Origin of the sequence: Mesorhizobium japonicum MAFF 303099, from assembly GCF_000009625.1 — a bacterium.
In the GTDB taxonomy this organism is placed as follows: Bacteria; Pseudomonadota; Alphaproteobacteria; order Rhizobiales; family Rhizobiaceae; genus Mesorhizobium; species Mesorhizobium japonicum.
Map to the genome: position 1 here is coordinate 4,899,714 of NC_002678.2, position 115,343 is coordinate 5,015,056.

Annotated in this window: 96 protein-coding genes, 20 pseudogenes and 1 riboswitch (2 of these 117 cut by a window edge); of the genes and pseudogenes, 79 read left to right on the forward strand and 37 right to left on the reverse strand. The window is 59.7% G+C overall.

Annotated elements, in window-relative coordinates; translation table 11 throughout:
- Together MAFF_RS24795 and MAFF_RS24805 are read right to left on the reverse strand one after the other, a co-directional pair.
- A pseudogene (locus tag MAFF_RS24795) lies at positions 1-297 on the reverse strand (M81 family metallopeptidase); it reaches 362 nt to the left of the window's first position.
- Between the two features lie 265 nt (positions 298-562).
- Complete coding sequence (locus MAFF_RS24805; RefSeq protein ID WP_010913734.1) at positions 563-1,792, reverse strand: ATP-grasp domain-containing protein; 1,230 nt, start codon at positions 1,790-1,792, stop codon at positions 563-565.
- A gap of 446 nt (positions 1,793-2,238) precedes the next feature.
- Between MAFF_RS24805 and MAFF_RS24810 the strand changes: the two genes are divergently transcribed.
- Positions 2,239-3,279, forward strand: a complete 1,041-nt coding sequence (locus MAFF_RS24810) for an IS110-like element ISMlo2 family transposase (RefSeq protein WP_044551230.1) — start codon at positions 2,239-2,241, stop codon at positions 3,277-3,279.
- 452 nt (positions 3,280-3,731) lie between these two features.
- Here MAFF_RS24810 and MAFF_RS24815 read toward each other — a convergent pair.
- Positions 3,732-4,769: pseudogene (locus MAFF_RS24815) on the reverse strand (IS110 family transposase).
- A 407-nt stretch (positions 4,770-5,176) separates the two neighbouring features.
- Positions 5,177-6,201 (reverse strand): annotated as a pseudogene (locus MAFF_RS24820) (IS110 family transposase).
- Between the two features lie 210 nt (positions 6,202-6,411).
- On the opposite strand from MAFF_RS24820, the gene MAFF_RS24825 reads away from it, so the two are divergent.
- Both MAFF_RS24825 and MAFF_RS39280 read left to right on the forward strand, forming a co-directional pair.
- On the forward strand, positions 6,412-7,452 hold the full coding sequence (locus MAFF_RS24825; RefSeq protein ID WP_010913671.1) for an IS110 family transposase: 1,041 nt from the start codon (positions 6,412-6,414) through the stop codon (positions 7,450-7,452).
- Between the two features lie 234 nt (positions 7,453-7,686).
- Positions 7,687-8,045 (forward strand): annotated as a pseudogene (locus tag MAFF_RS39280) (3-oxoacyl-ACP synthase); the annotation flags it as partial.
- 143 nt (positions 8,046-8,188) lie between these two features.
- On the opposite strand, the gene MAFF_RS38115 reads toward MAFF_RS39280, so the two are convergent.
- Positions 8,189-8,986 carry an enoyl-CoA hydratase-related protein gene (locus MAFF_RS38115; protein ID WP_010913741.1) on the reverse strand — a complete coding sequence of 266 codons (798 nt, stop codon included), beginning with the start codon at positions 8,984-8,986 and terminating at the stop codon, positions 8,189-8,191.
- 836 nt (positions 8,987-9,822) lie between these two features.
- Between MAFF_RS38115 and MAFF_RS40810 the strand changes: the two are divergent.
- Positions 9,823-10,102: pseudogene (locus MAFF_RS40810) on the forward strand (IS256 family transposase); the annotation flags it as partial.
- Between the two features lie 4 nt (positions 10,103-10,106).
- Positions 10,107-10,256 (forward strand): annotated as a pseudogene (locus tag MAFF_RS39285) (IS5/IS1182 family transposase); the annotation flags it as partial.
- An 18-nt stretch (positions 10,257-10,274) separates the two neighbouring features.
- On the opposite strand, the pseudogene MAFF_RS24850 reads toward MAFF_RS39285, so the two are convergent.
- Positions 10,275-10,796, reverse strand: a pseudogene (locus tag MAFF_RS24850) (transposase); the annotation flags it as partial.
- A gap of 74 nt (positions 10,797-10,870) precedes the next feature.
- Here MAFF_RS24850 and MAFF_RS40815 point away from each other — a divergent pair.
- The 5 genes from MAFF_RS40815 to MAFF_RS24870 all read left to right on the forward strand — a co-directional run bounded on the left by MAFF_RS40815 (position 10,871) and on the right by MAFF_RS24870 (position 16,356).
- Positions 10,871-11,260: a succinylglutamate desuccinylase/aspartoacylase domain-containing protein gene (locus MAFF_RS40815; protein WP_244420601.1), complete on the forward strand. Its 390-nt coding sequence runs from the start codon at positions 10,871-10,873 to the stop codon at positions 11,258-11,260.
- A 14-nt stretch (positions 11,261-11,274) separates the two neighbouring features.
- Positions 11,275-11,610, forward strand: a complete 336-nt coding sequence (locus tag MAFF_RS40820; protein WP_010913745.1) for a succinylglutamate desuccinylase/aspartoacylase family protein — start codon at positions 11,275-11,277, stop codon at positions 11,608-11,610.
- Positions 11,611-12,205: 595 nt separating this feature from the next.
- Positions 12,206-13,312: an ABC transporter substrate-binding protein gene (locus MAFF_RS24860; protein WP_010913746.1), complete on the forward strand. Its 1,107-nt coding sequence runs from the start codon at positions 12,206-12,208 to the stop codon at positions 13,310-13,312.
- Between the two features lie 196 nt (positions 13,313-13,508).
- Complete coding sequence (locus MAFF_RS24865; protein ID WP_010913747.1) at positions 13,509-14,558, forward strand: ABC transporter ATP-binding protein; 1,050 nt, start codon at positions 13,509-13,511, stop codon at positions 14,556-14,558.
- A gap of 19 nt (positions 14,559-14,577) precedes the next feature.
- A complete protein-coding gene (locus MAFF_RS24870; RefSeq protein ID WP_010913748.1) occupies positions 14,578-16,356 on the forward strand; it encodes an ABC transporter permease subunit in 1,779 nt (592 codons plus the stop codon).
- A 139-nt stretch (positions 16,357-16,495) separates the two neighbouring features.
- Here MAFF_RS24870 and MAFF_RS39290 read toward each other — a convergent pair whose 3' ends face one another.
- A complete protein-coding gene (locus tag MAFF_RS39290; protein ID WP_157866069.1) occupies positions 16,496-16,933 on the reverse strand; it encodes a hypothetical protein in 438 nt (145 codons plus the stop codon).
- Between MAFF_RS39290 and MAFF_RS24875 the strand changes: the two genes are divergently transcribed.
- From MAFF_RS24875 to MAFF_RS24905, 7 genes are all read left to right on the forward strand, one after another.
- The gene (locus tag MAFF_RS24875) at positions 16,918-18,354 is read left to right on the forward strand and encodes an amidase (RefSeq protein ID WP_010913749.1); all 1,437 of its coding nucleotides are present in this window, start codon (positions 16,918-16,920) and stop codon (positions 18,352-18,354) included. The genes MAFF_RS39290 and MAFF_RS24875 overlap by 16 nt on opposite strands.
- Positions 18,355-18,989: 635 nt before the next feature.
- Entirely contained in the window at positions 18,990-20,672 is a 1,683-nt protein-coding gene (locus MAFF_RS24880) for an ABC transporter substrate-binding protein (protein ID WP_044549084.1), read from the forward strand.
- Complete coding sequence (locus tag MAFF_RS24885; RefSeq protein WP_010913751.1) at positions 20,669-21,658, forward strand: ABC transporter permease; 990 nt, start codon at positions 20,669-20,671, stop codon at positions 21,656-21,658. The genes MAFF_RS24880 and MAFF_RS24885 overlap by 4 nt, the downstream gene beginning before the upstream one ends.
- Positions 21,655-22,587 carry an ABC transporter permease gene (locus MAFF_RS24890; protein WP_010913752.1) on the forward strand — a complete coding sequence of 311 codons (933 nt, stop codon included), beginning with the start codon at positions 21,655-21,657 and terminating at the stop codon, positions 22,585-22,587. Before MAFF_RS24885 ends, MAFF_RS24890 begins: the two co-directional genes overlap by 4 nt.
- The gene (locus MAFF_RS24895) at positions 22,584-23,591 is read left to right on the forward strand and encodes an ABC transporter ATP-binding protein (RefSeq protein WP_010913753.1); all 1,008 of its coding nucleotides are present in this window, start codon (positions 22,584-22,586) and stop codon (positions 23,589-23,591) included. The genes MAFF_RS24890 and MAFF_RS24895 overlap by 4 nt, the downstream gene beginning before the upstream one ends.
- Complete coding sequence (locus tag MAFF_RS24900) at positions 23,584-24,588, forward strand: ABC transporter ATP-binding protein (protein ID WP_010913754.1); 1,005 nt, start codon at positions 23,584-23,586, stop codon at positions 24,586-24,588. The genes MAFF_RS24895 and MAFF_RS24900 overlap by 8 nt, the downstream gene beginning before the upstream one ends.
- Before the next feature lie 440 nt (positions 24,589-25,028).
- Positions 25,029-27,146, forward strand: coding sequence for a prolyl oligopeptidase family serine peptidase (locus MAFF_RS24905; protein ID WP_010913755.1), 2,118 nt, complete (start codon positions 25,029-25,031; stop codon positions 27,144-27,146).
- 249 nt (positions 27,147-27,395) lie between these two features.
- Here the strand turns inward: MAFF_RS24905 and MAFF_RS24910 are convergent.
- The 3 genes and pseudogenes from MAFF_RS24910 to MAFF_RS38135 all read right to left on the reverse strand — a co-directional run.
- Positions 27,396-28,498, reverse strand: a protein-coding gene (locus tag MAFF_RS24910; protein WP_157866070.1) for an IS3 family transposase whose coding sequence is annotated in 2 segments (ribosomal slippage) — positions 27,396-28,237 and positions 28,237-28,498 — 1,104 coding nt in all. Because the reading frame shifts where the segments join, the coding sequence is not laid out codon by codon here.
- Between the two features lie 260 nt (positions 28,499-28,758).
- Positions 28,759-29,494 (reverse strand): annotated as a pseudogene (gene istB / locus MAFF_RS38130) (IS21-like element helper ATPase IstB).
- A gap of 137 nt (positions 29,495-29,631) precedes the next feature.
- Positions 29,632-29,901, reverse strand: a pseudogene (locus MAFF_RS38135) (Mu transposase domain-containing protein); the annotation flags it as partial.
- Positions 29,902-30,044: 143 nt separating this feature from the next.
- Here MAFF_RS38135 and MAFF_RS24930 point away from each other — a divergent pair.
- The 13 genes from MAFF_RS24930 to MAFF_RS24985 all read left to right on the forward strand — a co-directional run bounded on the left by MAFF_RS24930 (position 30,045) and on the right by MAFF_RS24985 (position 43,716).
- Entirely contained in the window at positions 30,045-31,040 is a 996-nt protein-coding gene (locus MAFF_RS24930) for a succinylglutamate desuccinylase/aspartoacylase family protein (protein WP_010913759.1), read from the forward strand.
- Between the two features lie 209 nt (positions 31,041-31,249).
- On the forward strand, positions 31,250-31,489 hold the full coding sequence (locus MAFF_RS24935) for a DUF2817 domain-containing protein (protein ID WP_010913760.1): 240 nt from the start codon (positions 31,250-31,252) through the stop codon (positions 31,487-31,489).
- Positions 31,490-31,724: 235 nt separating this feature from the next.
- Positions 31,725-32,975, forward strand: coding sequence for a methylaspartate ammonia-lyase (locus MAFF_RS24940; protein WP_010913761.1), 1,251 nt, complete (start codon positions 31,725-31,727; stop codon positions 32,973-32,975).
- Positions 32,976-32,993: 18 nt separating this feature from the next.
- Positions 32,994-34,157: a CaiB/BaiF CoA transferase family protein gene (locus MAFF_RS24945; protein WP_010913762.1), complete on the forward strand. Its 1,164-nt coding sequence runs from the start codon at positions 32,994-32,996 to the stop codon at positions 34,155-34,157.
- 380 nt (positions 34,158-34,537) lie between these two features.
- Positions 34,538-35,464, forward strand: coding sequence for a LysR family transcriptional regulator (locus MAFF_RS24950; protein WP_044551259.1), 927 nt, complete (start codon positions 34,538-34,540; stop codon positions 35,462-35,464).
- Positions 35,465-35,663: 199 nt separating this feature from the next.
- Positions 35,664-37,097: an NAD-dependent succinate-semialdehyde dehydrogenase gene (locus tag MAFF_RS24955; protein WP_044549091.1), complete on the forward strand. Its 1,434-nt coding sequence runs from the start codon at positions 35,664-35,666 to the stop codon at positions 37,095-37,097.
- A 6-nt stretch (positions 37,098-37,103) separates the two neighbouring features.
- Positions 37,104-38,648, forward strand: coding sequence for a fumarate hydratase (locus MAFF_RS24960; protein WP_010913765.1), 1,545 nt, complete (start codon positions 37,104-37,106; stop codon positions 38,646-38,648).
- 67 nt (positions 38,649-38,715) lie between these two features.
- Positions 38,716-39,213 (forward strand): Lrp/AsnC family transcriptional regulator, encoded by a 498-nt coding sequence (locus MAFF_RS24965; RefSeq protein ID WP_010913766.1) that lies wholly within the window; start codon positions 38,716-38,718, stop codon positions 39,211-39,213.
- 162 nt (positions 39,214-39,375) lie between these two features.
- Complete coding sequence (locus tag MAFF_RS24970; protein ID WP_010913767.1) at positions 39,376-40,782, forward strand: aminotransferase; 1,407 nt, start codon at positions 39,376-39,378, stop codon at positions 40,780-40,782.
- Positions 40,783-41,456: 674 nt separating this feature from the next.
- On the forward strand, positions 41,457-42,182 hold the full coding sequence (locus tag MAFF_RS24975) for a LuxR family transcriptional regulator (RefSeq protein WP_010913768.1): 726 nt from the start codon (positions 41,457-41,459) through the stop codon (positions 42,180-42,182).
- Positions 42,183-42,282: 100 nt separating this feature from the next.
- A complete protein-coding gene (locus MAFF_RS24980; RefSeq protein WP_010913769.1) occupies positions 42,283-42,924 on the forward strand; it encodes an acyl-homoserine-lactone synthase in 642 nt (213 codons plus the stop codon).
- A complete protein-coding gene (locus MAFF_RS41480; protein WP_425280340.1) occupies positions 42,921-43,256 on the forward strand; it encodes a transcriptional regulator domain-containing protein in 336 nt (111 codons plus the stop codon). Before MAFF_RS24980 ends, MAFF_RS41480 begins: the two co-directional genes overlap by 4 nt.
- Entirely contained in the window at positions 43,231-43,716 is a 486-nt protein-coding gene (locus MAFF_RS24985) for a DUF2285 domain-containing protein (protein ID WP_244420603.1), read from the forward strand. Before MAFF_RS41480 ends, MAFF_RS24985 begins: the two co-directional genes overlap by 26 nt.
- 30 nt (positions 43,717-43,746) lie before the next feature.
- On the opposite strand, the gene MAFF_RS24990 is transcribed toward MAFF_RS24985, so the two are convergent.
- A complete protein-coding gene (locus MAFF_RS24990; protein ID WP_044551261.1) occupies positions 43,747-43,998 on the reverse strand; it encodes a DNA -binding domain-containing protein in 252 nt (83 codons plus the stop codon).
- A 126-nt stretch (positions 43,999-44,124) separates the two neighbouring features.
- Here MAFF_RS24990 and MAFF_RS24995 point away from each other — a divergent pair, with 126 nt between their 5' ends.
- The 4 genes from MAFF_RS24995 to MAFF_RS38150 all read left to right on the forward strand — a co-directional run bounded on the left by MAFF_RS24995 (position 44,125) and on the right by MAFF_RS38150 (position 45,394).
- The gene (locus MAFF_RS24995) at positions 44,125-44,334 is read left to right on the forward strand and encodes a helix-turn-helix domain-containing protein (protein WP_010913773.1); all 210 of its coding nucleotides are present in this window, start codon (positions 44,125-44,127) and stop codon (positions 44,332-44,334) included.
- Positions 44,335-44,636: 302 nt separating this feature from the next.
- The gene (locus tag MAFF_RS25000; RefSeq protein ID WP_006328748.1) at positions 44,637-44,852 is read left to right on the forward strand and encodes a helix-turn-helix domain-containing protein; all 216 of its coding nucleotides are present in this window, start codon (positions 44,637-44,639) and stop codon (positions 44,850-44,852) included.
- Positions 44,853-44,864: 12 nt separating this feature from the next.
- Positions 44,865-45,110, forward strand: a complete 246-nt coding sequence (locus MAFF_RS38145) for a helix-turn-helix domain-containing protein (RefSeq protein WP_080511934.1) — start codon at positions 44,865-44,867, stop codon at positions 45,108-45,110.
- A gap of 161 nt (positions 45,111-45,271) precedes the next feature.
- A complete protein-coding gene (locus tag MAFF_RS38150) occupies positions 45,272-45,394 on the forward strand; it encodes a helix-turn-helix domain-containing protein (protein WP_425280341.1) in 123 nt (40 codons plus the stop codon).
- Here the strand turns inward: MAFF_RS38150 and MAFF_RS41485 are convergent.
- Together MAFF_RS41485 and MAFF_RS25010 are read right to left on the reverse strand one after the other, a co-directional pair.
- Complete coding sequence (locus MAFF_RS41485) at positions 45,378-45,767, reverse strand: transposase (protein ID WP_010913775.1); 390 nt, start codon at positions 45,765-45,767, stop codon at positions 45,378-45,380. The genes MAFF_RS38150 and MAFF_RS41485 overlap by 17 nt on opposite strands.
- 229 nt (positions 45,768-45,996) lie before the next feature.
- Positions 45,997-47,040 (reverse strand): IS110-like element ISMlo1 family transposase, encoded by a 1,044-nt coding sequence (locus tag MAFF_RS25010; protein ID WP_010913776.1) that lies wholly within the window; start codon positions 47,038-47,040, stop codon positions 45,997-45,999.
- A gap of 789 nt (positions 47,041-47,829) precedes the next feature.
- Between MAFF_RS25010 and glyA the strand changes: the two genes are divergently transcribed.
- The 4 genes and pseudogenes from glyA to MAFF_RS41190 all read left to right on the forward strand — a co-directional run bounded on the left by glyA (position 47,830) and on the right by MAFF_RS41190 (position 52,468).
- A complete protein-coding gene (gene glyA / locus MAFF_RS25015; RefSeq protein ID WP_044549102.1) occupies positions 47,830-49,167 on the forward strand; it encodes a serine hydroxymethyltransferase in 1,338 nt (445 codons plus the stop codon).
- Between the two features lie 57 nt (positions 49,168-49,224).
- The gene (gene metK, locus MAFF_RS25020; protein ID WP_010913778.1) at positions 49,225-50,400 is read left to right on the forward strand and encodes a methionine adenosyltransferase; all 1,176 of its coding nucleotides are present in this window, start codon (positions 49,225-49,227) and stop codon (positions 50,398-50,400) included.
- Positions 50,401-50,498: 98 nt separating this feature from the next.
- Positions 50,499-51,492, forward strand: a pseudogene (locus MAFF_RS25025) (adenosine kinase).
- Between the two features lie 376 nt (positions 51,493-51,868).
- Positions 51,869-52,468, forward strand: coding sequence for a cold-shock protein (locus tag MAFF_RS41190; protein WP_080512099.1), 600 nt, complete (start codon positions 51,869-51,871; stop codon positions 52,466-52,468).
- A 257-nt stretch (positions 52,469-52,725) separates the two neighbouring features.
- Here MAFF_RS41190 and MAFF_RS25035 read toward each other — a convergent pair whose 3' ends face one another.
- Entirely contained in the window at positions 52,726-53,190 is a 465-nt protein-coding gene (locus MAFF_RS25035) for a MucR family transcriptional regulator (protein WP_010913782.1), read from the reverse strand.
- Between the two features lie 245 nt (positions 53,191-53,435).
- On the opposite strand from MAFF_RS25035, the gene MAFF_RS25040 reads away from it, so the two are divergent.
- Positions 53,436-53,738: a DUF982 domain-containing protein gene (locus MAFF_RS25040; RefSeq protein ID WP_044549105.1), complete on the forward strand. Its 303-nt coding sequence runs from the start codon at positions 53,436-53,438 to the stop codon at positions 53,736-53,738.
- Between the two features lie 276 nt (positions 53,739-54,014).
- The gene (locus tag MAFF_RS25045) at positions 54,015-54,263 is read left to right on the forward strand and encodes a DUF982 domain-containing protein (RefSeq protein ID WP_044549107.1); all 249 of its coding nucleotides are present in this window, start codon (positions 54,015-54,017) and stop codon (positions 54,261-54,263) included.
- A gap of 720 nt (positions 54,264-54,983) precedes the next feature.
- On the opposite strand, the gene metE is transcribed toward MAFF_RS25045, so the two are convergent.
- The 5 genes and pseudogenes from metE to MAFF_RS25070 all read right to left on the reverse strand — a co-directional run bounded on the left by metE (position 54,984) and on the right by MAFF_RS25070 (position 60,729).
- Positions 54,984-57,314 (reverse strand): 5-methyltetrahydropteroyltriglutamate--homocysteine S-methyltransferase, encoded by a 2,331-nt coding sequence (gene metE / locus MAFF_RS25050; RefSeq protein ID WP_010913785.1) that lies wholly within the window; start codon positions 57,312-57,314, stop codon positions 54,984-54,986.
- Positions 57,315-57,430: 116 nt separating this feature from the next.
- A riboswitch (cobalamin riboswitch) is annotated at positions 57,431-57,630 on the reverse strand.
- 274 nt (positions 57,631-57,904) lie between these two features.
- Positions 57,905-58,159: pseudogene (locus MAFF_RS25055) on the reverse strand (cytochrome P450); the annotation flags it as partial.
- A gap of 5 nt (positions 58,160-58,164) precedes the next feature.
- On the reverse strand, positions 58,165-59,397 hold the full coding sequence (locus tag MAFF_RS25060) for a cytochrome P450 family protein (protein WP_044549111.1): 1,233 nt from the start codon (positions 59,395-59,397) through the stop codon (positions 58,165-58,167).
- Between the two features lie 91 nt (positions 59,398-59,488).
- The gene (locus MAFF_RS25065) at positions 59,489-60,181 is read right to left on the reverse strand and encodes an OmpW/AlkL family protein (protein ID WP_010913788.1); all 693 of its coding nucleotides are present in this window, start codon (positions 60,179-60,181) and stop codon (positions 59,489-59,491) included.
- A 230-nt stretch (positions 60,182-60,411) separates the two neighbouring features.
- Positions 60,412-60,729: a transposase gene (locus MAFF_RS25070; RefSeq protein WP_010913789.1), complete on the reverse strand. Its 318-nt coding sequence runs from the start codon at positions 60,727-60,729 to the stop codon at positions 60,412-60,414.
- Between the two features lie 231 nt (positions 60,730-60,960).
- On the opposite strand from MAFF_RS25070, the gene MAFF_RS25075 reads away from it, so the two are divergent.
- The 4 genes from MAFF_RS25075 to MAFF_RS25090 all read left to right on the forward strand — a co-directional run bounded on the left by MAFF_RS25075 (position 60,961) and on the right by MAFF_RS25090 (position 65,159).
- Positions 60,961-61,836, forward strand: a complete 876-nt coding sequence (locus MAFF_RS25075) for an AraC family transcriptional regulator (protein WP_010913790.1) — start codon at positions 60,961-60,963, stop codon at positions 61,834-61,836.
- Between the two features lie 70 nt (positions 61,837-61,906).
- Positions 61,907-62,998 (forward strand): threonine aldolase family protein, encoded by a 1,092-nt coding sequence (locus MAFF_RS25080; RefSeq protein WP_010913791.1) that lies wholly within the window; start codon positions 61,907-61,909, stop codon positions 62,996-62,998.
- A gap of 392 nt (positions 62,999-63,390) precedes the next feature.
- Positions 63,391-63,846, forward strand: a complete 456-nt coding sequence (locus MAFF_RS25085) for a GNAT family N-acetyltransferase (protein ID WP_010913792.1) — start codon at positions 63,391-63,393, stop codon at positions 63,844-63,846.
- A 344-nt stretch (positions 63,847-64,190) separates the two neighbouring features.
- A complete protein-coding gene (locus MAFF_RS25090; protein ID WP_010913793.1) occupies positions 64,191-65,159 on the forward strand; it encodes an omptin family outer membrane protease in 969 nt (322 codons plus the stop codon).
- 592 nt (positions 65,160-65,751) lie between these two features.
- Here MAFF_RS25090 and MAFF_RS25095 read toward each other — a convergent pair.
- Genes MAFF_RS25095 through MAFF_RS25110 form a run of 4 tightly spaced genes read right to left on the reverse strand, consistent with a single transcriptional unit; the run spans position 65,752 to position 68,098 of the window.
- The gene (locus MAFF_RS25095) at positions 65,752-66,708 is read right to left on the reverse strand and encodes an ImmA/IrrE family metallo-endopeptidase (protein WP_010913794.1); all 957 of its coding nucleotides are present in this window, start codon (positions 66,706-66,708) and stop codon (positions 65,752-65,754) included.
- The gene (locus tag MAFF_RS37030; RefSeq protein ID WP_010913795.1) at positions 66,705-67,232 is read right to left on the reverse strand and encodes a helix-turn-helix domain-containing protein; all 528 of its coding nucleotides are present in this window, start codon (positions 67,230-67,232) and stop codon (positions 66,705-66,707) included. The genes MAFF_RS25095 and MAFF_RS37030 overlap by 4 nt, the downstream gene beginning before the upstream one ends.
- Positions 67,233-67,247: 15 nt before the next feature.
- Entirely contained in the window at positions 67,248-67,895 is a 648-nt protein-coding gene (locus tag MAFF_RS25105; RefSeq protein WP_010913796.1) for a hypothetical protein, read from the reverse strand.
- Positions 67,892-68,098, reverse strand: coding sequence for a ribbon-helix-helix protein, CopG family (locus MAFF_RS25110; protein ID WP_010913797.1), 207 nt, complete (start codon positions 68,096-68,098; stop codon positions 67,892-67,894). The genes MAFF_RS25105 and MAFF_RS25110 overlap by 4 nt, the downstream gene beginning before the upstream one ends.
- Before the next feature lie 147 nt (positions 68,099-68,245).
- Here MAFF_RS25110 and MAFF_RS25115 point away from each other — a divergent pair, with 147 nt between their 5' ends.
- Genes MAFF_RS25115 through MAFF_RS40835 form a run of 3 tightly spaced genes read left to right on the forward strand, consistent with a single transcriptional unit; the run spans position 68,246 to position 70,468 of the window.
- Positions 68,246-68,902 (forward strand): multiubiquitin domain-containing protein, encoded by a 657-nt coding sequence (locus tag MAFF_RS25115; RefSeq protein ID WP_244420604.1) that lies wholly within the window; start codon positions 68,246-68,248, stop codon positions 68,900-68,902.
- The gene (locus tag MAFF_RS25120; protein WP_010913799.1) at positions 68,877-70,067 is read left to right on the forward strand and encodes a ThiF family adenylyltransferase; all 1,191 of its coding nucleotides are present in this window, start codon (positions 68,877-68,879) and stop codon (positions 70,065-70,067) included. The genes MAFF_RS25115 and MAFF_RS25120 overlap by 26 nt, the downstream gene beginning before the upstream one ends.
- Positions 70,067-70,468 carry a DUF6527 family protein gene (locus tag MAFF_RS40835; protein WP_244420833.1) on the forward strand — a complete coding sequence of 134 codons (402 nt, stop codon included), beginning with the start codon at positions 70,067-70,069 and terminating at the stop codon, positions 70,466-70,468. Before MAFF_RS25120 ends, MAFF_RS40835 begins: the two co-directional genes overlap by 1 nt.
- On the opposite strand, the gene MAFF_RS25130 is transcribed toward MAFF_RS40835, so the two are convergent.
- A complete protein-coding gene (locus MAFF_RS25130; protein WP_010913801.1) occupies positions 70,469-71,056 on the reverse strand; it encodes an aldehyde dehydrogenase family protein in 588 nt (195 codons plus the stop codon).
- A gap of 254 nt (positions 71,057-71,310) precedes the next feature.
- On the opposite strand from MAFF_RS25130, the pseudogene MAFF_RS38165 reads away from it, so the two are divergent.
- The 4 genes and pseudogenes from MAFF_RS38165 to MAFF_RS25140 all read left to right on the forward strand — a co-directional run.
- Positions 71,311-71,445: pseudogene (locus MAFF_RS38165) on the forward strand (transposase); the annotation flags it as partial.
- A gap of 197 nt (positions 71,446-71,642) precedes the next feature.
- Positions 71,643-71,855, forward strand: a pseudogene (locus MAFF_RS41490) (hypothetical protein); the annotation flags it as partial.
- Positions 71,856-71,910: 55 nt separating this feature from the next.
- The gene (locus MAFF_RS25135) at positions 71,911-72,855 is read left to right on the forward strand and encodes an acyltransferase family protein (RefSeq protein ID WP_157866073.1); all 945 of its coding nucleotides are present in this window, start codon (positions 71,911-71,913) and stop codon (positions 72,853-72,855) included.
- 55 nt (positions 72,856-72,910) lie between these two features.
- Positions 72,911-73,282, forward strand: coding sequence for a hypothetical protein (locus MAFF_RS25140; RefSeq protein ID WP_044549118.1), 372 nt, complete (start codon positions 72,911-72,913; stop codon positions 73,280-73,282).
- 76 nt (positions 73,283-73,358) lie between these two features.
- On the opposite strand, the pseudogene MAFF_RS38175 reads toward MAFF_RS25140, so the two are convergent.
- A pseudogene (locus MAFF_RS38175) lies at positions 73,359-74,267 on the reverse strand (IS630 family transposase); the annotation flags it as partial.
- Between the two features lie 201 nt (positions 74,268-74,468).
- On the reverse strand, positions 74,469-75,344 hold the full coding sequence (locus tag MAFF_RS39310; protein WP_157866074.1) for a glycosyltransferase family 10 domain-containing protein: 876 nt from the start codon (positions 75,342-75,344) through the stop codon (positions 74,469-74,471).
- 35 nt (positions 75,345-75,379) lie between these two features.
- Between MAFF_RS39310 and MAFF_RS25165 the strand changes: the two genes are divergently transcribed.
- Positions 75,380-76,527 (forward strand): IS3-like element ISMlo4 family transposase gene (locus tag MAFF_RS25165; protein WP_157866075.1). Its coding sequence is split into 2 segments (ribosomal slippage): positions 75,380-75,629 and positions 75,629-76,527, totalling 1,149 coding nucleotides; the frame shifts between segments, so codons are not numbered across the junction.
- Between the two features lie 463 nt (positions 76,528-76,990).
- Here the strand turns inward: MAFF_RS25165 and MAFF_RS25170 are convergent.
- Together MAFF_RS25170 and MAFF_RS25175 are read right to left on the reverse strand one after the other, a co-directional pair.
- Positions 76,991-77,427 (reverse strand): annotated as a pseudogene (locus MAFF_RS25170) (transposase); the annotation flags it as partial.
- A gap of 148 nt (positions 77,428-77,575) precedes the next feature.
- Positions 77,576-78,203: pseudogene (locus MAFF_RS25175) on the reverse strand (aldehyde dehydrogenase family protein); the annotation flags it as partial.
- A 511-nt stretch (positions 78,204-78,714) separates the two neighbouring features.
- Between MAFF_RS25175 and MAFF_RS25180 the strand changes: the two are divergent.
- The 12 genes from MAFF_RS25180 (at position 78,715) to MAFF_RS38180 (ending at position 93,569) form a co-directional block, all read left to right on the forward strand.
- Positions 78,715-79,677 carry an ArdC family protein gene (locus tag MAFF_RS25180; protein ID WP_010913814.1) on the forward strand — a complete coding sequence of 321 codons (963 nt, stop codon included), beginning with the start codon at positions 78,715-78,717 and terminating at the stop codon, positions 79,675-79,677.
- 206 nt (positions 79,678-79,883) lie between these two features.
- Positions 79,884-80,303, forward strand: a complete 420-nt coding sequence (locus tag MAFF_RS25185; RefSeq protein WP_044551266.1) for a DUF2958 domain-containing protein — start codon at positions 79,884-79,886, stop codon at positions 80,301-80,303.
- A gap of 78 nt (positions 80,304-80,381) precedes the next feature.
- Positions 80,382-82,112: a ParB/RepB/Spo0J family partition protein gene (locus MAFF_RS25190; RefSeq protein WP_044549133.1), complete on the forward strand. Its 1,731-nt coding sequence runs from the start codon at positions 80,382-80,384 to the stop codon at positions 82,110-82,112.
- 244 nt (positions 82,113-82,356) lie between these two features.
- Positions 82,357-83,331: a hypothetical protein gene (locus tag MAFF_RS25195; RefSeq protein WP_010913817.1), complete on the forward strand. Its 975-nt coding sequence runs from the start codon at positions 82,357-82,359 to the stop codon at positions 83,329-83,331.
- Between the two features lie 416 nt (positions 83,332-83,747).
- Positions 83,748-84,929, forward strand: coding sequence for a 5-demethoxyubiquinol-8 5-hydroxylase UbiM (ubiM, locus tag MAFF_RS25200; RefSeq protein WP_010913818.1), 1,182 nt, complete (start codon positions 83,748-83,750; stop codon positions 84,927-84,929).
- Positions 84,930-85,301: 372 nt separating this feature from the next.
- Positions 85,302-85,907 (forward strand): nodulation methyltransferase NodS, encoded by a 606-nt coding sequence (nodS, locus tag MAFF_RS25205; protein ID WP_010913819.1) that lies wholly within the window; start codon positions 85,302-85,304, stop codon positions 85,905-85,907.
- Between the two features lie 1,249 nt (positions 85,908-87,156).
- Positions 87,157-87,750, forward strand: coding sequence for a NodA family N-acyltransferase (locus tag MAFF_RS25210; RefSeq protein ID WP_044549143.1), 594 nt, complete (start codon positions 87,157-87,159; stop codon positions 87,748-87,750).
- A gap of 127 nt (positions 87,751-87,877) precedes the next feature.
- Entirely contained in the window at positions 87,878-89,152 is a 1,275-nt protein-coding gene (gene nodC / locus MAFF_RS25215; RefSeq protein WP_010913821.1) for a chitooligosaccharide synthase NodC, read from the forward strand.
- Positions 89,153-89,201: 49 nt separating this feature from the next.
- Positions 89,202-90,224 (forward strand): nodulation factor ABC transporter ATP-binding protein NodI, encoded by a 1,023-nt coding sequence (gene nodI, locus MAFF_RS25220; protein WP_010913822.1) that lies wholly within the window; start codon positions 89,202-89,204, stop codon positions 90,222-90,224.
- A 3-nt stretch (positions 90,225-90,227) separates the two neighbouring features.
- The gene (locus MAFF_RS25225; protein WP_010913823.1) at positions 90,228-91,016 is read left to right on the forward strand and encodes an ABC transporter permease; all 789 of its coding nucleotides are present in this window, start codon (positions 90,228-90,230) and stop codon (positions 91,014-91,016) included.
- A gap of 303 nt (positions 91,017-91,319) precedes the next feature.
- Positions 91,320-93,341 carry a carbamoyltransferase family protein gene (locus MAFF_RS25230; RefSeq protein ID WP_010913824.1) on the forward strand — a complete coding sequence of 674 codons (2,022 nt, stop codon included), beginning with the start codon at positions 91,320-91,322 and terminating at the stop codon, positions 93,339-93,341.
- 117 nt (positions 93,342-93,458) lie between these two features.
- Positions 93,459-93,569, forward strand: coding sequence for a nodulation protein NodZ (locus MAFF_RS38180; protein ID WP_010913825.1), 111 nt, complete (start codon positions 93,459-93,461; stop codon positions 93,567-93,569).
- Here MAFF_RS38180 and MAFF_RS41495 read toward each other — a convergent pair.
- Positions 93,560-93,796, reverse strand: a complete 237-nt coding sequence (locus MAFF_RS41495) for a DUF6398 domain-containing protein (protein ID WP_244748460.1) — start codon at positions 93,794-93,796, stop codon at positions 93,560-93,562. The two genes, MAFF_RS38180 and MAFF_RS41495, sit on opposite strands and share 10 nt — an antisense overlap.
- Positions 93,797-93,949 carry a PLP-dependent transferase gene (locus MAFF_RS25235; protein ID WP_244420605.1) on the reverse strand — a complete coding sequence of 51 codons (153 nt, stop codon included), beginning with the start codon at positions 93,947-93,949 and terminating at the stop codon, positions 93,797-93,799. It abuts the gene before it with no gap.
- 318 nt (positions 93,950-94,267) lie between these two features.
- On the opposite strand from MAFF_RS25235, the gene MAFF_RS25240 reads away from it, so the two are divergent.
- A complete protein-coding gene (locus MAFF_RS25240) occupies positions 94,268-95,737 on the forward strand; it encodes a PLP-dependent aminotransferase family protein (protein WP_010913827.1) in 1,470 nt (489 codons plus the stop codon).
- A 22-nt stretch (positions 95,738-95,759) separates the two neighbouring features.
- On the opposite strand, the pseudogene MAFF_RS41330 reads toward MAFF_RS25240, so the two are convergent.
- Positions 95,760-95,920 (reverse strand): annotated as a pseudogene (locus MAFF_RS41330) (LysR family transcriptional regulator); the annotation flags it as partial.
- 329 nt (positions 95,921-96,249) lie between these two features.
- Between MAFF_RS41330 and nodB the strand changes: the two are divergent.
- From nodB to MAFF_RS25260, 4 genes are all read left to right on the forward strand, one after another.
- The gene (gene nodB, locus MAFF_RS25245; RefSeq protein WP_010913829.1) at positions 96,250-96,909 is read left to right on the forward strand and encodes a chitooligosaccharide deacetylase NodB; all 660 of its coding nucleotides are present in this window, start codon (positions 96,250-96,252) and stop codon (positions 96,907-96,909) included.
- A gap of 489 nt (positions 96,910-97,398) precedes the next feature.
- Entirely contained in the window at positions 97,399-98,022 is a 624-nt protein-coding gene (locus MAFF_RS25250; protein WP_010913831.1) for an FMN-binding negative transcriptional regulator, read from the forward strand.
- Positions 98,023-98,049: 27 nt separating this feature from the next.
- A complete protein-coding gene (locus tag MAFF_RS25255) occupies positions 98,050-98,700 on the forward strand; it encodes a LysE family translocator (RefSeq protein ID WP_010913832.1) in 651 nt (216 codons plus the stop codon).
- 263 nt (positions 98,701-98,963) lie between these two features.
- Complete coding sequence (locus MAFF_RS25260) at positions 98,964-99,776, forward strand: TIM barrel protein (RefSeq protein WP_162034361.1); 813 nt, start codon at positions 98,964-98,966, stop codon at positions 99,774-99,776.
- Between the two features lie 14 nt (positions 99,777-99,790).
- Here MAFF_RS25260 and MAFF_RS25265 read toward each other — a convergent pair whose 3' ends face one another.
- Positions 99,791-100,735 (reverse strand): LysR family transcriptional regulator, encoded by a 945-nt coding sequence (locus tag MAFF_RS25265; protein ID WP_010913834.1) that lies wholly within the window; start codon positions 100,733-100,735, stop codon positions 99,791-99,793.
- A 160-nt stretch (positions 100,736-100,895) separates the two neighbouring features.
- Between MAFF_RS25265 and MAFF_RS38190 the strand changes: the two are divergent.
- Positions 100,896-101,459 (forward strand): annotated as a pseudogene (locus MAFF_RS38190) (hypothetical protein); the annotation flags it as partial.
- On the forward strand, positions 101,452-102,573 hold the full coding sequence (gene nolL / locus MAFF_RS25275) for a nodulation factor fucose acetyltransferase NolL (RefSeq protein WP_010913835.1): 1,122 nt from the start codon (positions 101,452-101,454) through the stop codon (positions 102,571-102,573). The pseudogene MAFF_RS38190 and the gene nolL, both read left to right, overlap by 8 nt.
- Positions 102,574-102,608: 35 nt before the next feature.
- On the opposite strand, the gene MAFF_RS41335 is transcribed toward nolL, so the two are convergent.
- Positions 102,609-102,896 carry a hypothetical protein gene (locus MAFF_RS41335; protein ID WP_096453860.1) on the reverse strand — a complete coding sequence of 96 codons (288 nt, stop codon included), beginning with the start codon at positions 102,894-102,896 and terminating at the stop codon, positions 102,609-102,611.
- Here MAFF_RS41335 and MAFF_RS25280 point away from each other — a divergent pair.
- Positions 102,808-103,713 (forward strand): LysR family transcriptional regulator, encoded by a 906-nt coding sequence (locus MAFF_RS25280; RefSeq protein WP_010913836.1) that lies wholly within the window; start codon positions 102,808-102,810, stop codon positions 103,711-103,713. The two genes, MAFF_RS41335 and MAFF_RS25280, sit on opposite strands and share 89 nt — an antisense overlap.
- 111 nt (positions 103,714-103,824) lie before the next feature.
- Positions 103,825-103,940 (forward strand): annotated as a pseudogene (locus tag MAFF_RS38200) (nitrogen fixation protein NifQ); the annotation flags it as partial.
- 521 nt (positions 103,941-104,461) lie between these two features.
- Here MAFF_RS38200 and MAFF_RS25290 read toward each other — a convergent pair.
- Positions 104,462-105,688 carry an MFS transporter gene (locus MAFF_RS25290; protein WP_044549158.1) on the reverse strand — a complete coding sequence of 409 codons (1,227 nt, stop codon included), beginning with the start codon at positions 105,686-105,688 and terminating at the stop codon, positions 104,462-104,464.
- Between the two features lie 56 nt (positions 105,689-105,744).
- Positions 105,745-106,135, reverse strand: a pseudogene (locus tag MAFF_RS38205) (RNA polymerase factor sigma-54); the annotation flags it as partial.
- Between the two features lie 1,682 nt (positions 106,136-107,817).
- On the opposite strand from MAFF_RS38205, the gene MAFF_RS25295 reads away from it, so the two are divergent.
- The 6 genes from MAFF_RS25295 (at position 107,818) to rlxS (ending at position 113,565) form a co-directional block, all read left to right on the forward strand.
- Complete coding sequence (locus MAFF_RS25295) at positions 107,818-108,141, forward strand: DUF736 domain-containing protein (protein ID WP_006328923.1); 324 nt, start codon at positions 107,818-107,820, stop codon at positions 108,139-108,141.
- Between the two features lie 162 nt (positions 108,142-108,303).
- Positions 108,304-108,573 carry a helix-turn-helix transcriptional regulator gene (locus tag MAFF_RS25300; RefSeq protein WP_006328932.1) on the forward strand — a complete coding sequence of 90 codons (270 nt, stop codon included), beginning with the start codon at positions 108,304-108,306 and terminating at the stop codon, positions 108,571-108,573.
- Positions 108,570-109,118: a S26 family signal peptidase gene (locus MAFF_RS25305; RefSeq protein ID WP_010913839.1), complete on the forward strand. Its 549-nt coding sequence runs from the start codon at positions 108,570-108,572 to the stop codon at positions 109,116-109,118. The genes MAFF_RS25300 and MAFF_RS25305 overlap by 4 nt, the downstream gene beginning before the upstream one ends.
- Positions 109,106-109,789, forward strand: a complete 684-nt coding sequence (locus tag MAFF_RS25310) for a lytic transglycosylase domain-containing protein (RefSeq protein WP_010913840.1) — start codon at positions 109,106-109,108, stop codon at positions 109,787-109,789. The genes MAFF_RS25305 and MAFF_RS25310 overlap by 13 nt, the downstream gene beginning before the upstream one ends.
- Positions 109,790-109,971: 182 nt before the next feature.
- Entirely contained in the window at positions 109,972-111,060 is a 1,089-nt protein-coding gene (locus MAFF_RS25315) for an IS110 family transposase (protein ID WP_044549164.1), read from the forward strand.
- Positions 111,061-111,594: 534 nt separating this feature from the next.
- Positions 111,595-113,565, forward strand: coding sequence for a relaxase/mobilization nuclease RlxS (rlxS, locus tag MAFF_RS25320; protein WP_010913842.1), 1,971 nt, complete (start codon positions 111,595-111,597; stop codon positions 113,563-113,565).
- Between the two features lie 49 nt (positions 113,566-113,614).
- On the opposite strand, the gene MAFF_RS25325 is transcribed toward rlxS, so the two are convergent.
- The gene (locus MAFF_RS25325; RefSeq protein WP_010913843.1) at positions 113,615-115,174 is read right to left on the reverse strand and encodes an E2 ligase fold family C protein; all 1,560 of its coding nucleotides are present in this window, start codon (positions 115,172-115,174) and stop codon (positions 113,615-113,617) included.
- A 3-nt stretch (positions 115,175-115,177) separates the two neighbouring features.
- A protein-coding gene (locus MAFF_RS25330) for a Mov34/MPN/PAD-1 family protein (RefSeq protein WP_244420607.1) crosses the window boundary here: on the reverse strand, positions 115,178-115,343 show its end. It continues 311 nt past the right edge of the window; the window shows 166 of its 477 coding nt (coding positions 312-477); its start codon lies beyond the right edge, outside the window; it ends in the stop codon at positions 115,178-115,180.

Here is a 115,343-nt window from a genome sequence, read left to right on the forward strand (position 1 = left end):
GCTCAGTCGTGGGCATCGACCCATGCAGGTCGAGGACAATCGCATCGGGCGCGAGCTCTTGAGTTCCGCGCCCCAGAACTGGCGTTGCTCAATGTAGAAACCATGATCGATGGCGCCGCTCGGGGCGACCATCAAATCTGAAACGGGAAGGATTTGAATATCAGCGCGTTCAATCAAGGCGTCGAGAATCCCGCCGAGCGTGGTGCCATTTTCCTTGGTCCCCTCAATCATAGCTTGGCCGCGAACGACCGTGATATCTGCCGCCGCAGGCGCATATCCATGCGATTCATGAAACAGGCGTCCGACCTGATATGCGCTTCATCATCCTACATTTTCTCCTGAATGTCAGGCTTTGAGCGCAGGGACTTCGCGGCTACTTTACTGGGTCAGCGTGCAAGGACGTGTGGCTGCGTTTTATGCCGCGGTACGAAGGATTATGATCGCGCTCGATCTGGCGAAGAATGCGTTTCAAATTCACGGTGCGATGGGCTGGGCGGTGGTGACCCGCAACAGGGTGCGCCGGGACAAGTGCTTGAGTGCTTGAGGGGGCCGCAGGTCGCTCCTATTCGCCAGGGGTCGAAAATGGTGTAATCGACCAATCGATTAAGTCTACGGCACGCTGAAGTATCGCCTCGGTCCGAGCACGGCTGGGGGAAGCGGCAATGACATATCCGATCCAGTCTCGGAGATCGCCTTTCCTGACGATCAGCGTGTTGGGTTCAACATAGAATTTGACCTCGGCGACGCCTGATACAGCAGCGGCCTGACTGTCGCCAGTGATCCAATCCAGGGTGCCATCGCGTTCAGGAACCAGGAACCGCGCGGCCGCAACTTGCGAATGCCTTCTGCGCAAATTCCATTCCTCGCCGATTACAAGCTTGATGTGCTCGGTGATGAGATCGACACCGTAAGCCAGCTGAACCAGTTGAGGATCGGGCATGCCAGCAAGTCGCGGATTGACTTCAATGACGACGGGGCCACGCTTCGTCCACCGGAATTCAATGCCCGTTGGCCCCCAGCCAAGGCCGAGAGCTCGCAAACAGCTCAGCGAAACATTGGTGATACGCTCATGATCGTCATCAGTGAGCAGGGCCGGAAAGGTGAACTCACGATAGACGAAATGCGGGGGGGGGCCGAAGCCAGCGGCCTCAATCCCTATGACCTCATTTCCCATTATCTGAGCGCCATAAAGCGGGCCTTGTGCGAATTCTTCGACAAGTATCCTCGGCGAAGACCGCCATATGTGCTCCTCGCCCAACAGATAGGTCGTATGTTCAGCCAACTCGTCGACGTTGCGGCACAATCGGACGCCCCTGCTGCCGCTGCCCACGGCTGGCTTAACAATCACCGGCAGGCCGATCTCCTCGGAAGCGCTTTCCACCTCCGCCGCATTCGCCGCCATGCGATAAGCCGGTATTGGAACGCCGGCCTCCGCGAGGAGCTGACGTTGAGTGAATTTATCGCAGCATCGTTCAATCGATGCGGGGTTCGGTCCCGGTAGATCGAAATGCCGGCAGAGCTTGCCAACTGTCGCATAGAACGCCTCTCTGGCGCACGTAATCCCAGCAATGTCGTAGGTCGCACGGAGCCGGGAACATTCGCGGATCAGTGCATCGAGATTGCCTGTGTCGACACGTATTGCCTCAATGCCTTCCGTCGCAAGATAGTCGTACTGAGCTGGATCAGCCGACAGGGTGATTGGATGAAGACCAAGACGCTGGGCCGCTTGGACGTATAGCAGACCATTATGCCATGGATGGCCTTCAAGCAGGATTAGCGTTTTTCTTGTCATTTACTTGGACTCCGACGTTGCCTGTCGTGCGGCGGTCGAGGTGAATCGGCATCAGCTTTTTAGCCCTGCCTGACCTCAGACCTTGTGGTGAACGTACCATTGTCAGCGATCTGCGGTCGCAAAGATCCTGTAAATTTACTTGAAGGATTTGTTGCTATGGCTGAATCCTGCTCGGGATTCTCGGTGGTGATGCGGCATTGCAGGGCATAGTGCCTTTGAGCCTGATCTCGGCCTGAGGCGGAACGCTCTAGCAGGCTTCTCTGATTGGGGTCGTTGGGGTCAAGCTCCTCCTGATATTTTTTTCCGGACCATGTCGCCCCGCGGGTCACTCGCTTCTCTTCGCGGTCGACGTTAGGCCGCCGCATGATGTTGGGGTGGACGGCCCCCGCACGGCATCGATGTGCCAGAATGAGGTCGTTGCAGATCTCAAGCAAAGGAGACCGTCCGTGGAACAAATTATTCGAATTGGCATCGACACGTCAAAGCACGTCTTCCAACTCCATGGTGTGAACGCGGCTGAGGAGCCGGTGCTGCGCAAGAAGCTGAGGCGCAAGGAGGTGGTAGCGTTGTTCGAGAAGCTGTCGCCGACGGTGGTAGCGATCGAAGCGTGCGGGGGCTCGCACCACTGGGCGCGCCTGCTGCAGTCGTTCGGGCACGAGGTGAAGCTGATCCCTCCGCAATATGTCAAACCGTACGTCAAGCGCGGCAAGAACGATACGGCCGATGCCGAAGCGCTGTGCGAGGCGATGAGCCGGCCGACGATGCGGTTTGTGCCGGTCAAGACCGCTAAACAACAGGCGGCATTGATGCTGGTTGGCCTGCGCGACCGGCTGATCCGCAATCGCACGCAGCTCGCCAATGCGATCCGCGGCTATGCGGCAGAATACGGGCTGATCGCTGCCAGGGGGATGTGCAAGATCGAACCGCTGCTCGAGCGTATCGCGGCAGATAAGATGCTACCGGATTTGGCGCGGGAGCTGTTCGCGCTCCATGCCAAGGAATATGCGCAGCTGCAAACACAACTGAAAGACGTCGACGCCAAATTGATGGCTTGGCATCGGGCCGAGGCGTGCAGCCAGCGCCTGGCGCAAATCCCCGGTGTCGGCCCGATCGGTGCGTCGCTACTGGTGATGAAGACGCCGGCACCTGAGACCTTTCGATCGGCCCGACACTTTGCCGCCTGGCTTGGCCTAACGCCGAAGGATCATTCAACTGCCGGCAGGGTCAGGCTCGGTGTGATCACGCGCGCCGGCGACGAAGCCTTGCGCAGCGTGCTGGTGGCCGGGGCTACTGCTGTCATCCGGCATGTCCGACGCGGCCGAGGCGCCGTCTCCCCCTGGCTCGTCGACCTACTCAAGCGCAAGCCGCCGAAACTCGCTGCCGTGGCGCTAGCGAACAAGATCGCGCGCATCGCCTGGAAGCTAATGGTAAGCGGCGAGATCTACGGAGCGAAGCCTATGCCGCCAGCCTCGGCGCGCGCCGCATAGAGATCGGCCAGACACGGGGAACATCTCTACTGTTACCGTGCTGAGCTGGTGCCGGAACTTGCAAGAGAATGAGCAGTTGGTGTGATCGATCGATCCGAGACGCGAGACACTCCGTTGACCCCATTGGTCGTTGTAGACCGCCATGATGTTGGGAACTCGCGTCGCGGAAACCATCTTGGCCAGCGGTTATGTGCGACCGTACACAAAGGCCGGACATATGAGCGCAAGCGATCCGATCAAATCATTGCTCAACAATCTTGCGAGAAGGGTGCCGTCCACATATGGGGTCAGTAGGGCGAGGCGTCTCAATCTGTTGAACGACCTTGAGAGAGTTCGTCCCAGGATCGTGCCTGCTGACGAGATCGCCTTGCCCATCGTCCCCGCGGGAACGATCCGGATCACGCCCTTTCGGGCGGAATCAACTCCTCCTTCTCTGGTCTGTTGTCCCTATTTCATGCCGATACGGGGCCGGGTGCCTTGCCGAAGCGGAATTCTGTCCCGTCGCTCCACATGCGATGCAGAATGACAGCGAGCTTGCGGGCAACAGCAACTCGGGCTTGGGCCATACCGCGCCGCTTGGCGACGTTCATACCCCAACGCTCTGAGGCACGACCATTTCTTGCTGAGCACAAGCAGCGAATGAGCCGCTTCATAGAGAGCGGTGCGGGCGAGCTCGTCACCGCATCGGCTTACCTTGCCCTGAATGTCCGTCTCGCCTGATTGATAGCGTGCCGGGGTCAGACCCAGATGCGCTCCGACATCCCTCGATCGGCGAAAGCGGTCCGGCTGATCGACCGTCGCACGAAAGGCGAGCGCGGTGATGGGTCCCACACCGGGCACGGACATGAGTCGCCGGCAGACTTGCTCCTTGCGGGCGATATTGAGGACTTGCTTTGTCAGTCGCCCGAACTCGCGGAGCATCGTGGCCACGATCGCCAGAAGCGGCTCGAAAGCGCCATGACGACCGTATCTGCGCCAATCAGTTCGCGCACGCGATCGGCGAAGGCTGCACGACTTGGCGTGCCGAGCTTGATGCCGGCCTCCCGCAGAATCGCTCTGATCACGTTCTCGATGGATCGCATTTCATTGAGGACCGTGCGTCGTGCGACGAGGAGGGACCGCCAGAGCCGACACTGCTGGCTCTTCACATGCACCTGTCGATACCAGCCGGTGCGCATGATCTGCGCCAAGGCGCGGGCATCATTCCGGTCCGTCTTGTTCGGCATCGTCTTCATCGCCGCATTGGCCAGTCGGGTCTCGATGCAAATGGCCGGCAATCCTTCGGCGCGAATACCGTCATAAAGCCAGGCCGCCAGCGAGCAGGCTTCGAGCCCGATGCGGTCCAGCGGCAGATCGATTTTCCGCAAGACCTCATAAAGCGCCCTCGGCTCACTCGCCGCCCGCCCTTCCTTCACAATCCGGCCGCTCTCGTCGACGACGCAGATGGCGGTCTCTTCCAAAGACACGTCAAGTCCGGCAAAATACTCCATGGCTGCTCCTCCTGATGTTTGTGGCGATCTACATCGACCACGTTCTCACATCTCGATAGGAGCAGCCGCCCTCAATTTGGCTCGGGCGAGACCCCAATCACCCCATCTGTTGAAGAAGTCAGGCGCGGTTGTTTGGAGCGTGATTTATGTGTGGATGCCCCCGGTTTTGCAAGTTGGTTTTGAACAGCGCAGAGCCTGCGATCGAGTGCGGTCATGTGTCAGGCCTCACAACTGCGGCTCGTTGACATGGCCCGGGCCGGTATGGAGATGCGCGGATCAGGTTCCAAATCACTGTGGGCGAGCTCGTGGCTCCGTGAATCACACTGGCTTTCCTGATCCCGATCTGATCGATCATTTGCCCTTACCGTTTGCGACCTCCTCGCAACACCGATGGACGATTGGCCCGATCAGGCTGCCGCCACCGGATTCCAATAATTCTCCTTCTTCGTGAGCATGCCCCATACAGCTCGTGCCATCTTGTTAGCCAGCGCGATGGCGACCACCAGGCGAGGCTTGCGACCGATCATGCCGGCCAGCCACGATCCCTTCGGCGCGCCGCGGCGGGCGGTCCATCGCACCACGGCCATGGCGCCGATGATCAGCAGTCTGCGGATGTCGCGCTGACCCATCTTCGAGGTCTTGCCATGGATCTGCTTGCCGCCGGTTGACTTCTGCAGAGGCACAAGCCCGAGCCAGGCGGAGAAGTCGCGACCGCGTCGAAAGCTTTCCATCGGCGGGGCAAACGCTTCGATAGCCAAGGCCGTGACCGGCCGATCCCCGGCATAGTCTGCAGCCGCTTCGTCACCTCACCCCCTGCCGCTTCCGCATGGAGTTTCTTCTCAAGATCGGCGATCTCTTCAGTGTAGACGGCAATTTGATCGAGATAGGTCCGCCCGATCTCGCGGACCATCGGCGGCAGTCCCGTCTCCAACTCATCGATCGTATCATTCAGCTTCTCGAGATGGACGGGACCCTTCGCCACCACAATGCCGAATTCGGCCAGATGACCGCGTAGCGCATTGATCAACTGCGTGCGTTGGCGCACCAGCAGGTCGCGTGCGCGGAAGATCATCGCCCGGGCCTGCTGCTCCTCGCTCTTCACGGCAACAAAGCGCATGGTCGGGCGCGATGCGGCTTCCGCAATGGCTTCAGCATCCGCCGCGTCATTCTTGTGCCGCTTCACGAAGGGCTTCACGTAAATTGGCGGGATCAGCCGGACGGTGTGCCCCAGCTTCATGATCTCGCGCCCCCAATAGTGTGACGTCGCGCAAGCTTCCATAGCCACGAGGCAGGCCGGCTGCCGGCTCATGAACGCCAGAAACTGCGAACGCGACAGCTTCTTGCGAAAGACAACCGACCCCTCAGCCGCGGCGCCATGAACCTGAAAAGCCTGCTTTGCCAGGTCAACGGCGATAATGCTAACTTCCTTCATGGATGCCCTCTCCTCTTTGGATGATTCCGACATCACCAATTTGGCACATTGCTATGCCGTCGGGTGCGGGAGCCATCCACATGGGGTAATCGCGGGAGCGAGTCGCCCTAGAAATCGATCGTAGTCTTGGAGTGTGGCTGTTCCCCGATAGGATGGAAATACGGGCTCAGGACCTGACGCCGAGGCCCAAACATCGAATGGAGAACAGCCATGGAAGAATATATCGGACTCGACGTGTCGATGAAAGAGACGGCAGTTTCGATCCGCCGTGAAGGCGAACGGATCTGGCGCGGGAAGTGCGCATCTGATCCCAACATCATTGCCGAGCTTGTCCGCAAGCGGGCGCCAGCTGTAAAGCGAGTGGTGTTCGAAACGGGGCCTCTCTCCGTATGGTTCTATCATGCGCTACGCGCCAAGGGATTGCCGGCAATCTGCATCGATGCGCGCCATGCCAAAGCCGCTCTCGATATGGCGGCGAACAAGACGGATGCGAATGACGCCGATGGTTTGGCGCGTCTTGCTGAAGCAGGGTTCTTTCGCGAGGTGCGCGTGAAAGGCTTCGACAGTATGTTGACCCGCACGCTCGTGGCGGCTCGCACCCGGCTGGTCCGTATCACCGTCGAGCTTTCCAACCAGATCCGAGGGATCATGAAAACGTTCGGCTTGCTCGTTCCCGCCGGTAAGGGAACTACATTCGAAAAGAATGTCCGGAGCCTTCTTATCGATCAGAGCGAGCTTGCTCCTGTCGTGCTACCGATGTTGGAAGCCTGGCGCGGCATTCGCATCCGTGCCGCCGAGCTTGGGCGCCAGCTTGTCGCAGACGCACGTCAAAGCCAAGCATGCCGCATACTCATGTCGATCCCCGGCATCGGCGCCATTACCGCAACCTCTTTCGCCACTGCCATTGAAGATCCGGGCAACTTCAAGAAGTCCCGCTCTGTTGCCGCTTGGATCGGCCTGACAACGCGCCGCTACCAATCGGGAGAAGTCGATTATGACGGCCATATATCCCGACGCGGCGATCGACATTTGCGGGGACTTCTCTATGAGGCTGCGGCGGTCATCCTGACACGCAGCTCGATCGACAGCAGCCTGCGCACGTGGGGCCTCAAGCTCCGGGAGAGGGTTGGCTTCAAACGAGCTGCCGTGGCTGTGGCGCGCAAACTGGCGGTGATAATGCATTCGATGCTCAAAACCGGTGAGTTCTTTGATCGAAATGCAGGCGCCACAGCAATGAAATCTTGCGAATAGCGTTCAGGATCTGAGCGCCTAAGACGTCCCTGCCGGGACGTTAGCCGAGCCATTCCGCTGATGGGGTTGCACCGCTGTCTCAGCAAAGTGCGTCGTCCACATTGAAGGCTCGTCCGCGGAGCTCCATCATGCGGCGACTGATGTCGACCGCGAAGACAACCATGCACCCGGCAGCGTCGTCTCGACGCAATTACATGCTTGACGTCCCAGCGGCGATTAGACAACTCCATCACTGTCGACCTGACCGGCGCCTGCGCCGGCTTCATCTATGCGCTGATGTTCGACGACGGGTCCACTCGCCTGCACGGCAACCCAGCGCTGGTCATCGCCGCCAACATCCTCAGCCGCCGTATCAATCCAGCCGAGCGCGCAAGCGCCGTGCTGTTTGCCGATGCCGCCGGTGCCGCGGTGATCGGTCCTTGCGATGAAGCCGATCGAGGCATTCTCGGCGCTTCGGTGGATTCGGACGGCTCGTGCTACGGGCTGATCCAGATCCCGGCGGCGGAAGCAATAAGCCGTTCCATAGCGACCTCGACCCGGAGCAGACCCGCATGACCATCACCGACGGCCGCGAAGTGTTCGCCAGGGCTGTACGCACGCGGGGCCGATTGCGCTCGTCTTCGGGATCGGGACACGATGCCAGCCCTTGGCCTGGCCAAAACACCGCCTAATGCCAGTTGCGGTGAGAAAACCGGGCTAGACGATAGATGCTTGGCAATTCGGCATGCGACTGTCGTTAGTCGCCACGCCAGATCGGCCTGCGCTTGGCTTTGTACGCAGTAGCACCCTCTAACGCGTCATTTGATCGCATGAGCTCGCGTAACAACTCGTCATTCAGTGTCCAAAGCGAATTTCGGGCTTTTTCGCTCTGAGCTTTTACCAGTGCGAGGCTCGCCCGCACTGAAAGGGGTGCATTTTGAGCGATGGAATCAGCCAGACTCATCGCGGCCTCTAATAGGAAATGTTCCGGCACCAGCCGATTGACAAGACCAAGCTGATATGCTCGGGGAGCCTCAAAAAGGAGGCCGGTAAGGAGTATCTCGTTGGCAAGTACCGGCGGTAACATCTCACCCAGCCGAAGCGCCCCACCAGCGCCTGCCACTAGACCGCGCTTTGCTTCAGGTAAGCCAAACTTACAGTTTTCAGTCGACACTACGAGATCGCAGGCCAGCATGAGTTCAAATCCGCCGGCGATCGCTGCACCCTGAACAGCGGCTAAAACAGGTTTCGTTCGTGCCCGGCTTACCAAGCCGCCCAAATGCCCGTCTCCAAACAGTATTTCTTCCGCTTCCCCATCGACGAACGCTTGAAGGTCCATTCCTGAACAGAAAACAGGTCCTTCACCGCGAAGAATGCCAACCGCAAGATGGTCGTCGCTCTCGAACCGATCCACTGCAATACGCAGCTGTGGGCTAGTTCGCTCATCGATTGCATTTCGCCGATCCGGACGGTTTATCGCTATGATAGCGATGTTGTCACGGGTCTCGAAGGAAACTGGCTCGTTCGACAATTCAAAAAATCCTCCAAGTTGCACGTAGCCTTGCGACTCTCCCGCATATGCTGCAGCCGTTTCTGCCGCCGCCTCATCGGCGGGCCATCTTGCGCAACGCGCTCCCGATAAATACGGGTAATTTGCCTGGGGTCAGGCGGCGCGCAGAAGGGACGGGTTTGGGCTTGAATAGAGAAGGGACGTTTGACTCTAGCTGCCGGAACGGTGTCCGCAATCTTGCGAAGTTCGCAGTTCAGATTTGTCGCCCGGATCTGCATGAGCATATGCGCGTCGTGGAGCGACCAGCGCATCTGCTGCTTCTTAACTATGCCGTTGCCGACGAGTGAGTTCACCGCCGACTCGGTGAGGAACGTGTCGACGCGAAGGGAGGCTCGGTAGCACTTCCCGTAGTTGGCGGTCGCACCGCGGTTCGAACGGAAGTAGGTCAGGACCTGCAACCACATGCTATGAAGCCATGCGATCGAGAACTCCTCTTCTCGCTGCGAATGCTTGAGTCTTACAATGCACCGCTCTAGGGTTTAACGCTGTGGTTGGCGAGGCTGAAGAATAGGCTTGTCCTGCAGTGGTCCCTGCGTGGATGACATCCTTCTGGAGCAGGATCACAGAGAGCAATCCACAGCCTTTACATCCGCTCCTTGTGTCTCATCGCCCCGTCTGACTAACATCTCTTTCTGCCACTGCCGACTTCTCTTTTTCCAACAATGGGATGGTACCATGCCGGCCTTGCGGCTCAACACTATCAACTTTGGTAGGGGGATGTCCCGGCCATTGTTGAAATTCTGAAGGGGCGGCGTTGCTCGCATTGAGCCTGTAGGCTTGGGGTGTCGATTCCACTGAGGAGAGCAGCGCCATAAAAAGGATTGCCGACGGCTGCGGCAAGCGGAGCTTTGGAAGAAGCGTTCGCCGACGTTCAGGAGAGCTTCGAGAGGCTCTGCCTTGCGGCCGGAATGGAGGCGCTGGGCGCGATGATGGAGGCGGACGTCGAAGCAGCCTGCGGCCTGCGCCACGGCCGGGTTGAGGAGCGCGAGGGGCTCGACGCGCGGCCGGACCGGGCTTCACGGCGGCAAGGTCGCGGTCGAGCGTCCGCGGGTCCGGACCGTCGATGGGCGGGAGATGGCACTGCCGAGCTGGGATAGCGCGATGTGAGCGCAACCTTATTGAGCGCTTCTTCTCCAAGCTGAAGCACTTCCGCCGCGTGGCGACCCGCTACGACAAGCTCGCTGCCAATTTCCTCGCCATGATCCAACTCGCCTCAATGCGCCTGTGGCTCCGCGCTTATGAGTCTACGGCCTAGCACTACTTTGGCAGATTTTTAGCGGAGAGGGTTCTGCGGCAGTGGGGACAACGGATTGGCGGCGGCTGCGCGAGCGCGGTGATGATGGCTTGCCTGACGGCGGGTAGGCTCGGTTGGGGCGGCGGGCCGAGGATTCTTTTTTCCCCCTCCCGCTTGTTTGAGGCGGCGAGATTGCAGGAAGGCGTAGGCGATCATCGTCATCAGCGCGTGCCGGTGCAGGCCCGTCCATGAGCGCCCCTCGAAGTGGTCGAGGCCAAGTTCCTCCTTGAGCTGCTGATGCGCCTGTTCGCAGACCCAGCGCGCCTTGATGGCGCCTGCGATCTGCTTGAGCGGGGTGTCGGCGGGCAAGTTGGAGAGGTAGTATTTGCGCTCGCCGGTCGAGCGGTGCTCGCCGATCACCCAGACCTCCTCGCCGGGCAGATGCTGAGCGCCCATGTCGCGGATGCGCTGGGGTGGGCCATCTGCAACCCGGACACGGACAGCGGCGAAGCGCGCCGAGAGGCGGCCTTTGGTGCCACGCCGCCAACTGACCGTCCGCCATTGGGCTTTTTCCAGCATCGCTTATCGAGTGGCTGCCCGAAGTCCAAACTTGCGGGAGAATTCTCGTCGTACCGGTGCTAAATCCGCCGGCCGTGCGCGCATGGAGCCGAAACACACCGGTCGACGGCTCAAACCTAAACCGGATGTTTCCGGGGCGCGCCGATGGCTCGGTAAGCGAACGTATTGCAGATGCGGTTTGTCGAATGTTGGTGCCAGAGGCCGATACCATATTTGATCTGCATAGCATGGGACCAACGTGGGATTCTGCGCCTGCGGTTATTACGCATCCTATTGCTGATGCCGATCTAATGGCCAAGACACTCCGTCTGGGGGAGTCCTTCAAATTGCCGGTAACATTGCTTTGGGAGCATAATGAGACCGCTGGTATGTTCGACAGTTGGGGTGCATCGCCAGGGCAAGGTATTTATTTGTACGGAATTTGGTGGTGGCACCGTTGCTTTTGAGGATCTGAAAATCTATGAGACTGCGCAACGGTTTGATCACGCTTGGCCTGATCAAGGGAACAGTAGACATTCCGACCTACCGCCAACAGAAGCTTAGTCAAACACTTGAAACGTTATTGTCCGACAAGGTAACATCACCAGACATCGGCATCTTCGAACCTCGATGCTCGGTGCTGCAAAAAGTGCAGCAGGGAGACATAATCGGGAAGTTGCATCCGATGGATTCAGTGTCGGCCCAGTCCATCGATATCTGCGCGCCTTCAACATCAATAGTCTGCACTATCAAATCGGGAGCGCATGTCAGCGTTAATGAAGAGGTGGCTATCATAGCGAGACCTCTCAAACGCTGAAGGTTGATTTGAGTGTCGATGTTACCAGGCAGAACAGGACGCCGTTTCGGTGGGTAGGCAAGTGGTGGCTATGATCGTGAGAAGTGGCCGGAGGGCCCATGGCATTCTCCGCTCAAAACTGACCCAGCCATACAGACGAGTGGTCGAGTGAACCTACCGGCGCGACAGCGGTGTTGCTAGGCTAGTTCGGCAGCAGAATCTTCTCACGCATTGCTGACGAGCATCGTTTTCACGAAACTTGTTGCAGGCCATGCGGACCCGTTCGCAAAATGACGTCGGCAAGTGTCCGCATCGATACCGCATGACATCGCCGCTGATTTGGCTGTGCACGCGGCTGACGAACGGCGGCTCCGGACGTATCAGGGACGGTGAAGGATATATCGGTTCTAGATGCCTCCGATATACAATCAGCATTTGACGGAAGGCGCCGGGCGACGGATGTTCGACGAAGTTACAGAACTGTCCGGTCGGCGTTTCTTCACAATTTTCCTGTAATGCCGGCCGATTCCGCCTCTTGGCACGTGTCGGGAAGTAAATCTCGTCGTATCGCGGAATCCGGGGCTCTCGTGACCAAAGGATCAACTGGGAGGAAGCAATGAAGTATCGTCTAAACCGCAGACGTTTTATCCAGGCGACGTCGTCCGCTATCGCTGTAGGCGCGCTATCTTCTGTCACTACCCGAGCTGTGGCGCAATCCTCTGGGGAACTGCGAGTCTTGGTCAACGGTGGCGAAGTCGGAAAGGCACAAATCGAGGCGTATGTGAAACCGTTCGCAGCCGAGACTGGTATCAACGTAACTCCAATCACCCAAGACCTCGATTTCGCGAAGCTTGAGCTGATGATGAAAGCAAACAATGTCACCATAGATGCAAGTCCACTTAATCCAGGCGCGGTGTTTCCCGCAACTGACAAAGGGTACCTCGAGAAGATCGACTACTCGATCTATAAGAAGGAAGAGCTTGACGGATTCTATGATTTCGCCAGGGATCCATTCGGCGTCGCCTCGCTTGTCTATTCTTATAATATGATCTATAATACGAAAAAGTTCCCTGCTGACAAGCAGCGACCGGCCAACTGGGCCGAGTTCTGGGACGTCGCAAAGTTTCCCGGTACTCGCTTCCTCGTCTCGGGTCAGTTGGGAGCCGAAGGGCCCTGGGAAGAGGCTTTGCTGGCGGAGGGCGTCGATCTCGATAGACTTTATCCGATGGATATCGACCGGATTTTCGCCAGCCTGGACAAGATAAAGCCGCATATCCGGAAGTGGTGGACGAATGGGTCCGAGATTCAGCAATTGATGAGTGGTGGAACTGGCGATATCATGAATTCTTACGACGGACGGGCAATCTCGTTGATTGATAAGGGTTCGCCTATCGAAATTAACCGCAGTCAGGCCAAGCTAACGTGGGACTATTGGGTAATCCCGAAAGGGGGGCCCAATACGCAAAACGCTCAAAAGTTCATTGAATTCGCCACCCGGGGTGAACGCCAGGCGGTCTTCTGCAAACTCTACCCCGAAGGTCCCAGCAACCGTAACGCCTTTAAGTTTATACCAAAGGATGTAGCCCGCAAGCTGCCTACACATCCGGACTACGTAGCGAAAAGCATCCCCATAAACGGTCGGTGGTACGCCGAGGTCGGCTCGGATGGCCTGTCGAATACGCAAAGGCTCGCGCAGCGCTGGAACGAGTGGGTTCTGCGATAGATCCAGATCTGTGAGTTGGTCGGCGAGGGGGTAATCTCTAATTTGCCGCTTTGCCGACCTATGATATTCTGAAGGAGCCGACCATATCGGACGTCCTTGTTTTTCAGGATTCCATTTCGGACGATCCGTCGATCTCGATCTTGGCAGCCGCCATCGCGATGTCGCTGAGTCCGTCCCATCTATCGAGGATCACGCATTGGAGCAGAACTCAATTCCCGCTCAGATTGAATTTCGAAACGTTACCAAGATGTACGGGCAGGTCGCCGCCGTACAGGACCTGTCACTGACAGTTCGTCGCGGCGAGTTCTTAACCATTCTCGGTCCGAGCGGTTCAGGCAAGACCACGGCGCTCATGCTGCTTGCCGGGTTCGTAGCGGCCAGTAAGGGCGACATTTTGATCGCCGGAAATTCTGTGGCCGCAGTCCCATCCTATCGGCGCGACCAAGGCATTGTGTTCCAAAGCTATGCGCTGTTTCCGCACCTCACGGTACGTCGGAATCTGGAATTCCCGCTCGAAATGCGGGGCGTCAAGACGGCCGACAGAGCAAAGCGGGTCGATCGCATCCTCGAGCGTGTGCATCTCAAGGACTTCGGCCGTCGTATGCCGTCGCAACTGAGCGGCGGCCAACAGCAGCGCGTGGCGCTTGCCCGTGCGCTCATCGCTGATCCGCCGTTCCTCCTGCTCGACGAGCCTCTCGGCGCCCTCGACCGCAACCTTCGCGAGCAGATGCAGATCGAAATGAAGAACCTTCACAAAGAGTTCAACATCACCACCATATGCGTGACGCACGACCAGGAGGAGGCGCTTACACTGTCAGATCGCATCGTTGTCATGCGTGCCGGGCGGATTGAACAGACCGATTCGCCGGAAGCCCTTTACGATCGGCCAGCATCCCGCTTTGTAGCGAATTTTCTCGGTGAGGCCAACATTCTCGAAAATCTCGATTGTGATGTGGAATCCGATGTGGCGCAGCCGTCCGGCACCGTGCCCATGATCAGGCCAGAGCGTATCCGCGCCTCCGCGCCGGCGGCGCCGAAGAGGGCCGATGCGAGCCAGTGCCAGTCCGTTACCGGCACTGTCGACGATATGATCTATGCCGGACCGTTGCGGAAATACCATGTGCGCGTCGGAAGCAAAGTGCTCGTCGCGCGCGAACATGCCGCCTCGGGGCAGCAGATCTTCCAACCCGGCGACACAGTGCGGCTTGATTGGCTGCGGTCCGACGTTCGCTTCGTAGCGGCGTGAATCCCCGGGAGATGGGCGAATGCAAATGCTTCAGAAATTCGGCCGAATGCCCATTGCACTCACCGTGCCGGCACTCGCCATCCTGCTCGTCGTTTTCGGTGTACCGATCGTTCAGCTCTTCCTGACTAGCCTCAATGCGCCGGACCTTTCGATGGTCAACTATCGTGCATTTTTCGGTCGGTCGGCGAATGTCCGCGTGCTCTACCAGACGATCGAGATCAGCTTGGTGGCCACAGCGATTTGCCTCATCATCGGCTATCCCGCGGCCTATCTGATCGTGACTGCCTCCAAGCGTTTGCGCATGACGCTCATCGTGCTCGTCGTTATCCCCTATCTCACCAGCGGATTGGCGCGCACGTATGCCTGGATCATAATTCTTGGCGATGGCGGCCTGATCAACAATCTTTTGCTCGAACTCGGTCTGATCTCGAGCCCGCTGCCGCTCATCTACAACCGTATGGCCGTCTATATCGCCATGGTGCACATTATGCTGCCTATGATGATCCTGCCTCTGGTCAGCGTCATGATGGGTATTGACAGGTCCCTGATGGCCGCAGCGCGCAGCATGGGCGCGGGGCCGTTCACTGCGTTCTGGCGCGTGTTCTTTCCGCTCAGCTTGCCGGGCGTGCGCAGTGGCTCCCTGTTGGTCTTTGTGATCTGCCTCGGCTTTTACATTACGCCGGCCGCCGTCGGCGGCTTGCGAGATGCCATGCTGTCAACCTTCATCGCGTCGCAGGTCTCGACCGGCTTTGATATGGCACCCATTGCAGCCTCGTCCTTCATTCTCCTGGCGATCGCCGTGGCCGTGCTCTCCTTGCTTGGGCTCGATCTTTCGGGTACCCAGGGGCGCGCGGTACAAGCAGTGCGGAAGTCTCGGCCAAGCCGGCGGCCCTCATTCGGCACAATCAAAAGCTATCTCCGCGAACTTCCCGTTTCGTCACGTGCGAAGCGATGGACGGTCCAGCTCTATCAAGCCCGGGGCGACAGCCAATGGTCGAAAATCGTTGGACCGGTGTTCGTCGTTGTGGTCATGTTCTACCTGCTGTTTCCCGAAGCCGTCGTGATCATCATGTCGTTCAGCGCCGGGTCGGTTCTGGAATTTCCACCCTCGGGCCTTTCGCTGCGGTGGTACCGTTCCTTCTTCGACGATCCCTCCTGGTATGGAGCTGCCTGGACCAGCATTCAGATCGGCGTTGCAGTCGCCGTCCTCTCGACCGTCGTCGGCACGCTCGCGGCCTACGGCATCAGCCGCGCCCGCCCGCAACTGCGCAGCTCTCTGACAATGGCGATCCTGACGCCGATTACCATTCCGGTTATCGTTGTGGGCGTAGCGACCTACTTCGGGCTGGCCAATCTCGGACTGATAGGCTCGAAGACAGGTATCGTCCTGGCACACAGCATCGGCGCCATAGGCTATGTCGTCGTGATAGTGTCAGCGACACTGGCAAATTTTGACCGTACGCTAGAGCAGGCAGCAATGAGCATGCGGGCTGGGCCGCTGCAAACCTTCATGAGGGTGACCTTGCCCTTGATACGGCCGGGCATCATCGGCGGCGCGGTGTTCGCCTTTATTCACTCCTTTGACGAGGTCGTCGTCACCTCATTTGTCGGCGGATTCTCAATGTACACCCTGCCGCTGAAGATGTGGGAAAATATACGGAACCAGATCGACCCGACGGTCGCCGCAGTGGCGTCGCTATTGACCCTTCTCCCTGTGATCTGGTTGGTAGCCCTATACGTCACGTGGTGGCGATCTAGGCGAACGAGTCACCGCGTGCTTCCAGAGGCCCAAGTTTGAGGTCATGCGGAGAGGATCCGGCCAACCTTGTGACGTGATAGGGCTCAAGGCTTTCTGCATTGTTCGCGCCGCACCATGAACTGAGGTCGGCTGACCAAACGATACGCGTCCGGGAGCTGCAAGCTAATGTCACATACTTCTAGGTTGCTCGGACTTCAGAAATAGAAATCAGAAGTCCCCAATGGCCGAATCCCTCTTTAGGACAGCGGCAAGAATGGCGATACTTTAAGATGCTCGATCGCTGAACTGCTCCAATTTCTTGCTTTACCGGTCGCGGCCGCATTAGCGCCAACCAAGTTGCTGAACTTGTACATAACTGGAAAATGCGGGCCATTCGTATCAGGGTGGCCATGAAGCGGGCCACGGCACTCACGGCTTCCAGCCGTATCGTTGCGAGATGACCATGATACACAAACTGAATTTGATGCGAGCTGCCGCTTGGCCAAATATAGATGCAATAGGCGACGTCAATGCAGCACAACAAGGTCGGGAAGACCGCGACCGAATCAACAATAGCTCGCACTTTATGCCCGAAGAACTGAATATAGCGGACCTTGTATAATGAAGAGTCGTTCATCCGTGCCAACCTCTCTTGAGGGTCTGACGGCATGCGAATGCCTGAAGCTATACCAAAGGCGGCAGCTCTCGCCCGTTGAAGTCGTCGATGACTGTCTCAGCCGGATCGACGCAAACAACCCCATGCTAAACGCATTTTGCCTCGTCGATCACCAGCGGGCTAGGTCTGCTGCCCGGGCTTCGGAGGGGCGTTGGATGAAGGGGGAGCCCGCCGGAGTTCTCGATGGCGTCCCGGTCACCATCAAAGATCTAACCTTGACGCGGGACTGGCCGACAAGGCGTGGATCACTGTCGAGCAGCGCCGAGGGACCCTGGACAGACGACGCGCCCGTTACAGCGCGCATTCGCGAGGCCGGTGCCGTTATCCTTGGCAAGACAACCACTCCGGAGTTTGGCTGGAAAGGTGTTACAGACAGCCCCCTCTACGGCATCACCCGCAACCCTTGGAATCCTGAACTGACGCCAGGCGGCTCCTCTGGCGGCGCAGCAGTTGCGGCGGCCCTCAACCTCGGCTTTCTTCACCAAGGTAGCGACGGTGGGGGATCAATCCGGATACCAGCGAGCTTCACAGGAACCTTCGGCTTCAAGCCGACCTTCGGCATCGTTCCGCAATGGCCCGCTAGCGCTATGACCACGCTGTCTCATTTGGGGCCGATGACCCGCACGGCCGCGGATGCGATCCTGATGATGAATGTCATCGCACGAAAGGATGCTCGCGACGGCTACGCTGGACCGCCCTATCCCGGCCTTGAGGTCAATCCAGCAAAAACCCTCAAGGGTCTGCGCATCGGCTACAGTCGAGACCTTGGGTATGTGAAGGTGGCTCACGACATCGAAAGAGTCACCGATATTGCGGTCGACCAACTTCGGGCTCTTGAAGCAGAGGTGGTCGAAGTCAATCCGGGATTCGCAAATCCGGTCAAGATATTTGAGACATTTTGGTTCGCCGGCGCCGCCCGTATTCTGTCGCGAATGAACAAAAAGCAAAGACAACTTTTAGATCCCGGCTTTCTGGAAGGTGCCGAACGCGGTCTGACGATTACGCTTACCGAATTTCAGGAAGCTGAGGCGATGCGGTTCGAACTTTCGGCTCTCATGGCGAAGTTTCACGAAGATTATGACTTCCTGGTCACACCGACGATGCCTATCGCCCCGTTCCCAGTCGGGCGAAATGAGCCAGACGATAGTTTCACGGGGTGGGTGGACTGGACGCCCTTCACCTATCCCTTCAACCTGACTCAGCAACCAGCAGCGTCCCTTCCATCAGGACTGGATGATCAAGGGCTCCCCGTCGGGCTACAATTGGTCGGTGCGCGTTATTCCGACACCACCGTTCTTGCAGCGGCATATGCCATCGAAAGCCGCCTGGGACATCTTTCGATGGCGAGGGCGAACATACCCCAGCCGTCCCCTGAGCGATGAGCCCCTCCTGTGCAATCGATCCGAACCATGTGGGGATCCTCGGGGCTCTCCGCACGCTGGCCAAACAGTTCGTCATTCAGCGCCTGACCCGCTACGATCCTCCTGCGTCTCCATGCAGCCCTCTGCAACAAAACCAAAGCAGAGTCCTAAAAGTCTTGCCACTCCTCCTTACAGGGCACGTGGATCTTGAGGTGCGGAGTGCGGCAAATCATCCATTGCGCGCGATTTCCAGCCTATAGATCGGACCGCTTCCGCAGTCTCAAAAGCCTGCTCACTAGTGGCGTGTCCGCCGAGCTCCACCGCCCGTTTGGACCGCACACTGTCAAGATTTGCGGAAAGGGCGAATAAGATCTTGCTAGAACACTCAAAGGCAGAATTGACCAGCTACCCCCTCCCGCCGCCTACGGGTGCTGAAGGCCCGCAGGCGGCACCCACTTTGGCCTCGGAGCGACGGGCAACTATCTGGATTCCAGATTGTTGCAATATAAAAAATATCCTTGTGGGATCAAGCAACGGCAACTCCAATGGAAGCGCTACAGGGAAACCGCCGCTTTTTGGTTCAGGGATGACACGCGTGTCGCGTCGCCAGCCTGTTCCAAATGCGATTAGACACATATAATTTGAGGGGAGAAACTATGAACAAGTGGCCACTCAGTCGCCGCGCCGTAGCGAAAGCAATGCTTTTGGCATCGGCTGCACCTTTGGTCATGAATTTGGAGGCGCTTGCCGGCTCATCTTGCGCCGATGGCATCGTGCGTATCGCCGGAATTGCCGCACCCGACACGATGAATCCCTTTGCCACTTGGAGTTCGTCCTGGCCCATGTACTTCACCTATGACGCTCTGGTCGGCGTGGACGCCCAGCGCCACGACGATCGGAGGGGATTTGCCAAATCATGGTCCGTTGCCAAAGACAACCTCACGTGGACATTCAAGATTTGGCCTAGCATGAAGTGGTCTGACGGCCAGCCTGCGACGGCGCGGGACGCTGCGTTCACTTATAACTATTTGCGGGGATCCATCGGCAAGCCGGACGAACTGAACGTTGGCTATAATAATACGGGTGGCTTGGAGAACATCGAGTCCATTGCGGCACTGGATGACGAGACCCTGCAAATCGTGACCAAGAGCCGCACTCGTTGGCCTGTCGACAACTACACATTGATGGTTCCCGAGCACATCTGGAAGGACGTATCTTACGCCGAAGCCCGCAGCACCTTCCAAAACAAGCCGCCGCTGGTGGGAACCGGGCCTATGATCGTTTCAGAATTTCAACCCGGACAGTTTGCCAGTCTCACGCCTAACAAGTACTTCCGCGCGGGGCGACCGGCGACGGCCGGCATGACCTACCGCTTCTTCAATTCTGCCGATCCTATCGCTCAGGGGTTGAAGAGCGGCGATCTTGATTACGGAATGAGCTTAACTGCTGCCCAGTGGGAGGAGCTGTCGAATGATCCTGCCATCGCTGTAGGAGAATCGCGCATCGAGCAGCGGAATTATCTGGCCTTCAATACGCTCTCCGGGAAGGGTGCAGGCAGCACCAAGGCGCTCCAGGATCCGGCGTTTCGCGATGCGATCGGCTACGCGATCGACCAGAAGACCATCGTCGATCGAGCCTTCCGCGGCCACGCCGACCCTGGCGTCGGACTGGCCATGCCGGTGACGGCCGATTACTACTCCGAACTGAGTGAGATCAGGCGCCATTTCGATCTAGCCGAGGCAGGGCGGCGACTTGATGCCGCCGGCTATCGGGATACCAACGGCGACGGTCTCCGTGAGGACCGGGATGGAAACCCGTTCCAGCTGGAACTGATCACAGGGACCACGTCGGGTGTTCTTGAAATACCGACCGCGGCCATACAGCTTATCGCGGGCTGGCTAGAGCAAATTGGCATACCTGTCACCGTAACTCAGCTCGACTCCGGCGCGCTCGCGGCCCGCACTGCAGCTCCGGCGGATGGCGGCGGCGGGTGGGATCTGCTCGTCAGCGCAGGCTGGCTGGGTCCATCGGCTCACGACCTGCTCAGCTTGGGCAACAGTAAGCTCATCGGCACCAGCAACACATCTTACTGGAAGAACGACAAGTTCGACAAGCTGCTGTCGGAAGCCGACGTCACCGTTGACCTCAAGAAGAGTCGGGAATTAGTCGATCAAGCGTCGCGCTTGATTTACATCGAAGCGCCCTACATCATGCTCTGTTACCCCTTCCTGCTCGAAGCCCATCGAAAGGACTGCTTCCAAGGTTGGGGGACGAACGACGCGGTGTCGATGTGGGGCTATTTCCCGTTTGATCGCCTGAAGCCGGCGCCAACGCCGTGAACGGAGGCGGGACGAGCCGGCATATTGGACGCATCATCATAAGGGCGATTGTGACGCTTCTGATGGTGGCGATACTTAACTTCATCCTGTTCCGAGTCATTCCAGGTGATCCTGCCAAGCTTCTGCTTGGCGGTGCGCGTACCAGCGTGACCGCTGAGCAGATCGAGGCGCAGCGCCAGAACTGGGGCCTCGATCGGCCGCTGTTTCCGGACCAGTTGGTCGACTACCTGTCGGCAACTGTCCGGGGCGATTTGGGCTACAGCTTCAAATTCAGGGGCAGGCATGTCGCCGACCTGATTTTGGAGCACTTGCCAGCCACTATCATCTTGGTCGGGATTGCTCAGTTAACAGCAATTGTTATTGGGGTGATGCTTGGCATCTATGCGGGCTGGCGCCGAGGAGGAACACTAGACAATCTTGCCACCGGAACCTCTCTGCTGCTCTACTCGACGCCTTCTTTCTGGGTGGCTATGATCCTGGTAGTGATCTTCAGTACATCTTTGGGCTGGCTTCCGGGCTACGGTGCATATTCACCCGGAGGAACCATCAGTTTTGTTGACTCGTTACTTGATCACCTCAGGCATCTCGCGCTTCCGGTCACCGCGGTGGCTCTCGGACTCATTGGCCAATACGTCGTGGTCGCACGTGCCGCAATGAGCGACGTTGTTACTGAGGATTACATGGTGACTGCGCGGGCTAAAGGGCTGACCAATGGTCAGATGCTCATGCGTCATGCATTTCGCAATGCAATGCTACCGGTCGTAACCCTGATTGCCCTTAATCTTGGCTACGTGGTCGCCGGTGCTATCACCGTCGAAGCCGTATTCGCCTGGCCGGGCATCGGAGGACTGACTGTGGAAGCGCTGAATGCACGGGACTACCCTATCCTTCAAGGCATTTTCCTGTTGCTTGGTGCGTCGATCGTTGTTGCAAACCTCGTAGCTGATCTCGCCTATGGCCTTCTTGATCCGCGAGTCCGCCAATGAGCGAAAGTACAGTTCGACCTTCCCCGCGAGGCCGGGCGCGAGCGATAAAAGACTTTCTGCGTCAATTTCTTGGCCACGGCGGGGCTCAGGCGGGCGTCGTATGTCTGGTCTTCTTTCTTGTGCTGGCTGCCGCCCCAAATACCCTTGTGGGACCGCTCCAGACTGCAATCAACGCAACGGGCGATTTCCTCGCGCCACCATCAAGCCAGCATCTGCTAGGGACCGACGAGGTGGGGCGGGACGTGCTCAATATGGTCGTCCATGGTGCCCGGATCTCGCTTACGATCGCGCTGCTGGCGACCGTGATCAGCCTCGTCGTCGGCACTGCGGTTGGTATCACCGCTGGCTACTACGGTGGCAGGGTTGACGTCTGGCTGATGCGCCTGACGGATTTCTTTTTTGTCATGCCGTCCTTCGTGCTGGCACTGGTCATCACCCCTGTGGTTCTCGAGGTGATGGGGCGCGGGGGAGACATCCTCGGCTTTCGTCCTTCTCTTTTTGTGATCCTTGTCGTTATCGGCATGACAAGCTGGGCGTTCGTCGCGCGCATCGTTCGCAGTCAGACACTGTCGCTTAAGGAGCGAACATTCATTGATCGTGCGCGCGTTGTGGGCAGCAGCAATTTCAGCATCATGGTGCGGCATATTCTTCCCAATCTCGTGCCGCAAATCGCTGCCAATGGTGCCCTGGTCGTCGCCGGAGCAATCTATGTCGAGACGTCGCTCTCGTTCCTCGGGCTTGGCGATCCGTTGCAGCCTTCATGGGGCACTTTGCTGTCGCTCGCTCAACGCGCTGGAGCCGCTAGCGCCGGAGCGTGGTGGTACCTCGGTGCCCCCGGAGTGTGCGTGCTTTCGGTTTCCCTTAGCTTCGTCCTGATTGGCAACGCCCTCGACGACACGTTCAACCCACGGCGGAGGGTTATTCCATGACAAACTCCTCTCGAGACAAGCCGTCGGTTTTGGAAGTCGACGGTCTCGCTGTCGACTATGGGCTCAAGGGCGTTTCATTGCGAGCGATCGACAATGTGACCTTCGCGCTCCGGGCCGGAGAGGCTGTAGGCCTCGTCGGAGAATCTGGCAGCGGGAAGACCACGACTGCAATGGCGATCGCGGGTCTGCTATCTCCCAACGCGCGGGTCAGCGAGGGCGAAGTACGGTATCGCGGAGAGCGACTGCCGATCGATGACGATGCGGCGATGCGGCCACATCGCTGGAGCGAAACGTCCGTTGTCTTCCAGGGTGCAATGAATGCGCTCAACCCCGTACACCGCATCATCAAGCAGATCGCCGAGCCCTGCATGCTGAAGCTCGGTATGTCGCGGGGCGAGGCAACTGCGCGGGCACGGGAGCTGCTTGAACTCGTTGGCATTCCGACGGATCGCGGTTCCGCCTATCCGCATGAGTTGTCGGGCGGTATGCGCCAAAGGGTGATGATTGCCATGGCGCTGGCGTGCCGCCCCTCGATCGTCATTGGCGATGAGCCGACCACGGCGCTGGACGTCATTACCCAGGCTCAGATCCTCAAACTGCTCGGGGAGTTGCGATCGCAACTCAACCTTGCCCTGATCTTGATCACCCACGATCTTTCTGTGGTGGCCGAGGCTTGTGATCGCGTGTTGATCATGTATTCCGGCCGCATCGTCGAGGACGGAACAGTTGCTGAGATCTTCGCCCAACCTAAGCACCCGTACACCAGACTACTGATCGACTCGATCCCGAACCCGGCGAACGGCAAAAAGATGATCCGGCCAATACCGGGTGATCCGCCCAACCTGGTGAATCGACCCTCAGGCTGCGCCTTCCATCCACGTTGCCCGTCGGCCATGGCGGTTTGCGCGACCGAAGTCCCCAGCCTCGATAAGGTCGGGCGGGGACGCGTCGCCTGTCACCTTCACCGGTCCTCGCAAGAAGACAAGGTTGCAGTCCATGCCTGACACCATCGACATCCTGCGCCTTGAGAGCCTGCAGGTCCATTTTCCTATCCAGGGCGGGCTGTTCGACCGAGTCCTGGGTCGACCTGCAGGCGCCGTGCGCGCGGTGGACGGAATCGACCTCAACATCGGACGGGGTGAGATCGTCGCCCTGGTCGGGGAATCGGGAAGTGGCAAGACGACGGTGGGCCGTGTCATCACCAAGCTTGCTCAGCCAACAGGCGGCAAGCTGTTGTTCGAAGGCCGCGACATGACCGCGGAGCGAGGCTCCTCGGCCCTGCGTCCTTATCGGCATCGCGTGCAGATGATCTTCCAGGACGCTTATCAGGCACTCAACCCGCGACACACCGTATTTGATATCGTGGCGGAGCCATTGCGCTCACTGCGGCTGGTCGACAACGTCACTCAACTCGCCGAGCGGGTGCGCGAAGCGCTTGCGGCCGCCGGGCTCAATCCCCCCGGTGATTTCTTCTCCCGGTTCCCACACGAACTATCTGGCGGGCAGCGCCAGCGGGTCGTTATTGCCGGTGCGCTTGCCGTGAAGCCAGAGCTCATCGTTGCTGACGAACCTGTGTCGATGCTCGATGTCTCGATACGCGCGCAGATTCTTCAGGTCCTGATTGACTTACGCGATAAGCATAATATGGCACTACTGTTCATTACCCACGACCTGCCGCTCGCCTGGTTGATCGCCGACAGAATTGCCGTTTTATATCTTGGGAAATTGGTCGAGATCGGTAGTGCTGACGAGATCACATTCAACCCCCGTCATCCCTATACCATCGCCTTGCGCAACGCCACCCCGCAGGTCGGCGGCAATGCAGGTCGTGCCGAGATGCCGGCCCTGCAGGGTGAGGTTCCAAGCGCCGCGCGCGTGCCGAAGGGCTGTCGTTTCCATCCGCGTTGCCCGCTTGTCTTTGACCGCTGCAAGGTGGAGGAGCCGCCGGTCATCGAAGTCGGGCTGCGGCATATGTCCGCGTGCTGGCGAAGTGAATGCTGACGGCTCTGTAACGAAATCCCCGATGAGGTTCTCGTCAGCATTAAACGCCTTTGCCAAAGCACTTCGGCCTAGAACCATAGGCATTCTTCGCACGCGTGAACCCTGTCGGACACCGGCGAGGACTGGCTATCTGGATTCTCGATGGCGGGGGTCTTCACTCTATGCTTGTTAATTCTGAGATGAGCTGCAAATCTGATCGGTAGCAAGGCAAGGGAGAAAGGTGGACAATTGTTAAGAACCGTCAGGATGCTAGCCTGTGCGTTTTCTGTCTGTCCAATAGGAAGGATTACTTGCGTTGAAGGCGATGCAGACAAAATAATGATGGAAATTCGAACTATAGAGAGATGAGGGGCTTCCCACGCTGTCTCTCTGGAGGGAATACTAATGCACAAACTATATTGTTTGCTGATTGCTGCGACTTTTCAGACGAGGGTCTTCTGATGCGGAACATACGCCTGCAGCCACCGCTTCCTCGTGCCGAGTCTCGGATCAGAGTTTTTCACGACGACGTCACGATCGATTCGTATCGTTGGTTTCGCGACCGAGAGAATCCCGATGTCGGCGCGTATCTGGAAGCCGAGAACAGCTACACAGAGCAAGCGACAGCTCACCTTTCAGCGCTTAAGGCGGAGATCATCGCCGAGATCGAAGGGCGTCAGCCTCGCGAGTACACTTCACCAGCGTTGCAAGTTGGGCCTTTCGAGTACTTCCAAAGGCGCGAGCCGAACTTGGCTCATCCGGCCTGGTGGCGTCGCCCAGTAACTGGCGGCTCGGAGGAACAAGTTCTTGACCCGAACGCGATTCCCGGTGCGGAGGTCTTCTACTCACTCGGTGTGTTCGAACCGTGTGACGACGGGCGTTACGTGGCCTTCAGCTTCGATGTCATTGGGAACGAGAATTACGAGCTTAGGGTTCGGGACATGAAGACCGGCCAAGAGGTCTGGCAGGGATCGAAGAAGGTTGCGATGGTGGCTTGGGCCGCGGATGGTAACACTTTGTTTTTCACGAGCGAGCGACCCAGCCGACAACAATGTCAGGAGCTTGTCCGCCTGAATATAGCAACCGGGATTTCTGAGGTAGTATTTGAGGAAAGCAATGAGCAATTAAAAGTTCAGGTTCGCCGTTCTGATAGTGGCGCCTGGTTGTTCCTCGACGTGACTGCTTTCTCGGGCCATTCCTCTTTTCCCGCTCATTTCGGTGCTGAAGAGGTGTGGTGTCTTCCTGCCGACGAGCCGGGAGGCAACTGGCGTCGGATTGTGAAGCGGGGAAACGGACACGAGATTTATGCAGAGCATTGGGGCGATAGTTTCCTGTTTCGAGTGAACGACGCTGGACCGTATTGCCGGCTCGTGTGTGCGCCGATAGATGACCCGTCACCTTCGTCTTGGGAGGAGGTAATCCCCCATCGTGAAGGCGCGACACTCGAAGAAGTGCACATCTTCGAGAAGCACTTGGTTGTGCTGGAACGAGAAGGCCTGCGTCCTCGCCTGGTCGCACGTGACAGAAGCGGGCGTGTTGGAACCACGATCGATCCCGAGGAGTCGAGCTGCACCCTTAAGGTCGGCTCGTCAGCAGGGGGGACGCATTCGGTGCCACGGCATTTGTTCCGAAGCTCCAAGTTGGTTTACTCAATTAGCTCGTTTGTGACACCCGACACCTTCGTCGAGCATGATCTCGCCGACGACCGTTCGGTGACCTTGTGCCGGGCCCACATACCGGGGTTTGACCCTGCTTTATACGTCTCGCAGGTTGTGATGGTGGAGGCGGACGACGGGGTTGAGATACCGATTTCGCTTGTTACACGTCGCGACCGGGCTAACCCTGGGCCGGTCGTACTCCGCGTCTACGGGTGTTACGGGTCACCAAGATCTCCGTCGTTCAAGGATTGGCCTTCATTCATGACTGGTCGCTTAAGCCTGCTCGACCGAGGGGTTGCTTTCGGTTGGGCTCACATACGTGGTGGCGGTGAACTCGGTCGCCCCTCGCACGAGGCAGCTATGGCTGAACGAAAACGCACTACCCACACAGATCTGATCGCCGCTGCCGAGGGACTTGTTAAGCAGGGCTTCGCCACCCGCGACGGGATCGCCATCGAGGGAGCGAGCGCTGGCGGCGGCGTTGTGCTTGCTACGGCCGCCTTGCGGCCGGACTTGTTCCGCGCCGTGATTGCCGAGGTTCCGCTCGCCGACATCCTGGATACTGAAATGGACGCCGCAATGCCGTGGGGTCTATGGGAGAGGGCGGAGTATGGAAATCCCCACATCGCCAACGAATATCGGTACCTGCTCAGCTACGACCCCTACTACAACCTCAGCGCCGATCGCCCACTTCCGCCGACATATGTCGACGCCGCGCTCGATGACGGCCAGGTGCTGTATTATCAGCCCGCTCGTTATGTGGCGCAGCGTCGATCCTGTGCTGCCGATCGCGATCCCAAGCTGGTTTTCCGCACGCGGATGGTCGGCGGCCACAGCGGCGCTTCACATGGGCCTGGGGTAGCTGAGGAAAGAGCATTTCGCATGGCCTGGGCGCTCGACCAGCTCCGCACGATCAAATAGCTCAGCTCATTGTCATCTATCTCACGTGGTGGCGGTCCCGGCCGAGAGATCACCACTCGCTCCCGGAACTTGCTACTTGAGCTGAAGGCCGACGGCCACGTCGCAAGTGGTTGCCTCGTTTGCTAGGGAAACCAGTTTAACCCCGCCTGACCTGCCACTGAACATTCATCCAGCGGCGATTAGAGCCTTGGCCGTTTCTGATCCGATACCGTTCTTTGGACCGCCGGAAGGTGGAGTTTCCCGGCTGCTTCACGATGGCGGGCTGGTGGCGCCATCGGGATTGATCAACGAGATCGGGACCTTGTGTCCGATTGCACCATGTGGGCGCACCTCGTTGTAGTATCTGCGCCAATCCTCCAACTTTTTGGCCGCGTCGGCAAGCGTCAGGAACCAGTGGGCATTCAGGCACTCCGCCCTGAAGCGGCCGTTGAAAGCTTCGATGTAGGCGTTGTCGGTTGGCTTTCCCGGGCGCGAGAAGTCGAGCGTAACGCCCTTGGTGTAGGCCCACAGATCGAGGTCGCGGGACACGAACTCCGTGCCCTGATCGACCCTGATCGTCTTCGGATAGCCGATCCGAGGACAGACTTGTTCCAGCGTCCTGACCCCGTCCTCTGCTCGGTAACTGAAGCGCGGGTCGAGCACCGGCACGTAGCGCGAGAACGTATCGACGACCGTCAGCACGCGGATCTTCTTGCCGGTCGCGAGCTGGTCGTGAACGAAGTCCATCGCCCACACGTCGTTGGGCTCGACGGCCGGCTGACGATCATCTCGTAGCTTCGCCTTCACGCGCCGTTTCGGCGTCTTGTTCCGCAGTTGAAGCCCTAAGTCCCTGTAAATCCGATAGGTCCGCTTCATGTTGATGTCCCAGCCCTCGCGCGTGAGCATCACGTGCACGCGCCGGTAGCCATAACGAACCCGCGTTGCACAAATGTCTTTGATCCGAGCTTCGATGCCGGCCTGATCGCGGCGACGGGACTTGTAGTGATAGGTCGATGTGTCGAACTCCAGAACCCGGCAGGCACGCCGGATCGACACGTTCCACTCAGTACAGGTATCCGCCACCAGCTCGCGTTTGCGACCAGGCCTCACAGTTTTCGGCGGATCACGTCCTGCAGCATCTCCTTGTCCAGCGACAGGTCGGCGACCAGCTTCCTGAGCTTGCCGTTCTCATCCTCAAGCTGCTTCAGTCGCTTCATCTCCGTCGGCAGCAGCCCGTCATATTTCTTTTTCCAGTTGAAGTAGGTCGCCTGGCTGATCCCCGCGCGGCGGCAGATCTCCGCCACCGGAATGCCGTCCGCTCCCTGCTTCAAAATGAACGCCTTCTGGGCGTCCGAAAACTTCGATGCCTTCATCGCTCTCCGCTCCTCTCCCAACCGGGAAATTACAGCGGAAAACTCCAATTCTGAACGGTCCAGTTTCCGGGGTTCAGATCACGCCGTATCAAAGTGAAAACGGCTGCGCCAAGTTCAATCTCGCATGACGCCGTGGAGCCTACCGCCGTCGGGTTTCTCAACTGACGTGAGTCCACAGGGGCGTTGATTTTCGCTGAGAGCTGACCCGGGATGTTTGCCGAGAAGTGACCCGCCTTCATGTATGGTTTGGGTTTCAGGTTTTAGTCAAGGGCGCAGCTTTCTCCTTCTTTTTGGCTGTGGCCCTGGGCGGAACTGTTTTTGAAGCGGAACCTGTCGTTTCCGGTCTCCAGGATGTGGCAGTGATGGGTCAGCCGATCGAGCAGCGCCGTTGTCACGGTAGCCCACTCGCTGAAGCTGAGATTAATTTTAGTGGTGATGACGACGCTGGTGCGCGCCCGTAGAGCGTGCTCAGCAGATGGAACAGCAATGCCCCACCTGACGCGCTGAAGGGCAGATATCCGAGTTCATTGAGGATGACGAGATCGGAATGGGCGAGCCGGTTGGCGATCTGACCTGCTCTTGGGCCTTCCTGTTCGAGCACGTTGACGAATTCGACAGTGGAGAAGAAGCGGACACGCTTGCACTGATGCTCGACCGCCCGCACGCCGAGAGCTGTAGTGATGTGGGTCTTTCCGGTGCCTGGACCTCCGACAAGCACGACGTTGTTAGCCTGGTCCATGAACTCACAGCGATGGAGCTGGCGCACGAGCGCTTCGTTGATCTCGCTGCTGGCGAAGTCGAAGCCGGCCAGGTCACGGTAGAGCGGGAAGCGGGCAGCGTTGAGCTGATAGGCCGTGGACCTGACCTCCCGTTCTGCCATCTCGGCCTTCGGCAGTTGGGACGGGTCGGGATGGCGGCCTCGAAGGCGGGAGCGGCCTGTTCGGTGAGCTCGGCGACGGCCTGCGCCGTGCCGTGCATCTTCAGGCTTCTGAGCATGATGACGATGGCGCCGCTGGCAGGATCATGACGCTGGCGCACCTCCCTGGCTTGGCTAGCGCATCGTAGCGCTCGACATTGGCATGCGGCTCGTGAGGACGCGGGCCTCGCAGATGAGCTACCCCTCCGCGGCAACCCACGATGCGTTCCGGATAGACCCTGAGGCTGACAGGCCGATTAGCGAAGGAAGCCGGCTCGCTGTAGCGGTTCCGCTCCAGATGGACCAGGCAGGTCGGAGAGACCCGCTTGGTGTATTCGACGAAGCCGTCGAAGAGCCGAGGCATCGGCATCAGGAACCGTGCTTCCTCGGCCCGCATGTCCTCGATCGTTCCAGGCCTGAGGCCGTGGGGAATCTGTTGCCACAGCTCCCGGCACCGCTGCTCCAGCCAGTCGTTCAGTGCCTCTAGCAATGCCAGGCGGCGGCCATCTAAGAGCGCGATGGTACCGCTCGGAACATTATATTGGCGCACTAAAGACAGTTGGGCGCATATTCAAAAAACGGAAAAACGCATACCGGCGCCTGGTCGCCTGAGTACAAGAGGGATGAACAATGAGCGAAGCACCACATCTTACGTTTGATCTCGACACCCCTGGCGTAAGCACGGGGCACCTTGTTGTTCCCAAAGGCGCGGACTGCGAAGCTCTCTCGCTCCCGGTCTTCAGCTGCAATAGAGGTGAAGGACCGAGCCTACTTATCACTGGCGGAAACCACGGCAATGAACTGCAGGGGCCGATTCTTGCTCGGCGACTTGTTAAATGGCTTCCTGAAGCGCAGAGGTGCGGAAGGATTATTATCGTACCAGAGATCAATCCGCTTGCCGTGCAAGCTTGGACCCGCAATACGCCAATCGATGGAAAGAATCTCAACCGAGTGTTTCCGGGCCGGTCGGATGGCTCGGTAAGCGAACGGATCGCAGATGCGATTTCGCGTCTATTGTTGCCTGTGGTGGACACCGTACTCGATCTGCACAGTTTTGGGCCGACTTGGGATTGTGCACCGTCGATCATCTCACACCCTATTGCCGATATCGATCAGATGACGAAGACGGTCAGCATTTCGAAGGCATTCAAGTTGCCGGTGACGTTGCTCTGGGAGCACAACGAAACGGATGGAATGTTCGATACTTTGGTGCATAGACAAGGCAAGACATTCATTTGCACTGAATTTGGCGGCGGCGTAGTCAGCGCCGAAGCACTCACTATCTACGAAGCCGGGGTGCGCAATGGCCTCATTGCGCTTGGCTTGGTCAAGGGCAAGGCCGAGTATCCAACCTTCCGTCAGCAGAAGACCGGCCAAACACTGGAAACAACTTCCTCCGACCAGCTGAAATCGCCCTCACCGGGCATCTTCGAACCGCGCTGCTCGGTGATGGATGAAGTAGAGCAGGGAGATGTGGTAGGCGTCCTACATCCGATGGGTTCGCTGTCCGCTGCTTCCATCGATATTCGCGCGCAATCGAAATCTACCGTGTTTGCCATCCGATCAGCAATGTATGTCCAAGGCAACGAAGAAGTGGCGATACTCGCACGACCCTTAGCTCGTTGAGGTCGGATGTTCGTCGTCAACCACCCGGGAGATTAAAACGGAACATGCCCGGCGGTGTTAGGCGCAGCCGACCGGGGTGGCCTTCCAGCTGATGGCAGGTCTTTGACTCAAAAACACTGGCATTGCGATCACCCAGTCGTTCGTCGTCACTGAGGACGGCTACGAGCCACTCACCAAAAGCCCCGCGAGTTGATCGTTAAGGACTGACAATGCGCGACGTGATACCGCAGGACATCTCCCAAAGCTTTTCCGACACGTATTCCATCGCGCGCCAGAAGTTCCTCGACCTAGCCAAGTCTGTGAAATCATATAAATCGCCAGCCGGGGGACCGGCTGGCGAGGAATTGTTCACCGATGTCGCTTGGTTCGGCAATCCAGACGCTTATCATGTGGGCGTATTGATCTCGGCTACGCACGGCGTAGAGGGCTACTGCGGCTCGGCAGGTTGACCTACGGTTAGACGTATGAGGACCGGATCAGCGAGCGAAGCAGACATATTGTAGTTGCAAAAACAAGAGAGGCGACGGCGGTCCTAAAAATAGGCACTGGCCATCTCAAAACGCGATGACATAGCCCGGAACATTATATTGGCGGACCCAATGCCAACTGGCACATACTTCGTAGGTAACGGAACCAACCGCATCCGCCCGTCAACACCGTCCGGCAGAAATCGAGTGAACTGAAGTGCAGATCAAAGATGTACTCCTCGCGCCAGGAAGCGGCGCGTTTTTCTACGACGATCAGGCAGCCATAAGAGCAGGTGCCACGCAGGACGGTTTTGTCTATGTGGGCCAACCCGCGACGCCAGCCTTCCAATCCATTCGCGTTCCGGCAAATTCGCTAAGTATCGGGCTTGTCCTTGTCGATGACACCGTCGTTTGGGGCGATATGATGAGCGTTCAGTATTCTGGTGCCGGTGGGCGCGATGCGTTGTTTGAAACTTCTCAAATCTCGGATTTGACATCGCGGGTCGTGATGCCTCGGCTTATCGATGTCGATGTGTCTCGCTACCTCGATGCCTGCGCGAAGGTTTTCGAGCCCATCGGACACAAGCGGTTACCTCTCGCGATTGAGTATGGCGTCAGCCAGGCGCTCCTTCGCGCAGCAGCCCACCTTCAACGTACGACAATGGCAGAGATTGTATGCAGTGAATTTGACCTACCGCTGCCAACGCACAGGGTGCCGATCTACTGCCAGAGTGGTGATGCTCGGGAACTTAACGTCGACAAGATGATTTTGAAAGCCGTGGATGTGCTTCCGCACGGTCTGATCAATTCACGGCAGAAATTCGGTGTCGACGGCCAGACCTTCATGGAGTTTGTGAAGTGGGTTGTGACGCGTACGCGTCAAATCGGCAGTCCAGGATATCATCCGGTGCTGCATTTCGACGTGTATGGGTGGATCGGCGAGGAAATCGGCCTAGAGCCGCAACGGATCGCCGACTTTATCTGCAGGGTTGCAGATAGCGTCCCGGATTTCACGCTCAACATCGAGTCCCCGGCGGATTTTGGTTCGACGCAAGCTCAAATTGAGAACTACGCCAAGATCGTATCGATTTTAGACAACCGGGGTTCCAGCGCGCGCATTGTCGTGGATGAGAGATGCAATACGTTTGAGGATATCCGGCTCTTTGCCGAAGCGAAGGCCACGCATCTCGTTCAGATCAAGACCCCCGATGTCGGCTCAATTGCCGATACAGCGCGGGCAGTTCTTCTCTGCAAAACGAATAAGGTAGGCGCATATGTCGGGGGAAGCTGTACCGAGACAGATCTCTCCGCCCAAGCTTCCGTCCACGTATCCGTGGCAACCCAGGCCGACATGATGCTTGCAAAGCCTGGAATGGGTGTCGACGAGGCATTCTCAATTGTTGGGAACGAACAGAACCGCTTGCTGGCGATGCTGAACCGTCGTCGGACCCAAAACGAAAAAATTTGATGACAAGCACGGTGTTGTATGCAGAACTCTCTTGAGGGGATCACTGTCGTAGCCGTGGAGCAGGCGGTGGCCGCGCCTTACGCATCGTCGCGCCTTGCGGACGCCGGCGCCCGGGTCATCAAGGTTGAGAGGCCCGAAGGGGATTTTGCCCGAAACTACGACAAGTTGGTGCGTGGGCAAAGCGCCTATTTCGTCTGGCTTAATCGGGGTAAGGAGTCGGTCTGTCTGGACCTGAGGTTGGAGGCGGATCGCGCCGTCCTGGACACGCTCATTGCCAGTGCTGACGTCTTTATCCAGAATCTGAAGCCGGGCAGTATCCAAAAACTGGGTTTCGCGTCTGCGGATCTGCGTCGACGTTTTCCGCGGCTGATCACCTGCGACATTTCTGGTTTCGGGGACATAGGGCCGTATTCCCATTTGAAAGCCTATGATCTCATCGTCCAGGCCGAAACAGGTCTATGCGCGATCACCGGCAACCAACAGGGTCCCGCGCGTGTAGGGGTCTCGGTTTGCGACATTTCGGCGGGCATGACGGCACATAGCGCCATTCTTCAGGCACTGTACCACCGCGAGGTTACCGGAGAAGGAACAGGCATCCAGGTGTCACTGTTCGATGCCGTCGCCGACTGGATGAATGTTCCGGTTTTGCAAAACGACTATAGCAGCTACCACACGGTACGCGCCGGCGTGAAACACCCGTCGCTTGCTCCATACGGCGCCTATCGTTGCGCCGACGGCAAAGAGGTCATCTTTTCGGTTCAGAACGACCGCGAATGGGTGAATTTTTGCGAGAAGTTCCTGAAGCAGCCCGGGCTGACCCGCGCATCTGGCTTCGCCGATAATATGGAGCGTCTCGGTCACCGAGCACAACTTGATGAGATCATTGAACGGCGGTTTTCCGAACTATCCTGCCACCAAGCGATGCAGGAGCTTGAGACGGCCGGCCTTGCATACGGCCGACTGAACGAAGTGGTGGATGTTTCAAATCATCCACACATTCGCAGGGTTGAGGTAAGCACACCCGAAGGAACCGTCGCGACGATAGCGCCGGCAGCGATTTTCAACTCGGAGCACCCCGCGCTGCGCCCAGTTCCGGCTCTTGGCGCCCATACTGAGGCGGTCCGCGAGGAGGTTCTGGCGCTTTTGCGCGAAAGAGCCGCGTCAGCGGGAGACCGCGTCTGAGTAGGGGGAGTGCGCTCGCGGTTTGCGAAAAGCCTGTTTGCCCGGATCATCTCAGCGTGTAGACCATTCAGCAAGCCTCCTGCCGTCACGTTCGCTAACATTGATTGCACAGGCGACTCCATGATCAAGGACACCTTTCCGGCCGTCGAAAGCGCGATGTCTGTGCCTCGCTGGAGATCCCTGCTCTTCGTACCCACTCACGTCCCGCGCTTTGTGGTGTGGAGGAGCGGCGCCGCGAGGCGTCCCCCTATCCCGATCAATCCTGAATCCCTTAAATCGCGACACGCTTTAGTGGGACAGTTTTGTGGCTTGCCTGCCATCTCGTTTCGAGATAGATATAAGAGCACTGGGGAAACATGCCCCGGGTGGATTTCTTCATCGTGGACATCAGGCAGTTAAGATACTTTGTCGGCGTTGTCGAAGCCGGCAGTTTCACGAAGGCAGCTGCGACCCTCAATGTTGCTCAAAGCGCTTTAAGCCTGCATGTGCGTCAACTGGAGGAAGGATTCGGGACACAGCTGCTGGTTCGCGAGAGGACCGGTGTTAGTGTCACGGCGTCTGGAGACAAGCTGCTTGAGCGCGCGCGGAACATCCTTAAGGAAATTCGACTCACCGAGGCGGAATTGACCAACACAGCCGCTTCCCCTGCCGGGGAGGTGACCATTGGCATTCCGTCCGGAGCCGCTCGCGTCCTTAGCGGCCCCCTGCTTGAATCAGTGAGAGCCGAACTGCCGAGGGTCTCACTAAAGATGATCGAGGGTATGACGGGACCGCTGGAGGAGTGGATGGCTGCTGGACGCTTCAATCTGGCAGTTCTCTACCGGACCGCGGACAGTGTGGGGCGAATGACAGTCCTGGCGCGCGAAGACCTCTGTCTGGTGGTGCCGTCAGGTGAGCCGCCTTTCGAAGAGTCGATATCTCTGGCGGACCTGCATGCGTTCCCGTTGGCGGTTCCCATGCGCAATAACAACGTCAGGCGTTCGGTGGCTGACGTCGTCGCACAACACGGCTGCGCGCTGGATGTCAAGTTTGAAGTGGACTCGCTCTCAACCATCATCAACATGGTCATAGAGGGAAAAGCCCATTCTATTCTCGCCCCCTCGGCCGTTCAAAAAGAGGCATCTCAAGGGCTGGTTAGGACGGTCAAAATCGTCGATCCGGTGATCACCCGTTCCGTCGTGCTTGCCGTAAATCCGAAAGATGAGCGTTCTGCGGCCGTCTCCGCGGTCCGCAAGCTCATCCCCAAGGTCGCCAGAGAATTAATTGAGAGTCGGGCCTGGGCAGCTGCGGCACCTGACGCGGCCTGACAATCCATTCGACCTGTATGGCAACGCCACGACCTCTTGCGGCCATCAGGATCAGATCGATCTGGATTCCAGATGGACTTCGGCAATATTCGATATTTGACCTGGCGCGACACTCGCGATGAAACTGGCTCAGGCGAGTTACCGGGTTCGGTATCGAACGGCGCTCGTATGGCAAGAATTCACTTGAGTGGAGCACGCGATGTTCGACGCCAGGACCTACGAGCTCTTCATTAACGGCAAATGGCGAGCCGGTGGCAGCAAAGCAACATTGCCGGTGATTAACCCGGCGACGGAGAAGGTATTTGCCTCGGTGGCCTCGGCCACGGTGTCGGACTTGGATGAGGCTCTTGCTTCGGCAGAACGCAGCCGCAAGGCGTGGTCCTCGCGGCCAGCCAAAGATCGGGGCGAGATCCTCGTAGCAGCCGCAAGGATTCTAGCAGAGAAGGCTGCAGCCGCAGCCCGGGACCTGTCGGCCGAACAGGGAAAAACGATTGCCGAAGCGACAGGTGAGTACGCGCGCGCTGTCGAAACGCTGGAATGGAACGGCAGAAATGTTGAAGAGCTGTCGGCCTCGATTCCGTTGGGCCCGAACCGGATGATCGTCCCGGAGGCGCTCGGTGTCGTTGCTGCCTTTACGCCTTGGAACTATCCGGCCGTTCTCATCGCGCGCAAGCTCGCCCCCGCGCTGGCGGCAGGCTGCCCGGTGATCCTCAAAGGGGCTGAAGAGACACCGAGCGTGGCTGTCCATATCGTTGAATCGTTGCGCCAAGCAGGCATCCCCGACGGCGTGGTCAATCTGGTCTTCGGTATTCCGGTGCATATATCGCGGCATCTCCTGAGTTCCCCAACCGTGAAGGTCTTGACTTTCACCGGTTCAACCGCGGTTGGAAAACAGCTGGCCATGCTCGCCGCGAATAATTTGCAGCGCTGCATTCTTGAACTCGGTGGGCACTCTCCGGTTATTGTGTGCGAGGATGCCGACCTGGCAAAGGCCATACCCGCGATCTCGGAATACAAGTTCGAGTGCGCGGGCCAGAGTTGCAATGCGCCCAGCAGGATTCTTGTCGCTCGGTCTCTCTATGAGCAATTCCTGTCCCGGATGACGGATGCGGCCCGCAAGATAAAGATCGGCGCACCGGACGACCCTGCAACGGAGATGGGTCCGATGGCAAATGCGCGGCGAATCGAGGCCATGCAGCGTCTGACCAAGGATGCGGTCGATCGTGGCGCCCGCATCGAGACCGGTGGAACCCGCCTCGACGGACCGGGCTTTTACTGGCCGCCAACCATCCTGACGGGTGTGCCAAAGGATGCCAGAGTGCTTCATGAAGAGCCGTTCGGGCCGATCCTCACGGTGGCGCCGTTCGACACGCTTGAGGAGGCCATCGAGGAAGCCAACGCCACCGAGTACGGCCTGGCCGCCTATTTCTTCACCGGCGCTGCCGATGCGCAACAGAAGCTTATCAACAGTCTTTCAGCAGGCGCTGTCAGTGTGAATTACCTGAAAGGGGTTTCCGCGGATGCGCCCTATGGGGGCGTCAAACAGAGCGGCTATGGATATGAAGGAGGCGAGCAGGGAGTGCGGAGCTTCCAGATCTTGAAAATGGTCAACGGCCTCAGCTCATTTGGATGAAATCCGGTGGGAAATAGAACACGGACCATAGCCGGCAAGGACATCACAAGGAGCGTGGCCGACGCCCTTCAGTACATCTCGTACTACCATCCTCCAGATTATATCCGGTCTCTTTCGCAGGCCTACGCGCGCGAACAGAGTCCAGCGGCGAAGAACGCAATAGGGCAGATTCTGCTGAACTCCCGCATGGCGGCCTTCGGGCGGCGGCCGATCTGCCAGGACACCGGCCTTGTGGTCGTCTTCGCGAAGGTCGGCATGGAAACCCGCATCAAATCAACGATCAGTTTCGCAGACCTCGTGAACGAGGGCGTCCGTCAGGCATATCTCGACCCGGACAATCCCCTTCGGGCCTCGATCGTTGCCGATCCGCTCGCCGGACGGGTCAATACTCGTGACAACACGCCGGCGGTCGTCCACGTTGACCTTGTACAAGGTAACCAGATTGAGATCACCATTGCCGCAAAAGGCGGCGGGTCAGAGAACAAAGCACGTTTTACCACCTTGAACCCCAGCGCCTCCGTTTCCGACTGGGTGATTGACACAGTATCGACGCTTGGCAGTGGGTGGTGTCCGCCCGGCCTGATCTCCGTCGGCATCGGTGGTAGCGCTGAAAAGGCGATGCTGCTGGCCAAGGAGGCCATGAACAAGCCCATCGACATGTCGGAACTAATCGCCAGGGGGCCGTCAAGCGCGGAGGAGGCATTGCGGATTGAGCTTTATGAGCGGATTAACGCGCTGGGCATCGGCGCCCAAGGCCTCGGTGGCCTGACGACAGTCGTCGATGTCAAGGTTGCGACGTATCCTACCCATGCGGCGTCCAAGCCCGTGGCGCTCATTCCGCAATGCGCCGCCAACCGGCACCTGAAGTTTACCTTGGATGGCTCCGGACCAATCAGGGTGCAGCCGCCCGATTTGTGCGAATGGCCCGACATTGGAACCGACGAATTGAGTCCAGCCGGCGTGCGAAGAGTCAACCTCGATGCGTTGACCAAGGAAGAGACGGCATCGTGGCGCTGTGGTGAAACGCTCCTTCTGTCCGGAAAGATGCTGACAGGCCGTGACGCCGCCCACAAGCGAATGGTCGAGCTGATCGACGCCGGCAAACCGCTTCCGTTCGATCTGCAGGGACGCGTGATATACTACGTTGGACCCGTCCGCGCCGTGCGAGATGAGGTCGTCGGACCGGCTGGCCCAACAACCTCCAGCCGCTTGGACGATTTTACGGACAAGGTGCTCGCCGAAACCGGGCTTTTCGCGATGGTGGGCAAAGCGGAGAGGGGACGAGCGGCCATCGAGTCGATCGTAAGACATAAAACGCCGTATCTCATCGCAGTGGGTGGGGCTGCCTACCTGATATCAAAATCAATTAAGTCAGCGCGGCTCATTGCCTTCGAAGACCTGGGTATGGAAGCAGTCTATGAATTCGAGGTGCAGGATATGCCCGTGATCATGGCTGTCGATGTTGATGGAAACTCCATTCACAATTCAGGGCCTCTTGAGTGGCGCAAGCGCATGGCGGCCGACAGCATCGCACGCAACATCGGCGTTTGAGCCTTCCGACTAAGCTCGGTTGGTGGGCGTCAATTCCGTTGTTGACAACGGCTAAGAGCAGAAGGTCATGAAGTCGAAACCCAATCCTGCGCGCCTGGACGCTTGGGACTTCCGGATTCTCTCAGAGATTCAGTCAGACGGCCGGATTTCAAAAAGCGAGCTTGCAAAACGCGTTCATCTTTCGGCGTCGGCCTGCTCGGAGCGGCTCCGTGCACTCGAGGTCGCAGGGATTATTGAGGGGTTCTACGCGCGGCTGAGTCCGGTCCTCATCAGCGGCATGGTCTTTGTCATGGTGGAGGTCGTGCTGGAACGTCATCGCCTCGAGGACCAAAGACACTTTGAGACTGCGATCGGAGAATTTCCGGAAATCTTGGATTGCTGGGCTATCGGCGGGCGGATCGATTATCTGATGCGCATCGCATCTCCTTCTATGGCTGCGTATCAGGATTTCATGGAGCGACTGCTGCAGGCAGGCTTGGGGATCGATCAATATTACAGTCTTGTCGTGACCAAACCTGTGAAATCCAATTCGCCGATCCCCTTGTCCGCACTAAGGGAACGGTGAATGCCGAAGCCGTGGTTTCCACGGCGTTTGATGGCGATTCCGCCAATTCGTCGGCGAAAGACGTGCATTCCCGCGAAACTCAAAAGGCTGTTGCGGTATGCTTATTGCTAAGGAAGCGGCCGGCCGAGTGCCCTCCGCCAATCCATCGCGAGGAGAGGGACTATGCGGTTGAGCAATCTGGGAACCGAGCAACTCAGAGAGAAGGATCGAAGCTTCGTCTTTCATCCGTCCACGCATCTGGCCAAGCACAGCCGAGGCGAGACCCCAAATCGGATCATGGCCGGTGCGGAAGGCGTGTACATCTGGGATACCGAAGGCCGAAAGAGCCTCGACGGTTTCGGTGGGCTCTACTGCGTCAATATGGGATATGGCTGCACGGAAATTGCCGAGGCCATTGCCAGGCAAGCACACGAATTGCCGTTCGCCCATGTCTATGCAAGTCAAGGAACAGAGCCAGTCGCCCTCTTGGCAGAGGCCGTCGTCGAATATTTTGGCCAGAACATGCGAAGGGTCTTTTTCGGCCTTTCCGGCTCCGACGCCAACGAAACCAACATCAAGCTGGTCTGGTACTACAACAACATTCTGGGCCGCCCCGAAAAGAAGAAGATCATCTCGCGACATCGCGGTTATCATGGGTCTGGGCTGGTCACCGGGAGCCTGACAGGCCTTGCCTTCTTCCATAATTTCTTCGACCTGCCGCTCGATTTGGTGCGCCATACCACGACGCCGCACCACTATCGCCAGGCGCATGACGGCGAAAGTGAGCAAGCGTTCTCGACACGCTGCGCGGATGAACTTGAAGGCCTTATCCTCGCTGAAGGCCCGGAGACCGTCGCAGCTTTTATCGGCGAGCCGGTGCTTGGGACAGGCGGTATCGTTCCACCCCCAAAAGGATACTGGACCGCGATCCAAGGCGTGCTCGACAAGTACGATATCCTGCTGATCGCCGACGAGGTGGTCTGCGGGTTTGGACGAACCGGTGAGCAATTCGGTTCCCACCTCTATGGCATGCGGCCGGACTTCGTGACCATCGCCAAGGGTTTGAGTTCCGCCTACCTGCCCATCTCCGGGTCAATCATTGGCGACCGCGTCTGGTCGGTCTTGGAACAAGGAACAGAGAAGCACGGCGCTCTCGGCCACGGCTGGACATATTCAGGTCACACGCTTTGCGCTGCGGCCGCGCTCGCCAATATTCGACTCCTAAAGGAAAGAAATATCCTGGAGCATGTCCGCGATGTCGGACCGTATTGGCATGCCCGTATGAATGCCGAACTGGCGGGACACCCCATCGTCGGAGAGGTTCGTGGTGTCGGAATCCTCGCCGCCGTAGAGCTGATGCGAGATCCAAAGCAGAGAATACCGTTTGAATCCGATCTTCAGGTCGGCGTTCGCGCCGCCGCTGCTCTGTTCGAGAATGGTGTCATCGGCCGTGCCATGCCACACGGCGATATCCTCGGCTTTGCCCCGCCTTTGATCATCACCCGTAAGGAGATCGACATAATCGTCGACGCAACCGCGAAATCAGTCGAGACGACCTATCGCGCGCTGAAGGCCGAGGGTGCGATATGAACATGCGAGTGCCGACGGAAGCGACCCCCGGGTTCGACGCCGTCCCGGGTAAAGTGGTCCTTGGGAGGAACTTCCAACGGACCAAACGCTTTGACGTCAGGCTGGCGTTAGGACTGGTCGCCCATTGGTGACGAGGGGTTGACAGCGCATTTCGCGCCGAGCCGACCGAAACCGCTAAACGTGAAGCCGTCAGATTCTAAGCATGCTTCGGATAACTTCGATCTCAAGCGATAACCAAATCAGTTCTGCCGCCGCTGTCCTGTTGCCCAACGATCAGGGTGTTTGTGCGGCGCGCCCTGCCGGTGTCCCTCCCCACCGGCAGGGCGCCTTTTTTGACCCGCTGGATCTCGGTGCCCCATTGGATCTGGGTGATTGTAGCGCGTCCGCAATCGATAGTTCGAGAAGGAGGTCATCTGCATATCCGGATGGCACATCGAGCTTCGATATTTCTACGACACCAGGGAAACCACCCACAATCGCAGCTTCGGACCCGCGGCTTGCGGCAGCCGGCGTCGAGGTCGCATCCACCTGCTTTCATATGATCGAAGGTCCGGGGAGTAGTCACCGTGGTGAATTTTCTCCAGCGTCGAATATCTTGGGGGGCGAGTCTTCTCGCCGTAGCTGCCAAGAAGCCAGAAAGTCCCATGTCTAATTGAAAACAGCCGCAGGAGAAAATGCAGCTCGTCTTCGAAACATTGCTGGAACAGTTGTCTTTGAGCGTTGATGAAGTCGACTTCCATAACGCACTGGCCAGCGCCGCTGGCGCCTTCGACATTCCCGCATTCGCCTATCTGTCTCTGGTGTCTGATCGCGTCACAAAACCCAGGCTGATATCGAACTATCATTCTGGCTGGACGTCGCACTACTTGCGCCACCAATATGAAAGGATCGACCCGGTCATAGAATGGGCAAGATGCAGCGAATGTCCCTTTCAGTGGGGACCGGGATTGGGCCATGCCGGCATTTCAACGCGGCAGCAACAGCTTTTCGATGAGGCTGCCGAATTCGGCATCTGCTGCGGACTGACGATACCACTTGTTGATCGCCGCGGCGGTGTCGCTGCGATGACCTTCGCGGCAGACAGGCTCGATCCGACCTTCCTGCGCGTCGCCGAGCAGTATGAGCAGGCGCTCGAGATTATGGCGATGTGCTTTCACATTGGCGTTCGCCGCAAGCTTGCGCGTGGTCTGGCGGTGGATGGTGTTTCGTTGACGCCCCGTGAGTACGAATGCCTGGAGTGGACGGCGAAGGGTAAGTCCGCATGGGAGATCGGCTGTATCCTGGGGATCAAGGAGCGCACGGCCGCTTTCCATTTGGACAATGCCAAGAAGAAGCTCGGCGTCCGCACCAAAAATCAGGCAGTGACACTGCTGGCCTCCTCACGATCATCAATTCTCTGAGGGACAGAATCCCTTTTTGATCTACCTGTACAAATGCACAGGCAGTCGCGGCATGAAGGTTCGCCTCCAATGGCAGGGTCATACCTGCGAGGAGACCATCATGATTGAGCTTATTGCGCCCGGCTGGTACGGCGCGTTTGCTGACGAACTTCACGAAATGCACCGCCTGCGCTACCGCGTCTTTAAGGAACGGCTGGACTGGAACGTGCGCACGACCGGCGGCTTCGAGATCGATTCATTCGATTCCCTGAAACCGCACTATCTCGTGTTGCGCGATTCCGCCGGTCGCGTCAGGGGCGGCGTACGCCTTCTGCCCTCGACGGGGCCGACGATGCTGCGAGATGTCTTTTCGAGGCTGTTGGAAGGGAGAGCGGCACCCGAGGAACCGAGTGTCTGGGAAAGCAGCCGTTTCGCCCTTGATCTCCCACCGTCTGCACCGAAGGACAGTGGGAGTATAGCTGTTGCCACCTATGAACTTCTCGCTGGCATGATCGAGTTCGGTTTGTCACGGCTACTCACCCATATCGTCACGGTTACGGATTTGCGCATGGAGCGAATCCTGCGTCGCGCCGGGTGGCCGCTGGACCGGATCGGTCCGCCCCAGACAATCGGCACCACGTGCGCCGTTGCCGGCTGTTTGGATGTCTCAGAGGAGAGCCTTGCTGCGGTCCGCCACAATGGCGGTCTTGGCGGTCCCGTACTGTGGGCCGGTGCTCTGCACGGGCGCCTGACATGGTTATGATAGGGAATGACGCCGACTGGCCGGACTGGCAAGATGAGAAATCCTATCGCTACACGCGGCACCTGACGCGACGCGGCTGGGCCTGGGAATTCCTACGGCGCAATCCGGCCTTCCAGCGTGACTGCAGGCTCTCGCTTGAGCAGGCAGAATTTGCAGAAAGGTGGTTCGAGGTAGAAGTGGTGAGATCGTCGCTCGATCTCACGCAGTGGGGGCTCCTTTTTCGCAGGCTCGTTGAGGCGCGATGCGGCTGTTTTCTGGTGCTTCCGCCAATGCCCGCATGTTCTGCCGCTCATTGCGGAAAAGGCATTGTCGGCCGAAACGCTTTCGTTTGATCTCGCTGCATTGCCATGTCGGGCAGCACTCGTGATCACGGCGGACGGTTCCCAGCATGTCATGCTGCGAAATGCTCACCGGGATTTACAACTGGCTGTGGAGGGCGCGGACGTTTTGCGCCCCGTTCGCCTTTCCGTCGACGCGATCTGGCCCGCCGATCGGATGAGACATCACCTGAATGCGCTCGAATGCCTCAATGCTCTTCACGCGACCGGGCAACTTCCCGACAGGCTGTTTCCGCCCGAAGCGCGCGCCAGCCGTCTGCGCTTTGTCCTCCAGGCGCTTGACGGCTCGCTGGCCGGGGCATCGCACCGCCAAATCGCACTGGCCCTGTTGGGCCGACAACGCGTCCAGGCCGACTGGACGGATCCGCGCAACCACCTTCGCGATCGCATTCGCCGTGCCGTCCGGCGCGGTCACATGCTCATGGATCGCGGCTATCAGGATTTCCTCGCCTGATGGTGATTGCAATAGCCCACCTGGAGCCGCTCAGCGCGCGAACAGTTCTTTGTATCCAGTCGTAACCATCCAGTTTGCCCGACCGAGATGGCTGCGAACCGCCATTCGAGCGCGCTCAGGTTCTCGCACCGGATCGATGCCGAGGACGAGCTGCGCCATTTCGTCCTCGGTGGCATCGTCGGCGGACGCGTCCAGGAGCCTCATATAGACAGTGAAGTGCTCGTTGTCGTAGGCGGTCAGGCGGTCCGACCACGGGACTTCGTCTTGAACTTTGGTTTTCATCGCGACCTCCTGGGGTTCGGGTTTGTCGTCATCGGATGGGGCAAGACATCTCCTCGTTGGGCTAATCATATTGAATAGGAACGATCGTTCCTAGAACGATAGTTCCGGTTCTGGTCCCTTCTTGCCATGGACCTCAAAGAGGTCATGGCGATCAACATGCGTCGTTTGCGCCATGATCAGGATCTGACGCAGGAAGAATTGGCTGCCCGCGCAGAGCTGAGCATGCGCTATGTGGGCTCGATCGAGCGTGCTCGTGTTTCCGCAAGCGTCAGTGTGCTTGGCCAGCTCGCAAAAGCGCTTGACGTTGATCCTTGTGAGTTGATTAGGCCGCAGTAACAAAGGCGATCCGGCCCATCCCGGATTGCCCCAATCGCTTTTGATGGCGCGCAGCCGGCCGCCGGTGAACTGAGCCCGCTTTCTTCGACTTGGATCTAGACCATTCGGCTTCGCTCCCTGGCGCAGCTTTCGTGACCTACAGCGCTGACCTTGAGCGATAATCATCGTCAGATTGCATCCGCGAAGTCGCGATCCCTAACAGCAGGTAGTTCGGGCAAAGTCGATGCTCGTGCGAGTTGCTCCTTAAGTTTGTAGAGTATACTCCGTGGTGAAATCCTCAACAAGAGGGTGGCCTCTCGCGTATGGGAATCCGAGAGGTCTTTGCCCGCAATCTGCGTAGGCTTCGCGAGAAAAAGAAGCTGTCCCAGGAGGCGCTGGCACATGAAGCTGGTGTTGATCGAACCTACATCAGCGCTCTTGAGCGCAGTGTATATGCTGCTACCATCGACATGGTCGAGAAGCTCGCTACGGTGCTGGAGGTTGAGCCGGCAACGCTGCTCGATCCGCGATCTGAATAGACTTAAGCACTGATGCCGGCATCCCTTCGTTCGCCCCGCCAACGCCGGCTGCTGGAACAGCTGATAGCGGCGCGCAAGAACAAGGGCTTAACCCAGGCCAAGGTTGCCGAAGCGCTTCGCCGCCCGCAGTCTTTCGTGGCCAAGTATGAGGGCGGTGAATGTCGCATGGACGTCATTGAGTTCCTCGATGTAGCGGAAGCGCTCGAAATCGACCCTTGCGAGGTTCTCGCACGTGTGCGTCGCTTGCGTGATCGATAGCTTGTGCTGCTTGGCAAGCGACAAGTCACCAAAATCGTAGCCCTGGATTTGCTGCACCCCGGCGGCAGATGGTTCGGGCACATCGATGGCATAACTCAATGGCTTTGACTTGCTGACCTTCGCATGGAGCGCGCAAGCTGGTCGGACGAAATGCACGCAGGATCAGGAAGAAGGCCGGCTTTACGCAGAAGCAGCTTGCCGAGATCTCCGGCTTCAGCCAGCAGTACATCAGCGGGCTGAAGAAGGGCAACAGGAACCCCACTATCGTCACGTCCTCCGTGTAGCCATATCGATCTGGTGCGACCTGACTGACCAGGGGTTAAGCGCTATTGGAGATGGCGCCGACGCGCCGCGGACATTTCGAACGCCGTATCCGTCGTGTAGATGATGTTGCGCACACTCGGAGGCGAAGAACGGCACGACGTGCTGGCAGCCGCGCCGCCAGCTCTGGATGATCGCCGGGTATCGCCGACCTCGAAGTCTTCCAGAGCCTTCATGCCGGCTTAGCGTCCGCCCCCCCGCAGATGGCGCTGAGCGTCGGCACAACGGTTTCGCGACCTTCCGCGACACGAACTCAAGCAGATGGCGGATCAGGTGCACGATGCATATGTGGACGGCCTCCTCCCTGCAAGATGTTGGGCAGCGGTTTGATCCCATCGCTTGCGATCATATGTCCGGCCTCTGATTGCGGTCGTACATGACCGCGGGCCAAGATGGTTTCCGCAACATGAGTTCCAAACAGGTTTTGCGGCCTTTTGAGAGCCTTGCATCGTACGGATTGTCTCACGTTTCGGATCGATCGATCACACCAACTGCTCGTTTCCCGCAAGTTCGGGTTCAGCCTACCAAGGTCGCGTCACATTGTGCTCCCCTGGATGACTGATCTCTATGCTGCCTGGCCATAAGCCGACAATGCAGCGTTGGGATTGTATCGTTCGCCGGTGACCATCAGCTTCCAGGCGACGCGGGCGATTTTATTGGCTAGCGCCACAGCGACGAGCTTCGGCGGTTTGCGGTTGAGCATGTCCAGCAGCCATGGGGACGCATTCTTCCCGCGGTCCTCCCGAACATGCCGGAGGACAGCGGTGGCGCCCGCGACGAGCACGCTTCGCAGATTTTCATCGCCAGCTCGGGTGATCACGCCAAGCCTGACCCTGCCAGCTGTCGAGTGATCCTTCGGCGTCAGGCCAAGCCAAGCCGCGAAGTGCCGCCCTGATCGGAACGTCTCGGGCGCCGGGGTCTTCATGACCATCATCAATGCGCCGATCGGTCCGACGCCAGGAATCCGTGTCAGGCGTCGACTGCATTCGTTTGTGCGATGCCACGCCATCAGCCGTGCTTCGACCTTTTCGATTTCGTCCTCCAGCCGATCATATTCGCGGCCGTGCAGCCCAAACAGTTCACGTGCCAGTTCAGGCAGCGTTTCATCAGTCGCGATACGCTCGAGCAATGATCTGACCTTCGATGTACCTGTGGCAGCGATCAATCCGAACTCGGCAGCGTATCCGCGGATGGCGTTGGCAAGTTGCGTGCGATTGCGAACCAGTCGGTCACGCATGCCGACCAGCATCAAAGCCGCCTGGTTGTCGGTGGTTTTTACCCGAACGAAGCGCATCGTCGGGCGGCTTACCGCTTCGCAAAGAGCCTCCGCATCGGCCGCGTCGTTCTTGCCGCGCTTTACGTACGGTTTGACATATTGCGGCGGGATCAGTTTCACGTCATGGCCAAGCGCCTCAAGCAGGCGGGCCCAATGATGCGATCCGCCGCACGCTTCGAGCGCGACCACCGTTGGCGCCGCCCTCTCGAAGAAAGCCACCATCTCCTTACGCCGCATTTTTTTGCGCAGCACGACCTCTTCGGCTGCATTCACACCATGCAGTTGAAAGACGTGCTTTGACGTGTCCATGCCAATTCGAATAATTTGCTCCACGGGGCGGTCTCCTTTGCTTGAGGTCTCCGATGACCTCATTCTGGCACATTGATGCCGTGCAGGAGGCCGTCCACACCAACAGGTCTGGACCACGGTCTGCGGGAAGACGGCGTTGATCGCCTCCCTCTCGGCGAAGGAGTTCGCCAGCTTGCCGTCTTACCAGCACCTCGCCAATCTCGTTGCGTTCATGTTTAGGCACTGCAACAGATCTTTCAAGAAAATTCATGGAATCTTTGCGACCGCAAATCGCTGTCAATGGTACGCTCACCACAACTCTCAGGTTCAGTGGCGGCAAAAATCTGGTGTCGTTTTATGTTTCGCCGCCGAACAGCATTTGCGAAGAGCGCGAAATGATAAAGACAGCAGGACGAGGGTTTGGTTCTTCTATTTGGCGTCGTGCTGACCAATGATGATACTTGTCGATCGCCTAATGACAGCAGCACATCTTGATCGCCTTCGGATCCTGGGCCTTTGCGCGCATGCCGACCTGACTGTCTGCGAGCTAGCGGAAATTCTCGATCTTCGTCGGGAGCGCTTGCGCGACACGTCCGGATGCTCGCCAGAGCCGACTTTCTTTGCGGCAACGGACAACGTCCTTGGTCCTCATATCATCTCAATGCAGGGGGCAAGGACGGGGGGTTGGTTCAATTCTTGGTCGATCTCCTGCCCCACGACGATGGGTATCATAAGCGGGACCTGGAGCGGCTCGAGGCGGTGCAAGATGCGTGGTCGACGGGGACTGCTGCTTGATCGTGAAAAGATCTGCCTAAGTGGGAGTGCGAAACTACCATGAAGAACTCCGCTGACGTAGCCATGGCAGAGCCCGGCACATACGGACGGTCTTCCTTGGTCCAGGTCGATTGCCGCGTTCATGAACTGCTTCTACGACAGAGGCGGCAAGAGCGGACGATGCTCAAACTTATCGCATCTGAGAACTTTGCCTCCTCAGCCGTACTGGAAGCGACCGGCTCTATCTTCGCGAACAAGTATGCCGAGGGCTACCCGGGTGCGCGCTACTACGCGGGAAATGAGATCGTCGATGAGCTTGAGACCCTCGCGATCGAGCGCCTGAAAGCGCTATTTGGCAGTGAGCACGCCAACGTCCAGCCTTATTCGGGCTCACCAGCCAACCAGGCTGTCTATCGCGCGCTTTTGAGCCCCCGTGACAAAGTCATGGGGCTGCCGTTGCCCGAAGGGGGCCATCTGACTCATGGGTGGTCCGTCAACTTTTCCGGCACTGATTATCAACGCGTCCCCTATGGGCTGCACGATAAGACGCAGCAAATTGACTATGACCGCTTGCGCGAGACCGCCAGGCGGGAACGGCCGAAACTCATTTGGGTCGGCGGAACTTCCTACCCGCGTGTCTTTGACTACGCGGCAATGGCAGAAATCGCTCTGGAGGCGAACTCTTATCTCGTGGCCGACATCGCCCACATCAGCGGCCTGATTGTCGCTGGAGCGCATCCGAATCCCGTGGTCCATTGCGACGTCGTCACCAGCACATCTCACAAGTCGATCCGCGGCCCCCGTGGAGGCTTTATTTTGTCGAAGAATGAAGATCGTTATCAGGCGCTCTATCATTCCACGAGCAAACACAATCTCGCCAAACGGATTGATCGCGCGGTGTTTCCTCAACTGCAAGGTGGGCCGCACATGAATACCATCGCCGCGCTCGCTGTTGCTTTGCAGGAAGCCGCGACCCCCTCTTTCCGCACCTACGGTCACCAGATCGTCAAGAATGCCAAGGCGCTGGCCGAGGCGCTTCTGGGTCGTGGTTATTATCTGGTCACCGGCGGGACTGACAATCACATGCTGATCCTTGATCTTCGGGACCGGCCGCTATCAGGCAAAGCCTATGCCGAGCGCCTGGCAAGGGCAGGCATCATTACGAACTTTGATATGGTGCCGGGCGACCCGCGCGACCCGACGGTCACAAGCGGAATCCGCTTGGGGTCGCCGGCAGTGACGTCCATGGGCATGCGTGAGGCGGAAATGGTGCAGATCGCCGCTTTCATCGACTCCGTCTGCCGCCAGCCCGACGACCAGGAAGTTCATGCGAGCGTACGAAGAGACGTTGCCGACTTCTGCACTGCGTTCGACGTCCCCGGCATCAGCGACCGGTAAGACCGCCCCAGTCCAGAAACTCCCATCCAACTCCAACACTTGAAGCGAGGACATTCCATGACCAGGCAGTTCGTGTTCTCTTCCGAATCCGTCGGCGCGGGACACCCCGATAAGATGGCAGATAACATCTCGGATGCCATCCTCGATGCCATCCTCCGCACCGACCCGAAGGCGCGCGTCGCCTGTGAAACGTTGGTGAAGACAGGGATGGTCGTTCTGGCTGGAGAGATCACCAGCCACGCGGTGATCGATTATACTCAAGTTGCCCGCGATACGATCCTCGATATTGGCTACGACGACGATGGCATCGGCTTTGATGGTCGACGTTGCGCCGTCGTTCTGGCTCTCACCGAGCAGTCGCCCGACATAAGCCAGGGCGTTGATGAGGGACGAGGGCAGGATCTCGAGCAGGGGGCGGGGGATCAGGGCCTCATGTTTGGATTCGCATGCAACGAGACGGATACATTGATGCCCTTGCCGATCCAACTCGCTCATCATTTGACGAAAAGACAGGCTGAGGTCCGGAAAACGGGACAGCTTGGCTGGCTGCGTCCGGATGTGAAATCTCAAGTGTCCGTACGCTACGAGGGTTTGCGCCCGGTGGCGCTGGATACCATTGTCCTGTCGACGCAGCATGATGAGGCGGTCTCACAAGCCACGGTCCGGGAAGGGGTCATTGAGGAGATCATAAAACCGGTCCTGCCGACCCACCTGGATACGACAGGGATCAGATTTCTGGTCAACCCAACAGGGCGGTTCGTGGTCGGTGGGCCTGCCGGCGACTGCGGCCTCACTGGACGCAAGATCATCGTCGATTCCTACGGTGGAACGGGGCGTCACGGCGGCGGCGCCTTTTCGGGCAAGGACCCATCCAAGGTTGACCGCTCGGCCGCCTATGCCGCCCGGTATGTCGCGAAGAATATCGTTGCCAGCGGCCTTGCCGAGGTCTGCGAGGTTCAACTCGCCTACGCGATCGGCGTGGCCAGTCCGGTTTCTGTCATGGTCAACACCTTCGGAACTGCAAGGATCGAGGAAAAAAGGATCGAGTGCCTTGTTCTTGAGCTTTTCGATCTCCGACCGAAAGGCATCATCAAGATGCTTGATCTCGTACGCCCGATATACCGCAACACGGCGACATACGGACACTTCGGCCGTGAAGAGCCTGAGTTCACCTGGGAGAAGACGGACAGAGCCGACGACTTGCTGCGTGAAGCAGGACCGGCAGCTGCGTGAGGGCCGCTGGATCAAGCGCATGCGGCAACCCTTTTCCTCGCTAGACCCCCGCCCGGCCGGCATAGCAGAAAGCCGCTGGGTAGTAGGCGGAGACATTGATGCCGGATTATGACGTGCTTTGTATCGGCAATGCCATCGTCGACATCATCGCCCAGTGCGACGAGGCGTTCCTGGAGACGAACGGCATCATCAAGGGCGCGATGAACCTGATCGACACGAGGCGCGCCGAGCTGCTCTACAGCCGCATGGGCCCGGCCATCGAAGCCTCCGGCGGCAGCGCCGGCAACACGGCGGCTGGCGTTGGGTCTTTCGGCGGCCGCGCCGCCTTCTTCGGCAAGGTCTCCAACGATGGGCTGGGCGAAATCTACGCCCACGACATCCGCGCGCAGGGCGTCGCCTTCGACACCAAGCCGCTCACGGGCGAGCCGCCGACGGCGCGCTCGATGATCTTCGTCACACCCGACGGCGAACGCTCGATGAACACCTATCTCGGCGCCTGCGTCGAGCTTGGGCCGGAGGATGTCGAGGCCGACAAGGCATCGGGCGCCAAGGTCACCTATTTCGAAGGCTATCTGTGGGACCCGCCGCGCGCCAAGGAGGCGATCCGGCAGACGGCCAGGCTGGCGCATGCCGCAGGCCGCGAAGTCTCCATGACGCTGTCGGATTCGTTCTGCGTCGACCGCTACCGCGACGAATTCCTCGAGCTGATGCCGCTCGGGCACGGTCGACATCGTCTTTGCCAACAGCCACGAGATCAAGTCGCTCTACCAGACATCGTCCTTCGACGAGGCGCTGGCCAAGATCCGCAAGGACTGCAGAATAGCCGCCGTCACCCGCTCGGAAAAAGGCTCGGTCATCGTGCGCGGCGACGAGACCGTGGTGATCCAGGCGACGGCGATCCGGGAACTGGTCGACACGACGGGCGCCGGCGATCTCTACGCCGCCGGTTTCCTGCATGGCTATACGCAAGGCCGCGACCTCAAGACCTGCGGCGACCTTGGCTCACTGGCGGCCGGATTGGTGATCCAGCAGATCGGACCCAGGCCACGGCAGAACCTGCGCCGCGAGGCGGAACAGGTGGGGTTGCTGTAGGGGGGCGATTTAGTGACGAGCTGCCCGTCTGCCCTCCTGGAGGCTGTGCGGAAAAGTGCGCGTAAATCGAAATGTCGGCTGCGCATCCGCATAAGACGCAGCCGCGGCACGTCACGAACGAAACAGTTGATGGCGGTGCCGCCCTTCAGCGCGACCCTTTTGCCGTGCGATATGGGGAACGCGTTCGGATCAGCAGGTCGACCTGTCGCATATTGCTCATCCGCCATCGTCGACTTCGTGTGCAACAGGTCGGCCGGGATCGTGATGCGATAGAGCGGGTGAAGCGGCCAACTGGTGAATTGACATCAATGCATCGCCCGATTGAGATTATCCTGCCGGGAGGCGCAATGAGGTGTTCAGCCGAGTCGAGACGATCATGGGAAAATATAAAGACCATCGTGAGCCACGCCGGCATCGTCATGACGATGACCCGGTTTCTTTTGCGGAACGGCCTTCCGAGCTAAGCTACTTTCAGCGTTCGTCCACTGTAACCGCGGATCCTGTCGACGCCGAAGTGGTGTGGTTCAACACCAGCAAGGGTTTTGGCTTTGTCAAATTGCCGGAAGGCATCGAGGCCTATCTGCACATCCGGGTGCTGGAGGCGGCCGGGAGCCGCGGTGTTTCCGAGGGAACGCGTCTGAAGGTCACAACGGAAGAAAGTCCAAGAGGTCATCAGGTCGCGCAAGTGCTGGAGGTCAGCGATCAGACCGCGAGAACTCAGCTACATACGCGTCGCACTGGAGAGTCCACCGCCGGGACGAGTGCCCAGGTGGAGAGCGAGGGCACGGTCAAGTGGTACAATCCCCAAAAGGGCTTCGGCTTCATTGCTCCTGAAAACGGTGAGAAGGACATCTTCGTTCATGCCACCGCGCTGACCCGCTCAGGACTGAGCATGCTGATGGAGGGTCAGAAGGTGTTTGTCCAATGCGGGCAGGGCAAGAAAGGCCTGGAAGTTCGGAGCATTCGCCTCGCTTAGAGCCAAATGCGTTGGCCTACCAAGATTGCGCCTCAGACAAAGAAAAAGCCCGCTACCGGGAGGAGGTGGCAGCGGGCTCGATTTAGAATGAGACGCGGGAGGAGGTGCGCCCCATTCAGCGTCGGCACCACATCTGGGAGGAGTAGATGGCCGACACCATGATCATACCGATAGCCCTGGATATTGCAACGCACAAATTTTATCTCGCGAGTGCGAAATGATGCCTGATCCGCTTAGCCTATCCTGAAAAAGTGTGGTCAGGCTGCCGCTTTCTTGCGGGCACGCTTGGCAGGTGCCGGCGTTTCCGGTTCCTTCGGCTTGCGGCCCAGACCCATGGTCTTGGCCAATGCCGAGCGCGCCGCAGCGTAGTTCGGCGCCACCATAGGATAGTCCGCCGGCAGCTCCCATTTCGCGCGATATTCGTCGGGCGTGAGGCCATAGTGGGTGGCCAGGTGACGCTTGAGCGACTTGAACTTCTTACCGTCCTCAAGGCTGATAATGTAGTCGGGTGTAACCGATTTTCTGATCGGTACGGCAGGCTTGAGAGCTTCCGATTTTTCTGGTGCGGCACCACCAGCAGTGCCTTTCAATGCGATGTGGATCTGGCCGATAAGCCCAGGCAGTTCACCGACGGGAACCGGATTGTTCGAAACATAGGCTGAGACGACATGGGCGGTGAGTTCGATGAGGTTGTCGGCTTTGCTCTCGGTTTCTTCGGTCATGAAAACGCTCCTGCGGAATTAGAGTAGCCGGGTAAGAATCATCTCGTAGCTTAATAGTGACGACCGCGTTTGATGGCAACCAAAGCCATTGCATGATGTGTTGGCGGATCGCTGCACGCCCGGTCGCCGTCGCGGATCTTCCTCTTGAACCGTCATCGCCCTGACAACACATTGTGTCAGGGTCGCCGTGTCGATGCGGCGCCTCTTCACCGCAAATTGGCTATTTAGAAAGTTGGGAGAAACCAATGAACGCTGAGGCTTTCAGCAGCCCCCTTTTTGTGAAGCGCGCAACGCACATCATCCAAGAGATCGCCGGCCTTGCGGATGCAATCGATTTTCTCAATGAATGGCCGGAAGATCGCAGAGACATGATCCACGAAGCCGCCCTGAGGGCATGCTACGATGCGTACGATGGGCGCAAGCCGGTAAGCACGGCGCGCAATGCCTTTTTCGGCTTTGCGAAGCGGGTCGCCATCTTGGAAGATTCAACCTCCGCGATGCAGTGGATCGCCGCCTGCAGATCGGGCAGTGGAAAAGTGCAGGTGTAGATTTCGACGACGAGTTTGAGACTGGCGCGAGCCGCGTCGAATAGTGCAGTATGCACAGGTTTCACGGTTAGACCACGCGAATGAGAAGCAGTTCCTCACCACCAACTGCAAAACCGCAGATCGCACGCAAGCTGACCATGGCCAGACGCGCCTCATGGCGATGGCTTGCTCGCCAATGGCCAGGCTCAGTGGCGCAGATGCAGCGGTCCCGTTCGGCTGAGTAAAGAAATGCGACCCGGGCTGTTTGCCGCATAGTGGCTGTGGAGAAGGGGAGAGATGACCGGCTTGATCAGATTTGAGAGGCCAGTCGTTGTTCAGCTTAGCCGCCGCAGCTCGGAGCGTATCGTGTTCGACGTCAACGACGCGGCCGCTATCTTGCTCCGGGATCTGCATCATGAGACCGATAAACGCAGAATAGCGATGGACACCTGTCTGCAGGTGTTACGCGGTAAGACCCATCCCCCAGCCGCTCGACGAGCTTTCGTCGCAGCGGCACTCGAAGCACGCATTCTGCGCAGCGATTGAGATTTGGGATGCCGCTCGTGAATTTCGGCCGTCTGCACATCGCTATTGAGCGCGGTCCGAACACCCCTGCCGGCTCCGCCAGGAGCGAGCCAACCCCGCAATTTCCGCGACGGCTTTCCTGGTCCGGCGCCGGATCTTGACCATCAAAACACAAGGGGTCCGCCTGCCAGCTGCGGCCGCTCGGCTTCGCCGTCGCGGTGATCGTGATTGAAGCCAGAGGCAGACAGAGCCATCGAGCGGGAATTGGCCCGGTGCAGATGGCGGAGCGTCGATGCCGCCTCAAAAGTCTAGAAGCGCTGTTTGACCCTTGCCCCAGCTTGGCCCTGCATCCGATCTCCCGCAACACGCTCCGCGGACCGGCGCCGCGTGATCGCTGATGCTTCTCCCGATGGTCGGGACCGGGGGGTTCGGCGACCAAGGTCGGGGAGATGATGGTGATGCTGGATTATCCCAATCCGGAATAATCCGAAACTGGCTGGCGGTGAGCCGTCTCGTTTCTGGCCGGCTCATTTGGGGCCCAAGCCTCCTTCGATCGCCAGCCAACGGCGGCCTCTGGAACAGCTGACTTCGACGCGCCATGACAAGGGCCTCGGCCAGGCCAAGCTTGCCGAGGCGCTTTCGTCACGGGCAGCTCGATTGCCTTGGGCGCGCCGGATAGACTCCCCCAAGGATGCCCGGTGTGTGGCGTTGCCGCTCACCGCCGGCGAGTGGCACCGAGCCCTACGCCGTCTGCGCTTTTTGCCGAATTGCGCGTGCCGCAGCCACCATGTTCACCAGGGCAGGGCGGACCTCCTCCCACCTGCGCGTTTTGAGACCGCAGTCGGGATTCACCCACAGTTGGCCATCCGACAATCGCTTGCGCGCAAGCATGATGAGGTTGGAAATTTCGCCCACTTCCGGGACCCGCGGCGAGTGAATGTCATAGACGCCGGGACCGATCTCGTTCGGATACTTGAAGGTTCGCAGCGTATCGAGCAGTTCCAACTGCGAGCGCGAGGTTTCAATGGAGATCACATCGGCATCCATTGCAGCAATCGCGTCCACGATGTCGCCGAACTCGGAGTAGCACATATGGGTGTGAATCTGGGTCGCATCGCCAACCGCCGTTGAAGCCAGCCGGAAGCATTCGACGGCCCAGTCGAGATAGGCCTGCCAGTCGGCCTCGCGCAGCGGCAAGCCCTCGCGCAGTGCGGCTTCGTCGATCTGGATCATCTTGGCGCCGGCCTTTTCGAGGTCGCTCACTTCATCGCGAATGGCGAGCGCGACTTGGCGGCAGACGGCTGAGCGCGGAAGGTCGTCTCGGACGAAGGACCAGTTGAGGATCGTCACCGGGCCGGTAAGCATGCCCTTCACCGGCTTTGGCGTCAGCGACTGGGCGTATCGCCACCAGTGTAGTGTCATCGGATTTTGTCGCGACACATCGCCAATGATGATCGGGGGTCGCACAAAGCGCGAGCCATAGCTCTGCACCCACCCATGCTGCGTGAAGGCAAAGCCGCGGAGCTGCTCGGCGAAATACTGCACCATATCGTTGCGCTCGAATTCGCCGTGGACCAGCACGTCGAGTCCGATCTCTTCTTGCCAGCGAACGGCGGCTTCTATCTCTTTTTTCAGGAAGGCCTCATAGTCGACGTAACTCAGCTCGCCCTTGGCATGGGCTGCCCGCGCCTTGCGAACCTCGGCTGTTTGCGGGAAGGAGCCGATCGTCGTGGTGGGGAAGGATGGCAAGCCAAACGTGTCGCCCTGAAGCTTGGAGCGCACGTCGAATGCGCTCTTCCGGCGCGTCATGGCGACCTTGATGCTGGCGACCCGACCTTCGACGAGCGGATCATGCACCTTAGCGGATGTCGCGCGAGCGGCGGCAGCCTCAGCCGACGCCTCCAGTTCGGCGGCGACCGCGTCCCGGCCTTCAGCCAGGGCACGGGCGAGCACGACCAGCTCGTCGGTTTTTTGCGCCGCGAAGGCGAGCCACGATTTCACGTCCGCATCGAGGGCCGTCTCCATGTCCAGGTCGATCGGCACATGCAGCATCGAGCAGGACGGGGCGATCTCCACTCGGTCCAGCGGCCAGCCGGCGACGATCGGCTTGATGCGGTCAAGTATGGCAGGCAGGTTCGCGCGCCAGACGTTGCGGCCGTCGATCAGCCCGAGCGAGAGGACAAGGTCCTTCTGCGCAAGCCGGCCGACGGTCTCCAACTGCTCTGGAGCGCGCACGAGATCGACGTGCAGTCCCGCCACGGGCAGAGAAATTGCGGTCTCGAGATTGTCTCCCAGCGATCCGAAATAGATAGCGACCATGATCTTCAACTCCGGTGCTGCTTTTGACAGCCGGCAGTAGGCGAATTGGAGCGCATCCCGTTCGTTGGGAACCAGATCGACCACGAGCGCCGGCTCATCGATCTGCACCCAATCGGCTCCCGCGAGCTTCAGCCTCCGCAGGAGCTCCTCGTAGACGGGCAGCAGCCGTGGCAGGAGCGCGATAGGGTTGAAACCTTCCTCAGGTGACTTCGCCAACTTGAGAAAGGTAACCGGTCCAAGCAGGACCGGGCGCGTGTGGATGCCGAGCGCCTTGGCCTCGAGGAAATGATCGACCGGTTTCGCCGACGAGAGGGCAAAGCTCTGATCGTCGGTAAGTTCCGGCACAATGTAGTGATAGTTGGTGTCGAACCATTTGGTCATTTCCATCGCGGCAAGGCCATGCCCGTTGGCCGCATGCTCGTCACCGGCATGTCCGCAATCAGCGGCCTGATCTTGGTTGCCGCGCGCCATTGCGAAATAGGTATCGAGTGGGACCTCGCCGTCAGTCCAAGTGTATCGTGCCGGCACGGCGCCGACCATGGCGACGGTGTCGAGCACATGGTCATAAAGCGAGAAATCGTTGGACGGGATTTTCGACACGCCGCGATCGTGCTGCTCCCTCCAGCTGGCGGCGCGTAGCGCCTTCGCCGTCGCGAGCAGGTCGGCAGCGGGAGATTTTCCGGACCAGTAGCTTTCAAGCGCGAATTTGAGTTCCCGCCGTCGACCGATACGCGGCACGCCGAGCGTTGCCACTGGAATTTGTTGAGAGACAGTCATGCCATACCCCGATGGTTGGGGCGTGGGGACAAGGAACGCGCGAGCAGGCGGCACGAAGCCAGGCTACCGCGGCCACCGAGACACCCCGCCCGTGGACGTTGTTCGTCGTGGCAGGTCTCCTGGCTCGCGGGTCAAAGCCTCTGCCCGTCTTCCCGAGGCCGTTCGCCTCAGTGACACCAATGGGCTTGGCTCGCCGCTAACAGTTGCGGGGGCAGCGCCGGCATCGCACCGGCTTCCCTCTTAGCTCCGCTACGGCAGTGCCGCGCGGAGAACCACGACATGCGCACAATCACAGCAGCTTCGCTTCTTGTCAATACATATAACGAGATGTTTATGTGATGATGCGAATAATGCCCTTGCGCTGATCGGTCTCTTTCGCCCAAAGCCGCTTACGATGCCGCCTCTTATCAGTGCAGGCTCGGAGAGATCCTTGTCCCCATCGGCGACGCCGGATCAGATCGAGGTCGCCGGGCTCAAAGGGCGTAAAGTCGGGCCAGGTCGTCACGGTCAGCCGGGAATCCCGGTACTTGTTCCCGCTCGGCTTCGCTCAGCGTCCTTGCGCACTCGCCCATCAGCACGCTGATAACCATGTCCGGAAGCGGAAAGGAGAGGTGGCGCCTCAGGTCGGCGGACTGGGGCTGGGCCGCCAGCGTCTCGAACAACTGCGCGGCGATCGCCTCGACCTGCTGCGCGAGCAGCTTCACCCTGCGATTGCTGAAGGCCGGCGCCACGATCGAGCGTAACCGGGCATGCTCGCCCCCCTCGTGCGAGACCAGCCACCCCGGCGAACCGAGAATCACCGAATCCGGGGTGAATGCCGCACTCTCTAAGCGACGGAAGGGCGGAAGCTGACCGGCAGGCGCTGCGGGCAGCGAATGACGTAAGACGGCATGTAGACGACGTCCTCCGCAGCGATGGTCAGCGCCAGATCCTCCAGCCGCCCGAACAGCGGGGGGAAGGCGCAGCGCAATTCCAGGCGCGCCAGCGCAGCGCCCAGGCAGGAATGCGGCCCCTCGCCGAATGACAAATGCGGGTTGTGCCGCCGGGTGACATCGAACCTGTTGGCGCCGGGACCGAAGGCCTTTTCGTCCCGGTTCGCCGCATGGAACGCCATCAGGACGGCATCGCCGCGGCGGACCAGGCATCCGTCGATCTCCACGTCCTGGGTGGCATAGCGGAACGGCAGATTGGCCGCTGAGGTGCCCCAGCGCAGGATCTCCTCGATCGCCTGTGACCACGGAACTTGGCCGCTGCGCACCAAGTGCAGTTGCTGCGGATGCGTCAGCAATGCCAGCACGCCATTGCCGATGACGCCGGCGGTGGTCACGAAGCCCGCAGAGAGCACCATGAACAGCATGTCGATGAGCTCGGTGTCGGAAACGAGCTCGCCTTTGTCACGCGCGACGATCAGGGCCGAAGCCAGATCATCGCCGAGCTGGCCCCGCTTGAGCGCGATCAGGCGACGGAAGAACTCCGGGATGCGCTGCCGCGTCTGTCGCACCTCTTCGGCTGTGGCGGAGGTGCTGGCCAGGCTGTAGGTGAGCGCGACGATCTCTTCGCGCTGTTCGTCCGGCAAACCGAACAGTTCGGCGATCACGTTGGTGGGCAGCGGAGCGGCGAACTCGCTCATCAGATCGGCACTGCCGCCGCGCTGCGCCATCTCGGCCAGGAGTCGATCGACGCATTGTTCGACCCGTGGCGCCAGCAAGGCGATACGACTGGGCGCGAAGCTGCTGGACAGCAGGCCGCGCAAGCGCCGGTGATCGGCGCCGTGCGCCGTGGTCATGTTGTCCACTTTGCATATCCCGATCAGCGGATGATCCTCGGGAATCTCGCCGTCCTGCAGCGCCCGCCACTGTCGCCAGTCCTTGTTGAAACGCTGGTCGGAAAGCATCTGCCTGAGCGTCTGGTGACGGGCTGCCGCCCAGGTCACCACATCGCCTGGCAGCGACACTCGCGCCATCCCCCCCTGCCGCAGAATCGCAGAAGAAAGACGATCAAGTTGCGTGGGAGCGGCCGGCACACCGATCACGTCGCAATGATCGTTTTCTACGCGCATGCCAACAACTCCTTTAAGAACCATCGCGGGTCCACTTCTCGGCACGGAAGATTCCGCGCGCGGACTTCGAAAAGTGCCCCGTGCTTCGTCCTCAGAAGCGGTAGGTCAGACCTGCGCCTATCACCCAGGGATCGAGCTTGGCCTTGCCCGTGAGCTTGGCGCCGGCGACAGTGACGTCGAAGTCGGGCTTGAGGAAAAGCTTCTTCACGTCGAAGTTGACGCCCCAGTGCTGGTCCACCATGTAGTCGAATCCGACCTGCAGCGCGGCGCCGAATGTGTTCTTGACCTTGAGATCATCGGCGCTGCCGACTTGCTGATGATAGAAGATCGTATAGTTCACGCCGGCGCCGATATAGGGCTCGAAGGCGCCGAAATCGGTAAAATGATACTGCAATGTGAGCGTGGGCGGCAGCAGCCAAACCTTGCCGACCTTGCCAAGCCCGCCGATCGCACCTTGGCCATCGATGTTGGCATAGGTGGTGCCGAGTATGAGTTCGGCGGCGATGTTGTCCGTGAAGAAGTACGAAATATCGAGTTCCGGCGTCACGGTGTTCGAATAGGAAAGACCGGAGCCGGGCACCGCATTGACATAGCCCGAATCCTCGGTGATCACCCCCAACGCACGCAGACGGATCTGCCAGGGGCTTGGCGCTTCCGCGACGCAGGCTTCTGCCTGCGGGACGCTCGCGGCTTGCCCAACATCTGCCGCGCCGGCCTGTCCCGCAACGATGAGGACGACAGCCGCTGTCATTGCCCGCGCCACGCCAATTCGCGCTCTCGCCATACTTTTCTCTCCTTGATCTTCAGAAGCGACGCACTGCGCCTTGATTGAATCCTGCTCGCATCAATCGAGATTGACGGAGCGCTCATGCGGGATAGCCCCCGCATGTGTCGTGCCAAATGAGAAAATCGTTGCAGAACAATGCGGTCACTCCGATAGCGCTGTGTCTCATGTCCGACTTCGTCGAAGATCCGACAATGAGTGCAGCCGTAGCCGCCCCTGGTAGCCGTTCGTCAACATCGGCCGGCAGTTCGTTGGCATGCTCGTACTCGGCTTCGAGTTTTGGCGTATTCTGCGTTCAGCGCTTTGATCGGCGCCTGCTGCTTCGCCGTCAGGCCGGGGAACGTTCCAGCCAGTTGGCGCAGTTCGTGGGCATGTCCGTAAGGCGTCTCGACCGCGACCGATATGGGCGGGAAATCCTTTGGCAGCATGCGCCAGCCGCCATCTGATCGGGCCATGTAGCGGATCGCGTTCAAGACCTCGCGCAGGTCCGTCACCACGCGCCGCCCGGTCTTGGGCGCGCCCGGCAGGAACGGTTTATCCGCGACCATTCCTCATGCGTCAGATCGGAGGGGATAGCGCTTGGTCTTCTTCTTGATATCGGCCACACGGCCACGCGTCGCTCGGGTCCACATCCCAAGCTTGAAACACGATTAATCCCGCCAATCCGCTGCCCGCCCTGCAGCAGGCCCCTCTTCGGGCGGCAATTAATCCTGCTTCGGTTTGAAATTCGCGACGTGTGCACGATATCGTTGTGACGACCGACCTGGATTGATCATCAAGTGGCCGATACCGCCATAGAATGCGGCGAAAAGGCGCGCGGCCGTTCTGAACCTCCGGGCCGACCGCCGCGCAATCGTGCGGTGATGAAGCACTCCGATGTCCTTGGCGGGCTCGATTACCTGGCGGCGGATTATCACCGGCAGGATTTCTCCAAGCATATCCACAACGAGTATCTGATCGGGCTGATCGAGCGAGGCATCCATGATGTCTGGTGCCGAGGTGAGGTTTGGCACGCCGGTAGCGGCACGGTCGCGACCTTCGCGCCCGGCGAACCGCATTTCGGGGGTGCTGGTGACGATCTTGGCTGGAGCCAGAAAATCTTCTACATGCCCGAAGGCCTTATCCGGCAAGTCCTTGGAGACAGCGGCCAAAACGAACCCGGAACGATCGACTTCAGGAGCCCGTTCCAGGAGAATGCGGTCGTTGCGCACGGCCTCGGCACGCTATGGCGCCTGCTTGAACATGGGCGTAGCTCGGCACTGGAGATCGAGGAGTATCTGATCCGTTTCCTGCCCCACGTCTTCGCACAGGCCGGCGGGTCGCGCGTTGCAGGGCCAAAATTCGTGCCATCGAGGTTCCGCGACGTATGTGACTTCATCCATGCCCACTTTGACGAAGTTCTGCAGCTCGCCGCCCTGGCCGCCCTCGCCGGATGCTCCAAGGCGACGTTGATCGATGGCTTCAAGGCGCATTTCGGGTTGCCCCCCACCCGTTACCTGATCCAGGTCCGCATCGACGAGGCGCGACGGCTGCTGAGGCGAGGCCAGCACGTCGCCGATGTCGCCGTCGCGGTCGGGTTCGCGGACCAGAGCCACCTGACCCGGCACTTCAAGGCGGTGTTGGGGGTGACGCCGGCGCGTTACCTCTCGGTTTGAATATCGTTCAATAAAGCGCGCGGCGAACCGTCTAGCTTGGACGCTCAATGGATGAAAAGAGCGTCAGACCATGAACGAAAGCAAGCAGACCCGCCCCCGCGGCTTTACCAGCGACAACATCGCCGGCGTCTCCCCCGAGGTGATCGCAGCCATCACCGCGTGCGCGTCAGGTCAGGCGCTTCCCTACGGCAACGATGAGCTGACGCATACCGTCGAGCACCAGCTCGCCGAGGTGTTCGAGCATGCGGTCGACGTGTTCCTCGTTTCGACGGGGTCGGCGGCGAACGCGCTGGCGCTCGCGGCGATTACGCCGCCATGGGGCAGCATCCTCTCGCACGCCGACGCACACATCAACCGCGACGAGTGCGGCGCGCCGGAGTTCTACACCGCCGGTGCGAAGTTGGTGCAGCTTCCAGGCGAGGCTGGCAAAATCGACATCGACGCCTTGGCGGCCAATGCCATGCGCATGGTGGGCGATATCCACTCGGTCCAGCCCTCCAGCGTCAGCATCACGCAGGCGACCGAGATGGGATCGGTCTACGCGCTCGACGAGATCAAGGCCATCAGCCATATCTGCCGGTCAGCGAACCTGCCGCTCCACATGGACGGTGCTCGCTTCGCCAACGCCCTCGTCACTCTGCGCTGCTCGCCGGCCGAGATGACGTGGAAGGCCGGCGTCGACCTTGTGTCATTTGGCGCCACGAAGAATGGAACGTTTGGGGTCGATGCGGTCGTCTCGTTCCGCGGAGATCTCGCGAGCACGATCGCCTTTCGCCAAAAGCGGGCCGGCCAGTTGAGTTCCAAGATGCGCTTCATGGCGGCGCAAATGGACGGTTATCTGAGGGACGGTGTCTGGCTTCGCAACGCGGTCCATGCCAATGCGATGGCATCGGCGCTCGCGCGGGGGTTGGCCCTGGTGCCAGGCGTGAAGATCCAGCAGCGTCCCGAGGCCAACATCCTGTTCTGCCGACTTCCCACGTCCCTGATCCGGGGGCTGCTCGACATGGGATTCCGCTTCTACCATGATCGCTGGGAGCCCGGGATCGTGAGGTTCGTCACCTCTTTCGCGACGACCGAGGCCGACGTGTCCGACTTGATCGGCGCGGCAACCAGCCTCTGCGCACCGGTCGGCTCGGCTCGTGTTCCGGCTGGCGCCGAATGAGTGTGGCGACCGTCGAGCGCTCTCGCCGCCCGTCACGGATGTCCTCTTTGCTCGACTGCATTGATGATCCGAGCGTTCTGGCCGCACGGGCATCTCAGGCTGTATCTTTTGTCTCAGGCCTTTTAGACTTGCAGCTTCATCCTACCTCGGCAAGGCGGCTTCACCGTACGGTTACGAAGTAACCGGGTTGATTTTCTGTAAGAAGGTCCCCTATCTGCGCAATTCACTTCAAGTCATCCGTAATCCGGCATGCCTGTAATATTTATTTTGCATTTTTTTATCATATTTTTGATGAAAAATGCTGTCCATTGGTCAGAGTTACCTAAAAGAGTGAGTCGGATCTGCGCGGATAGCAGCATGAATCGGGATTTTGACCACTAGCAGGAGAAAATATGCCTTCCATATCTACGCGCCGCGCCAACGCAACGGACGCAGGGATGGTCGTCCGTTTTATTCACGCGCTACTCGATGAACTCACTGGCGGGAAAGCGCCCGCGCCCGACGACGTGAGACAAAGCGCGCAGATAATGCTTGCCGACGCTGGCGTGGTCGCAGTGATCGCAAGTGCAGATGACGAGCCGGTCGGCATCATGGTGCTGAATGAATGCACGGCGATTTATGCAGGAGGTAAGTTCGGCTATATTTCGGAGCTGTATGTTCGACCCGAAAAGCGCTCCAAAGGGATTGCCCCTCAACTGCTTGAGGTCGCCTCGCGGGAAGGCCATGCGCGTGGTTGGAAGCGACTTGAGCTTGCAGCGCCCAGGCAACCAAAATGGAAGCGCACGCTCGATTTCTACCTGCGCAACGGGTTCGAGGAACTCGGCCCTCGGCTCTTTCGGATTATCTAGACTAGAGAGTTTGCTATGGGCTGCTCAAAGCAACCTGCACGATCTCAGCGGATTGAGGTCCGGCGTGGTCGCTGCCTGCCGCTGCAATCGAACCAGCATCGTCATCGTAAATGTGTGCCTCGGATAATGCAGGGTTCCCGTCACGCCGGCCGCCCGGAACGCATCGGCAAAAACCGCCCGTTAATCGGGTCACGCTAACGGCGTTTCCTTGAGTGTTGAGGAACAGAGCCGAGGGCGGCGATTTTGCCAACCTACAGGGGCGCTGCATAGACGACCGCACCTGACGTGCACCCGGTTACGCTGCGTATAACCAAATGGCGGATCATTCCCATGAGGGTAGTCCTATGAAATTGTACGCGAAAGTCTTTGGTGGAGCGGCAGCGTTGCTCGCTGCCTGGCCGGCGATGGCCAGCGACGCGGTGGCGAGCGAACCGGCGCCCTACAATCCCAATTTCTCTTTCGTTGGCGGCGTCGGCGTCATCGACATCCAGGCCAACGAGCTGGTCTATCAGGCTCCCGGCAGCGGCTCGAAGCTGAGCCACCTTATCTGGGAATCCACCTCTGCGGTCATTTCAGCCGAGATGACGGCGCGCAGCGAGGCCGGCTGGACCGCCAAGCTTTCCGGCCAGATCGCCTTCAGCGGCAACAGCTACATGGAAGACTATGACTGGAACCCGTCATTCTCGACCAATGATGGCTGGAACGACTGGAGCAACCGTTCGCGCCACTGCGACACCGATCTTGATTACTTCTATTCGGCAACCGTCGCGCTCGGCCACGATTTCCAGTTCAGCGACCAGCTGCTGATCAACGTCAACGGTGGTTTCAAGTACACCTCGGTCAAGTGGACTGCCTATGGCGGCTCCTATGTCTACAGCGTTGCCGGCTTCCGGGATTCGGTTGGCGACTTCCCAGGAGACGCAAAGGCCATCAGCTACCAGCAGAAATTGCCGGTCGCCTTCGCCGGCATCGATGCGACCTATGTCCAGGATCGCTGGAACTTCGGCTTTGCGCTGAAGGGCGGCACGACCTTCTCGGCCGGCGCTACCGATCATCACTGGATGCGTGACCTGCGCTTCGAGGATGATTTCGAATCGGCGCCGGTTCTGATGGTCGGCGGCAGCGTCGGCTACCAGTACAACGAGCGGACCAGCTTCTTCGTCTCCGGTTCCTACGTAAAGGTGTTCACCGCTCGCGGCGACTACAACACCTATGACATTGCGACCGGCGCAGAGACTGGCGGCGAAGACGACTGGATCGGCGGCGATTTTGCCGCGGCGACAGTGATGGTCGGCATCAAGACCTCGTTCTGATTGAACGAGTGCGACCGGAACGCCAAACCGATGTCCGCACGGCGCAGAAATCTGACGCGCCCGCGCGCCTGACGGCGCGTGCCGGGTGCTCGTGAACCGAGCCCGCTTTTTCTTCGGCAGGCTCAGGCGGTCTCGGCCATCCGGCTTCGCCCCCTGGCGCGGGCAGCCTGTCGGCTGCTGTCGGATTTGTGTGGTCGCCCTGACAGCAGTTTCGATCCGTCGGACCGCATCTCGCAGCTGGTCTGCTCCGGCTGCGAGGCGAAGCGGGGAAAACCCGGTTTCCAACGAAGGCAGCGATCCTTACGGGCATCTGTCAGATCCGCCGTTTTCAAAGCCACGGCAGGTAGGTCCTCGAGGGTTTACTGATCGACTCGACCGTTTGGCCGCTGATGGGCCGCTATCTGCAGCGCGTTCAGGCCTCCCGACAAGGCAAAATACGGCTACCGAATCCCACAGCTCTCAACAGTTCGTCCGCTTCAAAGAGCGCAACGATCGACTGAGCGGCTGGAATGCGGGGCATTGCTTTCCGGCAGCCTCGGGCCGCAAGCGGCCGCCTTTGGCTGTCATCGGGCACTTGAAATAACCGTCTGAATCAGGCTGCCCTGTAGCCGACGGGGGAAATGCGTTGGTGTTTCTTCTTGTAGATGCAGTAAGTGAGCAAATCATAGGTATTTGAGAAGCTGTGCAACCAGAATATGTGAGGTTCGCCGTTCGCATCATAAAAGATGCTTTCGCCTTCGCCTACCGGACCCCGCTTGCGGTTGGTTGCGTGATCGCAGATCGCGGAATAGGCAACTTCGGTGGTGATTCCGGGAAAGTGCTCAGCAAGCGCTTTCGATCTCGGGAAATAGGCCACGTTGTCATTCCCCGCCTTCTCGCAGATATCTCTGTGATAGGGATGCCGGCTGACAACGCCGAAGGCAGGAAAGTCCGGATCGCGTTCGCAAACCATTTGCCAAAGCGTTGTCGTAAGGGTGTTCCCGTAGCGCTTGCGAAGCTGCTCGATGCTCTTCCATTCAAATGAGCAGTCCAGCGCTTCGGGACGAAATCTTCCCCCGAGAAACAAGAGGTGGCGCCCGCCATAATTGGCTTCCGCCTCCATTGCCTGATGGAATGTCGGGTTCAGCGTGGACTCATTGTCGCCCAGAAGCAGGGAGCGATGCCAAGGCAGAAGATCATGTGTAATCTCATGTGCGATGAGGAAGCGTCGCTTCAGCTCGGCTACATCATCATCGATGAAGATTCGCTTGTCGCCTTCCTTCAGCATCAGGATACCACGAAGGCCATATTGCTGGACTACATCGACCATGCGCTTGGCCGTGCTGGTGATCTCGTTGCCAGCGATTCGCGCCCGGTGGGCGATCTCATCCAGTAGGCTCAGGTTCGCTTTGCTATAATAGGTAAGGTCAAGCTTTTGCAGCGCGCGTACCTGCTCGAGCCGTAACGGGGGCTCTGGATTGCCGAGATCACGCAGCAGACGTGATATGTGCTCATGGATATCTCGGCGCTCAAAGTCCCCGATTATCGGCTCAATCGCGGACATGGTCATCCATTCTTCTTATCGATTGACGCCAGTACCTTGACGAAATCGTTGAGGTCGCGCCTTTCAGCCTGGCTTAGCTTCGACAGGTCGTCCGAACTCGCGGCAAAACGATGCGCCGCTTCGGTGAGATTGTCGTTCTGCGCAAACGACGCCGCGGTCAGCTGTTCCACAGCACGTGCTGAAACCCCAATGAACTCGGCTAGCTGATGAACGGTACGCGGGCCTGGAACATAGCAGGGATCCTTCTCCACCTTCTCCAATTCCGCCGCATCAACACGAATTTTGGCAGCCAACTGCGCAATACTCAATCCGTCCTTGCGTCGAAGCTGATGCACCAATTTAAACAGCACAACAGTTTTGTGTTCAGAGGCAGCCGAAGGCTGCCCCGCAGTTGCTTGGTGACGAGACTTCTCCTGCATAAGACGCTCAAGCGGAGCTGCATCGCGCAGCGGGAGTCCCGCGTCGCAATCGACATCTGGATCATGTTCGATATGGCTGCGTAGCCAATCGGCAGTGAAATGTAATTTCATGGTCGACTCCTCTTGCTAGTGTTGCACGGATAGGAAAGTCGCAGCATCGCTGCTGGAAAGCTCGAAGTATCTCAGCCCTTTATGCACTCCTTCGCTATCCGCTCCAAGATCCGTCATTCCGATCGCATCCCGGTAGAAAACTTCTGCGCCAGGAAGGGAATGCAGACCGATCCGGCCACCAAACTCTTCTTCCAGGCTCAAGCTGACGGCCGTGCCAACGAGCGCACGCCCCGCACCCTTGTAAGTCGGCTCAGCAACCAGCTTTGGTCGATTCCATGGCGCCGTCGCCAGAAACTCCACGTAGATCAGCGGCACTCGCTGATGCTCGGGATGGCGACTGAAGCAGTCTTGGCCACCTTTGCGTGTCATCATGATGGCCTGTGTGCTGCCACCACATTCGAGCACGAAGAAATCGAACAGGAACGGGTCGTTCAGCGCAGCCAGCGCCTTCTTGCCCCATTCCCAATGGGCGTCTTCGGCATTGACCTCCGCTAGAGTCTGAAGAGAGGCCTTGGCTTCCCTGCGACGCAGCTCAAAAAGCGGCCGCCAGCGTCCTTCGATATGCGCCAGATTCGTGCTGTCCAGGCCATGATACAGATCTGCATCTTCGAACCGGCCTGTTGCGCGATTTAAGAGAAAGACGCGATCGATCAGCTCTTTCATAGAACCATCAGCTCTACTTTTTCTGACTTATCCGCGCTTTCGACAAACACCTTTTCGCCACGCGCCAGTCGATCGTCGACTGATTTGTACAGCCGCAGCGCCTGGCGAACGAGCGCGGTTTTGGACAGTCCTTTTTCTTCACACATGGTTTCAAGGACGCTCATTTCCGCGTCCGACAAGTTAAGCGTCATCGTGCGCTTCATAGGCGCCTCCTAACCAGTGTTTTTTATGTAGCTATAAAGTCCACAATTGTCAATCAAAAAATGAGGATAAAATAGCTATTAACTAGCTAGACATTGGCTAAAAATTGCATATATGTCTTGTGCAGAATGAGAGACAAGGAGGCTTCGATGCCTGACGTGACGAACTTTACATTCAAGCTGGACGGCCGCGTGGTGGCTACCAATGACGCCATCATTTCTGGTCGCGAGGTCCGCGCCCTCGGTGGGCTTGATCCGGCCAGCGACTATATTCTCATCCAGATAGCGGACAGGACATCGCGTTCGATCGGCCTTGAGGAAGCGATCGACTTCAGGGAGATGCCCCACTCTGAGTTCCTTTCATTCCAAGGCGACAGGGCCTTTTCTTTCACCGTCAACGAGCGTGGCTGGGAGTGGGGATCGGCGACAATCTCCGCGGCCGACATCTATCGCTACGCGAGCATCGACGAGGATCTCGAGCTGATCCTGGACAGCGCCGGCGATACGGTCATTCCCGCTGACGGCGCGGTGACTCTTGGCGGACAGGGCGTGGAGCGCATCCGCAGCCGCGAGGCGAAAACGGTGGTCATCAAGGTCAACGGTCGATCGCGCACGGTACCCAGGAGAAAGCACAGCTATCGCGAGATTGCACTGCTCGCCTACCCCGACGCCAACTTTGAGAAGTTCAAGTACACGATCACCTACCTGAAAGGTGTCCACGGCGCGGAAGGTGATCTGGTGGAGGGCGAGAACATCGAAGTCAAGAACGGGATGGTCTTCAATGTCCGCCGATCTGATAAGTCGTGATCCGCATCTGAAGCGGCTGCTGGACGAGGGGTTCGAGCTCGAGATGCGCGAGCTCGTTCTTCTCCTCGTTCACAGCGTCCCCTACGTGAAGCGCGACAAGTCGCTTGGCCGCGGCACGCTTGTCTGCACTCTGTCGCTGGATACCCAAGGCCTGACCGCATCTCCACAGACCGACCACACCATGTGGTTCACCGGAGAGACGCCTTGCCATCGCGATGGTGCGCCGATGACCAATATCATTCACAACAGCAACGAGGCGACTGTCGGGTCCGACATCAAGGTCCACCACTATTTCTCGTCGAAGCCAGAAGGGACCGGCCAGTATGCCAACATTTACGACAAGGTTGTCACCTACGAATCGCACCTCGGCGCCGCCGCGCGGTCGCACGACAAGACCGCGAACGCGCGCACAGGCGTCACGCTAGCCAGCGCGCAGGACGATAGCCCCTTCGCGATCCCCGATTCTGCGTCAGCCCGCTACGGAATCGTTGCCGCCAATCGCAAGCTCAGAGGCCGCGTCGCGATCATCGGCCTCGGCGGCACCGGTGCCTATCTGCTCGATCTCGCCGCCAAGACCCGCGTTGCCGAGATCCACCTCTACGACGACGACCAACTTCTCAACCACAATCTTTTCCGTTCGCCTGGTGCTCCCGAACCGGTGCTGGCGAAGAATTTTCCCCGCAAGGTCGATTATTACGCAGCGCTTTACGCGCGCATGCACAAGGGCGTGAAGCCGCACCCCACCAGGGTCAAGGCTGACAACATTGACGAATTTGCGGGATATGACTTCGTCTTCGTCTGTGTTGACAAGGGATCGTCGCGGCGCGTGATTGCCGAAGGGTTGGTTCGCCTGGGCATTCCATTCGTCGACACTGGCATTGGTCTTGGACTCGAACACAACACGCTCGACGGTTGCGCACGGGCGACTTTCATTGCCCCCGGCACGCCGTGGGCGGAGGTGGCGACCCATCTGTCGTTCGGTGACGACGATGAAGAGGCCGATGTGTACGGAACCGAGATCCAGACCGCCGAGCTCAATTCGTTGAACGCGATCATGGCGATCATGCGCTGGAAGCGCTGGCTGACCTTCTATCGTGATGAGCGCAACGAAAGAAACGCGACATACATGATCGAGGGCAACAACATCACCAACCGGGGGGCATGATGGCTCGGGTGGATTGTCTTACAACGGTCTTTGTCGAAGACATTCCCGAACAGCTGGACGACGGGGTTCTTTACGTGTCGCGCCAATGCCACGTTGCCCTCCACAATTGCGCCTGTGGCTGTGGCGAGGAGGTTTCGACACCGCTCGTTCCAACCGAATATGACCTTGTCATGGAGGACGAGGGCGCTTCGATCTGGCCGTCGATCGGCAACCACGACTTCCCTTGTGGCTCACACTACATTGTCAAACGTGGCCGAATCCATTGGGCGGGCAAGATGTCTCGCGAGCAGATCGAAGCCGGCCGCGCCTACGACCGCCTTCTCAAACGCGGCGCCCAGCCAAAGGGGCTCAGGGCCATCCTCGCATGGATCAAGCGCCTGTGGATCAAGTTCATCGGCTAATCAGCTGCGGCCGATGGCATCGCCTTTGCAAGCATAGATCAGGTTGACGAAGCCTTCGGGAAAGCCGGCCTCCGCCGCGAGCGCAATCATTGCGCCTGCAACAACAAGCGGCGTCTGTTCGGCAGTTTGAGGATGACCGCGCAGCCCGCCGCCAGCACCGGCGGGATCCTGCGCGCGACCATCGAGGCAGCAACGCCGACCGGCTGCTTGACCACCAGCATGCGCCGGTCCGACGAGGGCGGGGGAGATCGTCTCGCCATAGACACGATTGGCCTTCGGCGTACCAATGCAGATACGCGGGCCGCGTGAGGGACTTCGAACTGGCTTCGCAAGCGGCTCGCCCATCTCCGCGTCAAGAATGGCAGCAAGGCCGACGGCATGGTCTATGATCAGCTGATGCCAGCGCCACAGCATGTCGCAGCACTCCCGGGCGGTCATGGCCGCCCATCCAGCCTGCGCCATATACGCTTGGTCGACCGCTGCGCGCCTCCTCGACCCCATGTCGGGAAATTTCCGCCAGCACGTCGCCAGTGGATGGATCAAGACCTCGAAAATTCGCTCGCCAGGCGGCGTGCCGAGTGGCGGCATGCGGTCGATAGCGCCGAACAGCTATGCAGATTTCAGGTGCAAGCGGTTGGCACAGAGGCACGCCTGGCGGGGGCATCGGCCGTTGAGCCTGCGAGCTGATAAAACGGCAGCGCAAGGCGTGGCGTCCAGGCGGCCGCGGCAAGCGGCAATCTGCCGGCACTTGATGGCGCCCGCGCGCCTGAAGGCGCGTGCCGGGCGCTCGTGAACCGAGCCCGCTTTTTCTTCGCGAGGCTCAGACGGCCTCGGCCATCCGGCTTCGCCGTCTCCTAAGCGCCAAGGGAGGACGGTCGCCCTTCGATACGGTGATGATGTTGAAGATCATGGTGCTTCAGGCGCTCTACTGTCTCTCGGACGATCAGGCCGAGTTTCAGATCCAGGACCGGCTGTCGCCGGTGGGCATGGCCCCATATCCATCCCATGGATGCATTATATCCAAACAATCAAGTTCACCCATCCGTCATGATGCTGCATAGCGCAGGAAAGCCAATGTCCCGTGCTTTCCAGCTCACGTTCACGAGCGTGGACTTTGTAGGAAGAACCAAGTCGAAACCGGCGCATCATAAGGGGCAGAGTATCCATGAACGCAATGGCGGCGGGGCAGGCCGGATCTGAACGTTTTATTGCTTTAGAGGGGTTGAGGGGGCTGGCTGCAGTTGGCGTCCTCTTGTCTCACGCCCTCTTCGCTGTCGAGCCAGGGATATTCAAAACCATGTACCCGTTGGCGCAAGCAGCGTGGCCAGAAATCGGATGGCCTGCTCAGCTTCTAACTCTCCCCCCACTCAGCATGCTTATCAACGGAAGCTTTGCGGTTTGTGTATTCTTCGTTCTAAGCGGCTTCGTCCTTACCAAGTCTTTTGCTGACACTGGAAATGCGTCGGTGCTTTGTATCCAGAGCAATCCGACGGATACCCCGCCTCGGCATTCCAATCGCGGCTTCAATCGTTTTTGCCGGTGCCATTTTTGCCATGGGGCTGATGAGAAATCTTGAAGTTGCTCCACTCACGGGCTCGATCTGGCTGACCTGGTATTACCCTAGCTCAATTACGGCCGCGAACATCGCCAAGGAGGCCCTATATGAGTCCTTATTTCTCGGTAAGAACAAACTCAATTCACCACTCTGGACGATGTCCATTGAGCTCGTCGGTTCATACTTAGCCTTCATGTTCGCCTTCGCTACGAGGTGGTTCACCTTCGCCCTCGTCACAGTTTTTGCCGCGGCTCTCTCTTTTGCGGTCCATATAGCTTACCTGCCCTTCGCCTTGTCGTTCGGGGTCGGCGTCCTCCTGACTCGCGTTTCTCCAGCGAAATGGTCTCACAAAGCCAAGATCGCAATCTTTCTTGCTGCCATCTATCTTGGCGGCTTCTCAAACGACATCTTGTATGAGCCGATCATCAAACTCTCCCCAATCGACTTTAATCCCCTGAAGGACGCAATGCACTGCGTCGGTGCAACCTTCCTTGTCGCTAGCGTTCTCGCGCTTCCGTCGCTTCAGCGAGCCTTCTCGTCATACTTTTTCCCACTCCTGGGTCGATTGTCGTTCTCGGTCTACCTTCTTCATTTCCCTATCCTTTGTTCCCTCGGGTGCTTTGTCTATCTCTGGACTATCCAATGGGGGCATGCCATTGCGGCTAGTAGCACTGTCGTCATTGTACTTGTAACCACCATCATTGCTGCGGTGCCTTTTCTGCGCCTTGTAGACGTGAAGTCCATGAAAGTGGCCAAGAGGGTGGACCAATACCTGAGAGGTTTTTGTGTAAGACTGCGGAGCCGTAGACTGGCGCTGCGCTCAACCATTTGAGCGGGACAAACATAGCTAATCATTCTGACCTCAATAAAACGAAAGGTGCCCTGCCTTGGAAGAATTCGTATCACGCATCGCCACCAATGTCGGCGTCGACCCGGCTCTCGCAGACAAGGCCGTTGGCATGATGCTGGGTTTCCTGCAACGCGAGGCAGCCGACGGTGCCGCTGCGCGCATGATCGAGGCCATTCCCGGAGCTTCGGAATTAGTGGCGAAGCATGATGGTGAGGACGCAGAGGGCGGCAGCGTCCTCGCCGGAGGCGGCGTGGTGGGTTTCGGCCAGCAATTGATGAACGAGGGTCTCAGCCTGGGAAATATCGCCGGCCTTGCTAACGAGATGATCGCCTTCGCCAAGGAACATGCCGGCGACGAACTCGTGGACGAGGTCCTCAATTCCGTTCCCGGCCTTCCCCAGTTCGCCTGATCAGCAGCAGCCGGGTGGCGTACGATGTCGTGCGCCCGTCTCGGCCCTCTTGCGCAGCTAGAGCAGATTCGACGTATTCCGGGTCATAGCCGTCTGCCTCGAAATAGTGGCTGCATTCCTCGGCTGTGAAAGCTGCGAGGCAGTTGGCCACGACCGACCAGAGTTCGTCGATGGTTCGGGTTGCAGCCTTTCTCAGGAGAGCCTGGAGTTTCGAGAAAGCCATCTCGATCGGGTTGAAGTCGGGAAGCGGCGGCAGGAACAGGAGCCGCGCCAACCTTCTCGATCACCTCGCGCACGCCGCTGATCTTGTGGGCGGGCAGGTTGTCCACGACCACGATGTCGCCGGGGCGAAGCTCGGGTGCGCGGACCTGCTGCGCGTAGGCGAGGAAGGCAGAACCATTCATGGGCCATCGAGCAGCATTAGCGCCGCCAAGCCGCCCAGCCGCAGGCCGGCCGTGAATGTGGTGGTCTTCCCATGGCCGTGAGGAACGGCCGCCCGACAATCGTTCGCCGCGCAGGCTGCGGCCACGCAACCGCGCCATCTTTGTGGATGCTGCGGTCTCATTGATGAAAATCAGCCTCTCGGGGTCGAGATCGAGCTGGCCATCGAACCAGGTTCTGCGGCGGCGCAGAACATTGGGGGCGCTGCTGTGAGGCGGCGTGCGCCGTCTTCTTTTGAAACGTGATGCCGCGCCGGTCGAGGTACAGCCGGACCGTGGACGACGCTGCCCGCACGCCGCGCTCGGCGGCAAGGCGCTCCCCGATCTCAGCAAGCGTGATGTCCGGCGCGTCCTCGATAAGGCCAAGAATGAAGGGGCGCATCGAGCTTCGAACGCGACGGCTGGCCCTGCTTGCGCGCTTCCATCTGGCCGGTCTCGCGATAGCGGCGATACCAACTCCCGGCCGTCGAAATACCGATCCGGAAGCGACGCGTCGCCTCGCGCGTCGAAACCCCCGACTTCAATGGCCGCAATCCCGCGCCCACGAAGGACCGCCCTTAGGCTCCTCGTCATCATCACATCCTCGTAAATCACCGGGACAGTGAATCAGACAGGATCTATCGCGTGATTCCCAAACCGACTCTGTGTTCATCAAAAGATGCTCAAGGTATTCTCCGCCGCGTGTTCCGTACAGACCCTGCCAGACTACCAACCGCCGGGCGCGCAAAGCGAATGAACTTTGGAGTTCATTCGTCTACCCCAAAATCGACTGCAGGCGTACCGATGTGCATAACTTTAGGCGGCAAAGGCTTATCCTGAACGCTTTCGATGAAGCCCGCGAGATAAGCAAATGTATTGTATTTCTCAAGTACCAACCGCTTCGCCTCTCGTATTGCATCGCGACGTTCCTTCCAGAGGTCCGATTCGATGATTTCTCGGATCTTTTGAATTACATTCTTGTCCTCTGGATCAATCAGAACCATTGAGTCCGGGGGAAAGAACCTCGTGATTGCCGGGCTGCCGTAATTGATCGGCATTGTTTCAGCAACGAAGCAGTCCATAAGCTTCTCTGTAAAATAGTAATCAGCTCTAGTATTCTCAAAAGCTATACTGTAGCGGTAAGGTGCAAGTGCGTCCCATTTATCTCCAATCAGGTGAAAGCCTCGGCCGAACAGGTCGAACTCGAGCTCCCCTCTCAGCCGTTCCAAAAACGCCAGCCGATATCGATGTCCTTTAAGCATGGCGATGTTGCTGGTAATCCATGAGAGCCGACGCGGCTTGTCAACGACTTCGCTGACCAGAAGTTGGTCATACGTCTTTCTTACAGACCAAGACCGAGTGATGGGTGGAGACAAGACGAATCGACGCCCTGCATTCTGCCGAGCTACCAGCTCTGCGTCAGACGTCAGAACGATGGTATTTTCCCCCTGCCCAAGATGGAGGGCGCGATGAGCTTTCGTCGGCGGTTCGCCGATTGCAAAAATGGTCCTGTTCGGGCTCGCCTCAATATCAACAGGAAGTCCAAAAACAGAAGGAGAGTTAAAGATTATATGCCAATCCGGCGTGAAGGACGTCTTGCGTACAAAAGCGACATTGTGGCCTGCTGCCGGTTTCGTGGACACCGAGATAAGGTGTTTAACGGAACTGGAGAGTGGGAATGCAGAGAAGGAAGTTCAGCCGCGAGTTCAAGCTTGAGGCGGTGAGATTGATCGAGGATCGGGGCGTTGCGGTGGCCCAGGCTGCCCGCGACCTCGATGTCCACGAGAATGTGCTGCGCAAATGGGTGCGCGAGCTATCGGCCGATCCGCAGCGTGCGTTTCCCGGTCATGGGCAGATGAAGCCGGAGCAGCAGGAGATTGACCGGCTGCGTAAGGAAGTCGCGAAGCTGAAGGCGGAGCGCGACATCCTAAAAAAGGCCGCAGCCTACTTCGCGAGGGAAGTGACATGAGGTTCGCTTTCATCGCGAGGCACCGGAACATCTGGCCGGTGGCATGGCTGTGCAGTGCGCTGGATGTGTCCCGCTCGGGCTTCCATGCCTGGCTCAACCGCAGCCCTAGCGTTCGCTCCCAGCATGACGAGATCCTCGTTTCCAGGATCGACCGAAGCTTCAAGAGCAGCGACCGCACCTACGGCGCGCGTCGGGTCTGGCACGACGTTCTGGCAGAGGGGCTTTCCTGCGGACTGCATCGCATCGAACGCCTCATGCGGGAGAACGGCCTCCGGGCACGTCCACGCCGGCGCGGACTGCCGAAGGATACCGGCGAGCGAGCCGCCGTGTCGGACAACCTCCTCGATCGCGCCTTCGAGGCATCGGCCCCGAACCAGAAGTGGGTCGCCGACTTCACCTATATCTGGACTGCGGAAGGATGGATCTACGTTGCCGCCGTCGTCGATCTGTTCTCCCGCCGTGTCGTCGGCTGGGCGATGAAGGCCGAGATGACCGCGCAGCTCGTCACCGACGCTCTCATCATGGCGATCTGGAGGAGAGGCAAGCCCGACAGCCTGCTGCACCACTCCGACCAGGGATCGCAATATACGAGCGAGCAGTTCCAGCGACTGATGGCCGACCACGGCATCACCTGCTCGATGAGCCGGTCGGGCAACGTCTGGGACAACGCTGCGATGGAGAGCTTTTTCTCGTCGCTCAAGACCGAGCGGACAGCCCGCAAGGTCTACAGGACGAGAGATGATGCGAGGGCGGATGTGTTCGATTACATCGAGCGCTTCTATAACCCTCGGCGAAGGCACTCGACGCTGGGCTATCTGAGCCCCGTGGAGTTCGAGGAACAAGCTATGTTAGCTTAACCTCGTGTCCGAAAAACCGGCAGCAGGCCATTGTTCCAGATTCCGCTGCCCTTTGGAGTGAGATGGTGGATTGCGTCTTCCAGACCGCCCCAAGAATCGAGGCAGGCAGCAACTATGGGCGCCGGACGTTCCGTCAGCAATTTGGCGCTAGACAAAGCAGTTCGACTCCTTCACTTCGGTGGTACCGGCAGTAATTTCGGCACCAGGATCAGACCTCTCTGCGCCTATTCCCGTCGTGAGATGAAGCTAAAACGATCGGAATCGATGGCTAAACGGTACGCAGGTAAGCCCTTCGATATCGAAAAGTCTGGGAGAACTATGCTTGTAACCCCTGCTCCTCCATCTCAATCGGCTTCCATAATCTAGCTCTGACGATTTTTGATGCAGTTTGGGAGTTCTGTCGAGAGTCTTCTGCAAATTTGCGATCACGGTCGCCGGTGTTGGCGGGTCAGGCGCGGCGTCTTCAAGTAACGCAAGCGCCCAGCCCGCCCGCCGCCGTCAGGAGGCCTTGGGCTCCTCCAGCTTGCGCGGCATCTCCTTGCTCGGCCAGGTGCTCCCTGTTGAGATAGCGAATCGCCTCCAGCAGTTTTCGTGTGTTTCGACGGCGAGCGCGCGGACGAGCCGCAGGCAGTTCTCGGCGCTGGGAAAGATGCGCACCACATGGGTGCGCCGCTTGATCTCCTGATTGAGCCGCTCCAGGCTGTTGGCGCTCTTCAGGCTGTTGTGATGCTGGCGTGGCAGCCGGTTGAAGGTGAGCGTCTCCTCGACGTTGTCCTCCGCCCACTGGCACAGCTTGGGGCAGCGCGTCTCCCACTTGGCCAGCCATTGGGCGAGGTCGCGCCGCATTTCGGAAAGGTCGCGCCGGTCATACATCCAGCGCAGTTCCTGCAGGCAGTCATCATCGATCCATTGGGCCGGCAAGATGTCTCGCGAGCAGATCGAAGCCGGCCGTGCCTATGACGCCTTCTCAAGCGCGGCGCCCAGCCGAAAGGGCTCAAGGCCATCGTCGCATGGTTCAAGCGCCTGTGGATCAAGTTCATCGGTTGATCAGCGTGCGGCCGACGGCATCGCCTTTGCAAGCATGGATCAGGTTGACGACGCCTTCGGGAAAGCCGGCCGCGCACATTGCGCCTGCAACAAGCGGCGTCTGTTCGGCAGGTTTCAATATCACGGTGCAGCCGCCGCCAGCGCCGGTGAGATCTTGCGCGCCACCATTGAAGCCGGGAAATTCCATAGCGTGATCGTGCCAACAACGCCGGCTGGCTGCTTGATCACCAGCATTCCCGGTCGGTCGAGGGCGGGGAGATCGTCTCGCCATAGATGCGGTTGGCCTCTTTGGCATACCATTGCAGATATGCCGCCGCATGCGAGACCTCCGACTTGGCTTCGGCAAGCGGCTTGCCCATCTCAGCTGTGAGGATGGCAGCGAGGTCGGCGGCGTGGTCGATGATCAATTGATGCCAGCGCCAGAGCATGTCCCTGCGATCCCGGGCGGTCAACGCCGCCCATCCAGCCTGGGCCGTATAAGCCTCGTCGATCGCCGTGCTCGTCTCAGCGCCCATGTCGGGTAGCTCTGCCAACACTTCGCCAGTGGATGGATCAAGCCCTCGAAAGTTCGCTCGCCAGGCGGCGTGCCGAGTGCCGGCATGCGTCCATAGAGACGAACAGCTATGCAGATTTCAGGTGGAGCATCAGCGGTTGGCACAGAGGCACGCCCGGCGGGGGCACCGGGCGTTGAGCCCTGCGAGCTGATAAAACCGCAGCGCAAGGCATGGCATCCAGGCGTCCGCGACAAGCGGCAATCTGCCGGCACTTGATGGCGCCCGCGCGCCTGACGGCGCGTGCCGGGTGCTCGTGAACCGAGCCCGCTTTTTCTTCGCCAGGCTCAGGCGGTCTCGGCCATCCGGCTTCGCCCCCTGGCGCGGGCAGCCTTCGGCTGCTGGCGGTCGCCGGCCTATCGGCCGGCGCGGTTGGTTCGTTGGCCTTTCCCGGCGGCGCGGGGTGGGCGGCACTCCCTTCTGGGCCCGCCGCGGCATCCCGCAACCCTTCGCTTGCGCTTCGGGTCCTCCTCTTCGTTCCGGTCCTTCGGATGCGGTCCGCCTCCGACGGCGGGCCTTTCCGGTCGGGTCTCGCCGCCCACCCCGCTTCCGGGGAAAGGCGCGGGATTGAAGAGCGGAGGACCAGACGATGCGTGCAAAACACCAGCGTTCCGGCAGCCGAGAGGCTGGCGCGGGCAGGGGCGGGCGCCCGGGCGCCAGCCTTTATCAGGAAATCACGGACCGCATCATTGCCGAACTGGAGCGCGGCACCGTGCCATGGGTCAAGCCATGGGGCAGCGCAAAGGCCGACCTCGGCCTGCCCAGCAACGCGGCCACCGGGCGCCGCTATTCCGGCATCAACATCCTCATCCTGTGGGGCGCCGTCATCGAGCGCAGCTATCCCGGCCAGAACTGGCTGACCTTCCGGCAGGCGCTTGCCCTTGGCGGCAATGTCAGGAAGGGCGAGCGCGGCACAACAATCGTGCATGCCGACCGCTTTGTCCCAAAGGGCGAGCAGGAGCGCGCCAAGACAGACGGCGACGAGCCGCAGGCGGTGCCGTACTTGAAGCGCTTCACCGTCTTCAACGTCGCGCAGTGCGACGGCCTGCCCGAGCACCTTTACGGCAACGCCGAACCGCTGCCCGAACGCGAGATCGTCCCGCAGGCCGAGGCACTTATTCGAGCAAGCGGCGCGGATTTCCGCATCGGCGGCGATCGCGCTTTCTACATGCCGGGCAGTGACTCCATTCAGGTGCCGCCGCAGCCGGCATTCTTTCAGCAGATCGACTATTACCGCACCTGCTTCCACGAACTTGGCCACTGGACCGGCCACCCGGCACGGCTGGCGCGCGACCTCTCCGGCGCCTTCGGTTCCAAGACCTATGCGCGCGAGGAACTGGTTGCCGAAATCACTGCTGCCTTTGTCTGCTCGACCCTCGGCATCGAGCCGACCGTGCGCCATGCCGACTATATCGGCACATGGCTGAAGGTGCTGCGCGAGGACAATCGCGCCATCTTCCGCGCCGCCAGCCTTGCCTCCAAGGCCGCCGATTTTCTTCTGGGCTTCAACGCCGAGGCCGAAGGCGCGCAACAAGACGAGATCGCGGCATGAGCGCGCGCGATCCCGACACCCTGCGGACCGAGCCAACGCCGCAAGGCGAGCAGACGCTCATTCCCGGTGTCCAGCCACCACGCGCGACCGCCTCGCCCTTTTGGCCGACGCGCCGATGCGCCCACGCGCGGCGCAAAAGCCGCTCGATATCGGGCTGTTCGATGACGCCAGAAATCAACGCGACCTGTTTTGAGAGGAGTTTTCCCATGATCCTGATCACCGACGACCTTCGCGCCCCGCTGCTCGCCAATGGCGCAACCGACACTGAAACCGACCATGTCCCGGTGGTCAAACTGTTCGATCCGACCGGGCCAGCAACCTGGCTTCTCACCGAACTCGACGCCGACGGCGACACCCTTTTCGGCCTTTGCGACCTCGGCTTCGGCTTCCCCGAACTCGGCAGCGTCAGTCTTGCCGAGCTTGCAAGCGTCAAGGGGCGGCTTGGCCTCGGCATCGAGCGCGACCTCTGGTTCAAGGCGCGCTTTCCGCTCTCCGTCTACGCGCAGGCAGCGTGCAGCGCCGGCCACATCACCGAAGCCGAGCGGCTGCTGCGACAGGCGGCAGAGGCCCTTGGCAACGCCCATTCCAAGCTTCCGCTCGACACGGCGGAACAGACGCGCCGCTAGGCGCGAAAACCGTCCCGCCGCGCCGGCTTGCAGCCTCTGCGGCGGGGCAATCCCACCCCGCAACGAAGGAGACAAACCATGCAACTTGCCCACATTCCGCTTGATAAGCTCAACATTTCCGCGCTCAACATGCGCCATTCCAAACGCGCGCCCGACGTGTCGGACATCCTGCCGTCGGTTCGCGCGCGCGGCGTCCTGGTGCCGCTTTTGGTGCGGCCCAACGGCACGCCGGAAAGCTTCGAGATCGTCGCCGGCCGGCGCCGCTATTTCGCCGCCAAATCGCTCGCCGACGAGCGCGGCGAGGGCAATGCCTTGCCCTGCGCCATCATGGAAGACGGCGACGACGCCGACGCGCTCGAGGCCTCGCTGATCGAAAACTTCGCCCGGCTCGATCCCGACGAGGTGTCGCAGTGGGAGACGTTTTCGCGGCTGATCAAGGAGGGCCGCAGCGTTGGTGACATCGCCGCCACTTTCGGCATCACCGAGCTTCTGGTCAAACGCATTCTGGCGCTCGGCGATCTTCTCCCCAAAATCCGCGAGGCCTATCGGCGCGAGGACATCGACGCCGAGACGGCGCGCCATCTGACCATGGCCTCCAAGGCGCAGCAGAAGGATTGGCTGGCGCTTTATGCCGACCCCGAGCAATACGCTCCGCGCGGCCACCAATTGAAGCAATGGCTGTTCGGCGGCCAGTCGATTTCTACCAAGGTGGCGCTGTTTGCCATCGAGGACTATCCGGGCCTGATCGTCTGCGACCTGTTCGGCGAGGACAGCTATTTCGCCGATGCCGACCTGTTCTGGCAAAAGCAGAACGAGGCGATTGCCGCCAAACGCGATGCCTATCTGGAAGCCGGCTGGCCCGAGGTCGCCGTGCTGGAACCGGGACAGCATTTCCAGTCATGGGACCATGAAAAGACGCCGAGGAAGAAGGGCGGCAAGGTCTTCATCTCGGTCTCGCATCGCGGCGCGGTCGAGTGCCACGAGGGCTGGCTGTCGCGCAAGGATGCCCGCCGCGCCCGCGCGCAAGGCGAGGGCGGCGAGCACGATGAAACCCCCGCCAGGCCGTTGCGGCCGGAACTCACCGGGCCGATGCAGAACTATCTCGATCTGCACCGCCATGGTGCCGTGCGTACCGCCATGCTCGACCATCCTTGTGTCGCGCTGCGCCTGATGGTGGCGCATGCCATCACAGGTTCGGGCCTGTGGCAGGTTCGCCGCGAGCCGCAGCGCACCGCCAATGAAGCGGTGGCGGCAAGCATCGCAGCCTGCAGGGCCGAAGCCGCATTCGCCGAAAAACGGCGCGCGGTGCTGGCGCTGCTTGGGCAGGCCGACGAGGAGGGCGCGATAGCCGGCGGCAATGGCGACGCCTTTGCGCTTGCCGCAGTCTTTGCCCGTTTGCTGGCACTTTGCGACGACGACGTCATGCGCGTTCTCAGCCTTGTCATGGCCGAGACGCTCGAAGCCGGCAGCGCCGTCGTCGAGGCGCTCGGCAACCATCTGGGCATCGACATGGGCGCGTGGTGGCAAGCGGACGACGCCTTCTTCGACCTGCTGCGCGACAGGGAGATCGCCAATGCGATGCTGGCCGACCTCGCCGGCAAGCCTGTCGCCGACGGCAATGTCGCCGAGAAGGTCAAGACGCAAAAGAAGATCATCCGCGATTGCCTGTCGGGCGAGAACGGCCGCGAGAAAACCGACAACTGGATGCCCAACTGGATGAAATTCCCGGTCGAAAGCTACACGAAACGCGGCGGCTTCCGCACCGCCGATCAATGGGCGAGCGTGCAGCCGCTGTTCGTCCGCCAATAGGTGCCAAGCCGGGCGGCGGCTCTTTTCAAGTGCCGCCGCCCCGTTTGCCTGCCGCTGGAATATTGGCTGATGCGCACGGCGATCCGAACAGCATGTGCCACGCGCAAGGCTATTGTGCGTTGCACAAAAACCGACGCGCGGCTACACGTCCTTCCGTTGCGGGAATCGGGCTTGGACCAGCGGCGAGGCAGTGAGAACCGATGCTTCGTCGATATCATATTGCATTCATAGCTGAGGACCCTTCATGACCCTTTCGAGCCCTGACAAATCCGGCGCCGCCAGTCTCGAGGCCATCGCGCGAAACGGCGGCGTGCTGCGCCGCATCGCCGTGCGCATTCCGACCTATCTGTCGGACATTCGCGAGAACCCGGCATGGCTGCCGATGTTCGTGCTCGCCCGCACCATGCCGGCGCGCCGGATGCACTGGCGTGGGGCTAAGCCGGTTCGCGTGTCGCAAAAAGCCCACGACACGATGTTTGCCGGCGTCGATCGCCAGGAAATTGTCGAGGCGCTGCGGTCGGACGGGCTGTTTTGCGGGCTCGTCCTGCCGACTTCCATCCATAAGGAGATCGCCGCCTTCGCCCGCTACACGCCTTGTTTCGGCAATTTCGATCGCCGTCTCGAATTCATGGCTGAGGACCATGCCGAGGCCGAGAAGCGTTTCGGCCGCCCCTTGCTCAGCGGCCACTTATTCGAACACATCCTCGGCTGCAAGGCAGCGGTCGCCATCCAGAACGATCCGCTGCTGCTCGACATCGCCGCGCATTATCTGGGCGCTCAGGCGAAATTGATCACCACACGCGTGTGGTGGAGCTTCCCGACCAGCGAGGCTTCCGACGCCGACAAGAACCGTGCCTCGCTCGGCAAGTATCATTTCGACCTCGATGACTGGCGGATGCTGAAATTCTTCTTCTACCTGACGCCGGTCGACGAAGGCACCGGCCCGCATGTCTATGTCCGTGGCAGTCATAACCGCCGCGCCATCAAGCATCAGCTGACGCTGCTTGTCGGCCATCCGGCGCAGGAGGTTCTCAAGGTCTATGGCGACGACAGTCCCGTCACGCTGACCGGCGAAGCCGGCCTCGGCTTCGTCGAGGATCCGTTCGGCTTCCATATGGGCACCGTGCCTTCGCGCACGCCACGACTGATGATGGAAGTCGGCTTCGGCGTCTCGCCGCCCTCGCGCCGGCGCTTCCATGGCGAGCCGGTTATTCGCTGATCTCGCAAAAAGTCCTTAATAGCCTTCCCCAGATCAGACGCCTGGTTCTCCCTTGGGCTGGCTGGTGCCATGGCGTCGTCATGGGATCAGCTGGCACGACTGGATTGGATCGATGTCATCTGACGCCGGTTCCGCCTCGACTGACCCAGATCAAGGCCACGCCCTTGTCGGCGTGGTTTGATCGCCCAGTCCTTCACGGGAAAACGCATGGGCTGACCGACAGCCTGGTCGTCGCTCCCATCATCTTGACAATCCAGATCATACAGCAGGCAAATGACGCTTCACCAGCCAGGAACCGACGTGAGAACCGCGCTTGAGGCGATGCGGGCAATAGATCACAGCGCAATCGATGCACGACCTGCGGCTCGACTCCCCCAACATCTCACGAAGAGAACCGACGCGCTGGCGGCACGCTGATGGCCGGCTGTGACGACAGCTTCGACATTATTGTCGTGGGCGCCGGGCCGGTCGGACTTTCCTTCGCCGCATCGCTTGCCTATAGCCAGCTCAAACTGGCGGTTGTGGAAGGGCAGGCCCTGGAAAGACTGGCAAGTCCGGCTTTCGACGGCCGCGAGATCGCGCTCACCCACGCCTCGATTGGAATCCTTCGCGAGCTCGGCGCCTGGGATGTTATCTCCGCTTCGGACAAGTCACCGCTTCAAGGCGCACGCGTCCTCAACGGATCGAGCCCGTTTGCGTTGTGTTTCGATTCCCCCGGCGGATCCGCGGAACCACTGGGCGTTCTGGTCCCGAATTGCCAGATCCGCGATGCCCTGTTCAAGATCATCCGCTTGCGGGGCCATGCCCGGCTGCTGTGCGGCCACTCGGTCGTGCGTGCAACAAACAGCCGTCAAGGAGCAGTGATAACGCTCTCCAATGGCAGGCAGCTGAGCGCTCGCCTTCTCGTTGCAGCCGATTCGCGTTTTTCCGCCACCCGCAATCTGCTCGGCATCGGCGCCGATATCAATCGGCTTGGCAACTCGATGCTGATTTGCCGGGTGAGGCACGAGCGCCCCCACCACCAGATCGCGATCGAATGGTTCGATCACCATCAGACGGTGGCGATGTTGCCCCTCGCGCCAGGCGTGTCGTCGCTGCTTTTGACTTTGCCCTCAAACGAGGCCGACGGACTGCTTGCCCTCGACGACGAGTTGTTCCTGAGGGAGTTGACAAAGCGCTGTCGAGGGCGCCTCGGCACCATGAGCCTGGCAAGCCAACGCTATATCTATCCGTTGGCCACGACCTGGGCGCACAGGTTCCGGGCGCCGAGCTTCGCATTGATCGGCGACGCTGCCATCGGCATGCATCCGGTGACCGCGCATGGCTTCAACATCGGCCTTGGCGGCCAGAAGCAGCTCGCCCGGGGTATAGAGACCGCATGGCGCGACCGTCGCGACATTGCCGACCCCGACATGCTCCACAGATATGAAAGCCGACTGCGCCTGTCGGCGGCGCCGCTCTACCATGCTACGAATATCCTCGTCGGACTCTACTCAAGCGAGCATCCGGCGGCACGGCTTGCAAGGCATGTCGGGCTGCGCCTCGGCCAACATCTTCCCTTTGTCCGTCATGGCATTGCGGCCATGCTGAGGCGGTGAACCCCGGTCACCATAGTCTCATCATCAGCGTGCTGGCGTCGTAGCAGGCGGGCGCGTGTGGTTCGATGGGAGCGGTCGCGGCTGCGCGGGATCAGCTTGATGAAGACGGGGCTGCTGAATGCCGCGAGCCTCTTCCATCGCGGATCGTCAACGTGTCAATCGCCGTGTGTGTGCGAATCCACGCCCAATTCCGCCTTCGATGTGTTCACTGCGTGGATGGTTGTCATCCAAACAATCAATTTTGCCAATCCTGCGGACCCAATTAGGAGCGTGACCGAAATCAACTGCCTCGGCCCGCAGTACGGTCCCGACCCTACCGACATCTGACGGCATTTGCAGCGCCGGTGATTGCTGCCTTAGCTAGGTGCGAATTTGACCCAAATCGATCATGAACTGCTGAATCGAGAAATGGCCGCAGACGATCCATGGCGGCTCGATGGCAACCCGTTCGAGCGGGAGCGCCACACCCAAATTCTCCGGTTGTCACTTGCGCAAGGTCGAGTCGCGAATGCGCTCGAAGTCGGGTGCGCTGCCGGCGCTTTTACGGAGCGGCTAGCCCCCATTTGCCAGCGGCTCACTGTGATCGATGTCGTGGAGCCAGCGATTACCCGAGCACGTTTACGCATGAAGGAGACGCCGCACATCAGCTGGATAATTTCCGATGTTCAACAGTTTTCGAGTGATGAGCTGTTCGACCTGATCGTCGTTGCGGAGGTTCTTTACTACGTCGGAGACCTCGTTCAGATCCGCGCGGCAGTCCGCAACCTGGTAGGTCTGCTTGCGCCAGGCGGGCAGCTGGTTTTCGGGTCGGCACGTGACGCCAATTGCCAACGCTGGGGGCACGCTGCTGGTGCAGAGACCACCATCGCCATGCTGAACGAATCGTTGACCGAGATCGAGTGCATCGAGTGCCGGGGCGCGTCGATCAATGAAGACTGCCTGCTGGCTCTCTTCCGAAAGCCGATTTCCGCTGCCTGATAAAACACTGGGAGACACTGTGCGCTTCTGCGGTGTCAAGCTGACCCAATATGCGGACGTATAAGAGCGCCCGATGCAACAAGTAGCTGGATCCGGTTGATGGTAACAACCGCTGACTACATCCGGCTTCTTCATGCGGCTCGATGTTCAGCGCCGCGAGCCTCGAGGGGTTTTCGCCCGCTTCCACCTCAACGGCCCCAGACGTCGGCCGAAGCCTTTCCGGTCCAGACATCAGGTTCGGAAGCGGCGGGGTGACCGTTCCCCACCTCTGCCATTTTGCGTAACGGCTTTACCCAATAAATGACCCATAGATGCCCACATGAAGCGAAGTCCTTATTTTGCATGGCTCCCTATGCGGGACGGGCTCTACGGCTGCCGCCACCGAACCTCAAAGGTGTTTCGGCCCAGGTAGGTGACGATCCCTAGCCGGGAAAGCGGCACTCCTCGTCGGGGGCCGTCGGTCCCGTGTCCCGCCTTATGCGGCGCTATGCTGACACTCCTACGGCTGCCCTTTTAACCGATCTCGTCGTTGCAGTCAGTCCCGCGTCCCGGCCCTTCGGCCGGCGCAAGTGCTGACGCTCCTTAGGCTGCCTTTCTGTGTGCGGCGATTTTTGATCCCTCGCACGGAATGAAGACTTAGGGGCCAGCTCCTTCGCGCACTTCAGGCCTCAGGTGCTCAAGCTGTGTGTTCCAGTCGGCCAAAACCTCAAACAATTCGTTCGAAGTAGCGCCATCCGGGCGCGCCCTCCTTCCCGCTCTCCAGGTGCTTTCACCGACAGTCCGGTTGACCGGCAACACTCGAAAGCATTGACCAGACGATTCCTGTTGGCGAGCGCGATAGAGCTTCGCGGAACCTGTTTGCCGCCGGCGATCCAGAGCTGCGCGATCGCCATGCATCATCGCGTGCGCCAACGGTCGCCGCGTTTGCTGACGCCTAACAGTCGGGCCGTCCTCCACTTGATCGCTGCTTCGGCACGGGCGCAGCCACGCGCTGGCGGCCGCTCTTGAATCAGGTTGTGTCACCGACAGCTGCCATCGGTGCCGCCGCTTATCGGGCCAATCGAGCACGACCAGAAGGTTCAGATCAGGCTTTGAAAGGCATGGTTTTAACATCCATAGCGTGGATGCTCGCGATCTAAACAATCAATTTTACCAATCCGGGAGGGCCGTTCATAGACCCATGACATGCACCGCCATTGCTCTATCGCGTGGGGTGCACAAAAGAACCCGAAAAAGAGGAAGTCTTCGCATGCGCCCTGACGTGCAGTGGAGGTTATGCTGGGAAAATGAGTTGCAGCTTCCCGATCACCTCGAACTCTCTGAGTTCTTCCGGAAGACCTATGAGCCGACCGGAGCCTTTAATGGGAAGCAATTCGCAGGCGGTCGAAGTTGGGCCGGTGCAAGGCCGGAGCTCCGCGTAATCGGCCGTGATGTGCACGGGGTAGCGGCTCACTTGGGCCTGCTGCGCCGATACATCAAAGTTGGCGACGATGATCTGCTTGTCGCTGAACTCGGTCTATACGGGGTGCGTCCGGATCTTGAGGGGCTGGGAATCGCCCATTCGATCAGCGTGATGTATCCGGTGCTGCAGCAGCTTGGCGTTCCATTCGCGTTCGGCTCGGTGCGGCCCGCGCTCCGGAACCATGTTTCGAGGTTCTGCCGCAAAGGCTTGGCGAACATTTTGTCGGGCGTTCGCGTGCGTTCAACCCACCCGGACGTGTACCTCGATCTGCCTCCCACGCGAGTCGACGACAACGTACTCGTCCTGGTGCTCCCAATTGGACGCTCAATGAGCGAGTGGCCGGCCGGCACTTTGATCGATCGGAACGGTCCAGAGCTATGAAGGACGCCCGCTACGACGTCAGTCAGCGCGACCCGCCCCCATGGCGTTGATCGAGCTGATTCCAGCATTGGCCGCGGTTTTACTATCCGCCCGCTTCCCTCAAATTCACTGAAAAATCTGACATCTCATGAACCTATTTGCCTCAGCCAGTACTGTTGCCATCTGCTCTTACGCGCTGCTGTCGACCGTCTATAAAACCGCGCAGGTCTTTTATACCCTGCCTACAAACGTACCGCCGACCTCGGGCGACCCGCCCAGCGGTGAGCCTTGGCCGAGCGTCGATGTCATTATCCCGTGCTACAACGAGGCGCCTCGCACCCTCTCGGACTGCCTGGCTTCCATTGCAAGTCAGGACTACGCCGGCAAACTGCAGGTCTATGTTGTTGATGACGGTTCTGCAAACCGCGATGCCCTCGTGGGTGTACACGAGGAATACGCGGGCGACCCGAGGTTCAACTTCGTTGCGCTCCCAAAGAATGTCGGAAAGCGCAAGGCGCAGATTGCCGCCATTCGCCGCTCGTGCGGAGATTTGGTGCTGAATGTAGATTCGGACACGATACTCGCCCCGGACGTCATCACCAGGCTTGCGCTAAAGATGCAAGATCAAGCGGTCGGCGCCGCCATGGGCCAGTTGGCGGCTAGCAATCGCAGTGAAACTTGGCTGACGCGGTTGATCGACATGGAATACTGGCTCGCCTGCAACGAAGAGCGCGCAGCGCAGGCTCGGTTCGGTGCCGTCATGTGTTGCTGCGGTCCGTGTGCCATGTACCGGCGATCCGCGCTTGTTTCGCTGCTGGATCAGTACGAGACGCAGCGCTTTCGAGGGAAGCCGAGCGACTTCGGCGAGGACCGCCACCTTACGATCCTGATGCTGAAAGCAGGCTTTCGAACAGAGTATGTCCCGGAGGCCGTCGCGGCAACAGTCGTTCCCAACAGCATGGGTCCCTATCTGCGCCAACAGCTTCGCTGGGCCCGGAGCACTTTCCGTGACACGTTGCTGGCGTTCCAACTGCTGCGCGGCCTTAATATTTATCTCACATTGGACGTGATTGGCCAGAATATTGGCCCATTATTGCTCTCTTTGTCGATTCTGGCGGGGCTCGCGCAATTCGTAACGACAGGTACTGTGCCTTGGACGGCATGCCTGATGATTGCAGCCATGACTATAGTTCGCTGCAGCGTGGCAGCGTTTCGTGCGCGCCAACTTCGATTTCTCGGGTTCTCGCTCCACACACTCATCAACATCTTTCTCTTGCTACCTTTGAAAGCATACGCGCTGTGTACATTAAGCAACAGCGATTGGTTGTCGCGAAGCTCTGCGGCCAATGTGCAAGACACCGGCGACGCCCTTCCAAAGCCAAACCTGGTGGGATCTGACGCCGCTTACAGCGAACAGCAATAGTTACTTGATCGCAGGTAGAAGAGTTTTGAGCCAGGACCAGAAACATCAAGTGTTGAAGCGTAAGTTGGGCCCAGAGGATTTGCGGCGGCTCGAGACTCCTGCGATCGAACGGGAGTCTCACGGGCAAACAAGCGCGAAAAGCTCCGTGCCTGACTCTGCGTCAACCGTGGCAGTCGATTTTGCCGGCGTAACCAAGTCGTATGGGAACAAGATCGTTGTCGACGAACTGTCGTTCTCCGTTGCGTCGGGAGAGTGTTTCGGCCTCCTCGGACCAAACGGGGCGGGCAAAAGCACGATTGCGCGTATGCTCCTCGGCATGACATGCCCTGACGCGGGCACGATCACGGTGCTTGGCGTCCCGGTGCCGGCGCGCGCTCGGCTGGCACGCAGGGGCATTGGCGTGGTCCCGCAATTCGACAATCTTGACCAGGAATTCACCGTACGCGAGAACCTGCTGGTGTTCGGACGCTACTTCGGCATGAGCACACGTCAGAGCGAAGCGGTCATCCCGTCGCTTCTCGAGTTCGCTCGCCTCGAGCGCAAGGCGGATGCGCGCGTCTCGGAACTGTCCGGCGGCATGAAGCGATGCCTGACAATGGCGCGGGCGTTGATCAACGACCCCCAGCTCATTGTGATGGACGAGCCGACCACCGGCCTCGATCCGCACGCGCGCCACCTGATCTGGGAGCGGCTGCGCGCCCTGTTGGCACGCGGCAAGACGATTATCCTGACGACGCATTTCATGGAAGAGGCTGAGCGATTATGCGATCGGCTGTGCGTGCTCGAAAAGGGCCGCAACATCGCCGAAGGCGGCCCGCAGGCGCTGATCGACGAGCATATCGGATGCCAGGTCATGGAGATTTATGGCGGCGATCCGCACGAGTTGCTTTCGCTGGTCAAGCCACATTCCCAGCGCATCGAGGTCAGCGGCGAAACCCTTTATTGCTATGCGCCAGACCCTGACCAGGTGCGCACGCAACTGCAGGGGCGAGCAGGTCTGCGTCTTCTTCTGCGTCCAGCCAATCTCGAGGATGTTTTCTTGCGGCTGACCGGGCGCGAGATGGAGGAGTGAGCGATGATTGAAGGTTTTGCGGCGGCGCTGCCGGCCAATGCGTGGAACTGGGTTGCGGTATGGCGACGCAACTATCTGGCATGGAAGAAAGTCGCACTCGTGTCGCTTCTCGGTAACCTCGCCGATCCTATGATCTACCTTTTCGGCCTAGGCACCGGCCTCGGCATAATGGTCGGCCGCGTCGACGGTGCGTCGTATATCGCCTTTTTGGCGGCCGGCATGGTCGCGGTAAGTGCGATGACCGCCTCTACCCTGGAAACATTGTACGCGGCTTTCGCTCGCATGCATTCTCAACGCACATGGGAAGCCATGCTGTATACGCACGTTACCCTCGGCGACATCGTTCTGGGTGAACTGGCGTGGGCAGCCACCAAGGCCTTCATGGCCGGTACGGCTATTACCATCGTCACCGCAACCTTGGGCTATGCCGCCTGGCCGTCCGTCCTCTATGCGCTGCCAATCATTGCTCTGACAGGGTGCGTATTTGCGAGCCTCGCGATGATCGTCACCGCACTTTCGCCCAGCTACGATTACTTCGTGTTTTACCAGACGCTTGTCCTCACACCTATGCTGTTCCTGTCGGGCGCCGTTTTCCCATTGAACCAGCTGCCTGGCGCCTTTCAGCAGATAGCGCGATGCATGCCGCTGTCACATGCGATCGACCTCATTCGTCCGGTTATGCTTGATCGCCCGATCAGCGGCATCGCCCTGCACGTCGGTGTGCTCGGCCTGTACGCGCTGTTGCCATTCTTCCTCTCGATGGCGCTGTTGCGCCGCCGACTAATGCGCTGACGAAAGAGAGTGAGATAAACAATGCGCTACGGACTTCGTGCTGCAAATAAAAACGACATCGCCAACGCAAATCGGCATCCAACCCAGGGTCTTCGTGGCATCCACTCAATCTCTCAACGTTATGGAACGCCCGGGACCTCGATCACAGGATCTCATGTTGATCCAGGCGTAAGAGAATTTCTTTGAGGTTGGTGATGTCTGACTGGCGTTCGCGGCGGCGAACGACAACGCAGCCTGTGTTTTTGATCAAACGGCCTTGAGACAGGCCAATTCAGTCTTCCTGTACGATAAACGGAGAGCGAGATGCTGTGTCTAGGATTGAGCGGCGGATTAGACAAAGTCTATGAAAACCGATTCCAGATTGCGAATACATTCATGCACGATGGCGCTGCGGTGCTCGTCCGAGACGGACAGGTCATCGCGGCCGTAGAAGAGGAGCGCCTCAATCGGATCAAGCACTCCAACAAGCTCCCAATCAGTTCGGTTCAATACTGTCTTTCAGCCGCTGGGGTTCAGCTCGGCGAAATCGATCATGTGGCGTACTACGCTACCGAAGCCTATTGCAACGCCATGCTCGAAAACATGCTTGCTTCCGAGCCCGACGCCTCCATTCCGTTGGATGCCAAATTTTTGGTGCAGCAGCTGTTGGCGCAGGAGTTCGGTAGCGAGCTCGACCCTTCGCGTATCTCATTCGTAAGTCATCATCAGGCGCACGCCGTGAGTGCTTTTGCAATGTCGGGCTTCGAGCAAAGTCTGATTTTCGCGATTGATGGCTCTGGTGATTTCCAGTCGGGTCTTGTGGCGGTAGGATCTGGTGCTGAAATTTCGCAACTCGCGACTTTCCCAGAGAACAATTCCCTTGGGCTATTTTATCTCGAGGTGATCCGGTATCTTGGCTACGGCTTGTTCGATGAATATAAGGTAATGGGGCTTGCCCCCTACGGCGATCCCGCTCCCTATCGCGAGCTTTTCGAGCAGTTCTATGAACTGTCTGCAAACGGCGAGTATCGCGTCCACCTGGACCGCATCGGTCCGACTTTGCTTCGCACCATTCAGGTCCGGCAAAAGGGAATGCCATTCACTCAGCAGCACAAAGATGTGAGTGCGTCGCTACAGGAAGCACTCGAACGCATCGTGTTTCACATTCTTCGGCATCATCGTGAGGCCACGGGGATGACGCGGCTGTGCCTGGCCGGTGGCGTTGCGCACAATTGCTCCATGAACGGCAAGCTGCTCTATTCAGGCCTTTTCGAAGACATCTTCGTGCAGCCCGCGTCGCATGACGCTGGCTGCGCATTGGGCGCTGCATTAATCGTGTCTGGTGAGTTGGGCCGCCCCGCGCCGCGTGCGCGATTGCAGGAGGTTTATTGGGGGCCGGATCTCGCGAGCGATCATGCTGTGGAAGAGGAACTAAAGGCATGGGCGGGGCACCTGGAGTTTGAACGCACTGAGGAGGTGGCGGATAGGGCAGCCGAGTGGATGGCCGGTGGCGCCGTGATCGGCTGGGTGCAAGGTCGTTCGGAGTTCGGGCCGCGCGCGCTCGGAAATCGCAGCATTCTTGCCGACCCCAGGCCCGCCACAAACAAGGACCGGATCAACGCCATGGTCAAGAAGCGGGAAGGGTATCGCCCGTTCGCCCCATCAGTGCTGGAGGAGGATGCGCGCGAATTTTTCGACCTCCCAGGCAGTGCGTGCGAATTTCCCTTCATGAATTTCGTGGTCCGTGTGCGCGACTCCAAGCGTGGTTTGCTCGGCGCCATCACGCACGTCGACGGTACGGCTCGGCTGCAAACAGTATCGCGCAAGGCCAGTCCGGCCTACTGGGACGTCATCAATGCCTTCAAGCAGCGCACTGGCATCCCAATTCTGCTCAACACGTCCTTTAACAACAATGCCGAGCCGATCGTGGATTCAGTTGCAGACTCGATTGCCACGTTCCTGACGACAGGGTTGGATGGACTTGTGGTCGGGCCGTTCCTCGTCAAAAAACGGGCCGCAACGCTGGAGGATTGGACTGCGCTAGCGGTTTCATTGCCGCCTTATGTATCCCTGTATAAGGTCCGCGCTCACACGGCGCTGGATCGCCAGGAGACCATCTGCGAAATCCGAACGGATCACTCCAGCCGTGACGGTGTGCGTATTTCACCTGAATTGTTCGATCTGCTGACGCGAATCGAGGGCGAAGCCGTGCTCGCGGATCTCCTCGATACAATTACGCTGGATCAGGCCCAGCGCGAGGCTCTCACAGGAGAACTGCGACGGTTGTGGGAGCAGCGCCGCGTTCGGATGCGTCCCTCGCAAGCTGCTCGCGTCCATCAAAACTGATGCCAAAAGCTGGACGACAGATAACAGTTGCCGAAACACCGTTCTGTCCAAGCATCTTCATATGACTGTGCCCAGGCTGCGAGCATGCATAACGCCTATGGCAGTCGAGGATCAGTAATGGATTTGCTTGCCGGTGGCTCAAGACAGCACCAATTCGTCGTTTCTCGACGGCGGACCCGGTTCGGTGACTGCCTATGGTCTTCGGCATCAGCCTGGTGTTACGCATAGCGGACGGGACGTGCGAGCGGGCTGCGCCGCTCGCGGGATAAGGCGGCGGCCCTACGGCGCGCCAAGCCGGCATATTCGTCGTTGAGATGCTTTTGGCAAAATGCGTTGGTGAGGCGACGATCATGTCTTAGCGCGCCTTGACCCTTCGGCCCCCTCGTTGGCGATGCCCGACATCTCCTTTCGGGCAATCGCCTGATCGGGATGCGAGTCGAGGAAGGGGAGCTCACCTAACCCACGGCCGAATGCCCGTCGCGCACCTGCGCGATCGCAAGCGCCGTGGTGCTGTGCCATTCCATGCGAAGCGCGAGAGTCCTTTTCAGCCCGCGCAGAACCAGGAAGGAGGACATGGTCGAGAGCGCCGCGCCGGTGATGTAGCGCAAGCCCGTTTCGTACAGCGTGTGGAGGCTTCCGCGTCGCCGAGGATTGCGCCGCCAATGCGGCGGCCTCATTCGCCGCAACACTTTCGATCGTAGGTCGAGCTCAGGAAGACGCGTGGTTGACCGGCATTGGGAAAACCAGCCGGATCGTAGCCGTGATGGATCGCGAGGGTAGCGAAGCCGAATTTGGCATCGTTCGCAGATGTGCCACTTTCCGGTCTTGGATTGCGGTCTCGGGCATCGGCTTCAGACGTGCCTTGGCTTTCGGAAGGAGTGGCTGCAAACTGGTTGATATGGAATGTCCAGTTGGCAGGAAAAGAAATGGTCCAGTCTCCAGGTCCCGGTGCTTCAACCCGCTCGCATGGCATGGGCGCGCGCCAGATCTACGAAGCGCTTCGCGAGCAGATCCTCAGAGGCGTTTACGGCACCGGAAGCCAGCTGCCGTCCTCCCGTGGTCTCGCCGAGGAACTTGGCGTCTCGCGAACGACCGTCACCGTCGCCTACGAGCAGCTGGCCGCGGAAGGTTTCATCGACATCCGTCAAGGCGCGCGCCCTCGTGTCGCATCCTCACTGCTGGGACATGAGCTGACCGCCAATCCCCCAAAACGGTTCGGCCCGGTTCACTTGTCAAGCTATGGCGAACGGCTGCGTGGTACTCCGCGCTGGCCGGATTACCTGCCGAACACGCTGAAGGTTGATTTCCGATATGGCGTCCTGGCGCCCTCAGATTTCCCCGCATCGGTTTGGAAGCGCGCGATGAACGCGGCGATGGCGCAGCGGCCGGCACGGCTCGCCTATGACGATCCGTGCGGTTCGAGCCGGCTCCGCCAAGCGCTTCAGGGCTATCTCTGGCGCGCCCGTACTGTGCGCTGCGACCCCGAGCAGATCGTCATCGTCAATGGTTCGCAGCAGGGCCTCGATCTCTGCGCGCGCCTGCTGCTCGACCCCGGGGACAGCTTCGTCATCGAGGACCCCTGCTACAGGATGGCGCGCCAGGTCTTTGCCAGTACAGGTGCCACGCCCGTTCCCGTCGAGGTTGACGATCACGGCATGCAAACGGAGCAACTGGCGGGGGTCGCGGCCCGGCTGGCCTATGTGACGCCCTCGCATCAGTTTCCGCTCGGCGGCGTCATGCCGATCCCGCGGCGGCATCAGCTTCTGGAATGGGCGCGGGAGCAGGGCGCCTATGTCATCGAGGACGACTACGACAGCGAATATCGCTACGATATCAGCCCCGTTCCCCCGCTGCATAGCCTCGAGGATCATGGGGCCGTCATCTACCTCGGCACCATCTCCAAGACGCTCTCGCCGATGCTGCGGATCGGTTATCTCGTCGTCCCGGCGGAATTCCTGCAGGTTTTCGAAACCGCCAAGCAGCTTGCCGACCGGCATTCTCCGATGGCGGGGCAGGAGTCATTGGCCTCTCTGATCGAGAGCGGTGGCTATGAAAGCCATGTGCGCCGCGTGCGCCGCATCAACGGCGAGCGCCGGGAGGCATTGCTGACCGCCCTGAAGCGGAGTTTTCAAGGTCGGATCGCCGTCCAGGGGGCAGAGGCTGGACTGCACGTCGTCATATGGTTCAACGACCTGCCGCGATCGCGTGAAACGGCGTTGGTCGAAGCTGCCCAATACGCGGGTCTGGGTCTGCACCCGATTTCGCCGCTTTATCATCGGCAGTCGGGAGCAGGCGAAGCCGACCGCGTCGGGCTTGTCATGGGCTATTCCGCCCTGAGCATCCGGCAGATCGAAAAAGGCGTCGAGATGCTGCGCGACGTCGTCGCTCGACTCTGAGACGCTGACGGTTCCGCACGCGGGTTAGAACGCATTCGCGGCCGCTCATCGTAAACTGTTCATCGTTGAAATAGTCGCGCGGCCGGGCGACGGCCGCGCTCATGGCCGGCTGACTAAGGTTGATGCTGCTGCCGCCGCCGTGAGGTTGCACGCGATCCAAGCCTTTGTCTCATCTATCCGCAACGTGGATGCTTGTCATCGAAACAATCGATTTTGCCGATTGTACAGAACGTCCCATAGGAAGAATTCAAGGATGCAGCCCTAAGGAGATTGTCGATGCATGCGTTGGCTCCGAGGAGCATTTTCTGGTGTGTCCCTCCTGGTCTGCGCCGAACATCAAGCGAGCCGAGCCCCTTTTCGACCAGGTACATCGGTTATCGGCGCAAGCTGCATCGCGTCGGCTCTTCGCGACAAGCTCCCCCCGATAGCGTAGGCCCCTACCTCAAGGATCGGGGTTATGCCGATTGCGAATGGCCGACCGGTACAACAATTGACCGCAAGGGTTCGCAGCTATGAGACGTCTCGATGACAGATGGAAGGTGCAGAGTGAATGCGCTGACGGCACCGGGCGTCGAAGCGTTTATCTGACGTTTGACGACGGTCCCAATCCATGTTTCACACCACAGATACTCGATGTGCTGGCGCAAAATCGGGTGCCAGCGACATTCTTCGTCATTGGTGCTTACGCCGCAGAGCATCCGGAACTCATCCAGCGAATGATCGCAGAAGGGCATGAGGTAGGCAACCACACGATGTCTCATCCGGACCTGTCCAAATGCGGTTTGGGCGAAGTGCAACGTGAAGTATTTGAGGCGAACCAGGCCATCATGCTGGCATGCCCGCAGGCCTCGATCCGCTACATTCGCGCGCCATACGGCGCCTGGAGCGAAGAAGTGTTCACTGCCTCAGAGATCGCGGGGCTGGCGGCCCTTCATTGGTCGATCGACCCAAGAGACTGGTCGCGCCCCGGCACCGACGCGATCGTCGATGCAGTGCTCGCCTCGGTACGCCCCGGCGCAATCGTGCTCTTGCACGACGGATGCCCTCCCGACGAGTCGACACGGAGCACTCAAGCCAGTCTGCGCAACCAGACCGTTATGGCGCTGTCCAATCTGATTCCTGCATTAGATGCCTGCGGATATGAAATTCGCTCGCTTCCAGAACATCACTGAAATGCGAGATCCCATGGACCTGCTTTCCCAGCCAGTACCTGTGTGGTCTCTCTTATGAAGGCTTACAGGCCGTTTACGCCCTGCGAACAAGCACTTCGTCGACATCGGACGAACTGGTCGGCTCCGACAGTTGGCTAGACGTCTGTTGTCACCTGCTACGATGAGGACCCGCGCACGCTCTCGGCATGGCCCAGCACCGCCGGTAGGTTCACTCTTCGACGATTGTTGAATGTATGGTTCACTTCGCGTTGGATCGATTTCATTGGGCTTGTCACAGGCTCACATAGCGCGACCCTGCGGGATCGCTGGCTGCGTCCGAAAGGTTTGGCAGGCAATTCGCATACCGTGACCGGCACCGGGGATTCCGGTGCCCTGATCCGGCGCGCGATGCCATCTTTCACCAACTGGACTACCTCAATAGCTTCTGACTGGCTGTTTCCAATAGGCCAGCTTGCCGATACCTGACTTGGTAACGCAAGGAGTTTCGCGATGTACATCCCTCCCGCTTTCCGCGACGACGACAAGGAATGCCTGCGCGCGACCATTCGCGCGGCGCTGCTGGCGAACTTCGTTACCGTCACGGCGGAAGGGCCGCTCGCAACGCCACTGCCCCTCTTCCTTGACGAGAGCGAGGGCGAGCACGGCGTGATCTACGGGCACCTGGCGAAGGCCAATCCCCAGTGCCGTGTTCCGCCGCTGGGCGACGGCTTGGCCATCTTCATGGGGCCGGACGCTTACGTGACGCCGGCATGGTATGCGACCAAGCGGGAAACCGGGAAGGTCGTCCCGACCTGGAATTACGTCGCCGTCCACGCCTATGGCCCGGTCGAGTTCTTCGAGGATGCGGGAAGATTGCTGGACGTCGTGAATCGGCTGACCGACCACCACGAGGGCGAGCGCGCCTCGCCTTGGGCGGTGTCGGACGCGCCGCCGGATTTTATACAGGCGCAACTCCGCGGAATCGTCGGCCTGCGCATGCCAATCACGAGGCTGGAGGGCAAGCGCAAAATGAGCCAGAACCGGAACGCGGCCGACCGCGCTGGCGTGGCGGCGGGCCTTGCGGCGAGCGAGCGGGCATCTGACCGCGACGTCGCCGCTCTCATCCCAAAATAATCATGAACTTCGTCGGAATCGACCATCATGCCAGAACTGACCCCACTCGCCCTGTACCTCGCCGCGGCCTCCGTGCTCGCCATCACCCCCGGTCCGGGCATCTTCTACGTTGCCGCGCGCACGCTCGCCGGTGGTCGTCGGGAAGGTATCGCTTCCAGCTTCGGCACGGGGTTGGGGGGCATGATCCACGTCCTCGCCGCAAGCTTAGGTGTTTCCGCGATCGTGCTCGAGAGCTCGGAACTGTTCTCCGCATTAAAGCTGTTCGGCGCGGTCTACCTCGTCTGGCTCGGCTTTCGCACCTTTCAAGCCGCCCGCCTCAAGGGAGCGACTGGCGGCGATGACGGCGCCGCAGTGGGTCCAGTCGGACCCCGGCGGGCGTTTCGTGAAGGGGTACTGGTCGAGGCGCTCAACCCGAAGACGGCAGTCTTTTTCCTCGCCTTCATTCCGCAGTTCGTGAATCCGAGCGCAGGGCTCGTAGCTCTGCAATTCGTGGTGCTTGGCTCCGTGTCCATTGCGCTCAACACGCTCGCCGACATCGTGGTTGCCGTCGTGGCCAGCGGCATTCAAGACGGCGCGGCAGCGCGTCCCGGGTTGATCCGCCGCCTGAGGGAGGCGTCAGGTGGCGCGATGATCGCGCTGGGCGTCGGCCTCGCTCTGGCGAAACACCCTGCTGCCTGACTTTGGCGGGTACCTGGCGGAAGCAGTTGGATGGCTGCGAGCGAGTTCGGTCATTGCACCTATTTAACCATGTCTCAGGAGGCGCGGCACCGCCGTTTGGGTGAACGTCGGCTCATAAATGAGAGAAAAACATAGCGTGAGAGAAACGTGAGTACGACTGCCTCGCCTCGCTCATGCCCATCATTTCGGACCTCGCGAATCAACGCACGGTAGAAGCCAGTCAGCCGAGAATGACGCCCGTTTCATGGAAGGAAAGCCAAGCCATGCGCGAAGCATCGCCCCGCTTTGCACTCGATTATTTGGCGACGCCCGGACTTGACGTCAGGGCACTTTTCGCTTTTGCCCGCGACCAGGGCCTAACCGATGTCCAGATCCGCAGCCAACCGGGCAGCAATGCTATTGCACGCGGCATGCCGGCGGCGGACGTCCGGTCTGCGGCCGCCGACACAGGCGTTGGGATTATTTCCGTCAATGCCCTCCAGCGCTTCAATGAGTGGACCCCCGCCCGCAGGGCCGAGGCGAGCAAGCTCGCCGATTATGCAGCGGCCTGCGGAGCCAAGACGCTCATGCTGGTGCCGGTCAACGATGGCTCCTGGCCCGCCAATGTCGAGCGCCGGGGCGATCTCCGCGTCGCCTTGAAGGCGCTCAAGCCGATCCTCCAGTCGCGCGGTCTGATCGGTCTCATCGAGCCGCTGGGCTTCCGGACCTGCTCGCTTCGATCGAAGAACGAAGCGGCTAAGGCCATTGCCGCCATTGATGGCCAATCCGTCTTCCGCCTCGTGCACGACACGTTCCACCACACGCTTGCCGGGGAGACGTTCTTCTCCTCCGAGCTGACCGGTCTCGTCCACATTTCAAGCGTGAACGATCCGATCCACTGGATTTACCCGGATCGCGTCCTGGTCGGTTCCGACAATGGCAGCCAGATCCGGGCGCTGCTTGATGGCGGCTATGGGGGGCCCTTCTCATTCGCACCGTTTGTCGACGCAGCCCACCCGCTGGACGACCTCGCAGGCGCACTTGCCGCGAGCGTCGCTCTCTTCCGACACGGGCTATTGACGCGAGTGCCGGCGTGAGACGCGGGAGTAAATTAGGGCTGCCTGGGGCGCCTTTTGGCGTCCCCCGGAGAAGTCATTCGAGACGCCTCCTGTAGCAATATCTCTCGCAGCCAGATGCTTGCCGGATCACTGTTGTGAAGGGCGGGCCATTGAACGGCCTCGGTGAACGTGGGTAGTGGCAGCGGAAGTTCGATGATCCGCAGGGGGAAGGTTTTTTTGAAATGCTGAACCAGCCGGAAGGGCATGGTCGCTATACGAGCTGTGCCTGAGACCATCGGCGGGATCATGCTAAAGGCCTGCACAACGATCTCGACACGTCTCTTGAGACCATGCTCAAGAAAAAACTGTTCCTCGATGGAGGGCTTCAGCGTCCGCCCGAACTTGACCGCAACGTGCCTCATCGACATGTATCTCTCGAATGTAAGCTGCCGTGGCAGCTGCTTGTTCGTGGAGCAGCCCACGCACACGAGCGTCTCGTCGAACAGCGCCGCTCTTGGATGGGCACTTGACATGAACAATTCTGGAAAAATCAGAAAATCGACGTCACCGCGCCGGAGAAGCTCATCGGGGTCGTCGTCGATAGGCAACAATTCGAAGCTGACGGCGGGTGCTTCGCGTGCAACCCGCTCCACGACCTTTTCAAAAAACACGAGTGTGGCGAAATCGGAAAGAATGATCCTGAAACGGCGATCGGATTGAGCCGGATTAAACGGATCCCAAGAGATAATCGAGCACTGGATTTGCAAGAGTGCGCTGCGAACTGCGGGGGCGAGTGTTTCCGCACGCGGGGTTAGAACACGTTCGCGGCCGCTCGTCGTAAACAGTTCATCGTTGAAATAGTCGCGCAGCCGGGCGACGGCCGCGCTCATGGCCGGCTGACTAAGGTTGATGCTGCTTGCCGCCGCCGTGAGGGTCCGCTCGGTCAGCAGTGCGTCGAGCACGACGAGAAGGTTCAGATCAAGGCCCTTGAAGCGCATGGCTTTCACTTATCCATAGCGTGGATGCTCGCGATCTAAACAATCGATTTTACCAAACTTCCAGGGCGCTGCATAGATGACCGCACTTGACATGCGCCCGATCACGCCACTGCTTCTGCAGCGTGTGCTGGGAAATGACTTGTAAGTAGCCGATCATGTCGAACTCTCCGCCTTCTTCCAAAAGGCCTATGGGCGACAGGGGCTTTCAGGCGGTTGTAGCTGGGCCGGTGCAGGGCCGAGGGTTCGCGCAATCGGCTCTGATGTGCACGGCGTAGCAGCTCACTAGGACCTGCTGCGCCATTTCTTCACGGTTGGCGAGGTTGATTTCTTGGGAGGCGAACTCGGACCGTACAGGATGCATCCGGATCTTGAGAGACTCGGAATGAGTCATTCTATCCGCGTCATGCGTCCGGTGCTGCAGCAGCGTGGCATTCCATTCGCTTTTGGCATGGTTCGGCACCCGCTGCGAAACCATCTTGAGAGGTTCTGCAGAGACGGCCAGACGACCATAGTGCCGGGCGTTCGCATCGCCACACATGATCGCGACCGCCAATGCGCTCGAGGTTTGCGATCAGGCACTGGGATTTTTTCCGCTCGGTTGCAGCCAATCGGCCCTCCATACCACGCCGCGATCCGCGTGATTTTCGATCCTTTGCACCGCGCTCGCCGTGCCCAGAAACGGCAAGTAGCAACTGCAACAGATAGGCTGGAGTCTGATGCTTGATAACATAAGAGCCGGAGCGAAGGGACGCGGCTCGTGCCCAGCAGGGACAAACAACCGAGACCTAAGCTTCGATTTCGCCAAAGGCATACTCATTACTTTGGTGATAATTGGGCACTTGTTACAATATTTAATCTACCAGGGCACCGACGCTTTCTGGCTGTCGCCGTATTTCAAGTCGATCTACATGTTTCATATGCCTCTCTTTATGGCGATAAGCGGATATCTTTCTTCTGGGGCAATTTTGCGAAAATCGTTCACCCAAGGTGTCGGTGAGCGGGCAATGCAGCTACTACTGCCAATGCTTTTTTGGTGTACATTGATTTGGACGTTAAAGTCCGCAGTTATTTTTCCCATGAAGAGTTTAACTGATACATTGTTGGATTTGTCGACGGAAGTTATTGGAACCTATTGGTTCATATGGGCGGCATTTATTTCGTTCATTCTGATTAGAGTTCTTACAACTTTCAACCGTCTATCGATATGGATCATAAGCGCATCTGCAATTGCGGTCGCATTCGCACCCATCACGTTATCAATAACCCCGTTGTTAAAGTACACTTACCCATTTTATTGTTTAGGGTTCCTGTTTGCCCAGCCGATCGGATGGCAGAATGGCGTCATCTGGCGTTACAAATGGATTTTTGTTGTCTTACTTTCGATAGCGGCTTTCATATGCTTCCTCGGGTGGGGCAAGGAGACTTATGCCTACAATAATCTCGTTTTAATTCATGATGAACAGTCAGCTAAACAAGTTTTTCTGATGTTCTCTGGCTCTTTGGCGGCTTCTGCAGTAGCAATGCAGTCTATGTTCCAATGCTGGAGACTTGTCTATTCGACGAGAGTAGCTCGCTTTGTCGCGGTGCAGCTTGGTCAGAGCACGCTGCTGCTTTACCTGGTCCAGGGTGCCGTGTTTCGCCTCATGGATTTGATACAGTTTGGAGAAGTCTGGAATCTCACGACCAGAATCACCTTCGCAACTGTGCTTGGAGTGGCGATTGTCGTCATAGCGATGGCAATTCGCAGTATTGCGCGCAACCTCGGATATGTGTCGCGGATCGTTGTCGGAGCGCCGCCACGCCCAAGTCTGCTCAAATCTCAATCTGTAATCAATTAGCCACGTGAAAAATTCGCATCTGTAATCGACATGTTTCATAGCTCCGGACCTATCCGATCGACTGTTGTACCGGTCGGCCATTCGCTCGTCGGCCGCGCTATCCCCATAACTACGACGAGCACGTCCTCCACGCGCGCGGGCGGCAGGTCGGGACACAACACCTCTGAGTGGGACCGTAAACGAGCGCCCATAATGGTCACGATGACAAACAACCACGTTACGGACAGATGAGGCATGCGTTTCAAAGGCCTTGATCTGAACCTTCTCGTCGTGCTCGACGCACTGCTGACCGCGCGCAACCTCACGGCCGCGGCAAGCAGCATCAACCTTAGTCAGCCGGCCATGAGCGCGGCCGTCGCCCGGCTGCGCAACTATTTCAACGATGAACTGTTTACGATGAGCGGCCGCGAACGCGTTCTAACCCCGCGTGCGGAAACACTCGCCCCCGCTGTTCGTGGCGCACTCTTGCACATCCAATGCTCGATTATTTCTTGGGATCCGTTTAATCCGGCTCAATCCGATCGCCGCTTCAGGATCATTCTTTCCGATTTCGCCACACTCGTGTTTTTTGAAAAGGTCGTGGAGCGGGTTGCACGCGAAGCACCCGCCGTCAGCTTCGAATTGCGGCCGCTCGACAACGACCCCGATGAGCTTCTCCGGCGCGGTGACGTCGATTTTGTGATTCTTCCGGAATTTTTCATGTCGAGCGCCCATCCAAGAGCGGCGCTGTTCGACGAGACATTCGTGTGCGTGGGCTGCCCCACGAACAAGCAGTTGCCACGTCAGCTTACATTCGAGAGATACGTGTCGATGAAACACATTGCGTTCAGGGTCGGCGGTGCCCAGATGCCATCCATCGAGGAACAGTTTTTGCTTGAGCATGGTCTCAAGAGACGTGTTGAGATCGTCGTACAGGCCTTTAGCATGATCCCGCCGATGGTCTCAGGCACAGCTCGGATAGCGACCATGCCCTTCCGGCTGGTTCAGCATTTCAAAAAAACCTTCCCCTTGCGGATCATCGAACTTCCGCGGCCACTACCCACGTTCACCGAGGCCGTCCAATGGCCCACCCTCCACAACAGTGATCCGGCAAGCATCTGGATGCGGCAGATAATGTTGCAGGAGGCATCCCGCATGTGAAGTCGCGGGCACTCCTGGTCTCAGTCTAGATTTACTCAGCGCCTCATACGGGTGCGAACCGGCGTGCAAAATTGGGTCTGACGCACATTCGATGATTTTGCATGACGGCGTGCCACGTGTTTCCCCACGCTGGCAGCCGGCAACACCAAAAACATGAAGTGGAAGAAGTACTTTTACCGCAAGCTATGCGAGGCTGAAGGTTTTCGCCATGCGCCGCACCGAATTGCGGGGATACTGAGCGTGAGATAACTCGTCTCGTCCTCCTGCCGAATTCCGGTAAGCCGCCTTACCAAGGGCAGGCGGCGCTTGAGATTCCGCCGCTGGAAATCCGTCGCGCGGGGCTGTCGACGTTCAATCGCGGCTGGATCACAGTTGGTGAATACAACTACGATATCGCCGAACGATCCTCTATTTCGGGCCGAATCAGAAGCTGCGGGGCATGTTCGGCCCCGAGCTTCATGTAAGAGATCAGGCGCGCGATCCGCCCGATGCTCGCCGCAAGACAGAGCCGCATAGACCGCGTCGCCATGCCAGAGCGGTCGACGGACGAGGCGGTCCGGTTCGGTCCCGCACTCTTAGGTTCTCTCGTCGGCACCATCATTCGAAACGCCCCCGCCGGTCGAAATCGACCGGACAACAGCGTCCGATCACCCGGAGACGAGGCCTGCAACCGCCAAAAATCGTGCGTAGGATCGCACCGCGCGGCTGATGATTGCATCTTTCCCGCGCTGCACTGATGGCCTCTCTGTCAGGTGGTCTGAGGTTCGCGCTTCGGGCCGAGCAAGAACACTGTCAGGGCGCCGAGGAACGAGGCAACGGCGCTGTAGGCAAGGGAACTGGCGACGCCGGCATTGTCCATCAGTAGTCCGCCGAAAATCGCGCCCGCTGCGATGGCTACCTGGAACGTTGCGGCCATCAGCCCACCGGCGCTTTCGGCCTGCTCGGGAGCGGCGTGCAGCACCATCCATGTCTGCAGTCCCACCGGCACCGCGCCGAAGGCAAAGCCCCATACTGTAACCGCAATCGCCGTGGCCCAAGCCGATGCTCCCAGCGTCAGCAGCGAGACAGTGGCCATCGCTATGAACAGGGGAGGCAGGGCCGCGGCTGCCTTGAGGCTGTGCTCGGCCAGGAATCCGCCGGCCAAATTGCCGAAGAAGCCGCCGATGCCAAAGACGAGCAACACCAGCGAGATCGTCTCGATATCAAGCGCGGGAAACTTCTCAAGGAAGGCGCGGATATAGGTGAAGCCGGCGAAGTGCCCGGAAGCGACCAGCAGGACGACCAACATCGCGACTTTGATCATCGGATTCTTGGCCACATCCAGCAGACTGCGGAAGCTGGCCACTCCAATCGGAGGCAGCCTCGGAATGGTTATGAGTTGCACTACCAGCGTCACGGCGCCGACGACCGCAGCGATCATGAAGGCGGTTCGCCATCCCCAGATATCGCCGACATAGGCGCCGATTGGAGCCGCGCAAACGGTAGCGCAGGTAACGCCGGTGAGGATGATCGACATGGCGCGCCGCAGGAGGTGACTTGGAACGAGCCGCATCGCCAGCGCTGCCGAAATCGACCAGAACCCTCCGAGTGCTATGCCGAGCACGACGCGGGCGGCCAGGAGAACCGGCAGCGACCCCGCGACGGCCGATAGAACGTTCGACAGGATCAGCAGCAGCGTCATCGCCCATATGACGATCCTGCGGTCCAGGGGCCTTGTGATGACGGCCATCGTCGGCGCCGAGATCGCCCCCACGATGGCGGTCGTTGTCAGCGCCTGTCCGACTGCACCCTCGGTGATAGAGAGATCATGCGCGAGCGGCGTCAGCACGCTGGCAGGCAGAAACTCTGCCGTCACAAGCCCAAAGGTGCCTAAGGCAAGCGAAATGACTGCACCCCATGCGGGACCAGACCGTTGATCTGGCTGTTTTGGGTCATGCAGAACTCCGTCCATGAAGCCCGTAGCGGATTCGGTCATCAACAGGGTCTCCAGTTTGGATGTGCTGCAAACTCGGGTTGCTGCGTTGACCCGGATTAACGCCAGAAGCGCCATTCCCTGCGGCATTGCACGGACGAGGGGATGTTCATCGCTTCGCGATATTTTGTGACGGTGCGGCGCGCAAATCGATGGCCCTTTCCTTGGGCCGGACGACGATGTCGTCGTCGGAAAGCGCGTCATCTTGCGATTCGTCGGCGATTGTCGCCTTGATCCGATGGCGGACAGCTTCGGGGGGGACCGCGCGTCGCCACCTTGGGAGGACGCGCTCGCGACGGTGAAAAAATACTTCAGTTCGAACACTTCGCGCGGGGTCTGCATGTATGTGTTCGACGTCACCCGGCTTACCGTCGCCTGATGCACTTTGATCGCGTCGGCGACAGTCCTGGGCCCGAGCGGCCGCACTTGGTCGATGCCGTGTTCCAAAAAAGGCATCCTCCTGGCGGAGGCGGGTAAGCGACAATTGGGCGAGCGCCACGGCTCCGTCAGTCTCGAACCAGCCATAGCAAATCAGATACCGGAGGAGGGACGTCTGGAGGGGACGTTCGGCGCAAACGTGCGCGGTCTCCTTGGGCGCTTGTATGGAACTTCGCGTTTTTGCCATGGTTCTGTTCATAGCTTTCTACGTGCTTTGGTGGGCTCTAACGGATAACAGCAAGCGCTATGCCATTTCACTTGGGGGCACCGAATCGGACTATCTTTTGCCGAAGCCCTGTCGGCTTGAGCAGGGGCGCCGTGCATTGACCGAGACCGAGCGCGCCGCACAATCGCTTGGTCACCCGGACCGAGCAAAGGTGCTGTACTGTCGGAGTAGTCAGAACTTCCGCGCCGGCAAGGGAAGGCGAAAGCCGTTCCGGACGGGCCGAGCCGATGCATTGCCGCACGCCGGCATCGACCGCGTAAGGCTTTGTCTCTGGCGTGTAATTGCGTGCGCAGGCTGCGATCTGCGAAGACGCGGCCGTCGCGCCGACGATCGCGCTGTTGCTGCTCCCCCTGTCGAGGAAGGTCTTTGACACCTCCGAGCTCTTCAGCACGGCGCGCCGGTCTCCACGCCCTGAGGATCGAGTCCGGCTGGGCGTCACGGCGTTTGCGAGATTGAGATTCCTTGATTTGCTCCCTCGTGCGCGCCTATCCGAAAACATTGTTGTGTCCCGAAGGCTGACAAGAATGTCGCAAGCGCGACCAAAAGATCGCCACGGCCCACAGGGGCAATTGCGACCAGTGGCCTTCTTCGGAAATCGGGGGAGCAATACCCTTTCCTCGTCGACTTCGGACGCGGGCTCAGCCGTGCCCGCCGCGCCGCTAGGAACGACCTAACCTTGGCGGATGGCGGCTGGCCGATCACCCGGGTATGTCCGCGTCGATAAAAGAAAAGCGTCTGGTCTCAGCCAGGCGGACCTCGCGAAGGCCATCGGTATCAATTTGGTCGAATTCCTCGATCACGCCGAGACGATCGGTTTCGCTCCAATGGAACCAGCTGGCGCGGATTCGACCAAGTTCCCAACCGAAAACACACGAAACGCGGCGGCTTCCGACCGCCGATCAATGGGCCGAGGCCCGGTCGCTGTTACCCTCGAATGAGTCCGCCATGCCGAGGCGGCTCGTCGATAGCCGCGGGTTGGCGCCTCTCCGGGGCGCGTTGGCTGCACGTTCCGCCCCTTGGACCCCGCTTCCGGCAACAACATCCGGCCGCCAAAGCTCGCCCTTGTCAGTGCTCGATTACCACGCCGAGATGCCTGCTGGGGCTCCCGGTGCACGGGCACATTTATCGATCCGGCACGGTGTTGAGCGTGCGGAACCCGCCGCACGCGTTCCGATCGCTTGTTGTGCTCACCCGATCACGCGACCTGTCCCCACACGTCTTGAGGACATTCCCCTGCGGCTGGCTCATTGACCTATGGGCGGTTCCAGCCCGCCCGAAACCCCCGCCACCAGCTTTTTTCCCCGCCGCATGACGCGGCTTCCTCGCGCCGCTTCGCTTCAAAAAAGCTGCCCGCTCGGGTCCTTCGCTGCCGCTGCGGCCCTGCCGGGTTCGGGCGGTCCGGACGCGCCCATCACGGTCCGCCATCGCAGGGGAATGGTCCCCGGCGACAGCAGAAGGAGACAGGAAAATGACCGCGATCGGTTACGTCAACAAGCAGGAAAACGGCAGCTACAAAGGCCAGCTCAGGACGCTCAGCGTCCGCGCCGACATCGACATCGTGCCCAATCGGAGCAAGTCCGCCGACAACCATCCCGACTTCCGGGTGCTGACGCAGGGCGTGGAGGTCGGCGCCGGCTGGATCCGAACCGGGGAGACTTCCGGCAACGACTATGTGAGCTTGTCCATCGCCGCACCGGAGTTCGGTCCCCGCAAGCTCTACGCCAATCTCGGCCGCGCCGCCGGCCAAGACGATCAAGACACCTACGCCGTCATCTGGAACCCGGCCGACTGACCGGCCGGCTCAAGCCCTCGCGCCGCAACTCGGCGCGGGGGTTCCCGCCGACGCTCGCCCGAAGGGGCGGCGAAAACTCCCACCCGACTCTTCGCCCGTCCCCAGGACGACCTCGCTCGCCGATCCTCGCGGTCGCTTGTCCGAAGCGAAACGAGGACCATCATGGACGACGAAAACGACCGCGCGGCCCGCGCCAAGAAGGGCAGTCCGTTTCTGAACACCGCGCAGGCTGCCTTCTATATCGGCCTATCCCAGCGCACCCTGGAAAAGATGCGGCTGACCGGCGGCGGCCCGAAATACCGCAAGCACGGCCGCTATGTCCGCTACCACATCGACGAACTCGACGACTGGTCGAAAGGCCGCCCGCCAGAACCCGGCTCCGACGATGACAAGGGCGGGTCCGGCTCAGCCGACGAGGGAGCCCGCTCATGAGCCAGCGGCCTTCCATCCATCTGATCGGCAGCCGTTTGCGGCGCGTTCGGGCGCGCAACGCAATCGCCATCGCCGCGATTGGCCTGAGCCTGACAGGCTTCACGGCGCTCCCAAAGCCGTCTCCCTTGCTGGTCTGGAACGCCTCGGCTAGCGCGCCGGTCGGTCTCTATCGCGTTGGGTCTGGCACGCCTGCGCGCGGCGATCTTGTGCTCGCCCGCCCGCCTGGCTTCGTTGCCTATCTCGCCGACCAACGCGGCTATCTGCCTCGCAATATACCGCTGGTGAAGCGTCTCGCCGCGCTGCCGGACGAGCATGTCTGCGCCTTTAGTAATGCCATCATCATAGGCGGCGAGATCGTCGCCCGTCGGCTCAAAATCGACACGCAAGGCCGTCCGCTGCCCTGGTGGAACGGCTGCCGAGCGCTCGCCCATGACGAGGTTTTCCTGCTCGGCAACGAAAAAAATCACTCCTTCGACAGTCGCTATTTCGGGCCGGTGCCGGCCGAAAACATCATCGGGAGGCTGGTGCCGCTATGGACCGAGTGACCCTCCTGATGCTCGGCATGATCGCCGTCGCGCCATGCGCCTGTTCCGCCTCGACCGGCGCTGAGCCAGCCGTCATCTCCCAAAGTCCGCAGCTGCAACGATGGCAGCACTTCGTATCGGAAGCAAGCGCACGCTTCCACATTCCCCAGGCCTGGATTTGCGCCGTCATCGATGCCGAAAGCCGCGGCAAGACCGTCCTCGATGGCCGTCCCATCACCTCCCGCGCCGGCGCCATGGGTCTTATGCAGGTGATGCCCGGCACCTATCAGGAGATGCGCGTCGAGCACGGTCTGGGAGCCGACCCGCACGATCCGCGCGACAACATCTTGGCCGGAACCGCCTATCTCAGCGCCATGTATAAGCGTTTCGGATTCCCCGGCCTGTTTGCCGCCTACAACGCTGGACCCGAGCGCTATGAAGGCCATTTGAAGCTTCGAAGGCCGCTGCCGAAAGAGACCGTTGCCTATCTGAAACAGCTTGAGGCGACGGGGATTTCGGCGGCCGACATGAACGAATTCAAAGGCCAATCCACAACTTCAAAGGGGCGGAACGCTCCCTCCGGACGCTCTTTGTTCTTCCTTCGCGACGGTGTTCGCGCCGGTGAAACGAATGGCGGCCTTTTCGTGCCGCTCGGCAGGGATCGCGCGCGGAAAAAGAAGCACAATGGCTAGCGATGTTGAGGGCATCCGGGAGGGGCCAGGGACGCTTAAGGCGAGGGGCGCGTAATGCCGCCCGTAATCGGGGCGGGCGCCTGAAAGGGCAGCAAAGCTGTGTGTCAGCCGCGGCGCCGCTGGCGATGGCCGGCGGTTCGGCGGCACATTCTGCGCCTGTGAAACGACGCAGGAGGCGAACGATGGAATTCTTTTGTGGACTGGACGTGGCGATGGACGAGACGGCGGTTTGCGTCGTCGACGATCAGGGCGCGGTGCATCTGGAGGCAGCGGTGATGACCGATCCCGAGGCGCTGTTTGCGGTGCTGAAGCCGTTTCTCGCGCGACTGCGGCGCGTCGGCCACGAGGCCGGCTCGCTGTCGCCGTGGCTGCATCCGGAACTCAAGAAACTTGGCCTGCCGGCAATCTGCCTGGAGACGCAGCACGTGCGCGCCGCGCTGTCGGCGCAGCGCAACAAGACCGACAAGGCCGATGCGCTCGGCATCGCCCACATCATGCGCACCGGCTGGTTCCGCCAAGCCTGCATCAAGTCGGAGAGCTGCTACCGGACGAAGCTTCTGCTGACCCACCGGCGCAATCTGAAGGCCAAGTTTCTCGACCTGGAGAACGCCATCCGGCACTCGCTGAAGTCATTCGGCATCCGCCTTGGCAAGGTCGGACGCGGCGCTTTCGAGCAGGCGGTTCGCCAGGCTGTGGCCGACGATCCGCTGTCGGCCGAACTGATGGACGCCATGCTGTCGGCGCGCGCGGCGCTGTGGAAACAGTATTGCCGACTGCACGATCTCGTCGTCAAAATGGTGGCGCGCAGCGAGCTGTGCCGGCGCTTCATGGCGATCCCCGGCGTCGGCCCGGTGACGGCGCTCTCGTTCATGACGGCGATCGACGATCCCACACGCTTCCGCCGCTCACGCGACGTCGCGGCCTACTTCGGGCTGACCTCGCGGCGCTGGCAGTCGGGCTCCTCGATCGACGTTCAGGGCCGCATCTCGAAGGCTGGCGATGCGGACGTGCGGCGCGCGCTCTACGAGGCGGCGTCGGGACTGATGACGCGCTTCAAAGGCAGGGACAAGGTCAAGAGCTGGGGCCGGGAGATCGCCAAACGCTCCTGCCACCGCAAGGCCTGTGTCGCTGTGGCGCGCAAGCTGGCGGTGATCATGCACGCGATGTGGAGCGACGGCACGTTCTATGTCGGCGACGCGGCCATGAGTGACACCGACGCCGCGCAACGCGCCCACATCAAGGATCGACGCCTGCTCGGAGCGCATCGATGAGCGGCGCGACGGCGGTTGAAACGCATGGCGCCCGCACGCTGACGGACGCCATCTGACACAAGGAGATCCGCCCCGGCGGATGAGGACCGATGCAGACCAGGAACGACGGAACGCACGTTATCTTGCCTGCGGCCGCGCCGACGATGAGACGGCCGGACCGCGCTCGATTGCCTGTGACGATGCTCCGTCAGTCCGATGGAAAAATGCGCCACGACGGTTCGAGCGCTGCAACCATGCAGCCGAACCACACCGTCGCAGAGCGCGGAAGATTGCACGGCGCATCGGAACTCGACGTTCAAAAGCGGAGTCGTAGCGCAGAGAATAGAGTCGTGTATTATCGCAGACGGAAGGAGGAACGACGATGGCTACAAAGTATCGCCAAACACAACCGATTAAGATGGCAAGATAAAGGCACCGCCTCCATGAGGCGGCGAAGCCTTTGTCTGCACATCCTTTTTGCCGGAGGCTGCCGGCGGCGCCAGGAGGGTGGGCCAGCGAGACCCAGGTTTCGCTTGAATTTGCCCGGAGGCTGGTATGCAGGACGATGAGTTCAGGCCGAAACTCGGCAAGATCGGCTCGCGCGGCTCGAAAGCAGGCAAGCGCTATGCCGGCCAGGTCAAGGCAGCGATCAACCGAGCCGGCGGCCGCCTCCAGCGCAGCGGTCGCTTCACGGGGAGCCGGACAGGCCGCGGCGGGGCGGCGGCCGCGCTGCTCAAGTCACGCGACCGGTATGCCGCCTTCCGGCAGCGGCGGGTGATGGTCAAGGCGCGGATAGTGAAGCTGGCCGGCAAGGGTGCGGACGGAGCGCGTGCGCATCTGCGCTACATCCAGCGCGATGGCGTCACCAGGGAAGGCGAACCCGGCAAACTCTATGGCCCCGGCAGGGATCGCATCGACAGTAAGGCCTTCGTCGATCGCTCGGATAGCGACCGGCATCAATTCCGCTTTATCGTCGCACCGGAAGACAGCATTGAGTATGACGACCTCAAGCCGCTGACGCGGCGGCTCATGGCGCAGATGGAGGAGGATCTCGGCACCAGGCTCGACTGGGTTGCCGTCGACCATTTCAACACCGGCCATCCGCACACCCATATCATTGTCCGCGGCAAGGATGATCGCGGCGAAAACCTCGTCATCGCGCGGGAGTATATTTCGAGCGGCATCCGCGAGCGGGCGGCCGAACTGGTGAGCCTCGACCTCGGTCCCCGTACCGACCGCGAGATTGAACAGCGCTTGCGCCAGGAAATGGAGCAGGAACGCTTCACCAGCATCGACCGGCAGCTGCTGCGCATGCGCGATGAGGACCGACTTGTTTCTACGGACGGCCGCGACGCCTTTCGCCAGGCGCTGCATCAAGGCCGTCTGCGCAAGCTCGAGCGGATGGGCTTAGCCGAGGAGGTCGACCCGGTCCGCTGGCGCCTGGATGATGAGCTGGAAGCCACGCTGCGCCGCACCGGCGAACGCGGCGACGTCATCAAGACCATGCACCGCGAGCTGACTGGCAAGGGGCTCGCTCGCAGTGCCGCCGATTACCTTGTCCACGATCGACGTGAAGAGCCCTCCACACCGGTCGTCGGCCGCCTCGTCGCGCGCGGGCTCGCCGACGAAATCAACGATCGGCATTACCTCATCGTCGACGGCGTTGACGGCAAAAGCCATTGGATAGACATCGGCAAAGGCGAGTTGACAGAACCGACGCCCGACGGCTGCATCGTGCGTGTTACGTCTAGGGATACCAAGCCCAGGCAAGTCGACCGTACAATCGCCGACATCGCTACCGCACACGGCGGCCGTTACAGCGTCGATATGCACCTCAAGCATGATGCGTTCGCCACCGAAAGCTTTGCCGAGACCCATATCCGCCGGCTGGAGGCGATCCGGCGCTCCACCGGCGGCGTGGAGCGAGAGCCGAATGGCACCTGGATCATCGCGCCGGATCATCTCGATCGTGTCGCGGAATACGAGCGCCTGCGGGCCAGGGTCGAGCCTGTGATAGTCGAGAAGCTCTCATCAATGCCGCTGGAACGCCAAGTCAGCTTCGAAGGCGCCACCTGGCTCGACCGGAACCTGGTTGCCGAGAGACCGGAGCCGTTGCGCAACTCAGGCTTCGGGCATGAGGTGCGGGAGGCGCATGCCCGTCGGCGGCAGTGGCTGATCGCGCAAGGCCTCGCGCACGAAGAACAGGACCGGGTCGTCTATCGTGCCAACATGATTTCGATCCTGCGCCAGCGCGAGCTGAACCGTGTCGCCGGCCAGCTGTCGGATCAGCTTGGTCTCTCGTATGCCGAAGCGCAGCCTGGAGAACGAATAGAAGGCACGCTGCGCCGATCGGTCGAGCTTGCCAGCGGCAAATATGCCGTGATCGAGAAGTCGCGCGAGTTCACGCTCGTGCCATGGAGGCCGGTGCTTGATCGGTACATCGGAAAGGAGGTTTCCGGTGTGGCGCGTGGGGAGGCTATCTCATGGACCCTCGGACGGCAGAGGAGCGGACATGGGGTTTCGTAGTGGCGCGCACATCGCCGCCCGGCGGCAACGGAGACATTCGCGCGTCTGCTTAGGCGGCGGAGACATCGCTTAGCTGTACGATGCTCTTGCCGTATTTGCGCCTGTAAGCGGCAATGAAATCGTCATCGCTACAGATGCAGCGGCCGCTGGAATCCTTGGCCTTCGGATCGTGCAAGCGGGAGCCAAGTGGGCGCAGAAGATTCACCCGAGTGCTCGTCGTCGGGCCCACGGGAAAACCCGCGCTGTGTTTGACGAGCTCGGCGGCAAGCATAATCCCGGCAAGCGCTGACTGGAAGGCCATCGGAACCACGGTTCGAACGCGGCGACTTCCATCACTGAGCTGGAACACCAGACCGCCGCAGATAGCCTGCTGATAAAAGGAACGCAGGGGCTGGCCAACAAACGGGGCTAGCGGTTCAAACGGCACAGCCATCGCTGTAGCCACCCGAACTACAAAGTCGTTGGGAACTCCGGCATTGGTCTGCAGGAGCGTTTTCACCTGCTCGTGTGCTTCCGGTATTCCGAGTTCCTCGGCAATCAGATGGTGCTCGTCCTTGGATTTCCCGGACGGCAGGTACATGCAACAAAGGCAAGCTTGGCCGTCATCGAACCCGTGCCGCGAGATGCCGAGGTCGTGCTCCTGCGTCCAGGCATTCGCGATCCATCGGGGCAGAGCACCTTGGACCGCCAGACGGTCGGCGGCGGTGTCAAGCGCCACACCCACTCGGTCGAAGACCCAGTCGCCGTGGCGCGCAACATATTCTGCCCACGTCAGCGGGTGCGCCTCGACCCCAATGGCCGTCGATCTAAGGGCGGTGGCTGCAAGAACCGCCTTGGACATGCCAATCTCCGCCTGGCCGGCCAATACGTAGCGCTGCAGGTTTGAGAGTTCGATTGCTTCGTGATCGATTACATGCAGACGACCCGTGAGACCGGGTTGTCTCGCTAGCGCCCAAAGCGAGCCATGGCCTATCGCACCGAGCCCAACGAGGTGCGTTTCGCCAAGGTCGACAGGTATGTCGATCGGGCCTGCCTCGCCGGCTTTGGTCTTGTCGTAGCTGTATAACGAGAGGTCGATGGTTTCGTCTAACTCGGCGCCGGTCAGCTGGGCGGCGAAGATGGTTCGAAAGACGTTGGCGGCGCCGAAGCAACTGGCGGCGCCAGCTCCATAGGGCAGCAAACTCGAGCCGGAGCCCACCGGGTCCGTACGCGACAGCTTTGCCGCCCAACCGTCCGATCCCATGAAAAAGGTCGGGCACCGGAGTGGTGGGCGCGTCACCCCTGCAACTACGCAGATGGTGGCAGACTTGCCGGAACGCCGGATGCCAACTTTTGGATTTATCGACTTTGCCAAGCGCTCCAGCGCTTGGGCTTGAAAGCTTGCCGCGCTGCCCAGCGGGAGTATCGCCAGAACTGGATAGAGCCTGGCGAGCAACCTCACCGCAAGATCTAGTGTCGCCTGGCCTTCGGCGCAGGAAGCGGCTTGATCGTCAAAGGCGACGGCCACGACCTGCTTTTCAAGAGCTGCTTTAAAGTCCTCCAGATGAAAATCGGCTAGGACCTGAGATGCCGCCGTGGCGGCGCGGTCGATGAAGTTAGCGAGTGCCATTGTTCAACTCGTTATTGTGATCATTCGCGACAGTGCCGCGGAAGGGAGCGCATTCCAGTTGGCTTTTCCGTCGAGCCGATAGGCGGCGACTCGAGCAAAATCGAAAGGCTCGCGGGCGAAATTCGGCACTACCAGCGACAGACACCCAACCGTGGTAGCAACCGCATAA

Excerpts from the sequence above, each read along its gene's own strand:
- MAFF_RS24805 (WP_010913734.1), bottom strand. The coding sequence starts at position 1,792 with ATGACAAGAAAAACGCTAATCCTGCTTGAAGGCCATCCATGGCATAAT.
- MAFF_RS24825 (WP_010913671.1), top strand. The coding sequence starts at position 6,412 with ATGGAAGAATATATCGGACTCGACGTGTCGATGAAAGAGACGGCAGTT.
- MAFF_RS40820 (WP_010913745.1), top strand. The coding sequence starts at position 11,275 with ATGAGACTGCGCAACGGTTTGATCACGCTTGGCCTGATCAAGGGAACA.
- MAFF_RS24860 (WP_010913746.1), top strand. The coding sequence starts at position 12,206 with ATGAAGTATCGTCTAAACCGCAGACGTTTTATCCAGGCGACGTCGTCC.
- MAFF_RS24870 (WP_010913748.1), top strand. The coding sequence starts at position 14,578 with ATGCAAATGCTTCAGAAATTCGGCCGAATGCCCATTGCACTCACCGTG.
- MAFF_RS24875 (WP_010913749.1), top strand. The coding sequence starts at position 16,918 with ATGAAGAGTCGTTCATCCGTGCCAACCTCTCTTGAGGGTCTGACGGCA.
- MAFF_RS39290 (WP_157866069.1), bottom strand. The coding sequence starts at position 16,933 with ATGAACGACTCTTCATTATACAAGGTCCGCTATATTCAGTTCTTCGGG.
- MAFF_RS24880 (WP_044549084.1), top strand. The coding sequence starts at position 18,990 with ATGAACAAGTGGCCACTCAGTCGCCGCGCCGTAGCGAAAGCAATGCTT.
- MAFF_RS24890 (WP_010913752.1), top strand. The coding sequence starts at position 21,655 with ATGAGCGAAAGTACAGTTCGACCTTCCCCGCGAGGCCGGGCGCGAGCG.
- MAFF_RS24895 (WP_010913753.1), top strand. The coding sequence starts at position 22,584 with ATGACAAACTCCTCTCGAGACAAGCCGTCGGTTTTGGAAGTCGACGGT.
- MAFF_RS24900 (WP_010913754.1), top strand. The coding sequence starts at position 23,584 with ATGCCTGACACCATCGACATCCTGCGCCTTGAGAGCCTGCAGGTCCAT.
- MAFF_RS24905 (WP_010913755.1), top strand. The coding sequence starts at position 25,029 with ATGCGGAACATACGCCTGCAGCCACCGCTTCCTCGTGCCGAGTCTCGG.
- MAFF_RS24930 (WP_010913759.1), top strand. The coding sequence starts at position 30,045 with ATGAGCGAAGCACCACATCTTACGTTTGATCTCGACACCCCTGGCGTA.
- MAFF_RS24935 (WP_010913760.1), top strand. The coding sequence starts at position 31,250 with ATGCGCGACGTGATACCGCAGGACATCTCCCAAAGCTTTTCCGACACG.
- MAFF_RS24945 (WP_010913762.1), top strand. The coding sequence starts at position 32,994 with ATGCAGAACTCTCTTGAGGGGATCACTGTCGTAGCCGTGGAGCAGGCG.
- MAFF_RS24955 (WP_044549091.1), top strand. The coding sequence starts at position 35,664 with ATGTTCGACGCCAGGACCTACGAGCTCTTCATTAACGGCAAATGGCGA.
- MAFF_RS24965 (WP_010913766.1), top strand. The coding sequence starts at position 38,716 with ATGAAGTCGAAACCCAATCCTGCGCGCCTGGACGCTTGGGACTTCCGG.
- MAFF_RS24970 (WP_010913767.1), top strand. The coding sequence starts at position 39,376 with ATGCGGTTGAGCAATCTGGGAACCGAGCAACTCAGAGAGAAGGATCGA.
- MAFF_RS24975 (WP_010913768.1), top strand. The coding sequence starts at position 41,457 with ATGCAGCTCGTCTTCGAAACATTGCTGGAACAGTTGTCTTTGAGCGTT.
- MAFF_RS24980 (WP_010913769.1), top strand. The coding sequence starts at position 42,283 with ATGATTGAGCTTATTGCGCCCGGCTGGTACGGCGCGTTTGCTGACGAA.
- MAFF_RS41480 (WP_425280340.1), top strand. The coding sequence starts at position 42,921 with ATGATAGGGAATGACGCCGACTGGCCGGACTGGCAAGATGAGAAATCC.
- MAFF_RS24990 (WP_044551261.1), bottom strand. The coding sequence starts at position 43,998 with ATGAAAACCAAAGTTCAAGACGAAGTCCCGTGGTCGGACCGCCTGACC.
- MAFF_RS24995 (WP_010913773.1), top strand. The coding sequence starts at position 44,125 with ATGGACCTCAAAGAGGTCATGGCGATCAACATGCGTCGTTTGCGCCAT.
- MAFF_RS25000 (WP_006328748.1), top strand. The coding sequence starts at position 44,637 with ATGGGAATCCGAGAGGTCTTTGCCCGCAATCTGCGTAGGCTTCGCGAG.
- MAFF_RS38145 (WP_080511934.1), top strand. The coding sequence starts at position 44,865 with ATGCCGGCATCCCTTCGTTCGCCCCGCCAACGCCGGCTGCTGGAACAG.
- MAFF_RS41485 (WP_010913775.1), bottom strand. The coding sequence starts at position 45,767 with ATGGGATCAAACCGCTGCCCAACATCTTGCAGGGAGGAGGCCGTCCAC.
- glyA (WP_044549102.1), top strand. The coding sequence starts at position 47,830 with ATGAAGAACTCCGCTGACGTAGCCATGGCAGAGCCCGGCACATACGGA.
- metK (WP_010913778.1), top strand. The coding sequence starts at position 49,225 with ATGACCAGGCAGTTCGTGTTCTCTTCCGAATCCGTCGGCGCGGGACAC.
- MAFF_RS41190 (WP_080512099.1), top strand. The coding sequence starts at position 51,869 with ATGGGAAAATATAAAGACCATCGTGAGCCACGCCGGCATCGTCATGAC.
- MAFF_RS25035 (WP_010913782.1), bottom strand. The coding sequence starts at position 53,190 with ATGACCGAAGAAACCGAGAGCAAAGCCGACAACCTCATCGAACTCACC.
- MAFF_RS25040 (WP_044549105.1), top strand. The coding sequence starts at position 53,436 with ATGAACGCTGAGGCTTTCAGCAGCCCCCTTTTTGTGAAGCGCGCAACG.
- MAFF_RS25045 (WP_044549107.1), top strand. The coding sequence starts at position 54,015 with ATGACCGGCTTGATCAGATTTGAGAGGCCAGTCGTTGTTCAGCTTAGC.
- MAFF_RS25060 (WP_044549111.1), bottom strand. The coding sequence starts at position 59,397 with ATGCGCGTAGAAAACGATCATTGCGACGTGATCGGTGTGCCGGCCGCT.
- MAFF_RS25065 (WP_010913788.1), bottom strand. The coding sequence starts at position 60,181 with ATGGCGAGAGCGCGAATTGGCGTGGCGCGGGCAATGACAGCGGCTGTC.
- MAFF_RS25070 (WP_010913789.1), bottom strand. The coding sequence starts at position 60,729 with ATGGTCGCGGATAAACCGTTCCTGCCGGGCGCGCCCAAGACCGGGCGG.
- MAFF_RS25080 (WP_010913791.1), top strand. The coding sequence starts at position 61,907 with ATGAACGAAAGCAAGCAGACCCGCCCCCGCGGCTTTACCAGCGACAAC.
- MAFF_RS25085 (WP_010913792.1), top strand. The coding sequence starts at position 63,391 with ATGCCTTCCATATCTACGCGCCGCGCCAACGCAACGGACGCAGGGATG.
- MAFF_RS25090 (WP_010913793.1), top strand. The coding sequence starts at position 64,191 with ATGAAATTGTACGCGAAAGTCTTTGGTGGAGCGGCAGCGTTGCTCGCT.
- MAFF_RS25095 (WP_010913794.1), bottom strand. The coding sequence starts at position 66,708 with ATGACCATGTCCGCGATTGAGCCGATAATCGGGGACTTTGAGCGCCGA.
- MAFF_RS37030 (WP_010913795.1), bottom strand. The coding sequence starts at position 67,232 with ATGAAATTACATTTCACTGCCGATTGGCTACGCAGCCATATCGAACAT.
- MAFF_RS25105 (WP_010913796.1), bottom strand. The coding sequence starts at position 67,895 with ATGAAAGAGCTGATCGATCGCGTCTTTCTCTTAAATCGCGCAACAGGC.
- MAFF_RS25110 (WP_010913797.1), bottom strand. The coding sequence starts at position 68,098 with ATGAAGCGCACGATGACGCTTAACTTGTCGGACGCGGAAATGAGCGTC.
- MAFF_RS25115 (WP_244420604.1), top strand. The coding sequence starts at position 68,246 with ATGCCTGACGTGACGAACTTTACATTCAAGCTGGACGGCCGCGTGGTG.
- MAFF_RS25120 (WP_010913799.1), top strand. The coding sequence starts at position 68,877 with ATGTCCGCCGATCTGATAAGTCGTGATCCGCATCTGAAGCGGCTGCTG.
- MAFF_RS40835 (WP_244420833.1), top strand. The coding sequence starts at position 70,067 with ATGGCTCGGGTGGATTGTCTTACAACGGTCTTTGTCGAAGACATTCCC.
- MAFF_RS25130 (WP_010913801.1), bottom strand. The coding sequence starts at position 71,056 with ATGCCGCCACTCGGCACGCCGCCTGGCGAGCGAATTTTCGAGGTCTTG.
- MAFF_RS25180 (WP_010913814.1), top strand. The coding sequence starts at position 78,715 with ATGCGTGCAAAACACCAGCGTTCCGGCAGCCGAGAGGCTGGCGCGGGC.
- MAFF_RS25185 (WP_044551266.1), top strand. The coding sequence starts at position 79,884 with ATGATCCTGATCACCGACGACCTTCGCGCCCCGCTGCTCGCCAATGGC.
- MAFF_RS25190 (WP_044549133.1), top strand. The coding sequence starts at position 80,382 with ATGCAACTTGCCCACATTCCGCTTGATAAGCTCAACATTTCCGCGCTC.
- MAFF_RS25195 (WP_010913817.1), top strand. The coding sequence starts at position 82,357 with ATGACCCTTTCGAGCCCTGACAAATCCGGCGCCGCCAGTCTCGAGGCC.
- ubiM (WP_010913818.1), top strand. The coding sequence starts at position 83,748 with ATGGCCGGCTGTGACGACAGCTTCGACATTATTGTCGTGGGCGCCGGG.
- MAFF_RS25210 (WP_044549143.1), top strand. The coding sequence starts at position 87,157 with ATGCGCCCTGACGTGCAGTGGAGGTTATGCTGGGAAAATGAGTTGCAG.
- nodC (WP_010913821.1), top strand. The coding sequence starts at position 87,878 with ATGAACCTATTTGCCTCAGCCAGTACTGTTGCCATCTGCTCTTACGCG.
- MAFF_RS25225 (WP_010913823.1), top strand. The coding sequence starts at position 90,228 with ATGATTGAAGGTTTTGCGGCGGCGCTGCCGGCCAATGCGTGGAACTGG.
- MAFF_RS25230 (WP_010913824.1), top strand. The coding sequence starts at position 91,320 with ATGCTGTGTCTAGGATTGAGCGGCGGATTAGACAAAGTCTATGAAAAC.
- MAFF_RS38180 (WP_010913825.1), top strand. The coding sequence starts at position 93,459 with ATGGATTTGCTTGCCGGTGGCTCAAGACAGCACCAATTCGTCGTTTCT.
- MAFF_RS25240 (WP_010913827.1), top strand. The coding sequence starts at position 94,268 with ATGGTCCAGTCTCCAGGTCCCGGTGCTTCAACCCGCTCGCATGGCATG.
- nodB (WP_010913829.1), top strand. The coding sequence starts at position 96,250 with ATGAGACGTCTCGATGACAGATGGAAGGTGCAGAGTGAATGCGCTGAC.
- MAFF_RS25250 (WP_010913831.1), top strand. The coding sequence starts at position 97,399 with ATGTACATCCCTCCCGCTTTCCGCGACGACGACAAGGAATGCCTGCGC.
- MAFF_RS25255 (WP_010913832.1), top strand. The coding sequence starts at position 98,050 with ATGCCAGAACTGACCCCACTCGCCCTGTACCTCGCCGCGGCCTCCGTG.
- MAFF_RS25260 (WP_162034361.1), top strand. The coding sequence starts at position 98,964 with ATGCGCGAAGCATCGCCCCGCTTTGCACTCGATTATTTGGCGACGCCC.
- MAFF_RS25265 (WP_010913834.1), bottom strand. The coding sequence starts at position 100,735 with ATGCGCTTCAAGGGCCTTGATCTGAACCTTCTCGTCGTGCTCGACGCA.
- nolL (WP_010913835.1), top strand. The coding sequence starts at position 101,452 with ATGCTTGATAACATAAGAGCCGGAGCGAAGGGACGCGGCTCGTGCCCA.
- MAFF_RS25280 (WP_010913836.1), top strand. The coding sequence starts at position 102,808 with ATGCGTTTCAAAGGCCTTGATCTGAACCTTCTCGTCGTGCTCGACGCA.
- MAFF_RS41335 (WP_096453860.1), bottom strand. The coding sequence starts at position 102,896 with ATGCTGCTTGCCGCGGCCGTGAGGTTGCGCGCGGTCAGCAGTGCGTCG.
- MAFF_RS25290 (WP_044549158.1), bottom strand. The coding sequence starts at position 105,688 with ATGACCGAATCCGCTACGGGCTTCATGGACGGAGTTCTGCATGACCCA.
- MAFF_RS25295 (WP_006328923.1), top strand. The coding sequence starts at position 107,818 with ATGACCGCGATCGGTTACGTCAACAAGCAGGAAAACGGCAGCTACAAA.
- MAFF_RS25300 (WP_006328932.1), top strand. The coding sequence starts at position 108,304 with ATGGACGACGAAAACGACCGCGCGGCCCGCGCCAAGAAGGGCAGTCCG.
- MAFF_RS25305 (WP_010913839.1), top strand. The coding sequence starts at position 108,570 with ATGAGCCAGCGGCCTTCCATCCATCTGATCGGCAGCCGTTTGCGGCGC.
- MAFF_RS25310 (WP_010913840.1), top strand. The coding sequence starts at position 109,106 with ATGGACCGAGTGACCCTCCTGATGCTCGGCATGATCGCCGTCGCGCCA.
- MAFF_RS25315 (WP_044549164.1), top strand. The coding sequence starts at position 109,972 with ATGGAATTCTTTTGTGGACTGGACGTGGCGATGGACGAGACGGCGGTT.
- rlxS (WP_010913842.1), top strand. The coding sequence starts at position 111,595 with ATGCAGGACGATGAGTTCAGGCCGAAACTCGGCAAGATCGGCTCGCGC.
- MAFF_RS25325 (WP_010913843.1), bottom strand. The coding sequence starts at position 115,174 with ATGGCACTCGCTAACTTCATCGACCGCGCCGCCACGGCGGCATCTCAG.